The organism is Solimonas marina (genome assembly GCF_012241385.1).
Classification (GTDB): Bacteria; Pseudomonadota; Gammaproteobacteria; order Nevskiales; family Nevskiaceae; genus Solimonas; species Solimonas marina.
Genome location: NZ_JAAVXB010000004.1, coordinates 1 through 115066 on the forward strand (window position 1 = coordinate 1; position 115066 = coordinate 115066).

Sequence of the window (115066 nt, forward strand, 5' to 3'; positions counted from 1 at the left end):
CAGCGCGGTGTATCGAGGCACGCGGCAAGCCTGGGGCAGGCTGTGGTCGGTGCCGCGCTCTCGTCCAGCGTGCCGGACTCTGCCGGGCCGGGCGCGTGTCTCGATACGACCCTGCGGGCCTGCTCGACATAAATGGGTTTGGAAGGAACACCGCCGCTGCGGTGAGGTGCCGGACGGGGGCGACAATGACCGGAAAGCCTTCAGACGTCGCCGGCCAACCACTGTTCGAGGATGACGCGCGCTGAATGCGCATCGCGGTCGCCCTTGCGCACGCGGCGGTTCATGCGGCCGCTGGACCGTGCTTCGCGCAAGGCGTCGTCGGCGGCACGCGACGAATAGCGTTCGTCGACCTGGTGTACCGGCAGGCCGTAGCGCTGTGTCAGCTGCGCGGCAAAGCGCCGGGCGGCGGTCGTTGCACGTTGTTCGCCGCCGTCCTCGTTGAGCGGCAGGCCGACGATCAGTGCCGCCGGCCGCCATTCGCGGATCAGCCGCTCGACCGCCGTCCAGTCGCCGTCGGCCAGCGCCGGCAACGGCCGCGCGCTACCGGTCAGGTCGTCGCCAAGCGCGACACCGACCCGCTTTTCACCATGATCGAAGCCGAGATAAGTGGGCATGAAGGGAATGAAATCGCTTCAGAAACCGTAGCGAGCGATGGGCAGTGGCGCTTCGAGCAGCGCAGGAGCCGCAGCGTCCATGCAAGTACGTGAGAATTCCGAGCAGCGCAGAAGCGTCACAGAACGAGCGCAGTAGGTTTATGACGCGAGTTCAGGCGTGGCCGGCGTCACCGGCCAGCTGCGTCACATCAACGCCCAACAGCCGCGTCGCCGCCTGCCAGCGGTCGCGCGCCGGGATGCGGAACAGAATCTGCTCGTCGATCGGCGTGTTGAGCCAGGAGTTGTGAAGAATCTCGTGTTCGAGCTGTCCGGCATCCCAACCGGCGTAGCCGAGCACGACGATATAGTCGTGCGGGCCTTCGCCCTTGCCGATCGCGCGCAGGATGTCGCGCGAGGTGGTGATGAACAGACCGCTGGAAACCTCGAGGCTCGATTCCCAGCCGCCGGGCTCGCGATGAACGACGAAGCCGCGCTCCGGTTGCACCGGGCCGCCCCAGAAGACGATCGCCTCGTCGGCGAGTGCGTCGTGCTCGAGCTCCATCTGCTCCATCATTTCCGCGAGCTTGAGTTCGGTCGGCCGATTGATGACAAGGCCGATGGCCCCGTCGTCATTGTGCTCGCACAGCAACGACACCGTGTGACTGAAGTTGTCGTCTTCCAGGCTGGGCATCGCCACCAGGAACTGATGCTTCAGATAGTCCTCGTCGCTCATGGACCTAGTATCCGGACGATACCGGCGCGCGGCAAGCACAGCAGATGAACGGTCGCCGCATGTCGGTACGCGGACCGCCTGCCGTCAGCGGGTGAGGCGCGCTTCGATCGCGGTGATCAGCAGGCCGCCGATATCGGTGCCGTAGGCGGCGTCGATCTCGCGCGCGCAGGTCGGGCTGGTGACGTTGATCTCGGTCAGGTGTTCGCCGATCACGTCGAGGCCGACGAACAGCAGGCCGCGGCGCTTCAGTTCCGGGCCGACGGCTTCGGCAATCTCGCGGTCGCGCGCGGTCAGCTCGCGCGCTTCGCCGCGGCCGCCGGCGGCAAGATTGCCGCGCGTCTCGCCGGACTGCGGAATCCGCGCCAGGCAGTAGGGCACCGGCTCGCCGTCGACCATCAGGATGCGCTTGTCGCCGTCGACGATGGCGGGCAGATAGCGCTGTGCGACGATCGTGCGCGTACCCATCAGCGTCAGCTGCTCGATCACCGAGCCGAGGTTCATACCGTCGGGGCCGACGCGGAACACGCCCATGCCACCCATGCCGTCGACCGGCTTGTAGATGACGTCGTGGTGCTCGGCGTGGAACGCGCGAAGGACGCCGGCGTCACGTGCGAACAGTGTCGGCGGCGTCAGCGCCGGGAACCACGCGGTGAACATCTTCTCGTTGCAGTCGCGCAGCGAGGCCGGGCGGTTGACGACCAGCGCGCCGGCGGCTTCTGCGCGTTCGAGCACATAGGTCGCGGTGATGTATTCGAGATCGAAGGGCGGATCCTTGCGCATCAGGATCGCGTCCAGCGTGCCGAGCTCGATGGTGTCCGGCTCGCCGAGCGTGTACCAGTGCTGCTGGTCGTCGACGACCTCGACCGGCCGCGCGCGGCCCATCGCCACGCCGTCGCGCAGCCATAGATCGTTCATTTCGAAGTAACGCAGCTGCCAGCCGTGTCGCTGCGCAGCCAGCATCAAGGCCAGCGTCGTGTCCTTGTACGGCTTGATGGAGGCGATCGGGTCCATCACCACGCCGAGCGTGCGCGTCATCGGCAGGCTCCCGGTCGGCGGAGGCTGGAGTAGGCCGGCACGCCAGCCAGCGGCGCCGTCGCGGTGGCGCCGATCATGTCACGGTGTTCGTTCATGGCCGCGAGACTACCCGAAAGCCGGGCGCCTGCGTGCGGCGCGGCGTCTATTGCAGCGACGACACCTGCGCCTGCGTGGCGTCGGCTGGCTTCGGTTCGGCGACGACGCTCAGGGTCATGCCGTCGTCGCGCACCGCATCGACCTTGAGTACGAAGCCGTCGATATGGATCTCCGGATTGCTGCGATCGAACGACGCGTGTTGTGCCGCACTCATCGTGCCGTCGACGGTTTTGCGCGTCGTCAGGTCGATGGCGGCGGCGTCGATGCCATTGAGAACGATGGTCGTGCCGTCGCCCTGCGTGCGGTCGTCGGGCGTTGACGTGCTGATGGTCGCGGCCGTGTCCGGTTTGGCGCGGTAAGTGCCGGCGCGATAGGTGATGTTCTCGTTCCAGTGCACGAACTTCAGCGCGTGCTCGCACAGATGCCCCTGACTGTCGAGAAACAGATATTCGTCGGTGCCACTGTCGTCGCTCGGTACGACCAGCGCGTGCAGTTGCGGTGCGGCGGGGATGTCGAGCAACGCGTACGGCTGACCCTTGGCCAGTTTGTAGGTCTTGGTGAACGGCAGCCTGGAGCCGTACTGGATGTCGTCGGCGAAACTCGCGGTCTGCCCGGCCGGGCTGATCATGCGGCGTAGCAGCACGTCGCCGACTTTGACGTCGAACGACTGACCGATGTGGTAACTGGTGCTGACCACGGGAGCGGCGGCTGGCGCGAACAGATCGGCCGGCGTCGTGGAAAACAGCTTGAGGACGACGGTGTCTTCGAGATCACAATCGCTGGCGTAAGCCGGCACCGCGGTAACGGCCAGCAGCGCAATGAGCGCGGCGGGCGACACGAACTTCCGTTTCATGAGCGTCGACTCCTTCCTGGATCGGCATCGCTGGCACAAGCAATTCGGATGCCATGGCCGACCGCAGCAAGGATGTCGTGGTGCTCAGGCGGCGACTGAAGCCGTCTGTGCGCGGATCTCGGCGACGGCCTGGCTTTCGCGCGCCGCCGCCAATGCCGCCAGACGGGCGACCACTCCATAGGCGTAGAAGCGGTTCGGGCGTTCGTCGGGTCCGCAATCCGGGTCCGGGGCGCTGCAGCATTCGTCGAACGCCAGCGGCTCGAAGCGCATGCCCGGCGCATTGAGGTTTTCCTGATTGCCGCGCTTGGAGTTCAGGCGGTAGAAGCCGCCGACCACATAACGGTCGATCATGTAAACGACCGGTTCAGCGGTGGCTTCGTCCTCGCCCATCTTCTCGAAGGTGTAGACCCCTTCCTGGATGATCGCGCCGGTGACTTCGCGGCCTTCCTTGGCGGACGCCATGTGTGTCCGTGCCTTGCGGTTCATGGTGCGCACGTCTTCGACACTGCGCGCCGTCATCACCCCCATGCCGTAGGTGCCGGCGTCGGACTTGATGATGACGAAGGGTTCTTCCTTGATGCCGTACTGCGTGTACTTGGCGCGAATGTCTTCGAGCAGCAGCTCGACGTTCGCTTCGAGGCATTCTTCGCCTTCGCGCTTCATGAAGTTGATCTGCCCGCAGTTGCGGAACAGGGGATCGACCAGCCACGGGTCGATGCCGGCGACCTCGGCGAATTCGCGGGCCACCTCGCGGTAGAAGCCGAAGTGGTTGGACTTCTGGCGCATGTGCCAGCCGAGGTTGGGCGGCGGCACGATGTCCTGATCGATGCCCTGCAGGATCTCCGGCGCGCCGGCCGACAGGTCGTTGTTGAGAATGACACTACAAGGGTAGAAGTCGCCGACGTGCACGCGGTCTTCATCGCGCTGCACCGGTTCCAGCAGCAGCTTGCGGCCGGAGATTTCCAGCGTCAGCTCCATCGGCTCGTGCAGGTCCGGCATCAGCGAGCCGATCCGGACGTGGAAGCCGGCCTTCTTGATCAGGTTGAAGAGCGTTGCGACGTTCTCCAGATAGAACTGGTTGCGCGTGTGGTTTTCGGGGATCAGCAGCACCCCGGACGCCTGCGGGCAGACGCGCTGCATCGCGGCCTGGATGGCCTGCACACACAAGGCCTCGAACGCCGGGTTGAGGTTGTTGAAGCCGCCCGGGAACAAATTGGTGTCGACCGGCGCCAGCTTGAAGCCGGCGTTGCGCAAGTCGACCGAACTGTAGAACGGCGGCGGCGTCTTCAGCCACTGCTGGCGGAACCACGCTTCGATGTCGGCGGCGCGTTCGAGCAGGGTCGATTCGAGGGCCAGCAGCGGGCCCGTCTGCGCGGTCAGCAGGCGCGGGACCGGGTTGTTCGTGTCGGGGGCATTCATGGGAATGGATAGTAACGCATACGAGCTGTCTGGCAGCGGGTGTTTGCCTATTGGGAGCGATAGGCAGCATTACAAGACTGTGCTAAAAAACAACAAGAACAGCGTAGTGCAACCGTCTGAGGGGGAAGGAGTGTCTACAGAGGCGAATGCCGCACGCGTGATGGTGATCGACGACAGTCAGACCATCCGCAGGACGGCCGAGACCCTGCTGGCGCGTGAAGGGTACGAGGTGGTCACGGCACAAGACGGTTTCGAGGCACTGTCCAAGATTTCCGAACACCAGCCGGACATCATTTTCATCGACATCATGATGCCGCGGCTCGACGGCTATCAAGCCTGCGCGCTGATCAAGAACAATCCGCAGTTCCGGCGTACGCCGGTGATCATGCTCAGTTCCAAGGACGGGTTGTTCGACCGTGCGCGCGGCCGCATCGTCGGCTCCGACGAATACCTGACCAAGCCGTTCACGCGCGACGAATTGCTCGGCGCGGTGCGCGCGCACGTGCGGCGCTGAGCGGACCCACGGCGATGTCGTCAATGAGTCTCGACCTCCGCAGCCTGCGCGACCGGCCGTTCGAGCTGCTCGAACAGCTGGAGGCTTCGCTGTCGGCGGCGCGCCTGGACGCGCCGGGTGCCGGCGGTCATCAGGCGCAGAGCTGGACCGGCCTGGGCTTCCGCCTCGGTGACCGTTGGCTGGTGGCGCCGCGCGAGGATGTGCGCGAAGTGATCGCGCCACCGCGCGCGACGCGCGTGCCGAACGCCCAGCCGTGGTTGACCGGCTTGGCCAATGTTCGCGGCGAACTGCTGGCGATCATCGACCTGCCGCGTTATTTCGAGCTACCGCCGCGCGATTCGACGCGCGGCCAGCGCGTGCTGGTGCTCAATTCGCGGCGCATGCCGGTCGGCCTGCTGGTCGATGAAATCGCCGGGTACCGCCAGTTCAGCGCCGGCGACCAGCGCCACGAGTTGCGCGGCGAGGCCGGACCGCTGTCGCCGTTCCTGCTCGGCGCCTTCGTGCGCGATGGTCAGCCGTGGTACGCGTTCAGCCTGCACCGGTTGGCGCAGAACGAAAGCTTCCGGGCGGCTGCCGCATGAACGCGCGGATCAAAGAAGGAACGACGGGCCTGCTTTGGGTGCGCGGCGAGCTCGACCAGAGCGTCACACGCGCCCGCTCGCTGATCGAGCAATACCTCGACGATCAGGGCGACCCGCTGCCGCTGCAGCAAGCCTATGTCGAGCTGCATCAGGTGCGCGGCACGGCGGCGATGATTCGTTGCCACGGCGCCGCGATGCTGGCCGGCGAGATGACCGGTGGCCTCGACGATCTGCTGCAGAAGCGTGCCAGGGAAGGCGAGGTGTTGTTCACCGCGCTGCTCGGTGGCACGGTGCAGCTGATCGATTACGTGCAGGCGCTGTCCGAGGAAATGCCGGATTGCGCGCTGGTCCTGCAGCCGGCGATCAACGAACTGCGCCTGGCGCGCGGGCTGTCGGTGCTGACCGAGTCCGACGTGTTCGTCGCGCAGCTGCAGTCGCTGGGCATGATGTTGCCGGAGCTGGACGCCCCGGTCGCGGCCGAGGTCGCGCAGGAGCAGGCGCGCCGCTATCTGGCGGCGTTTCAGGCCTCGCTGTTGAGCTGGATTCGTAACGCGCCGGACGCGCGCATCGCCGAAACCCGTATCGGCAAGATCGCCGAGCAGCTGGCGCAACAGTCGTCGCGCGTCGAAACCTATCAGTTGTGGCGCACCGCGGCGGCGGCGATCGAGGCCTTGCTCGGCCGCACGCTCGACGACTCGCTCGAACTCAAACGTCTGTTCGGCCGTGTTGGTCAGCAGATGAAGCAGATTGCCGAGCAGGGCGAGGATGCCGTCGCCACAGCGTCGCTGGAACTGTCGTTGCAGCTGCTGTTCATGGTGGGCCGGTCGCGCGGTCGCGGTGCGCGGGTGCAGGCGCTGCGCCAGGCCTTCGCGCTCGATGCCTGCCTGCCGGACCCGGTCGAGCTGGAGGACCGTCGGCGTCGCATCCATGGCCCCAGCACGTCGCTGCTGGCGCAGGTTTCTGACGAAATTCGCCGCGACTTCGTGCGCGTCAAGGATCATGTCGATCTGGTCGTGCGCGCTGGTGGGCAGAGCGAGGACGGCTTCGCCGAGTCTCGGCAGAGCCTGCAGCGTATCGCCGACGTGCTTGGCGCACTGGGTTTGCGCACGCTACAGCAGACTGTCACCAACCAGGCCAAGAGCCTGGAATCGCTGGGCGCCGATGCCGGGCTGTCGGAATGGATCACGTTTGCCGAGTCCATCCTGCGTGTCGAGAACAGCCTTGAAGATGCGCTGTTCCGCCAGTTCCAGCCGGTCGCCGGCAAGTCGGAGCTGGCCGAAGGACGGCCGACCGCGCGCGATTACTCGGATGGTGTCGACGCGCTGTATCGCGAGTCACTGGTCAATCTGGCGCGCGTCAAGCAGGGCATCGATGGCTTCATGAAGTCGGGCCTGGGCAGCGAACTGCCGGCTGCATCGGCGCTGGTCGGTGAAGTCGCATCAGGTTTCCGCATCCTTGGCCTTGAAGCGCTGTCGGCGTCGGCCGAGCGCCTGCAGCACTTCATCGGCGGCGCTTCGTTCGCGGCGGTGCGCGGTAATACGGCGCTGGCCGAACGGCTCGCCGACGCGATCGCGACGCTGGAGTATTACATTGAGGCCGCGCGCGATCAGTCGCCGCTGGTCGACGTGCTGCCGTCGCAGCTTGCTGCGTCACTCGATGCGATCGATCGCTTGCTGGCGCCGCCGCCGGCGGAGCCGGCCGTGGTCGAGGCGCCGGTGGCAGACGCCGAAACCGAAGCCGACTCGGCACCGACCGTCGTCGACGTCGACAACCGTGTGGCCGGCCTGGAAACCGCGGCCGAGCCGGCGGCGATCCCGCCCATGCCGATCGAGTTGTCGTCTCCGGCCGGCGACGATGATGAGATTCGGGAGATCTTCCTCGAAGAAGCTGGCGAGGTCCTCGGAACGCTGCGCGATCAGCTGCCGTACTGGACGCGCGACCCACGCGATCGCGAGCGGCTGACGACGATCCGCCGCAGTTTCCATACGCTCAAGGGCAGCGGCCGCACGGTCGGTGCGAGCGCACTCGGCGAATTCGCCTGGGCGATCGAGAGCCTGCTGAATCGCTGTCTCGATGGCTCGGTACCGCCGAATGGCGGCATCGTGACCGTCGTCAACGACGCCATTGCGCTGCTGCCGGCGCTGATCGAGGAGTTTCGCGAGCGCCGCAGTGGCGACGGCAGCGCCGAGGCGCTGGCCGCGCGTGCACAAGCCTGGGCGGAAGGGCGCGATCCGGACGCCGCGGCCGAGCCGGACATGCCGTCGATCTTCCGTGAGGACGCGCGCGAGAAGCTGGCGTATGTGCGCGAGTGGCTGGCCGGACTCGACGAGCAACTCAGCATGCATGCCGTCGACGCCGACGTCGTGCGTGCATTCCACACCCTGCGGGGGTCGGCGCGTATCGTCGATGCGCCGGCGATCAGCGAATTGGCAACGGCGCTCGAGCACTGGCTCGATCGTCTGGCCGGTGGCGAAGGGCGGCTCGACGATGCCGGTCTGAGTTTGATCGAGGCGGCCACCGACACGCTGGGTGGCTGGTGCGAACAGGTGGGTAGCGAAGCGGCCGCGCAGCAGGATGCCCGGCTGTGGATCGAGCAGATCGAGTCGCTGCAGGGCAGCGTCGATCGGCTGCACGAGGACGACGAAGCACGCCAGCTGGCAGATATCTTCGCCGGTGAAGCCCTGGATCTGGTGCAGAAGGCCGAAGGCCTGTTCGGCAGCTGGCAGCAGTCGCCGGACGAACAGACCGTGCCGCAGCAGCTCAAGGTCGTGTTTCACACGCTGACTGGTGCGGCGCTGATGGCCGACTGCAAAGCGATTGGCGCGGTAGCGCGCGCGCTGCAGCTGCGCATGGACGAAGCAGCCGCGGCCCGTATCCGCCCGTCACCGGCGGCGTTCAGCGAGCTCGATGACATCTGCGAACTGATGTATCAGCAGCTCGACGCATATCGCGACGGCAAGCTGAATGACGATGGCGCGGCCTTGGTCGCGCGCGTCGAAGCGCTGCAATGGGATGCGGCAGATGTGGCGGCGGTCGAAGGCGCCATGCCGGAAATCTCGTCCGAAGTCTCACGCGTGGCCGACGTCGTCGAGTCGCTGCATTTTGCGCCGCCCCTGCGCGAGGTCGAGCCCGAGGCGACTGCCGACCCTGCGCAGACGACATTTGACGTTGGCGAGCCGGAGGCTGCCGAAGCGCAGCCTGAAGCGCCCACCGGTCTGGCCATCGACCCCGCGTATGCCGGCGTCGAGGAAACGATCGAAATGTTGCCGGTCGCCGAGCCGCAGGACGCGTTCGGCGGCGGCCAGCCCGATGTCATATCGCAGCAGACGGTGATCGAGCAGGGCCTCGATCCGGAGTTGCTGCATATCTTCGTTGGTGAGGCCGAGGAATTGCTCGATTCCTACGACGGCTATCGGGCGATTCTCGACGAGCATCCGCACGATGGCGATGCGCTGGCCGCGCTGCGTCGCGTGCTGCATACCTTGAAAGGCAGTGCACGTGTGGCCGGCGTGTTGTCGATCGGCAGCGTCGCGCACGAACTGGAAGCCATCAGTGAGCACAGTGCCCACTGGACGCCGGTCCTGACCGAACGCTTCGCCGCGACCAGTGACAGCTTGCGCGGTGCGATCGATGAGTTGCGTCGTGGTCGCTTGCCGGTGCTGGACGCGGTGATTGCCGCGCTGCGCGGGGAGACGCCGCCCGAGGTGACGGCGGATGATCCGGACGCTGGTGAGGCGTTCGCGTTCTTCCACGAGCACGACCCACACCACGCGCCCGCTGCGCCGCAGCCCGGATTCGTCGAGCCCGACTTGGCGGCGCTACCGACCCGCGAACTGATCGAGCTGGCGTCCAGCTATCAACCGGACACAGCCGCTGCCGACGATGCGGGAATGACGCCGCCGGTCGCGGCTGAAACGCCGGCCGAACATGCGTTTCCGTTCTTCCACGAACACGAGCCGGCGCCGCACGACCAGGCGTCCGCCGACACGACGACGGCCGACACGACGACGGCTGAGCCGCCGTCGCTGGACGGACTCGAGGTCGTCGACGATCCCGCGATCGAGACGCCGCCGGCGGTCGATGATGTCGGTAGCGTCATGCCAGCGCCGGTGGCCGACGATGCGGTGGGCGTGGACGATTTGTCGCGCCCGGCGGATGTCGACACCGATCTGATGCAGATCTTCAGTGCCGAGGCGCTCGAGCTGCTCGAACAGCTCGAGCAGGCCTATGCGCGCTGGCGCGTGGCGCCGGCGCAGGCCGGCCCGGCACAGGACATGCAGCGCGCGCTGCACACGCTCAAGGGCGGCGCGCGTGTCGCCGGCCTGTTTGCGATGGGGGATGCTGCGCACGAGCTCGAAACGCGACTGGTGGCGCTCGAAGCTTCGGGCGTCGTCGATGCCGAGGTGCTGTCGCCGGTGGGCGACGGGGTCGCCGGTCTGCGCGCGATGAGCGACCGCGTCGAGCGCGGCGATTTCTCAGGCCTGCTGCGCAGCGAGCGGGCGACCATCGAAGCGCCGCGTGCGGCGCCGGTGCCGAGCGGCACCTGGGAGCCGGAGCTGTTCTGGCGGCCGGACGAAGACAGCGAGCGCGAGGTCGTGCTCAAGCGCGAGACCGCGCGGGTGCCGGTCGAGTCGCTGGATCGCATGCTCAACGATGCGGGCGAGATCGCGATCTACCGCTCGCGACTCGAAGAACACAACAGCGGCATCGCCACGCAGCTGTCGGAAATGGCGCAGGCGGTCACGCGCGTGCGCGAGCAGCTGCGTCAGCTCGACATCGAGACCGACGCGCAGATTGCCGCGCGCGGCTTGACGCAATCCGACGCCGCCGATCGTTACGCCGGCGAATTCGATCCGCTGGAAATGGATCGCTACACGCGTATGCAGGAATTGTCGCGAGCGCTGGCCGAATCGGTTGGCGACTTGGCGGCCCTGCATACGTCCATGGACGGTTACGCGGCTGGCGCCGAAGTGCTGTTGCAGCAGCAGGGTCGCGTCAATACCGAAGTGCAGCAAGGCTTGATGCGCACGCTGATGGTGCCGTTCTCGCGTCAGGCCGCGCGCCTGCAGCGTGTTGTGCAGCAGACCGCGATCGAAGGTGGCAAGCGCGCCGAGATCGTCTTCAGCGGTGCCGACGCCGAGCTTGACCGCAATGTGCTGGAACGCATGACGGCGCCGCTCGAACATCTGCTGCGCAATGCCGTCGTACACGGCATCGAGGCGCCGCAGGCGCGAATGACGCAGGGCAAGCCGGCGCTCGGACAGATTCGCATCAATCTGTGGCGTGAGGGTACGCAGCTGCACGTCGAGGTCAGCGACGACGGTGGCGGACTCGATTTCGACGCGATCCGCGCTACCGCAGTGCGCCGCGGGTTGATGCCGGCCGATGCGCAGATTCCCGACGAGCAGGCGGCGCAGTTCATCTTCATGCCGGGTTTTTCGACGGCGCGCGAGCTGACACAGGACGCCGGCCGCGGTGTCGGCATGGACGTCGTCGCTGCCGAGGTCAAACAGCTCGGTGGCACGCTGGAGCTGTCGTCGAAGCGCGGCGAGGGCGCGCGCTTCCTGGTGCGTCTGCCCTTGAATCTCGCGTTGTCGCAAGCCTTGCTCGTCGAGGTTGGCAGTGAACCTTATGCGGTGCCGTTGTCGAGCATCGAGGGCATCGTTCGCATCACGCGTGACGCGCTGCCCGGCTACTACGCCGAGGACGGCCCGCTGTTCGCGTACGGCGATGCCGAATATCGCGTGCGCTCCCTGGCCGGCTTCATCGGCAGCGCCCCGGCGGCGGTCGAAGGCCGGTCAGCGCATGCGATTCTGGTGCGTTTGCCCGAAGGCATTGGTACCGGCGAGCGCCGCTATGCGGTGGTTGTCGATGCGTTGATCGGCAATCGCGAGATCGTGTCCAAGGCGGTCGGCCCGCAGATCAGCAGCGTGCCCGGCGTGACCGGTGCGACCATTCTTGCCGACGGTCGCGCGGTGCTGATTCTCGATCTGGCCGAATTGGCGCAGGACGCCGCACGTCGCGCGCTGCGCAGCGCCGCGGCCGGTGCCGAGCTGGTGGCCGCGGTGCCGACCACGCACGGTTTGATCATGGTCGTCGACGATTCGCTGACGATCCGGCGTGTCACCGAGCGCCTCCTGGTCCGCCAGGGCTACAGCGTCATCACTGCCAAGGACGGTCTCGATGCCATGGCGCAGCTGCAGACCGAAGCGCCGGACGCCATCCTGCTCGATATCGAAATGCCGCGCGCCGACGGCTTCGAGGTCGCCACGCATGTCCGCAACACGGCGCGCATCGCGCGTACGCCCATCATCATGATCACCTCACGTTCGGGCGAGAAGCATCGCGAGCGGGCGCAGGCGATCGGTGTCGATCGCTATCTGATCAAGCCCTATCAGGACGAGCAACTGCTCGGCGAATTGCGCGGAGTCCTGAAACGCTCATGAGTGAAACCGAAAATCGGCCGCTCTATGCGGTGTTGATGGCACTGAGCGGCGATACCCTGCTGTTGCCCAACGTGGCGATCGCCGAAGTCGTGGCGCGCGAAACGCTGCAGCCGGACCTGCGGCTGCCGGCGTGGATCGCTGGCTTCGTCGACTGGAACAGCCGCCGTGTGCCGGCGCTGCGCTTCGAGGTACTCAACGGTGGCGCGGTTCCCGAAGCGTCGCGGCGCGAGCGCGTCGTGGTGCTCAACTCCAGTGGTCGCTATCTGCCGTCCGGGCAGCTGGCGATCGTCACGCAGGCCTATCCGCATCTGGTGACGCTGACGCGCGCAGCATTGCAGCCGGCACCACTGCGCGACAGCGATCGCGCCGAATTGGTACTGGCGCGCACGCGCGTGGCCAACCAGCTGGCGGCGATTCCCGATCTCGACATGATCGAGGCCGAAGTGGCGCGTGCGCTGCCGGCGGCTGCGGCCGCGGCCAGCGGATGACGGCGATCAATGGCGCGCCGGCCTCGCGCCTGGCGCTGATGTCGATCGCCGCGGCGCTGGCGACCATGGCGCTCAAGCTCGGGGCCTGGTGGCTCAGCGGCTCGGTCGGCCTGATGTCCGACGCACTCGAATCATTCGTCAATCTCGGTAGTGGCATCGTCGCCTTCGTGACCTTGCGCTGGGCCGAACAGCCGCCCGATGACGGCCACGAATTCGGCCACGACAAGGCCGAGTATTTTTCGAGTGGATTCGAAGGCGCGCTGATCTTTATCGCCGCCCTCGTCATCCTCTGGCATGCCGTGCCGCGCTTGCTGTTGCCGCAGCCGCTCGATCGGCCCGGCATCGGTCTGGCGGTCGCCGTGGTCGCGGGCCTGATCAACCTGTTCGCGGCGCTGGCCTTGCTGCGCGGGGCTCAACGCCTGCGCTCGCCGGCGCTGGAAGCCGACGCGCGTCATCTGCTCAGCGACGTCTGGACCACGGTTGGCGTCGTGGCCGCCGTGGCGCTGGTCGCGCTGACGGGTTGGTTGTGGCTCGATGCATTGATCGCGATCGTCGTCGCCTTGTACCTGTTGTGGGTGGGACAGCGACTGCTGCGCAGTTCCGCCAGCGGCCTGCTCGATCCGGCCTGGCCGGCCGATGAGCGCGCCGCGCTCGATGCGGTGCTCGATGCTTATCGCGCGCAGGGCATCGCCTTTCACGCGATCCGTACGCGGAGTGCCGCCAGCCGGCGCTTCGTTTCGCTGCACGTGCTGGTGCCGGGCGCGTGGACCGTGCAGCGCGGGCACGATCTGCTCGAATCGATCGAGCAGGCGGTGGCGGCACGCGTCGGCACCGTCTCGATCCTCACTCACCTGGAGCCGATCGAGGACCCGGCCGCGCAGGACGATCTGCGGCTGGAGCGCACCGCACCGTCGGCCGGCAACGATACGTGACCATTCGTTCACGCTCGATAAGATAAAAACCGCTATCGTGTAGGCACCATGGAAGGTGATTCTCATCGTGATCTTGACCGCCTGATCGAGGCCGTTTACGCGGCCGCGTTCGACGCCGACTGGACGAGCTTTCGCGTCGAGTCGCTGCGTCTGATCTGCGAGTGGGCGCATGCGCCGGCAGGCGCCTGGTGGACGCACGCGCGCGATGGCCGGCATGGCGAATTCGCCTGCTGGCCCGCCGAGCGTGAAATCGGCGAGAGCGCCTTCGCCGGCCTGGACCTCGGCATCGGGCGGCGCGAGCAGGTGCTGCGCAAAGCCGACGGCGACCTGTTCGATGGCCTGGCGCTCGCGGTCGGCCATCGCGGCAGTCACTTGCGCAGCGTGCTGCTGCTGGAACGCGGCGATTGTGACTTCGATTTCGATGCCTTGCGCCGCGCCGCCGGACATTTGGCACAAGCGTCTTCTTTAGCGCTGGGGCAGTTCGTCAAGCGTGACGAATGGTTGCAGGCGCTGGGCCGGGCGTCGCGCGGATCGGCGGCGCTGGTCGACAGCCATGGCGTGATTTACGCCTCCAGCAAGCGCTTCGTCGAGTTGATCGCGGCCGAAACCGGGCAGTCGTCGATGGAGCGGCTGCCGTTTGCGCTGCCGGTCGATACGCTGGAAGACAGTGCGTCTTTCGAGGTCGGCTCGTTGCACTTTCGCCTGACGCGCGACGGCGGATTGTTCCTGCTCAATGCACGGCGCCCGCATCCGCTCGATGTACTGTCGCCGCGCGAACAGGAAATCGCGCGGGCCCTGGCCCTCGGCAAGACGTTCAAGAGCGTGGCGCGCGAGTATCAGATTGCGATCAGCACGGTCGCCAATCACGCATCCCGCATCTACCGCAAGCTCGGCCTGTACCGACGCGAGGAACTGGTCGAACTGTTGCGCCGCGCAGTCGACTCCAAAGCCGCGTAAGCGTGCGCGGCATCAATGGAATACCGATGGATATCCCTGAAATGACGCCGTCGCCGATGCGCGATCTCGGCTTCGGCATCCGCTGCATCGATACGCTGCAGGTGCGCCCGCAAATGGCTGCCTGTTATTTGATCGAACGGGGCAACGATCTGGCGTTCGTCGAAGCTGGCACGTCCTTGGGCGTGCCACACCTGATGGCGCTGCTCGAACAACTGGGTCTGGCGCGTGATCGTGTCCGCTACGTGATCCCGACGCATGTGCATCTCGACCATGCCGGTGGCGCCGGCGCGCTGATGCGCGAGTTGCCGAATGCCAAGCTGGTGGTGCACCCGCGTGGGGCACGACACATGGTGGACCCGACGCAGTTGATCGCCGGGGCGACCGCGGTCTACGGCGCCGAGGCGATGGCGCGGATGTACGGTGAGATCCTGCCGGTCGACGAATCCCGTGTGATCGCGCCGGCCGATGGCGAGTCACTGCCATTCGGTGACGCTGCGCTGCAGTTCATCGACACGCCAGGCCATGCACGCCATCACTTCAGTGTCTGGGATGCGCAGAGCCGTGGCTTTTTTACCGGCGATACCTTCGGTCTGTCGTATCGCGAATTCGACAGCCCGGCCGGTGCCTTCGTCATGCCGACGACGACGCCGGTGCAGTTTGAGCCCGATGCCTGGCGACAGACGCTGGATCGCTATCTGTCGTTCGCGCCGCAGCGTATGTTCCTGACGCATTACAGCGTCGTCGAGGATGTGACGCGGCTCGCCAATGATCTGCGTGCGGGCTTGGCGCGCTACGAATTGATCGCGACCGAACTGGCGCACTCGCAGGATCGCCATGAACGATTGCTGCGGGCGCTGACCGAAGACGTGTTGACGGCCGTGCATGCGCATGGCAGTGCGCTCGGCGATGCCGAGATTCGCGCCGTGCTCGATGCCGACCTCGAACTCAATGCGCAGGGTCTGGGCGTCTGGCTCGACCGCCGTGCACGCTGACGGCCGGAAGCCATAGGCAAGGCTTTAACCACAGATTTCACAGATTTCACAGAAAAAGAATCACCAAGAAGAAAATCCGGTGCTTTTTGCGTTTACCTGAATCTGTGAATTCTGTGGTTCAAAACCCTTTCCTCCGGATCCGCGCTAGACCAGGCCCTTCTCGCGCAGCGCGTCCTTGAAGTAGGCGTAGAAGATCGGCGCCGCGATCAGGCCGGGAATGCCGAACGCGGCTTCCATGACCAGCATCACGATCAGCAGTTCCCAGGCGGACGCGCGGATATTGGCGCCGATGATGCGCGCGTTCAGGAAGTACTCGAGCTTGTGGATGATGATCAGGAAGGCCAGCGAGCCGACCGCGATCGGCAGGCCCTTGCTGAAGCTGACGATGATGATGGCGGTGTTTGAAATCAGGTTGCCGAGGATCGGCACCAGACCGGCGAGGAAGGTGATCGCGATCAGCGTCTTCGTCAACGGCAGGTCGATGCCGAGCAGCGGCAGCAACACGCCGAGATAAAGCCAGGTGAACAAGGTGTTGATCGCCGAAATCCACGCTTGCGCGAAGACCACGCGCCGGAACACGGACGCCAGGCGCCCGGCGCTTTGCATCACCATCATCGACAAAGGACGTTGCTCGGCGCGTGGCCTGGCGTTCTGCAGCGATAGCAGGGCACCGATGATCATGCCGATCAGGATATGGGCCATCGACCGGCCGAAATCGCGGCCCGCCAGCTGCAACGAGCCGGCGTGTTCGCGCAGCCACTCGACGACCTTGATGCGCATGGCGTCGGCGTCGGCCGGCACGTAGGCGAGCAGGCCGTCGGGCAGGTGCTGGCGCGCGTCGTCGACGATTTGGGCCATGCGCTGCATCAGGATCGGCAGGCTCTCGCCGCTGTTGCGCAGGAAGGCCGTTGCGGCCAGGCCGAGCGCGGCAAGGGCAGCGATCACCAGCGTGGCGATCAAGGCCACGGCCAGCAGCCGTGGGCTGTCGTTGTCGTCCAGGCCCAGCCGGCGCAGGCGCAACCACGGGGTCAGGACCTTGACCAGTTCGAAGACCAGCAGGCCGGCGAGCAGCGCCGCGAGCAGGTGCAACTCAATGACCAGCAGCAGCGCGAGGCCGCTCAGGCCCCAGGCCATCAGGTCGTTACGGGTGACGGTGGCGGTATTGTCGTTCTGATCCATGGCCGTTTCGGGGGTGACCGTCGCCCATCATAAGGCCGCAGGCTGGCGGTCCGCTGAGCGCCGCGACATCAAGCCGCGGCGCCCCCGATCTTGAATGGCCGTGATGTGCGGGCCGCTGCGCTCAGACGCCGTCAGCGACGATCGCCGACGGGGCGAGCAACGGCAGCTCGACCGTTCCGCTCAGCGTCAACGCCGGCACCAGCAGATCGCGCGACCAGGTGACCGGATATTGGGCGTGGAACGCGTAGATCAGCAGCGCCACTTGCTCGCCTTCGGCCAACCGCTCGGCGATGCCGTTCATTTCCAGATCGTGCTGGCCGAAGCCGCGGACCGGCGTGATCTGGTCGTCGATGATGTCCCAGCGCGTCTGGCCAACGGGACGATGGCCAATGGCGAGGAACAGGATGGGATCGCAGCCGAGCTGGACCAGCGTCGTCGCACAGTTGTCCTGTTCGAGGCCGCTCAGGCCCTCGATATCGACGTGCAGCATCGGCACGCCGGCGACGATCGCGCCGCCGGCCGGCACCGTGTACAGCGGCTGATCGGCGAGCAGCACGCTGTCGCGGATGCCGTTGCCAAGCAGTGAGCTGACGACGCCGAGCACGCTGTTGAGCTGCGGCGTGCTGTCGTCGATCGCAAAGGAGGTGCCCCCGCGCTGTACGGTTTTGGTCTCGATGGCATCGCCCTCGGCCAGACTCAGGCAGAAGTCCTTGCCGGTCGTCAGCACGTCGTCGACCGCGCCACGACCCTGCAGCTTGTCCTCAAACCACGCGAACTGGACGTCGTCCAGGTCCAGAGAGCCGCAGGTCCGCGTGCCGCCGGCATCCTGGAACCCGGGGAAGGTCAGGGCTTCGTAGAACGGGTCGAGCGGGTCCTCGAGCCCGGCCGTGCCGAGTGAAACCGGCAGGATGTGGCCGCTCTGGTGCGTCAGCAGGCGCACATCGCCGCCCAGCGCATGCAGGCACTCGTAGTTGTGCAGGCCGTCATTGAAGTTGAACAGCGTGTCGCGGAAACCCTGCGTCAGCAGCACGTCGGCCGCCGGCGGCAGGTCCGGGGCGACATTCAGCGGATCCGGCGTCGCCAACACAAAGTTCTGCGGCCCGGCGGGCTCGCCATCGCAGAAGTAGGCGAGGCTGTGGTACTTCATGAAGTTGGTGCCCGCCTCGGTGAAGTTGTTGGTCGCCGCGGCGCTGGCCAGGATCTCGATAACGGCGGTGTCTTCGCGAGTGCCGCCTTCCTGCAGCTGCTGGAGCAGGGCGGAAACGGTGCCGGTCGGGTTGCTCGGGTCGACGATCTGCGTGACCGAGGCTTCGCCGCCGGCAACCAGCGCCAGGCCCCAGCCGGACTTGACGACGTTGTTCGGATCGAGCGAGTAGGTCAGGTCGTGCGGTGTGATGTCCGGCGCCAGGACGCGCAGCCGGTGCTGCGGGTCGGCGGCGTAGAGCAGCACCTGATACATGCCGCCGTACGAACCGCCATATGAGCCGACCATCATCTTGCCGTTGCTGCGGCGTCGCAGGCCCGGCAGGTTTTCGGCCCAGTCGAGCACCGCGATCAAGTCCTGGCCTTCGTAGTCGGGCGACATGACGCGGACGGTGCCGCTCGACTCGCCGAAGCCGCGCTCATCGATGGAGACCACATAGTAGCCGGCGTCGATCAGGCGGCGGATGAAACTGCCGTCCGGCGCTTCGGTCTCGCGCGAGCCACCGTAGCCGTGGCCCTGCAAGACCAGCGGATAGGTCTTGCCGGCTTCCAGATGCGTGGGTTCGAAGACCTGGACGACGATGGTGTCCCCGGTGGCGGCGACCGGAATCTCCTGACGGTAGATGGTGCCGTCGCGGGATTGGCTCACCGCAACGGTTGGCGGGCTGCCGCCATACGGTGAATCCGCCTTGCTCGATGCGCCGGTGCCGCAGGCGGCCAAATACAGGCAGGCCAGCGCGAGACCGGCTCGCGCTGCGTGATGCAGCTTCATGATGACTCCCCCGTGGCACTATCGCGTGCCTTTCTTGTCTTGATAAGCGCAACACTACTGCAACACGGAGCCTCGATGCCGCGCCTGCCACTGGTAATTCTGGCCCTATCGGGCAGCTTGTTGCTGTCCGCGTGCGGTACGGTTTGCTACTACACGCAGGCGGTCGGCGGTGAAGTGGCGGTACTGCGGGCGCGCGAGCCGATCGCGCAGGTCCTGCGTGATCCGGCGACCGATCCGCAGTTGCGGCAGCGCCTGACGCTGGTGCGTGACGCCCGCAACTGGGCGGTGAAAGCGCTCGACCTTCCCGACAACGGTAGTTATCGCAGCTACGCCGATGTCGGCCGGCCGTATGTCGTGTGGAATGTCTTCGCGACGCCGGAATTCTCGACCGAGCCGGTCGAGCACTGCTTTCCGATCGCCGGGTGCGTCGGCTATCAAGGGTGGTACAGCAAACAGGCCGCCGAGCGCAGTGCGCAACAGTTGGCGGCACGGGGCGACGACACCCATGTCAGTGGCGTGCCGGCGTATTCGACGCTCGGCTGGTTCGATGATCCGGTGCTCAATACGATGATGCACTGGGATGATGCAACGCTGTTGTCGACCTTGTTCCACGAGCTGGCGCACCAGAAGCTCTATATCAAGCACGACACGCGCTTCAATGAGTCGTTCGCCGAATTCGTCGGGATGCAGGGCTTGCGCGATTACGAAAAAGCGCATGGCTTGCCGCAGAGTCAGGTTCTGGCCGAGCGGCAGGTGCGCAGTCGGCAGTTCACGAAACTGGTGCTGGCCGCACGTGATCGCTTGGTCGCGCTCTACCGTGAACCGTTGACGGCCGACGTGATGCGTGAACGCAAGGCCGCTGTCTTTGCGCAGCTGCGCACCGATTATCAAGCCCTGCGCGACGGTCCGTGGCACGGCTACGCAGGCTATGACCACTTCTTCGATCAGCCCATGAACAACGCACGCTTGCTGCCGTTTGGGCTATACGACGACGATCTTCCGGCGTTCGCCGCGCTGTTCACGCAAAACGGGGGTGACTGGCCTCGCTTCTACGCGGCAGCGCGCCGGCTCGGGAAGCGGCCGGCTGCGCAGCGACGCGCCGAAATCGAGCGGCTGCGCCAGGCCGGGGCGGCAGATGCTTCGTGATCTGCGTCATGGTGGCGCAGCATGCCGTTGCTAAGGTCTGGATGCGCATTTTCCCCCGGATCAGGGAGCAGTTTTGCGCGCTGCAGTGCAGCATGATTATTGCATTGCGTGCTGACAATCCCCCCTCGAAAATGCGGATCGGAGTGCGGTATGAGCTTGCGTTATTTCGACTCGGAAGCGGGTCGTGCGCGCTTCAAACGGCGCTATGTGTGGGCTTTCTGGAGCTTCTGTGCCGGGGCTGTGGTTGGCGTGCTGATCGTCGCCTCGATGTCATGAGCGTGGCGGCGGTGCCTGCCGTTTAGGCTGCGCAGCGAGTATCCTGCGCGGGTTTTTCTATCAGCCCGCCCTCATGCACCTGCACAACACGCTTTCCGGCCGTAAGGAAGAATTCGTTCCGCTGGACCCGAACCGGGTCACGATGTACGTCTGCGGGCCGACGGTCTACAGCTATGCGCATATCGGCAACGCCCGTCCGGTCGTGGTCTTCGACGTGCTGTCGCGCGTCCTGCGCCGGCGTTATCCGAACGTCGTCTATGTCCGCAACATCACCGACATCGACGACAAGATCAATGCGGCGGCGAAGAAAGAAGGCGTCGATATTCGGGTGATCACGGACCGCTATGCGGCGATCTATCACGACGACATGGCAGCGCTCGGCGCGCGCGATCCGGATCACGTGCCGAGGGTGACCGAGCACCTGCCGGAGATCATCGCGATGATCGAAAAGCTGGTGGCCAGCGGCCACGCCTACGAGGCCCAGGGCCATGTGCTGTTCCACACCCTGAGCTACGCCGACTACGGCAAGCTGTCGGGCCGCGACGAGCAGGCGCTGATGGCCGGTGCGCGTGTCGAAGTGGCGCCGTACAAGAAGCACGCTGGCGATTTCGTGCTGTGGAAACCGTCGGCCGACGATCAGCCGGGCTGGGATTCGCCTTGGGGGCGCGGCCGGCCGGGCTGGCATATCGAATGCTCGGCGATGGCCGACGCGTTGCTGGGCGAGACCATCGACATCCACGGCGGCGGGCACGATCTGATCTTCCCGCACCACGAGAATGAGATCGCGCAGTCGACCTGCGCGCATGGCGGCAAGACCTTCGCGCGCTACTGGCTGCACAACGGCTTTCTCAACATCGACAGCCAGAAGATGTCGAAGTCGGTCGGCAATGTGCTGCTCGTTCACGAATTGCTGAAGACCATTCCAGGCGAGGTGATCCGTCTGGTGCTGATGACGGGGCACTACCGCCAGCCGGTCGACTGGAACGACGAGGTCGTCGGCGAATCGCGCAAGAAGCTGGATCGCCTCTACGGCGCGCTGCGCGAGCTGGCCGACGTCGAGCCGGCCGCCGGCGTCGGCGCGCCGGACGCCTTCATCGCTGCGCTTGAAGACGACATCAACACGCCGATGGCGCTGGCCGAGCTGTTTGAGCTGGCGCGTGCCGCGAACAAGGCGCAGTCGGCCGACGAGAAGGCGCGGATCAAGGCGCAGATGCTGGACGCCGGGCAGTTGATCGGCCTGTTGCAGATGCAGCCCGCTGACTGGTTCGCGCTGGCAACGGCCGCCGCCGACGCACCGGGCGCCGACGAGATCGAAGCACTGCTGGCGCAACGCGCCGACGCGCGCCAGAACAAGCAGTGGGCCGAATCCGACCGTATCCGCGACGATCTCAAGGCGCGCGGCGTGCTCGTCGAGGACTCCAAGGACGGCCAGCGCTGGCGCTACCTGTAGGCGCCGCGCGACTGCGAAAAGCGACTACCGCAGATTTCGCAGATTCCGCGGAACGAATCTGTTCTGCGAAATCCAGCAGGGCCGCGGTTCGACGCTTTGCTTTTGTCGGACGGCGGGGCATTGCGTGCCCTGATATGCCGTGCGTTTGGTGGCACTCGGCATGCGCGGGCTCGGGTGCTTGCGCTGCACCGGAAGCTTGCGCGAAGGTCGTGTCGTTGCCGAATGTCGCCGCTTTGTCGGCGAAATCTGCGTAATCTGCGGTTCCCGCTGTTGAGCTTCTTCTAAGACGCCGGCGGCGGTTTGATCTGCTGTTCGAGGATTTGCGCAATGCGGTCGCCGAGAAATTTGCTCGCTGACTTTTCGAGTGCGCGCGAGATTTCCGAGTCGACGGCCATCACCGCCAGTGGCCGCAGACGCCAGATCACATCGGCAAGCTTGGGCACGTCCTCGGGCGGCGGCAGGCCGCCGTTATAGCGGTCGAGCAGGCGCACGATGACCTGCACCATCTCGTCGGCGACGTGCTGGACGTGGCTGCGCAGGTGCTCGACCAGCGTCAGCAGGTCATCGAGTGACATGCCGGCGCGGGTCAACTCGGCGCCGGCTAGTAGGATCTTCGGGTTCGGTGCGCGAAAGCGGATGCCGTCCGGCACCAGGATGCCGAGGCGCAGGACGCGGCTCAGCGTTGCGGGCGCGAAGGCGCTGATGCCGTACATGCGCAGCAGCTCCGGCATCGTGAACAGACGCGGCGCTTCGCTCGACCACGGCGTGCTGATCGCACGCTCGAGGCCGAGGATGTCGCGCAACTGCTGGCCTTTTTCCAGGCCTTCGATCAGCTCTTGGATGTTGGCAATCGTGTAGCCGCGGCTCAGCAGCTGGTTGACGAGCTTGAGCCGTCGCAGGTGCTCGCCGGTGTAGATGCCGACGCGACCGCGTCGTTCGGGAGGACTCAGCAGGCCGCGATCCTGATACGCGCGGACGTTGCGCACCGTGGCGCCGCCGGCGCGCGCCAGTTCGTCGATGGTGTATTCGTCGTGCTCGGCGCGATCGGACTCGGCGTCGTGCGCCGGGGTCTCGTCGTTACCGTCTTCGGGGGACATGACCATGGCGCGGATCATAAGCCAGCATCCGCGCCATCGCCTTGGCCGCAGGCGCCAATCTGCACTCAGGCCGCGCGGGCGAGGGTGTCACCTTCGAGATCACGCAGCAGCGGCTCGATGCCGCCGAGGTACTCGCGGTTGTCGTGATCCCAGGGATGGAAGCCCGGCTTGAAGTAGTCGAACCATTCGCCGATCGCGCGGCGCAGCGGCCCCGGCGTGCCGAACAGGAAGCGCAGCGTGCGCCACCAGCCACCGCGCTCGGCGCGGGCGCCGGCGTCGGCGCGCGTCAGGCGCCACATGAAGATCGCCACCAGCGGCCAGAACACGAAGCTGGCGGTGATCAGACCCATCACGCGCTGCAGATAGCGCAACGGGTTGCGGCCCATGGTCGCGGCCCAGACATCATAGGCAACCGCCTTGTGCTCGGTCTCTTCGAGCGCATGCCAGCGCCACAGCCGTGCGAAATGCGGCTCGGCGTTGCCGACCACGCGCGAGTCCTGCAGCAGGCTGTTGGCCATGATCGCGGTCAGATGTTCGAGCGCGATGGTGATCGACAACTGCGAGGATTTCGGCAGCACGCGCTTCATGAACTCCGTTAGCTTGTAGACGAAACCCTGCAGCGGCGCGCCGGGCAGGCCGGCTTCGTCGAGCATTTCGTTGCACTCGGTATGCTCGCGGCCGTGCATCGCTTCCTGGCCGATGAACGCGGTGACGGCGCGCTGCAGTTCCGGTTCCTGGATCTGGTTGCGGTAGTGACGGACCGCATGGATGAAGAAGCGCTCGCCGTCCGGGAAGAACAGCGACAGGGCATTGAAGAAGTGGCTGACGTGGCGGCCCTCGTTATGCCAGTCGCCGACGCGTGCCGCGGGCAGCTTGAAGTGCAGGTCGCGGCGAATCGGCATGATCGCCGGCTGTTCGTCGCGGAATTCAGGGTCCGTCATGTCTCGCTCCGTCAATGTGACATTGACGAATGTAACTATTGACGGTGGCGCTTTGCAAGCACCGTCCGTCGGCTGTGTTTGAGGCCAACGGACGGCGCTGACAACTGGCTGTCAGATCGCTGATTTTGCGACGGTTTCAGGGGGTCTTCGGGGCTTTGAGATGCCAGCCACGCAGTCGTAGGGCGTTGCCGATCACCGATACCGACGACAAGCTCATTGCCGCGCTGGCCAGCATCGGCGACAGCAACCAGCCGGTCAGCGGGTAGAGCAGGCCGGCGGCGATCGGCACGCCGAGCGCGTTGTAGCCGAACGCGAACAGCAGGTTCTGGCGGATGTTGCGCATCGTCGCGCGCGACAGGCGCAGCGCCGTCGCGATACCGCGCAGATCGCCCGAGAGCAGGGTGACGCCGGCCGATTCCATCGCCACGTCGGTGCCGGTGCCCATGGCGATACCGACGTTGGCAGTCGCCAGCGCCGGGGCGTCGTTGACGCCGTCGCCGGCCATCGCTACGCGGCGGCCCTCGCGCTGCAGACGGGTGACGACGGCCGCCTTGTCGGCCGGCAGCACTTCGGCGACGACCTCGTCGATCCCGAGTTCCTTCGCGACGGCTTGGGCGGTCACCGTGTGATCGCCGGTCACCATCAACACACGGACGCCGGCCGCATGCAGATCGCGCAGGGCATCGAGGGTGCCGGCCTTGATCGCATCGGCGATCGCCAGCACGCCGGCCGGCTGACCGTCGATGGCCACCAGCACCGCGGTATCGCCGTGCTCGCGCAGCGTCGATGCGGCGCTGCTGAGTGCCGCGGCGTCGACGCCGCGCTGCTGCAGCAGCGCGACATTGCCGACCAGCACCTCGGCGCCGTCGGCCTGCGCCCAGACCCCGAGCCCCGGATCGGAACCGAAGTTCTGGGCTGTCGGCAACGCCAGGTCGCGCGCCTTGGCGGCGTTGACGATGGCGCGGGCCAGCGGATGCTCGCTCGCCGACTCGACCGACGCCGCAAGCTGCAACACGCGCTGCTCGTCGACGCCGTCGAGGGCGGCGACTTTGCGCAGACTCGGCTTGCCCTCGGTCAATGTGCCGGTCTTGTCGACGACCAGGGTGTCGATGGTCTGCAGGGTCTCCAGCGCGGCGGCGTCGCGGATCAGCACGCCGAGCTGCGCGCCGCGGCCGACGCCGACCATGATCGACATTGGCGTCGCCAAGCCCAGCGCGCAGGGGCAGGCGACGATCAGCACCGAAACGGCGGCGACCAGCGCGTGCGCGGCGACCGGCGCCGGGCCGAACCAGGCCCAGCCGAGCCCGGCCAGCACCGCGATCGTGATGACGGCCGGCACGAAGATCGCGGCGACACGGTCGGCGAGCCTTTGCACCGGTGCGCGCGAGCGCTGCGCCTGCGCGACCTGTTTGACGATTTGTGCGAGCAGGGTGTCATTGCCGACGTGCTTCGCCTCGATCAGCAGCGTGCCGCTGCCGTTGACGCTGCCGGCCGTGACGGTATCGCCGCGACGGCGGCGCTGCGGCGACGACTCGCCGGTCAGCATCGACTCGTCGACATGCGTGTCGCCGTCGAGCACCGTGCCGTCGACCGGCATTTTCTCGCCGGGACGTACGCGCAGTCGGTCGCCGACCGCGACCGATTCGAGCGGCACGTCGCTTTCGTGGTCGTTGCCGTCGAGCCGATGTGCTTGCGGCGGCGCTAATGCCAGCAGCGCGCGGATCGCGCCGGACGTCTGCGCGCGGGCACGCAGCTCGAGCACCTGGCCGAGCAGCGCCAGCGTGGTGATGACGGCGGCGGCCTCGAAATAGAGGTCCGGCATGCCGTCGGTCGCCGGCAGCCAGTGTGGCGCCAACAACGCGACGATGCTGAACGCGAACGCGCTGGCGACGCCGAGGCCGATCAGCGTGAACATGTTGAGGCTGCGATAGACCAGCGATGCCCAGCCGCGCTGCCAGAACGGCGCGCCGGCCCACAGCACCACCGGCAGCGCCAGCAGCAGTTGCAGCCAGGCGTCGACGCGCGGCGCCAGCCAGTGCAGCGGACTCGCCGCACCCGGCAGCATCGTGCCCATGCTCAGCCACAGCAGCGGAATGCTGAACGCGAGGCCGATGACAAAGCGGCGGCGCATGTCGCGCAGCTCGCTGTCGTCTTCCGGGCCGGCGGTCGGTGATTCGGGCTCCAGCGCCATGCCGCATTTCGGGCAGGCGCCCGGATGATCCTGACGGACCTCGGGGTCCATCGGGCAAATCCACATCGTGCCTTCCGGCACGTTGCTGGCGTCGACCTGGTGCGGGTCGCGGGTGATCCAGTGCTGCGGATCGGCGCTGAACTTGTGCAGGCAGTGGTCGGAGCAGAAGTGATAGGTCTGGCCCTGCCAGGCGCTGTGGCGGGTGCTGGTGGCCACCTCGACCTGCATGCCGCAGACCGGGTCGGTCGCCGTTTCGGCGTCACTGGTCGCGGGCTGGCTGCCACAGCAGCCAGCGGACTTTTTCTGTGCGTGCAGATAGGCGGCCGGATCGGCCGCAAACTTCTTGCGGCAGCCGTCGCAGCAGAACCAATAGGTCTGGCCGTCGTGCTGGTGATGGGGTTTGCCGGCGGCGGTGTCGACGCTCATGCCGCAGACCGGGTCGGTCGCGGTCGCCGGTGCGGCGGGCGTCTTGGCCGCGCTGCCGCAGCAACCACCGGGGGTGGCTTGGGTTTTCAGATAGGCGCCCGGATCAGCGGCGAACTTCTTGCGGCAGCCGTCGCAGCAGAACCAATAAGTCTGGCCGTTGTGCTCGTGACGAGGCTTGCCGGCGGCGGGATTGACGCTCATGCCGCAGACCGGATCGGTCGCGGTGCTGGGCTTTGGAGTGCTGAGATCGTTCATGGGGTCTCCTCGCCGGACAGGGCGCGGACGATGGGGCAGTGTTGCAAGGGGCCGTGGCCCGGGCAGGCGTCGATCAGGGTGCGCAGGCCGTCGCGCACGCGCTGCAACTCGGCGAGCTTGTGCTCGACAACGGCGAGCTTGGCTTCGGCGGCGCGTTTGACGTCGGCGGCGCCGTGCTCGCGACGTCCGCTCAGCTCCAGCAGCTCGCCGATCTCGCCGAGCGTGAAGCCGAGTTCCTTGGCGCGGTTGATGAAGCGCAGGCGCTGCACGCTGTCGGCCGGATAATCGCGGTAGCCGGACGCGCGTCGCGGTGGCGTCGGCAGCAGGCCGACGCGCTCGTAGTAGCGCACGGTATCGGTACCGACACCGGCCTGTTCGGCCAGCCGTCCGATCGTCAGTGTCGCGGGCATGTTGCGCTCCTGATCGTGCAATGGAGCGTCATCGTAAACCCTGGACCATAGGCCAAGGTCAAGGGTTTGTCGGTGGCGGCGATCTTGGCGGCCGCGTCGAGCATGTGAAAGGGCAGGCGCGACGCCGCACCTGCCCCCACAGTTCAGAACTGATATTGCAGTGACGCTTTGAACGCGCGACCCGGCTGGCTGTAATACGCCTTCGGCTGCGACGCCGAGTCCGGCAGATCCAGCGCCTTGTAGTAGAGGCGGTCGAACAGATTGAATACACCGGCCTGCAGGCGCAGGCCGCCGAGTGCCTCGGGCTGCCACCAGCCGGTCAGATCGACGATCGCATAGCCAGGCGTCTTGTTCAGGTCCGAGCTGTCGTCCTCGACCTTGTTGCGGTGATCGGCGGCGGTCATCGACAGGTCCGAGCCCCAGGTCCGGGCTTGGTAGCCGGCGCCGACGATGCCCTTGAGCGGAGGAATCGAGTTCAGATGCTCGTCCTCGTCGGTGTCCTTGCCGACCGCGTAGACGATCGACGTCCAGCCGTGCCAGCCGCTGTCGAAGGTCCAGCGCGCCTGTGCCTCGATGCCATAGATCTCGACGTGCAGGCGGTTCACGTACTGGAACACGCCGTACGGATAGCTGCCATCGAGGCCGGCATCGGCGGCGGTGGTCGTGATCGAGTCGATGAAGTTGCGGTAGCGGTTGTCGTAAAGGCTGATGCCGGCGCCGCGCCGCTCGTCACCGTACTTGAAGCCGAGTTCATAGCCGTTGCTGGTTTCCGGCTTCAGGTCCGGATTGCCGACGCTGACGTAGGTGCCGGAGCCGCCGTAGGTCAGATACAGCTCGGTGGCGCTCGGTGCGCGGAACGCCTGCGCCCACTGCGCGTACAGCCAGCCGCCCGGCACGGCCTGCCATTCGAGCATCAGCTTCGGCGAGAACTTGTGATCCTTCGAATCCGGCGGCAAGCCTTCGTACGCGGCATTGTCGGTGTAGCTGGCTGTTTCCTGCGGATCCTGGCGGTAGGCGTCATAGCGCAGGCCGGGCGTGACGCGCACGCGATCGTCCGTGTCGCTGATGCGGTCCTGCACGTACAGGCCCAGCGTCGTGCCGTCGACGTCGGGCATGTCGGACTGGTTGACGTGCAGGAACAGACAGGTCGGGATCAGCGCCGTGCAGTTGTCCTCGCCGGCCGCGTACTGCGTGGTACGCGTCAGGAACGCCTCGCCGCCGAGGCTCAGATGGTGCTGCAGCGGACCGCTGGCGAAGCCGAGTTCGGTGTAGCCGTTGAGGCCGTACGAGCGTTCTTCGAGATCGCTGTCGCGGTCGTAGGTGCCGATCGGCAGCGTCGTGCGGTAGGCGTCGGTATTGGTCTGCATGGTCACGCGCTGCACGTACAGATTGGCGTGCGCCTGGCGCACCAGGCCGCTGTCGCGCTCGGCGAGGTAGTCGTAGCGCAGCACTGCGCGCTGCCGCTTGTTGATTTCGTCGGTGTCGTAGCGGCTGTACGTCGAGCCGACGCTGGTCAGCGTGTCGATGTCCTCGTCGCGCGTGAACAGTTCGCCGGTGAAGCCGAGGCGATGGCCGCCGGCGAGGTACTGATTGAGCTTTACCAGCAGATTGTCCTGGTCATAGTCGGACGGATTCGGCTTGCTGCGCGTGCTGCCGGTGCCGCCGACATCACCCTTGTTGTCGAGCTCGTTGCCGCGCCGGTAGCCAGCTTGCACGAGCAGCAGTGTGTCGCCGAGGCGGCCGGCGAGCGCCTGGTGCAGTCCCCAGCTATCGTCGCTGCCGTTGTAGATCGCCTTGGTCAGACTGCCGACGGTCTTGTCGTCGCCGAGCAGATCCTCGGGGTTCATCGTCTGCAGCGCCAGCACGCCGCCGAGCGCGCCGGTACCGAAGAAGCTCGAATCGGCGCTCTTGACGACGTCGATCGCCGACAGTGAGTCGAAGTCATAGGTGCTGACGCCGCCCTGGACGCCGCGCGCGCCGTCGTCGAGCCACGGAATGCGAATGTCGTCGATCGTCGTCAACACGCGGTTCTCGTCGAGGCCGCGGATGTTGACGCTCTGGTTGTTGCTGTCGAAGTCGACGCCGGCGTCGAGGCGTCGCGCGTAGTCGGCGAGACTATCGATCTGCAGCGTCGTCAGCGTCTGCTTGTCGGTGTGGCGGGTCAGCGCCGCGGGCTTGCCGGGCGAGGACGTGTCGGCGTCGGCGGTGGCCTGCACCTTGACGGCTTGCAGGCGGGTGGGCTGCTGTGCGGTGCCGTCGTCGGCGGTGGTGCTGTCCTGCGCCGCCGCTGCGGTGCAGATGGTCAGCAGGCTGGCGAATGTCGCCACGACGGCGGCCGTGCGCCGCCAGTCACTTCGTTCACGCATGAATAACCCCAGTAGTTGAGAGACATCGCTGGCTGGCGCGCGGCTCGGCTGGCTGGAGGAAGGACTTACGCGTGCGAGCGCGTTCGCGCGCCGCTCCGGAGCCCGGCGGAGAGCGTGCGTGCGCGGTCTGTGGCGACGAGCGCGGCGCCGCCATCAGGCGGTAAACCGGCTCCCCTGCGGCGCCATCTCCACAATCGCAAGTGATTGTGATTATCATTTACAAAAGGATTGCTGTAAACCAGCCGGCAGGCGCCGAGGCGGACCGCAGGCTCCCCAAACCTGAACGATGGAGCAAGACAGATGAACAACGGGATGGACGCGGTGGCGGACGATACGGTGGTGCCTCTGACGCTGCCGGCGCGTTGGTCGCAGCTGCGGGCGCGGCAGCCGCGATTGCGGATCCGCGACGCGGCGGCGCAGCTCGGCGTGTCGGAGATGGAGCTGTTATTGACCGAGGCCCCGGAGACGGTCGTGCGCCTCGATGCGGCGCCGAGCGCGATCATGAAGTCGGTCGAGTCGCTGGGGCGGGTGATGACCTTGGCGCGCAACGAGACCGTCGTGCACGAGACCAAGGGACCGCTGCGCGATCTGGATGTCTCGGCCAATGGCCGGATCGGCCTGTGCCTGGGCGAGATCGACCTGCGCCTGTTCTTCGACCAGTGGGCGTATGCGTACGCGGTGTTGCAGGCCGATGCCGGCGGTCGCGACAGCCTGCAGTTCTTTCACGCCGCCGGCGGTGCGCTGCTGAAGGTCTACCGCTTCGACGACGAAGCGCGGCCGGCCTGGACGTCGCTGGTCGCACGCTTGCGCGCTGCCGAGCAGCGGCCGGCGCTCGAACTGGTGGCGCCGGTCACGCCGCCACCGCGTCGCGCGCCGCTGGATCGTCAGGCGCTGCTCGCCGACTGGGCGACGATCACCGATCTGCATCAGTTCAACGGCATGCTGCGCCGCCATGACGTCGACCGGCTCAGCGCGCTCGAAGCGGCCGGCCGCGACTGGGCGCAGCCATTGCCGGCCGGCACGCTGGAACGGGCGCTGCGGCTGGCGGCCGAACGTGGCCAGTCGATCATGGCCTTCGTCGGCAACGCCGGCGTCGTACAGATCTACACCGGCCGCGTGCAGCGTCTGCTGGCGACCGGGCCTTGGTTCAATGTCATGGACGAGCACTTCAATCTGCATGCGAACGCCGCGGCGATCGCGTCGAGCTGGATCGTGCGCCGGCCGTCCGAGGACGGCGACATTCACTCGCTCGAGTTCTTCGACGCCGACGGTACGCTGGTGCTGACACTGTTCGGCGAACGCAAGCCGGGTATTCCCGAACAGACCGGCTGGCGCGAACTGTTGGGAGCGCTCGATGCATAAGTGGCTGCTGTCGTTCGCGTTGCTGGTCGGCGTGCCGGCGGCGCAGGCCGCCGACGGTGCGCGTGTCATCGCGCTCGGTGGCGACGTGACCGAGGTGGTCTATGCGCTCGGCGCCGGCGATGAGCTGGTTGCCGTCGACAGCACCAGCATCTGGCCGGCGGCGGCGCGAGCGCTGCCCGATGTCGGCTATGTGCGCCAGCTCGGTGCCGAAGGCATTGTCGCGCTGCGGCCGACGCTGGTGATCGCCACGCACGACGTCGGGCCGCCGACCGTCGTTTCGCAGTTGCGTGACGCCGGCATCGACGTGCAGGTCGTGCCGGAAACGCGCACGCCGGCGCAGATCGCCGCCAAGGTTCGCAGTATCGGTGCACTGCTTGACCGCCGCGCGGCGGCCGAGGCGCTGGCGTCGGCCATCGAGCGGCAAGCCCAGACGCTGCAGACGAAGGTTGCGGCGATGAAGACGCGTCCGCGTACGGTATTCGTGATGAGCGCTGCGTCCGGCGCCCTGATGGTTGCCGGCCGCGGCACCGCCGCCGACGCGGCGATCGCGCTGGCCGGCGGTGACAACGTCGTGCGCGCTTACAGCGGCTACAAGCCGCTGACGCCGGAATCGCTGATCGCGCTCAAGCCCGATGTGCTGCTACTGATGGACACCGGCGGCGGCGTCGACGCCGATGCGTTGCTGGCGCAGCCGGCCGTCGCGCAGACGCCCGCTGGGCGTGCGCGGCGCGTGATCGCGGTCGACGGTCAGGCGCTGCTCGGCTTCAGCATGCGCACCGTCGACGATGCCGCAAAGCTGCAGGCGCGACTGGCGGCGCTCGACGCGCCATGAACGAGATGGCGACGACGCTGCCGGCGCCGCCGGCCGTCTCGCGACGCCGGCGCACGCCGCTGCTGCTCGGTGCGCTGGCGCTGCTGGTGTTGGCGGTGCTGCTCTGGGGGCTTGCGTCGGGTGCCACCGACGTCGGCGCCGCCGATGCGCTGTCGGCGCTGTGGCGCGCTGCCGCCGGCGTACCGGCACAGGGAGACGATGCGATCGTGCTGGCGCTGCGTCTGCCGCGCCTGCTGTTCGGCGCACTGGTCGGCGCCGGCCTGGCCGCGGCCGGCGTCGCGATGCAGGGCCTGTTCCGCAACCCGCTCGCCGATCCGGCGCTGATCGGCGTGTCGTCGGGCGCCGCATTCGGTGCGGTCGCGACCATCGTCTGCGGTCACTGGCTGTTCGCCGGCGGTGCCTCGCCGGATGGGGTTGCCGCCGGCGCGTTCGTCTGCGGCGTCGTTGCCACGTTCAGCGTCTGGCTGATCGGTCGGCGCCGGCCGGGTGTGGCGACGCTGCTGCTTGCGGGTGTCGCGATCAATGCGATCGGCTTCGCCGGTATCGGCTGGCTGCAGTACCTCGCCAGTGAGCGCCAGCTACGCGATCTGACGTTCTGGTCGCTCGGCAGTCTGGCCGGCATCGACTGGCGGCGGCTGGCCATTGTCGCACCGTGCATCGGCGTGCCGTTGCTGCTCCTGCCGTTGCAGGCGCGCGCACTCAACGCGCTGCTGCTCGGCGATCGCGAAGCGGCATTCCTCGGGTTCCGTCCGGCGCGCGTGCAGCGACTGTTGCTGGCGCTGACGGCGCTGATGGTCAGCGCCGCGGTTGCGTTCACTGGCGTCATCGGCTTCGTCGGACTCGTCGTGCCGCATCTGCTGCGGCTCGGTTTTGGCCCCGATCATCGCCTGCTGCTGCCGGCTTCGGCGCTTGGCGGTGCAGCGCTGGTGCCGGCGGCCGACACGCTGGCGCGCACCGTCGCGGTGCCGGCCGAACTGCCGCTCGGTGTGCTGACCGCGCTGGTCGGCGGACCGTTTTTCCTGTGGCTCCTGCTGCGCACCCCGATCGTGGAGACCGACTGATGCTCGCACTCGAATCTGCTTCCTACTCCGTTCATGGCCGCTGTATCGTCGACGAGCTGTCACTGGCCGTGAAGCCGGGCCGGCTGCTGGCGCTGATCGGGCCGAACGGCGCCGGCAAGTCGACGGCGCTGGGGCTGCTGTCGGGGCGTCTCGACGCAACGCGCGGCGAAGCAACGCTGGATGGCGAACCGCTGGCCGACTGGGAGCCCGAAGTGCTCGCGCAGCGCCGCGCGGTACTGTCGCAGAACGTGCAGCTGGCCTTCGGTTTCACCGCGCGCGAGGTGGTGTTGCTCGGTCGCAGCTCACGCTGCCACCGCATCGCCGTGCGTGACGAGCGCATCGCCAACGCCGCGCTTGAAGCGACCTGCGCCGCGCATCTGGCACGGCGCAACTATCTCGAGCTGTCCGGCGGCGAGCAGCAGCGCGTGCAGCTGGCGCGCGTGCTCGCGCAGATCTGGGAGCGCGGTGACGTACCGGCCTATCTGCTGCTCGACGAGCCCGAAGCCGGACTCGACATTGCGCATCAGCACTTCATCCTGCGCTTCGCGCGGCGTCTCGCGCACGACGGCTATGGCGTCGTCGCGGTGCTGCACGACCTCAACCTGGCGGCGCGTCACGCCGACGAGATCGCGGTGCTGTCCGGCGGCCGGCTCTGCGCCTGCGGCGTCGCCGAGCAGGCGCTGGAGCCGCAGCGCTTGTCGAGCGTCTACGGCATCGAGTTGTGCCGCATGGTCGACGCGGCCGGCACGTCGCTGATCGTGCCGCGTGCCGTGCACTGAGTCCGGTCGCGCTTCAGCGGGCGCGATATTGTGGACAGTCGACGAGATGGTCGTTCACCACGCCGACCGCCTGCAGATAGGCATAGACGATGGTGCTGCCGACGAACTTGAAGCCGCGCTTGAGCAGATCCTTGCTGATGCGATCGGACAGCGGCGTCTTGGCTGGCACGTCCTTCGGGCTGCGCGCGCCGTTGTCCAGTGGTTGTCCATCGACGTAGGCCCACAGGTAGGCATCGAAGCTGCCGAACTCGGCCTGTACCTTGAGAAAGGCCTGCGCATTGGTGCGCGCCGACCAGATCTTCAGGCGATTGCGGACGATACCGGGATCGAGCATCAGCTTTTCGAGCCTGGCGTCGCTGTAGCGCGCGACCTTCTGCGCATCGAAATCGGCGAAGGCTTTGCGATAGCCGCCGCGCTTTTCGAGGATGGTCCGCCACGACAGCCCGGCCTGCGCGCCTTCGAGGATCAGAAACTCGAACAACACCCGATCGTCGTGCTGCGGCTTGCCCCATTCCTCGTCGTGGTAGCGAATGTAGTCGGGTGTCGACAGACACCACGGGCAGCGGCTTTCCATGCGGGGTCCCGGTGCGGCCGCCTCCCGTGTGGCCGGGAGGCGGCCGATGTCGTCAGACGAAGCGGATGCGCTCGCCGAGCGGCTGTTCGTTGACGACGCCGTCGCGATAGGCGAGGCCGCCGTTGACCCAGGTGGCCAGGACCTTGGCCGGGAATGTGCGGCCTTCGACCGGAGACCAGCCGCACTTGTAGAGCACGTCTTCCTTCTTCACCGTGGTGGTGCCGTGCGGGTCGACGAGCACCAGATCGGCGAAATAGCCCTCGCGGATGTAGCCGCGATCCTGGATGCCGAAGCGCTCGGCGACGGCGTGGCTGGTCTTGTTGACGACGGTGCGCAGGTTCAGCTCGCCGCGCTTGACCAGATCGATCAGCATCAGCAGCGAGTGCTGCACCAGCGGCAGGCCGGACGGCGCCTTGAAATAGGTGTTGGCTTTTTCCTCGGCGGTATGCGGCGCATGGTCGGTGGCGATGACGTCGATGCGGTCTTCCATCACCGCGTGCAGCAGCGCCTTGCGGTCCTCGGCGGTCTTGATCGCCGGGTTGCACTTGATCAGCGTGCCGAGCGCCGCGTAGTCGCTCTCGTCGAAATACAGGTGATGGACGCAGGCCTCGACGGTGATCTTCTTGCCCTTGATCGGCCCCGGCGTGAAGAACGACAGTTCGCGTGCCGTGGTCAGATGCAGCACATGCAGGTCGGCGCCGTACTTCTTGGCCAGGCCGGTCGCCAGATCGGTCGATTTGTAGCAGGCCTCGGCCGAGCGGATCCGCGGATGCTCGGCGATCGGCACGTCCTCGCCGTACTTTTCGCGGGCCTTGGCTTCGTTGGCGACGATCATCGGCGTGTCCTCGCAATGCGTGACGACCATCAGCGGCGAGCGCGCGAAGATGCCTTCGAGCGTCTTCGGATCGTCGACCAGCATGTTGCCGGTCGAGGCGCCCATGAACACCTTCAGCGCGCAGGCCTCGTCGCGCTTGAGTGCGGCGATTTCCTCGAGGTTGTCGTTGGCGCCGCCGAAGTAGAACGCATAGTTGGCGAACGAGCGGCCGGCCGTGTTCGCATACTTCTGGGCGAGCAGCGCGCGGGTGGTGATCGCCGGCTTGTTGTTCGGCATGTCGAAGTAGCTGGTCGTGCCGCCGGCGACGGCGGCGCGCGATTCGGTGTACAGATCGCCCTTGTGCGTCAGGCCCGGCTCGCGGAAATGCACCTGATCGTCGATCACGCCCGGCAGCAGCCAATGACCGCCGGCATCGAAGACCTCGACGCCGGCCGGCGCGTCGATCTTCGGCGCGATTTTTTCGATGCGGCCGTTCTTGATCAGCAGGTCTGCGGCCGTTTCGTGTCCTTCGTTGATGATGTGAGCATTGGTGATGAGCATGTCGGGCCTCCGGCGGAAGATTCCGTCATGGTAATCGCTAATGGCTGAACGGCGGTTATGATCGCTGCATAAATAGCCAGGCCGGCGAGAGGAGAATGACATGGCCGAGCACGTGCATTACGGTGCCTGCAACCTTTGCGAGGCGATCTGCGGCCTGGAGTTTCGCGTACGCGACGGGCGCATCGTGTCGATCCGCGGCGACGAGCAGGACCCGTTGTCGCGCGGTCACATCTGCCCCAAGGCCGTCGCCTTGCAGGATCTGCACGAGGATCCGGACCGTCTGCGCCGGCCGCAGAAGCGCGTGGGCGACCAGTGGCAGGAGATCGGCTGGGAACAGGCGCTCGACGAAGTCGCCGACCGTCTCGCCGCCATCCACCGGGCACACGGCGGTCAGGCCATCGGCGGTTACATGGGCAACCCCAGCGTCCACAACTGGGGGATCATGACGCACAGCAGCGCACTGTTCGGGCCGCTGAAGACGCGCAGCCGGTTTTCCGCGACATCGGTCGATCAGTTGCCGCACCAGCTCGTCAGCTACTGGCTGTATGGGCATCAGTTGATGGTCGCGGTGCCGGACATCGATCGCAGCCAGATGATTCTGATGCTCGGCGCCAACCCGCTGGCGTCGAACGGCAGCCTGTGGACGGTGCCGGACGTGCGCAAGCGCATCAAGGCCATGCAGGCGCGCGGCGGGCGGCTGATCGTCGTCGATCCGCGTCATACCGAAACTGCCGAAATCGCCGACGCCCACCATTTCATTCGCCCCGGTGGCGACGCCGCGCTGCTGTTGGCGCTGCTGCAGGTGATCTTTGCCGAGAACCTGGCGCGGCCGGGTCGGCTGGCCGATTTCTGCGACGGCCTCGAGGACGCGGCGCACCGGGTCGCACCGTTCACGCCGGAGCGCGCCGCCGCCGTTTGTGGGATCGACGCCGATACGATTCGTGCGTTGGCGCGCGAGCTGGTAGCGTCGCCGGCCGCCGCGGTCTACGGCCGCATGGGCGTGTCGACACAGGCGCACGGCACGCTGTGCCAGTGGGCGATCGCGGCACTGAACATCGTCACCGGCAATCTCGACCGGCCCGGCGGCATGATGTTTCCGCACCCGGCGATGGACCTGATCAAGGGGCCGGGCTCCAAGCCCGGTCATTACGACGCCTGGCGCTCGCGCGTGCGCGGCCTGCCGGAATTCGGCGGCGAGCTGCCGGTGGCGGCGCTGGCCGAGGAAATCCTCACGCCCGGCGACGGTCAGATTCGCGCGCTGGTGACGATCGCCGGCAATCCGGTGTTGTCGACGCCCAACGGCCGCCAGCTCGAACAGGCATTGGGCACGCTCGATTTCATGGTGGCCATCGACTGCTATCGCAACGAAACGACGCGCTTCGCCGACTACATCCTGCCGCCGACCGGCGGCCTCGAACACGATCACTACGACCTGATCTTCCATCACTTCGCGATGCGCAATACCGCGAAGTACAGCCCGGCGATCTTCGCCAAGCCCGAGGGCGCGCTGCACGACTGGCAAATCTTCGCCGGACTCGGCCGGCGCCTGCGCGCGCGGCTCGGCAGCGGGCGGTCCAAGCCCATGCTGCAGCGGCTGTCGGCCCGCCTGCGCGCGGAAGTCGCCGAGCGCCTGCCGCCGCACTGGCTGCTGGACCAGGCGCTCAAGCGCGGTCCCTACGGCAAGGGCCGTCCGCAGCGGTTGTCGCTGAAGGCCTTGCGCGCCGCGCCACACGGCATCGACCTCGGCGCGCTGCGCGAGGCGCTGCCGCGGCGGCTCTGCCATCGCGAGCGGCGCATTGCCTTGCTCAACGATGCGCTGCGCGCCGAGCTGCAACGCTACGACCGCGTGCTCGCCGAGCTGCAGACCCAGGCGCCGCGCGACGGCGAGCTGTGGCTGATCGGTCGTCGCCATGTGCGCAGCAACAACTCGTGGATGCACAACGCGCAGCGGCTGGTGAAGGGCAAGCCGCGCCACCAGCTCTACATGCATCCGGCCGATCTCGAGGCGCGCGGCCTGCTCGACGGTCAGCGCGTGCGCATCGCCTCGCGCGTCGGCGAAATCGACGTCGAGGTCATGGCCACCGAACAGATCATGCGCGGCGTGGTGTCGCTGCCGCACGGCTGGGGCCATGCGCGACCGGGTGTGCAGCAGCGCGTCGCGCAGGCGCATGCCGGACAGTCCGCCAACGATCTGACCGACGACCGTTATCTGGATCGGCTGTCCGGCAACGCGGCGCTCAATGGCGTGCCGGTGCAGGTGATGGCGGTCCGCGACGATCTGGCACCGCGCGTGGCGGCCAACGCCTGACGCATGCCTGATGCGCGTCGTGGCCCGCTATCATCGGCGGGCCATGTCGGGGCATGGCGCCCACCACTTTTCGAAGGACACAAGATGAGCACGATCGTCGATGCGCTGGCGCAGCAGTTCCATCTGTCGCCGGCGCAGGTCGAAGGCGCAGCCGGCAGCCTGTTCAAGTTTGCGCAGCAGCATGCCGAAGGCACGGCGTTTCAGCAGTTGATCGCGGCGGCGCCGCAGATCGCTGAATGGTTGAACAAGGCGCCGGACAGCGGACACGCCGGCGGTGGCCTGCTCGGCGGGCTGCTCGGCGGCCTGGCCGGCGAATCCGGTGCGGCTGGCGCCGCGGCCTTGGTGGCGACCCTGGAGAAGTCCGGCCTCAACGCGCAGACGATCGCGCAGTTCGTACCGGCGCTGCTGCAGCAATTGTCGAAGCACGTCGATCCGGCGCTGCTCAACCAAGTGATCGCGTCGGTGCCGGCCTTGAAGACCTTGACCGAAGGGGGTGCCGCGGGCGGGCTCGGCGGTGTGTTGGGCGGCCTGCTCGGCGGTCAGTAGCGTGAAACGGTCCGCCGCCGGGAGATCCCGGCGGCGGACCATGCCTCACTTCGTCGCCTTGCCGACGATGTAGACGTTGTTGCTGCGGTCGCGATCGGGGATCAGGTGATCGGGGTCGATCGTGACCCGCGCCACGGCCGGCGAGGCCGGCAGGTGCAGCGCGTAGTCCTTCTTCTGCAGCCAGGTTTCGACCGGCAGCCGCACATCGCGGTGGGTGCCGTCGGCGAAGTCGATGCGCACCGTGGCCGGCAATACCAGCTGATCGCGGTTGACGATGTGCACGACGACCGGTTCGTCAGGCGCCTTGTCGTCGTGGTCGATGCCGCCGACCGCCAGGTCCAGCGTCCAGTTGTTGAAGAACCAGCCGCGCCAGAACCAGCCCAGATCCTCGCCGCCGGCGCTGTCCATCGCGCGGAAGAAGTCGGACGGCGTCGGGTGCTTGTAGGCCCAATCGGCGATGTACTTGCGGAACGCCCAGTCGAAGCGTTCGGGGCCGAGGATCTGCTCGCGCAGCAGTACCAGGCCGTAGGCGGCCTTGAAGTAGCTGATCGGATGACGGTATTTCTCTGAGATCGCGTCGGCGCGCAGCATCGGCGGCGGCGCATCCTGATCTTCGAGGATGGGTTCGATCTCGTCGGCCGGCGCACCGCCGCCCGGCGCGTATTCCGCGTCGCGCTTCGGTGCGAATTCGCCGTGATTGAAGTCGTCCGACTCATAGGTGTCGATGAAGGTGTTGATGCCTTCGTCCATCCACGCGTCGCGACGCTCGTTGGAGCCGACGATCATCGGGAACCAGGCATGACCGATCTCGTGCGCCGTGATCCAGAACAACTGCTTGCCTTGGCTCTTCCAGTGATCGAAGAGGATGCCCGGATATTCCATGCCGCCGACCGGGCCGCCGACATTGATCGCCGCCGGATACGGATAGACGAACCAGCGCTTCGAGTAGTTCTCGACCGAGTCCTTCAGATACTCGGTGGAGCGGCCCCACTTGTCGTTGCCCGACGATTCGACCGGGTAAAACGACATCGCGATCGACGTCTTGTGGTCCGGAAGATTGATGCGCGCGGCATCCCAGACGAAGGCCTTGGATGCGGCGAACACGGCATCACGCGTGTTCTTCATGCGGAAATGCCAGGTCTTCTCGCCGCTGGCGCTGCTCTGCGCCGCGGCCTCGACGTCGGCCGGCGTGCGGATCATCACCGTCTGGTTGGACGCACGCGCTTGTTTGAGGCGCTGCTGCTGTTCGCTGCTGAGCACCTCGCCAGGGTTGACCAGCTCACCGGCACCGGCCACGACCATGTCCGACGGCACCGTCACGCGATAATCGAAGTCGCCGTATTCGAGATAGAACTCAGAGCCCAGATACGGCTGCGTGTCCCAGCCGCGCACATCGTCATATACCGCCATGCGCGGATACCACTGAGCGACGTCGTAGATGCGGCCGTTCGGCGTGTCGAGCCAGGCGGTGCGGCCGCCGAAGGTGCCGGGGAATTCGTAGTGGTAGACGATGTGCAGCTCGAGTTTGCTGCCCTTGCCGGGCAGGGGCTCCGCCAGGCGCACCTGCATGCGCGAATCGCTGATCACGGTCTGCGCGGCGTAGCGCTTGCCCTGGTACTCGACCTCGACCTTGTCGAACTGATAGCCGTCCGTCACCTGATCCGGCTTGCGGCGCCAGCCGCTGGCGAAGCTCGAACGCGAGCCCGGCTTGTAGATGTTCTGCTCGATCTGCAGCCACAGACCCTGCAGCGTGTCCGGGCTGTTGTTGGTGTAGGTGATCGTTTCGTCGGCGCTGAGTTGCTGCGTCTGGGTGTCGAGGCGCGCGTTGATCTGGTAGTCGGCGCGGTTTTGCCAGTAGTCGGGGCCGGGCGCGCCGTTGGCCGAGCGGTAGCGATTGACCGGTGTCGGCAGCGTCAGCGGCGCAAAGGTCTGGCGCGGATCGAAGCTGGGGGCGGGCGCGGCGGCCTGGGCGGCGACGCTCGCGAAGATGGCGAACAGGCCCGGCAGCAGGCGGGCGATCAAGGGGGGACGGGGTACGGCAGGCATCAGGGGTCTCCATCAGGGGGCGCTGCAGCGGCAAGCAAAACCCGTGCAGTCGGTGACGATCGTGGCCGTCATCGATGCGCGGATGGCAGCTCACTGAAAGGAACGCGTACTGCGTTGCCGGCGGAAATGCACTCGGGCACAGTGACCGTGAAAGCACATCACAGGCGGCGGTAAGCCGGCTGTGGACGCGAAGCGCGGAGGATGGCAGATGATGCGCAGGATCGGGTACTGGGCCGGGCTGTCCTTGCTGACGGCAACGGCCGCGATGGCGTCGACGATGGGACCGTTGGTCACCGACAAGCCGGTCTCATGGCATGGCAATACGATACGGCTCGGTGAGGCGGATGCCGCGGTGCGACGCGATATCGGCCGCTATCCGGATAGCGCGCAGCCGCTGTACGCCAACGACTCCGATCCGCGCTATGTGCTCGGCGAGCGTTGGATGTATCTCGGCGACAAAGCCGATCCGTCGGTGCTGTGGATCGAGTTCACGCACCGGCGCGTGACGCGAGCCTGGACCGAGTCACCGGCGGCGGACGGTGAATCACAGGCCTCGCCCTGAACCCTTGAAGATCGACGCACCGACCTTATTCATGCTATAGAATTATGATCATAATTTAATTAAACCGAGCCACGGCCCGGTCAGGAGTCAGCGGATGAAGACCGTCAAAAAGGTCGCGATTCTCGGCGGTGCGCGCATTCCGTTCGCCCGCCAGAACACGCAATATCAGGATGCCGGCAACGTCGAGATGTTGACCGCGGTGCTCGACGGCGTGGCCGACCGCTTCGGTCTGCGCGGCGAAGTCCTCGGCGAGGTGGCCGGCGGCGCGGTGCTCAAGCATTCGCGCGACGCCAACATCAGCCGCGAGGCGACCATGGCCTCGAGCTTGGCGCCGCAAACGCCGGCTTACGACGTGCAGCAGGCCTGCGCGACGTCGCTGGAGACGGCGATTGCGGTCGCCAACAAGATTGCACTCGGGCAGATCGAGTCCGGCATCGCCGGCGGCGTCGACTCCGCGTCGGATGCGCCGCTTGCGTTCAGTGAGCGGCTGCGCAAGCTGATCCTGCGCTTCAACCGCGCGAAGACGCGCAAGGCGCGTTTGCAGGCGCTGCTGGAGTTGCGGCCGGCGATGCTGGCGCCGTCGGTGCCGAACGTCAACGAACGGCGCACCGGCCTGTCGATGGGCGAGCACTGCGAGCTGATGGTCAAGGACTGGAAGATCACGCGTGAAGAGCAGGACGTGCTGGCCTTGGCCAGCCATCGCAACGGCGTCGCCGCCTACGAGCGTGGCTTTTACGACGATCTGGTGGTGCCGTTCCGCGGCTTGTCGCGCGACAACAATTTGCGCGCCGACAGCTCGCTCGAAAAGCTCGGCAGGCTGAAGCCGGCCTTTGACCGGCATTCCGGTTTAGGCACGTTGACGGCCGGCAATTCGACGCCGCTGACCGACGGCGCCGCGGCGACGCTGCTCAGCTCCGAGGCCTGGGCGCAGGCGCACGGCATCGAGCCGCTGGCGTATTTCATTGATGCCGAATCGGCGGCGGTGGACTTCTATGGCCCCGACGCCGAGGGTCTGCTGATGGCGCCGGCCTACGCGGTACCGCGCCTGCTCGCGAGGAACGGGTTGAGCCTGCAGGATTTCGATTATTACGAGATCCATGAAGCCTTTGCCGGTCAGGTGCTGTGCACGCTGGCGGCCTGGGAGGATGAACGCTTTTGCCGGGAGAAGCTGGGGCTCGACGCTGCACTGGGCGGCATCGACCGTGCCAAGCTCAACGTCAACGGCGGCTCGGTTGGCCTTGGCCATCCGTTCGCGGCCACCGGTGCGCGCATTCTGGCGGCGGCGGCCAAGCAATTGGCCGAGCATCGTGCGAAAACCGGCAAACGCGGCCGGACGCTGATCTCGATGTGCGCGGCCGGCGGGCTTGGCGTCGTTGCCATTGTGGAGGGTTGAGCACGGGGATATTTCCCGACGGTGGCCCGCGTGCGTTCTAATCGGCGGGTGCCGCCGTTTGCGGCATCCGTTCGATGGAGTCCCGGATGAAAGCGATGATCGCGGCGCTGGCCGCGCTGTTAATGCTGTCCGCCTGCGCAATGCCTGCGCCTGCGCCCGCGCCCGCATCAGCGGGCGCCGCCCTGCATGGTGATCCTGCGCACCCGGCAGCCGCATCGGGGTGGGTGCGCACGGAGCTGTACTTCGGCATCGGTCCGGTCGGCGCGCCGGAGCGCGGCGTCAGCGAAGCCGACTGGCGGGCGTTCCTCGACCGCGAAGTGACGCCGCGCTTTCCGAGCGGACTCAGCGTCGTCGACCTCTACGGTCAGTGGCAGGGGACGAAAGACCCCACACCGCAGCGCCTGCGCTCCAAGCTGCTGATCCTGCTCTACGAGGACACGCCGGCGCACCGCGCGGCGATCGACGCCATTCGCAGCGCATGGAAACGGCAGACCGGACAGCTGTCGGTGCTGCGTGTCACGCAGCCGGCCGAGGTGTCGTTCTAGGGCCTGTTGGCGTTGACAGGCCGGAGTCCGCTGCAATGGTCGCGTCGCATCGGCGTGGCTGCCGGTGGCGGCTCGCCCCGGGCGTCAAGGGTGCAGCGGCGGTAGAAAGATCCACGCGGCGAAGGCCGCCATGGCCACATATTTGAGCGCGTAATAGCCGCGCTTGCTGCGGTCCTTCATCCACTTGCCGGCGCGGCGGATGCTGTAGATGTAGGCGAACAGATGGTTGAACGCGCCGAGCTTTTCTTCGGGCAGGTTGCGGGAGGCCGCCGCCGCGACCATCACGCGACCGAAGGCGTGATTGACGGCGCGCGAGATCGGGCCTTTCATCGGCCGCTCGATGTCGCAGAACAGGATGATGCGGTATTGGTCGGTGTCATTCTTCGCCGAGTGCACATAGGTCTCGTCGAAGACCACGTCCTGCCCATCGCGCCAAGCGTATTTGTTGCCGTCGACCCAGATCGCGCAGTCGTCCGAATTCGGCGTGACCAGGCCGAGGTGATAGCGCAGGCTGCCGGCGAACGGGTCACGGTGCTCGCCCAGATTGCTGTGCGGCTGCAGCACCGTGAACATCGCCGCCTTCACCGACGGCGTCTGCCGCAGCAGTTCGATGGTGCGCGGACAGGCCTGCAGCGCCGACGGCAGGTAGTCGCGGTACCACTTCAGGTAGAAGCGCGTCCAACCCTTGCGGAAGAAGGAATTGAAGGCGAGGTCGTTGGTCTTGTCGGACTGGCGGATCAGGCCGCGACCGTAAAGCTGCTGGGCTTCGTCACGAATGATTTCCCAGTTGTCGCGCAGCAGCTTGAGTTCCGGAAATTCGTCGACCTTCAGGATCGGCGTGTTGGGCACTGCCGAGCGGGCATAGACGAACACGTTGTACGGCGCCATGAACGTCGAGTGATCGGTGAGCTGACGCTTGAACCGATGGCGCACGCGACCGCGGAAATGAATGTAGATCGCCGAGCTGAGGAACATCGCGACGACGGCGATCTTGATCCAGGTAGACAGGTCCATGCGGCCTCCAGATGTCACAGGGCGCGCATTCTAACTCCGAATGTTAATTGTTGGTAACATTAATTAGTCGAATTCATACAGTCGGCGTTAAGTTTGAAAACCTTTCAGTAAGCTTTCAGTCGCGCGGTCGCTGGCTGAACGCCTCAAGACGCAGCCCGTGCCAGGCGATGGCAAGCAGGCGGAATGCCCGAGTCCACAGTCCTCGGCCGTATAACGCGTCGACGAAGCGCTGAAAGCGGCGCAGCTTCTCATCGGTGTACGGGTACCAGTTGGCCTCGATCTTGGCCCCGCCCTGGTCGATCAGCACTGCTTTGCTGCGGGTGAAGCCCAGCAAGCCTTCCGGACCGCGCAGCTTGCCGAAGCCGCTTTTCTTGGCGCCGCCGAACGGCAGCCCCGGATTGCCCTCGCTCATGTTGACGTTGTTGATCGAGACGCCGCCGACTTCGAGTGCCGCGGCGACCCGTCGTGCGCGCGCCTGATCGGCGCTGAAGACACTGGCGCACAGACCGTAGTCGGTGCCGTTGGCCAGACGGATCGCCTCGGCCTCGTCGCCGAAACGCATGACTGGCAGCACCGGACCAAAGGTTTCGTCGGTCCAGACGCGCATCTGCGAGGTGACGTGATCGAGGATGACCGGCTCGACGATCAGCGAGTCGCGGTCGGGGATACGGCCATGGCGCAGGCGGGCGCCGAGCTGCAGCGCCTCCTCGATGTGGGCGATGACCTTGTCGCGCTGGAACGATGCGGTCATGCGGCCGATGTCGGCGTCGCCGCGGTCGTCAGTGCCGATCACCAGGCGGCTGGCTTCGCGGACCAGGTCGTCGACGAAGGCGTCATGAATGCGCTCGTGCACGAGCAGGCGCTCGACCGCACTGCACGATTGACCGGCATTGGTGAACGCGCCCCACAGGGCGCCGGCGACGGCACGCGGCGTGTGCGCGTCGTCGAAGACGATCATCGGGTCCTTGCCGCCCAGTTCCAGTTCGACCGGAATCAGTTGCTGCGCCGCCTGCGCCATGATGCGGGCGCCGGTCGCGCCGCTACCGGTGAAGAAGATCTTGGCCGGCCCAGCATCGATCAGCGCGCGACCCATGGCGCCGTCGCCGTAGGCAACATGGACGAGATCATTGAGCAAGGGCGATACGCCGACGAAGCGTTCGATCAGGCCGACGCAGGGCGCGTGCTCCGAAGGTTTGTAGACGATGGCATTGCCGCAGGCGACGGCGGCGGCGATCGCCGTGATGGCGTTGTGAAACGGGTAGTTCCACGGGCAGATCACCAGCACCACGCCGAGTGCCTCATGCCAGAGTTCGGAGCGCTTGCCGAGCAGCGTAATCGGCGTCGGGACTTTCTGCGGTGCCAGCAGGCGTGTCGCGTTGCCTTCCAGCCAGTGAATCCAGTCGACGGCGCCGATGATCTCGGCAATCAGGGCATCGGTGTGGCACTTGCCGACATCGCGCATGACAGCGTCGATCGCCTCATCCCGATGGTCGAGAATCTCCTGCTTGAGCGTACGCAGCGCAGCCAGGCGTGCATCAAGATCGGTCTGGCGGTGCCGAGCATAGCCGGCTCGCGCTGTCGTGAAGATTTGCGCGGCGACGTGCCGGGGCTCGGTCGGGGTGGCGGCGTCCATGGCGGCTCGGGTTCGATGGGAACTGCCGCATGATGCCGAACAGACGCCTGTCAGCCTTGACCGATCGCGCCACTACGTCTGCCGGAGCCGCCCGGTGCCACAGGGTGGCACCGGGCGGCCAGCCTTACTCGAAGGTGTCGATGCGGAATTCGCTCGACGCGTCGGGCATATTGCGCAGCTCGTCGATCAGATATTTTTTTGTCCCGTCGGCGCTATAGAAGACGAAGCGCGGGTCGCGCAAATAACGCGTGCCCGCCACGGTGGCCGGCGGCACGCTGCGGGTCGATTGCAGATTCAGATACGTGCTGTCGAACAGGCTGACATAGCCGTTGCAGTCGTCGCCGTAGTCGTAACCGTAGCTGCATCCGGCGGAGTACTGCACCAGTGCGATTTCCTTCTTCGCACCGGTCTGGTCTAGCGACACGATTCGTGGCCCATAGCTGCTGCTATTGAGCGTCAGCGAGCCGGTGTAGATCATGTCCCGGCTCTGTACGGTCGACGAGCGGAACACGTTGCCACAGGCTGTGTAGATGCTCGTTCCCTCTTGAGAGAACCAGAGGTTGCCGCACATCGCGTAGTCGCCGTGATAGGGCGAGTCATACAGTTCTTTCAGCGGAACCGAACGGGCGTCGAACTTGGCGATATCGCTCGGCGACAGCCCATTGTCGGCCGTATAGATGTAGTCGCCGGAAGGATGCAGGCGGCCAAGCGTGCCGGCGTAGATCGAGGCGTAGCTGCTCAGACTTTCGACGTTGGTGGCGATTGCGACGGAATGAATCGAGGCCCATTGATCGCGTGTCGGGAAGGCATGTACGTAACCGCGCCCGTCGAGAACGAGATCGAGGACTTCGGCCGAAACATCAAGTTCGCGCGTGGCCCCGGCAGCACCGATCTTGGTCAGATCGACAACGGTGATCTTGCCGTCGTGGCCAACGGCAGCCTGCTTGCCGTCCGGGCCGACGGACACGGCGGTCGGAATCTTGTTGAGTGCCTGCTGCTGCTCCGTGCCGCTCGTGACGTCGTATACGTAGAGGGCATTGCTCGGATAACTGGAGACCATAACGATGGCATTCAAAGCATCGCTGTACTCCGCGTCGATGACGTCATGCGTCAGGGGCTGTGTGGCGTCGATCGTGACCGGCGGCTGCGAGACCGTTGTTTCCGTCACGGTGTAGCTGACGTCAACGGTCGCAGGGCTGCCGTTGACTGGCTGGGTGCAGGCGGCGTCATAGCAGGCGGTTACCGTCACGGTATCTTCGTGAACGCCGGCGCTGAGGCTGCCGGGGTCCCGGAATGTGATCGTGAGCGTCTCACTATCGGTCGTCGTCGCAGGCAGGCTGACCGACGCGATGCCGTCCTGTGTCGACGTGGCCTTCGTGTAGACCGTGCTCTGTGCCCATGGCAATGAGACACTGACGGATGCCTGTGGTGCACCGTCTCCGGTCGAGGCTGACGCGGTGACCACGTTCGGCGAGAGCTGTAACGCCGTGGCCGGGCTGTTCGTGACGGTATAGGTGACGGTTACGATGGCGGGGCTGTTGTCGACGTACCGCTCGCAGCTTTCGTCGTAGCACGCCAGTACGGTGACGGTATCGGTATACGTGCCGGCCGGCAGTGTCGAAGGATCGCGCAGGCTGATGTCCAGCTCGCCGCTCGTCGCGCCGGTCTGGTTGAGGGTTGCGTAGTTGATGCCCCTCGTCGTGTAGTTGACGCCGGCATAGACGTCCGTGTCCGCAGCGCCCGGCAGCGAGATGGTCGTGATCAATATCGGTGCCGCCTGTCCGGCACCCGCCGACGCGGACAGGGCGTTCGTTCCAAGCTGCAGCGAAACGTTACCGCCTTTGCCGCCTCCGCCGCCGCCACAGGCTGCAAGCACGGCGCACAGCAAAACCGGCAGCGCGCGGCTGCCGAGCATCGATTTGATATTCATGGTTCCCTGATACTGATGACGATCCCCACCGGCAAAGGTAAGGGATGGCAAGCTCGGAAACCAGAAGCCGCCGGTGGTCTTTTGTGACCTTAGTCCCAATCTCCCCACAGCGCTTGCAGCGCGGCGAGTGCGGCGACACCGGCGGTTTCGGTGCGCAGGACGCGCGGCCCCATGCGGATGCCGGTAAAACCCCCGGCGTGCGCGCGGCGTAGCTCGGCGTCGTCGAGTCCCCCTTCAGGGCCGACCAGGAGTGTCAGTGGACCGTTCGGCGGCGATAAGCTGCGCAGGCCTTGTGCGGCCAGCGGATCGAGCGTCACGGCCAGGCCGGCGCGATCGCGGGTGTCGAGCCAGCCGGGCAGGGGAGCGATGGCGGCCAGCGCCGGCATGCGGGTGCGGCCGGACTGCTCGCAGGCCGAGACGATCACGCCGCGCCAGTGTTCGAGCTTTTTCTCCCAGCGTTCGGCGTCGAGCTTGACGACGCTGCGCTGCGACAGCAGCGGCACGATGCGCGTGACGCCCAGCTCGACGGCCTTCTGCAGCGTGTAGTCCATGCGATCGCCCTTGGACACGCACTGCGCGAGCGTCAGGTCCAGCGGCGATTCGCGATCGACATCGATCGCCGGTCCGAGGCGGGCGACGGCTTCGCGCTTGCCGACATCGACGAGTTCGGCGGGGTATTCGCGGCCAGAGCCGTCGAAGGCGACGAAGTTTTCGCCGGGGCGCAGGCGCAGCACCTGAATCAGGTGGCGGAACGCGGTGTCCGGCAGGCGCACGGTGGCGTCGTCGGCCAGTGCGAGATGTTCGAAATAAATGCGGGGTGCGGCCATGGCGCGAAGGATACGACGGCCGCGACCGTCACGGGGCAGCGTCGTTCATCGACGCCGCGGTCGGGCTCCGGTAGGCTCCGCAAAAAAGCACAGACATTGGATGGTCGTGACGACGATCGACAGGGGATCTTCGCGATCGGCACCGCAGCCGGCGCCGGTTGCGGCGCCACCCGCCGCAGCGTCCAAGCCGCTGACGTACTCAGCGGCCTGTGTCGGCATCTCGTTGTTGCTCGGCATCATGCAAGGCCTGGGCGTCAACATGGTCAGCGCCAACCTGCCGTATATCCAGGGCTCGCTCGGCAGCGACCAGATCGAAGCGAGCTGGCTGGTCACGGTCTACATGATGACCAACGTCGCGATGGCGCCACTGCTGATCAAGTTTCGCAACCAATATGGTCTGCGATTGTTCGCCGATCTCGCGCTGTCCTTGTTCATCGTCGTCACCGCCGCGCACTTGCTGACCAACGATCTGCGCACGGCGCTGGCCATGCGTGCGGCACTCGGCATCGCCGCTGCGCCACTGACGTCGCTGGCCTTGTTGTACATGATCGAAGCATTCCCGCCGAGTCGCCTGACCATGGCGCTGCCATTGGGGCTGACGGCCACGCAGATCTCGATTCCGCTGGCGCGCATCTTTCCGATCGATCTGCTGCAGATCGATCAGTGGCATGGCATCTATCTGGTCGAGCTGGGGCTCGGTTTGATGGCGCTGGCGTCGGTCAACCTGCTGCGCCTGCCGCCGCGGCCGATGTTTCCGTCCTTCGATCGGCTCGATGTCATCGTCTTTCCATTGTTCGCCGGCGGCATGGCCATGCTTTGCGCGGTGCTGAGCCAGGGCAGCACGCTGTGGTGGACCGAGCGCGCCTGGCTCGGCTGGTGCCTGGCCGGTGCCATCGCCTGTCTGTTCACGGCGGCGATCATCGAGCTGCGCCGTTCGCGGCCGATGCTCGACTACCGCTGGCTGACGTCGACCTACATGTTGCGTTTCTTTTCCTCGATTCTGCTGTTTCGCATCGTGCTGTCGGAGCAGACCAGTGGCGCCGTCGGCCTGCTGACGACGCTGGGCATGTACAACGAGCAGGAGCATCTGCTGTTCGGGTTCGTGCTGCTGGCGACCATCGCCGGTTCGCTCACGGTGATGTGGTTCATGACCCACGATCGCCTGCGCTACGTGTTGATCTTCGCGTTGTTGTTGATCATCGTCGCGGCACTTTCAGACGCCGGTTCGACCAACCTCGTGCGGCCGATGAATTTCTATCTGACGCAGACGGCGATCGGCTATGCCAGCGCGCTGTTTCTACCGGCGGCGATGTTCTTTGGCATCACGCAGGCATTCGCGCGCGGTCCAGCCTATCTCGTCAGCTTCTCCGCCATCTTCAGTATCGGCAACAACGTCGGCGGCCTGGCCGGCTCGGCGTTGGTGCGCAGCTTCGTGACCTGGCGCGAGAAGTTTCACTCCAATCATCTGGTCGGCGACATGAATCTTGGCGATCCGGAGGTCGCGCAGCGCGTGCACCAGCTCAGCGGCGCGTTCGCGCCGAGCGTGAGCGACACCACCTTGCGCTCGGCCGAAGGCGCGGCGCAGCTGTCGGCGCAGGCATCTCGCGAATCCTATGTGCTGGCCTACAACGATGCGTTCATCCTGATCGCGTGCATTGCCGCGGTCGTCCTGATCTGGTTTACCTATCTGACCTTCCGCGCACATCGCGACAGCACGCGTAACGCGCCGATGCCCGGTACCGCACGCTCATGAGCGAACAAGATCCAGCCCAGCCCGCGGCGCCCAGCGCGCCTCCCGCATCGCCCGTGCCGCCACCGCAGAAGCGGCTCAACGCGCCGGCGACCATCGCGATTGCCGTGATCGGCATCACCGGTGTGCTGCTGATTCTCTACGCCTGGCGGCTATGGCCGTTCTCGAGCGCTGTGGAGCGGACCGACAACGCCTATGTCCATGGTCGCGTCACGCTGGTCAGCCCGCGCGTCGACGGCTATGTCACGGCGGTGCCGGTGCAGGACTTCATGCCGGTTCGGGCGGGACAACTGCTGGCGCAGATCGACGATCACATCTATCGCCAGCACGTCGATCAGGCGCAGGCCAGCCTCGATTCGGCACGTGCCAGCCTGGCGAATTTCGAGCAGGCCAAGCGCTCTCGCCAGGCCGCCATCGATTCGCAGCATGCGCAGTTGGCGAGTGCCGAGGCGCAGCTCAAACGTGCCACGGCCGACATGCGGCGCGCCGACGCGCTGATCGCCGACGGCTCGATTTCCACACGTGAGCACGACCAGACCGCTGCCGCATTCGAGCAGGCCAAGGCATCGGTGCAGCAGGCGCGCGCGGCGCTGGAAGTCGGCCGGCAGGACCTGAAAACCACGGAAGTCGGTCGCAGCAGCCTGTCGGCCGCCGTCGAAAGTGCCGAGGCGCAGCTCAAGCTGGCGCAGATCAATCTGCAGAACACGCGCATCGTTGCGCCGGAATCCGGTCGTCTGAGCGAAGTCTCGGTGCGCGTCGGCCAGTATGTGTCCCCCGGGAGCCAGCTGATGTATCTGGTGCCGCCGCATCCGTGGGTGATCGCCAATTTCAAGGAGGCGCAGACCGCCCATATGCATCCGGGGCAGCAGGCCCGCATCCTCGTCGACGCGCTCGGCGGCGCAACGATCTGGGGCACGGTCGAGCGCCTGTCGCCGGCCACCGGTTCGCAATTCAGTGTACTCAAGCCGGACAACGCGACCGGTAATTTCGTGAAGATCGCCCAGCGCATTCCGGTGCGTATCAAGATTGACGATGGCCAGCAGCTCGCCGCGCGCCTGTCGCCCGGCATGTCGGTCGTCGTTCACGTCGATACCGCCACCGAGGCGGACGACGCCGGCCATCGGACCGCGCCTTGAAACGGCATCTGCTGGCCGTTTGCATTGCCCTGCCGCTCGCCGCGTGCAGTGCGGCGCTGCATCCGCTGCCGGACGTGAAAACACCGGACCATTGGCAGGGCGATACCGCCCCGCTCGACACGGCTGCCGCAGCGGCGCCGGACTGGTGGTCAGGGTTTGGCGATCCCGTGCTGGTCGATCTGATCGAGACTGCGCTGCGGCAGAATACCGACATGGCCGCCGCGGTCGCGCGCGTCGATCAGGCGCGAGCGCAGGCACGGGCTGCCGCCGCCGGACTGTGGCCGCAGCTCAATGCGTCGGTCAGCGCGCAGCGCTCGCGATCGGTGTCGGCGGCGACCGGCAAACCCGTCGAGGCCACGGCCGTCGAGCCCTTGCTGCAGGCCAGCTACGAGGTCGACCTTTGGGGGCGCCTGGATCGTCTCGATCTGGCGGCGCGCGCCAGCCTGTTGGGCAGTGAGGCGTCGCGCGACACCGTGGCGCTGACCGTCGCTGCGTCGGTGGCCAAGGCCTATCTTGGATTGCGCGCGATCGATGCACGGCTCGATATTGCGCGACAGACCGTGGCGACCCGCGAAGCGGCGCTCAAGCTGGCGCGCTCGCAGGCTGCAAGTGGTTACATCTCGCAGCTCGATCTCGATCAATCCGAGGCCGAGTACCGCGCGGCAACGCAGCTGGTGCCGCAGCTCGAGCAAGCGCGCACCCAGCAACAGAACGCCTTGCGTCTGCTGCTGGGCGAGCTGCCTGGCGAGGTGCAACGCGGCGCGGCGTTCGACGCGCTGAAGTTCCCGGCCGTGCCGGCCGTTTTGCCGAGCCAACTGCTGCGGCGGCGCCCGGACGTGGCGCAGGCCGAGCAGCAGGTTGCCGCCGCCGACGCGAGCTGGGCCGCAGCGCGCGACCGCTTGCTGCCAAGCCTGAACCTGTCGGCGTCGATCGGCAGCCTGTTCGAAGCGCAGTTGCCGAATGATCCGGTCAACATCTGGAGCGTTGGCGGCAGCATCCTCGCGCCGATCTTCAATCACGGCGCGCTCAGTGCGCAGGCCAGCGCCGCGCAGGCGCAGCGCGTGCAGGCGGTCGAGGCTTACCGCAAAACGGTGTTGACGGCATTCTCGGAAGTCGAGAATGCGCTCGCTGCGGTACACGACCTCGATGCGCAGATGAACGAAGCGCAACAACAGCGTGACGCGTTGGCCGCCGCCTATCATCACGCGCAACGCCGTTATCAGGCCGGCTATTCGTCGTATCTCGATCCCCTGGTGGCGCAACGCTCGCTGCTGACCGCCGAGCTGGGCCTCGTGCAGTTGCGCGCCGATCAGCTCAATGCTCGGGTTACGCTCTATCAGGCGCTCGGCGGCGGCTGGCGACGTCCAGACGAGCGCTGACTCAGTCGCGATCGCTGTCAACCGATGGCGGCGCCGGACGTTATAGAGCCGGGACTGTCATTCGAGGAGGCGCCGATGTGGCGCTATCGGTTCATCGCTACTCTGTTGGGCTTGAGTGTGACGGCGGCGCCGGCCTGGGCACTGACGGACACTCAGGCGCGGCAGCTGCTGTGGCGTACCGGGTTTGATGCGCCTCCCGAGCGGGTGTCTGCGCTCAGGCCGCTCTCGCAAGGTCAGGCCGTCGATCGTCTGGTCGATGCGGCTGCCGACGATCGCTTGGCGAAGACGCCAGCGCCGGACTGGGTCGGTGAACCGATCACGGTGCCGTTCGTGCCCAAGGATTTGGGCGACGACGAGAAGCAGGCGTTCCGGCGGATGTGGGCGCAGCGTGATCTACAGCTGCAGGCGTGGTGGATGCAGGAAATGCTGACGACCGAAACGCCACTGGCCGAGCGAATGACACTGTTCTGGCACGGGCACTTCACGTCGTCGCTACAAAGTGTGCGCGCTGGTCAGCTGATGTACCGACAGAACGTCATGCTGCGCGCCAATGCGCTCGGTAACTACCGGACCCTGCTGCATGAAGTGGCGCACGATCCGGCGATGCTGCGCTATCTGAACAACCAGCAAAACCGCAAGGGCGCACCCAACGAAAACTTTGCACGTGAGCTGCTGGAACTCTTTACGCTGGGCGAGGGCCACTACAGCGAGCACGACATGCAGCAGGCCGCACGTGCATTCACGGGGTGGAAGGCGTTGCCACCCGATGGTCGGTTCGTCGAGGTTCGCCGGCAACACGACGATGGCATCAAGTCGTTCCTGGGCCAGCGCGGCAACTTCGACGGCGACGACATCATCGACATCATCCTGCGGCAACCGCAAGCGGCGGTATTCATCGTCGATGAACTCTGGCACGAATTTGTTTCACCGAACCCGGATCCCAGCGAAGTCGAGCGGCTGGCGTCGTCGTTTCGCAAAGATTGGCAGATTGCACCGTTGATGAAGCAGTTGCTGCGCGAGCCTGAGGTGATCGATGCCCGGAGCGCCGGCACGCTGGTCAAATCCCCGGTCGAGTTTGTGGTCGGCACGGTCCGGTCCATTGGCTTGCCATTGACGCCGCTATCGGCGGTGCTGGCTGCCGACAGCATGGGACAGGCGCTGTTCTATCCGCCCAACGTTAAAGGTTGGCCCGGCGGTGATGGCTGGATTACCAGCGACGCCCTGTTGTCTCGGCGCCAGTTCGTGTTGGCGCTGGCTGGCGATGCGCCGATGGTGGCGCCGCAAGGGCAGGGGCGCGAGGCCAATCTGCGCAAGCGTGAATATCAGCAGCTGCGCCGGCAGCGCGCGGTGGTCGCGCGCCGCTTCGGCGAGTTCGCTGAATCCTTGCCGCCTGATGCTGCGCTTCAGATGCTGGCGTTGAACCCTGTGCAGCCGCCGGTTGATGGTGCCAAGCCACCGGACCGGCTCGAGACCTGGTTGCTCGATCCGGTCTACAACCTGAAATAGCGAGGCGTGCCATGCACCGTCGACATTTTTTGCAGGCAGCGGCACTGCTGCCACTTTCGCTGACACCGCTGTCGCAGGCGATGGCCGCGGCACGTGATCCGGGCAAGCCACTGCGTAGACTCGTCCTGGTCGAGCTCAATGGCGGCAATGATGGGCTCAACACCGTCGTGCCCTATGCCGATGAGCAGTACTACACATTGAGGCCACAACTCGGCATTGGCCGTGATCAAGTGTTGCCGCTCGACGAGCGGGTCGGTTTCAACCCCGCGCTCGAGCCGCTGATGCCGCTGTTCAAGCGCGGTGAGCTGGCGGTCGTACAGGGCGTCGGATACGCCCCGGCCAATCGCTCACACTTTCGCTCGATCGAAATCTGGGACACCGCGACCGACGCCGATGTCACCAGTAACGATGGCTGGCTGGGGCAGCTCGATGCGCCCGAGCAGTTCGGCCGCAGCTTCGCGGCGAACGCGGTGGTCATCGGTCGCAATCCACGTCCAGTGAGCGGGCCGAAGATGGCGCCCGTGGTGATGTCGGACGCGGCAAGCTTCGTCGCCGAGGCGAAGGGTGTACAGGCCGTCGACGATGCAAGTGCAACGCCAGCCTTGCGCCACGTTCTGAGCGTTGAGCGCAACATCGTTACAGCGGGGCGTTCGATCGGTGCCGATCGCCCCGCGGCGGCTGGGAATTTTCCCCGTACACCATTCGGTCAGGACGCAGCGCAGGCAGCGGGCTTGCTGATCGGCGATCCGGCGACCCCGATCGTCAAAATTGCACTGACGGGCTTCGACACGCACGTCGATCAGCGTGGGCGTCAGGATGCGCTGCTGGCGCAATTTGCCGATACGATGGTGGCATTGCGGCAGGCGTTCGTTGCCGCCGGTATTTGGGACGACGTGCTGATTGTCACGTACTCTGAATTCGGGCGACGCGCACGACAGAATGCCAGCGGTGGGACCGACCACGGCAAGGCGGCACCGCACTTCATCATCGGCGGCAAAGTACGCGGTGGCTTGTATGGAGAAGCCCCGCAGCTCGCGCGCCTGGATGACGGTGATGTGCCGGCGACGACGGACTTTCGCCGTGTCTACAACACCGTGCTCGTCAATTGGTGGAAGGCTCGCGGCATGGCCATTGCGCCGCACGAGCACCCACCGCTGTCGCTGATCTAATCACCTGCCCGATGGTTGATGGGCGCCGGGGCAGGACACGTGCAGGAGGACGCTTGAATGAATTCGGCCTCTCGGCGGTTATCGACATTCGTCATGCAGTCACGCGCCGGCGAGTTCTCGCCGAGGCGAAGACGACCGCATGGCTGACGCCCCCTGGCCGGCCGCATTGGATGAATTTCTTGCGAGCGTCGAGATTCGCGCGCTGCGGATTGCCGAGTTGTCGACGCAGCAGCGCGACGATGCGCTCGACTTGGTGCAGGACGCGATGCTGCGTTTCACCCGTCGCTATGCCGCGCGACCGCCGGATGAATGGACGCCGCTGTTCTGGCGCGTGTTGCAGAACCGTATCCACGATTGGCGGCGGCAGCGAATCCGGACGTATCGCTTATTCCAGCGCACGACGCCGGCCGATGGCGAATCGGGGCGTGGTCAGACCGCAGCCATTGATCAGATCGAGGCGCCGCAGGCGCACGGCGCGGAATTTTTTCAGCGTGCGGAAGCCATGCGCCATCTCGAAGCGGCGCTGCGTGACTTGCCGCGACGGCAGCGCGAGGCGTTCGAACTGCGCGTCTGGGAAGGACTCGATGTCGCCGGTACGGCGAAGGCGATGGGGTGCAGCGCTGGCAGCGTCAAGACGCATCTGTCACGCGCGTTGCACGTGTTGCGGCAGCGGCTGCAGGGGGTGTGGCCATGATCGATGAAGCTCAGTTGGATCGTGATGTGCAAACGCTGCGCGAGCAGTTGCGTGCCTCGGAATCGACGGATGCCGTGACGGCCATGCGGCTGCACGCCATCCGCCGTGCTGCCCTGGAAGTTGCCGGTGCGCGTCGGCATTCCCCCAGGGGTGTGGTGTTCGCGACGGCTGTGGTTTTGATTGTGGTGCTTGGCGCGGCGTGGATCTATGGCCGACCGCATCCGCAGGTCGATGTGTCGTCTGTCGATGCGCTTGACGTGTTGACGGATGACGTGGATTCGGACTTCTACGAGCATCTGGATATGTATCGCTGGCTGTCCGAGCCCGACAGTACAGCGACGAAGGACGATCATGTCTAGGACCGGGCGCGCAGTGGCCGGATGCAGTGGTCTCGCCATGATGCTGGCCGTCGCCGCGGTACCGGTTCGTGCCGGCGCTCCGGCTCGTTGGGATGCGTTGACGCAGCAGCAGCAGTCGCTGCTGGCGCCCATGCAGCAACAGTGGCCGAATTTGCCGGAAGCTCGCCGTGAGCGCTTGATCGATGGGGCCAATCACTGGGCACGCTTGAGCCCAGAGCAGCAGGATAAGGCTCGCGAGCGTCTGCGTCGTTGGCAGCAGATGACGCCGAAGCAGCGCCAACTGCTGCAGCTACGGCGTCAGGAATTTAGACAAATGACGCCGGCCGAGCGTGCGCGCGCCAAGGCCCGTTATCAGCAGATGCGCACCTTGAGTCCCCAGCAACGGCGACAGATCAACGATCGCTTCCGAAAACTCAGCCAGCAAGCCGGTGGATTGGCCAAGGCATGCCCGGGGGATATCGATCAGCGGCTCGATTGTCTCGGTGTTCCGCGCTTGCCGGCGTCGGCTGACGGGCCGGGCTGAGGATTCGCCCGGTGCCCGAACGTCAACAGGCGGCGCTATAGTCGGCTGACGGGTTAACCAGACGGTGAAGTTGCGATGAAGACGCGAGGATCAGGCGTGTCCCACTCGGTGCGTGCGCTGGCTGGCACGCTAGCGCTGCTGACGTTGGCGGCCTGTGGCGGTGGTGGCGGTAGTTCGGCGTTCGACGACCGCGTCGGCGACGCATCGCAGTACGCCAACCAATGCGCTGCGCCGCGCAGCGGCACCGATCCCTACACCGGTGAGGCTTATCCGGACGTGCAAGGCACCCTGGCCAATGAGCGCGACTGGGTGCACGCCTACATGAACGCGATCTACCTTTGGTACAAGGAGATCCCGAGCGTTGATTCCAGCGGCTACACGGCCAGTGCCTACGGCAGCGATTACGCGGCGCTCGATGCGTACTTTCAGGCGCTGAAGACGCCGAACACGACGTCGTCCGGCAAGCTCGAAGACCAGTTCAGCTTTACCTATCCGACCGCGGCCTGGGATGCGCTCGCGCAATCCGGCGTGACGGTCAGCTATGGCCTGCAGTTCGCTGCGCTGGCGACGGCGCCACCACGCGATTTTCGCGTGGCGTACACCGAGCCGAATCGGCCGAGCAGCAACGACGGGGTCGACCGCGGCGCCAAGATTCTCGCGATCGACGGCGTCGACATGATCAACGGCAGCGACGTCGATACGCTCAACGCCGGACTGTTTCCGTCCGCCGCCGGCGAGCAGCACGTCTTTCGTTTTGAAGACACCGACGGCACGACGCAAGACGTGACGCTGACCGCCGAGGACGTGACCGAAACGCCGGTGCAGAACGTCCAGACCATCAGCACATCGACCGGTAGCGTCGGCTATCTGCTGTTCAACGATCACATCGCAACCGCCGAAGGCGAACTGAAGAATGCAATCCAGACCTTGGCGGATGACGACGTCAGCGATCTGGTGCTCGACATTCGCTACAACGGTGGTGGTTATCTCGACATCGCCAGCGAACTGGCCTACATGATCGCCGGGCCGGCGCAGACCGCCGGCAAGGTCTTCGAGCGGCTGAAGTACAACGACAAAAATCCCCTGGCCGATACGGATAGCGCGACCACCGGCTTTCACAGCACCACGGTCGGTTTCGATCCCAGCGTTGCCGACGGCTCGGCGTTGCCCTATCTGAATCTGAGCAAGGTCTACGTGCTGGTCGGCGCCGGCACGTGCTCGGCGAGCGAGGCGGTGATCAATGGTCTGCGCGGCGTCGGTGTCGACGTGGTCTTGATTGGCGATACGACCTGCGGCAAGCCCTACGGCTTCTACCAGGCTGACAACTGCGGCACCTCGTATTTCGCGATCGAATTCCAGGGCGTCAACAATGCCGGGTTCGGCGACTACGCGGACGGTTTCACGCCGGACTGCGCGGTCGACGACGACTTCGATCATGCGCTGGGCGATCCGTCCGAGAGTCTGCTGGCCACGGCGCTGAGCTATCGCGACAGCGGCGCCTGTCCGTCGACCAGCAAGCGCGCCAGTCTGGTCTCGCCGGTCAAGGTCTTGCGCTCGCCGGTCCGCGAAAACCTGATCGTCACGCCGCCGCAGCGCTAGCGCGCTGCAAAAAGATCGTGAACCACAGATTTCACAGATTCACGCAGATTTGAAGCGAAGCACCAAGACCATGCATTTCTCTGTGTAATCTGTGGTTCACGCTTTTGGCCTTCCGGGGCCTGTGCAGGTTTGCCCGCCGGCCGGGCTGCCAGCTGCGACCGGGGCGGAGTCGCCGTCTCGGCCGACAAGATTTTGAACCGCAGATTTTGCAGATTGATGCAGACTCAGACTTGAGAATGAAGGCTGTTCATTCTTCTGTGTCATCTGTGAAATCTGTGGTTCACGCTTTAGCGCTGCCGGGCCTACGCAGGCTTTTCCGGACAGCCGGGCTTCGCCAGCTGCGACCTGAGGCGAAGCCGCCGCATCGGCTGAGAGGATTTTGAACCGCAGATGACGCAGATTGACGCAGATTCAGACTTGAGAATGAAGGCTGTTCATTCTTCTGCGTCATCTGTGAAATCTGTGGTTCATGCTTTTGCGCTTCCGGGCCTGCGCAGGTTTCCCCGGACAGCCGGGCTGCCAGCTGCGGCCAGGGCGGAGTCGCCGCACCGGCCGACAAGATATTGAACCGCAGATTGACGCAGACTCAGACTTGAGAATGAAGGCTGTTCATTCTTCTGTGTCATCTGTGAAATCTGTGGTTCACGCTTTTGATTTTCCCACCCTAGGCCGCGATCTCCGCCTCGCGCAGGCGGTCGATTTCCTGCTTCGGCGGCGCGCCGAACAGGCGCTTGTATTCGCGGCTGAACTGCGAGGCGCTTTCATAGCCGACGCGATGCGCGGCGGCATTGGCTTCCAGGCCTAGTGCCAGCATCAGGCGACGCGCTTCGTGCAGGCGCAGGTGCTTCTGGAACTGCAGCGGCGACATTGCCGTGACCGCCTTGAAGTGGTGGTGCAGGGCAGACGCGCTCATGCAGGCCGCTTCGGCCAGTTCGTCGATGCGTAGCGATTCGGTGTAACGCGTGCGCAGGATGCGGATCGCACGCGAGACGCGGTCGGCGCGGCTGTCAGCCGTGGCCAGTTCGCGCAGGCGGTCGCCGAGTTCGCCGACCAGCACGCGGTAGTAAATCTCGCGGATCGCCAGCGGCGCCAGCACCGCGGTGTCCTGCGGTGCGTCGAGCAGGCGCAGCAGGCGCAGCACCGCATCGAGCAACGGCGCCGTCGAGCGTGCCGAATACAGGCCGCGGTCGATCGACGCGTTGGCGGCGACGGCGCGGGTATCGGTTTCGAGCATCAGTGCGCTGACGTCGCGCGGATCGACCGACAGGCGCAGGCCGAGAAACGGCTTCTCGGCAGAGGCTTCGATGATCTGGCCGCCGACCGGCAGCGTCACCGAGACGACGAGGTAGTGCAGGGGGTCATAAAAGTAGGGCTCGCCGTCGAGCAGGGCCTGCTTGCGGCCCTGCGCGACGACGAAGATCGCCGGTTCGTAGACGGTCGGCTTGCATTGCGTGGTGTCGGTGGCGCGCGAGACGTGTAGCTGTTCGATGGCGGTGTCGTGATTGCCGTCTGTCGGCGCCAGACGCGAGAGGCGCGCGGCCAGCTCGTTGCGCGGCGCGGCCAGCGGATCGTCGTCCGTGTAGTCGGCCAAGGTTGTGCTCATGCCAAGGTACCCCTGATCGATTTTGGGCATGCCTACATTATGCGCGGCGCAGTGACCAGTGCTGGCGTTGCAGGGGTGGTTTGGAGAATTAGGCAATTATCGAGCAGCAATCGTCTAACGCCGCTTGCCGCCCGGCGCCTAATCTGGCCACTCCCCCGCAGTCCCATCTCACAGGAGCCCTTCCCGTGCGCGATTCCATTTCCCAGCGTCAACTCGGCCGTCAGGGCCCGCGTGTGTCGGCCGTGGGTCTCGGCTGCATGGGCATGTCCGAGTTTTACGGCGCGACCAACGAGGCAAACTCGCTGGCCGTCATTCACCATGCGCTCGACCGCGGCATCAACTTCCTCGATACGGCGGACCTGTACGGTTCCGGCGCCAATGAGCGGCTGCTGGCGCAGGTGCTGCAAACGCGCCGCGACGAGGTCGTGCTGGCGACCAAGTTCGGCATTCCGCGCGGTCCGAACGGCGAGAAGCTCGGCGTCGACGGCCGGCCCGAATACGTGCGCGCGGCCTGCGAGGCGAGCCTGCACCGTCTCGGTGTCGAGACCATCGATCTGTACTACCAGTACCGCGTCGATCCGAAGGTGCCGATCGAGGACACCGTCGGCGCGATGGCTGATCTGGTGCGCGCCGGCAAGATCCGGCATCTGGGGCTGTCGGAGACCTCGGCGGCGACGCTGCGCCGCGCCGCAGCCGTGCATCCGATCGCCGCGTTGCAGAGCGAATATTCGCTGACCTCGCGGGATATCGAAGACGAAGTCCTGCCGGCCTGCCGCGAACTGGGTGTGGCCTTGGTCGCGTGCAGCCCGCTTGGCCGCGGGTTCCTGAGCGGTTCGATCCAGACCCAGGCCGATCTGGCTGACAACGACGTGCGGCGTCTGCTGCCGCGCTTTTCGGATTCGAACCTGACGACCAACCTGCAGCTCGTCATCGCCATCACCGAACTCGCCGCGGCGCGTGGCGTGCTGCCGGCGCAGTTGGCGCTGGCCTGGCTGCTCGACCAGGGCGACGATATCGTGCCGATTCCGGGTACGCGCCGCGCCGTGCGCATCGACCAGAACGTTGCCGCCAGCGCGCTCGCGCTCAGCGATCACGAGCGTCATGCGCTGCGCGCGATCTTCGCCGCCAGCCGCGTCGCCGGGCAGCGCTACAACGATGCCGGCATGGCGCTCGTCAACGCCTGAACCACAAAGGCCGGCGTTCTCTGCGCCGGCCTATCATCATGGCCCCGCTTCCATCGACTTGGAGATTTATACGGATGCCCCCCGTTCCGTCCATCAAGCTGGCCGACGGCCAGCACATTCCGCAATTCGGCCTCGGTGTGTTTCAGACGCCGGCTGACCAGACCGCCGAGATCGTCGGCGACGCCTTCCGCCTGGGCTATCGCCACATCGACACGGCGGCGATCTACAAAAACGAGGCCGGCGTCGGCGCGGCAGTTGCGGCGTCCGGGCTCGCCCGCGACGAGTTGTACATCACCACCAAGCTGTGGAATGCCGAGCAGGGATACGACAGTGGCTTGCGTGCGCTCGACACCAGCCTGGCCACGCTTGGGCTCGACACGATCGATCTGTACCTGATTCATTGGCCGTGTCCGGCCAACGGCAAATTCGTCGACAGTTGGAAGGCATTGATCCAGGCGCAGAAGGACGGCAAGGTCAAGTCCATCGGCGTATCGAACTTTCGTGTCGAGGATCTTGATCGCATCGCGCAGGCGACCGGCGTGGTGCCGGTCATCAACCAGATCGAGCTGCACCCGTATTTGCAGCAGGGCGCGCTGCGCGCCTATCACGATCAGCACGGCATCGTCACCGAATCCTGGAGCCCGCTGGCACGCGGCAACGAGCTGTTGTCGCATGCGACGCTGCAGGCGATCGCCGCCGCTCACGGCAAGACGGCGGCGCAGGTGATTCTGCGTTGGCATCTGCAACTGGGCCTGGTGGTGTTTCCGAAATCGGCGACGCCGTCGCGGATCAAGGAAAACATCGAGATATTCGACTTCGTTCTCAGCGACGACGACATGCGCGCGATTGCCGCGCTCGACACCGGCACGCGCATCGGCCCCGATCCGGCGACGATGAACTAACCGCGCGCCGCCGTCGGCAATCGGCATGAAGTGCAAGCGCGGCCATGGCCGCGCTTTTTGGTTTGCGGCCAGGTCCGACCGCACGCGCCAGCATCGAGCAAGCATCGGCCAGCAATCGGATACGGCCGAGTCTGTGCATCGCCCTAGACTGCGACGATGCGGAGAATGCTCGCTCGCGAGGTTCACCGCGCCATCCAAACTGCGGAGAAACGCAATGACGCAAACGACTCTCGCACAGCGCCGCCTTGGCGCCGACGGCCCACTGGTTTCGGCCATCGGCCTGGGCTGCATGGGCATGTCCGATTTCTACGGCCAACGCGACGACGCCGAATCGCTGGCGACCGTGGCGCTGGCGCTCGAGCGCGGCGTCAACCTGCTCGACACGGCCGACATGTACGGCCCGTTCACGAACGAGGAACTGGTCGGCCGCGCGATCAAGGGCCGCCGCCACGAGGTGTTTCTCGCCACCAAGTTCGGTATCCGGCGCGACCCCAGCGATCCGGCGGTGCGCGGCGTCAACGGTCGTCCGGAATACGTGCGCGAGGCGGTCGAAGGCAGCTTGCGGCGGCTCGGCGTCGACCACATCGACCTGTACTACCAGCATCGCGTCGACCGTACGGTGCCGATCGAGGACACCGTCGGCGCCATGGCCGATCTGGTTCGTGCCGGAAAGGTGCGTTATCTCGGCTTGTCGGAAGCCTCGGCGGCGACGCTGGAACGCGCGTGCCGTGTGCATCCGATCGCCGCCTTGCAGAGCGAGTACTCGCTGTGGACGCGGGACGTCGACGAGCAGGGTGTCTTGGCGACCTGCCGCCGGCTCGGCGTGTCGCTGGTCGCCTACAGTCCGCTGGGCCGTGGCTTTCTGTCCGGCGCCTACCGGTCACCCGACGACTTCGACGCCGACGACTACCGCCGCGACAGTCCGCGCTTCCAGGGCGAGAATTTCACGCGCAACCTGGAACTGGTGGCCAAGGTCGCCGAATTCGCGGCGGCGCGTGGCTGCACGCCAGCGCAACTGGCGCTGGCCTGGGTGCTGGCACGCGGCGACGACATCGTGCCGATCCCGGGGACCAAGCGGCGCCGCTATCTCGAGGAGAACATCGGCGCACTGTCGGTGCAGCTCAGTGCCCGCGATCTGGCCGACCTCGAAGCGGTGTTCCCGGCTGGCGCGGCCGCGGGGCTGCGCTATCCCGAAGCGTCGATGGGAACGGTCGGCGGTTAGCGCTGCGCGCCTATCGCGGGCGTATCCAGATCGGGCTGCTGTACGCCAGCGATTCGCCGGCGGCGTTGTCGACGCGCACGAAGAACCAGTGTTCGCCGTCGGCGCCCACCGGCAGGGTGTAGCGCAGCGTGTCGCCGCGTGCGGTGAACAAGGGGCTGCCGGGACCGTCGGCCAACGGCGCGTCCGGGTCGGCGTGGTCGTAGAGCTGCAGGATGCCGTCGAATGGCGTGCCGTCGGCGCGTGAGACGCTGACGCGCAGCGCCACGCCGGCGCCGCTGTCACATTGCAGGCGCGCGCCCATCGGGTAGCCGCCGGCGTCGAGGTCGATCGTCAGATCCTCGCCCGCGAGACGGCCGACCAGCGCATAGGTGCGCCGCGCCTTCATCGCCGCGTAGAGGCCGGCTTCGTCCAGCGATTCGGCCAATACCACGGTCTTCGGATGCGACGGCAGCGCCCAGGTCGTGTCGTGCATGTCCTCGCCGCCGATCGCGCCGACGTGCCAGCCCTGATCGAGCGCGCGCATGTAGTGGTCGGCGTAGCGGTCCTTGCGGCCGGCCTCGGGGCGGTCGCCACTGGTGCCGCTGTTGAAGACCTCGATGCCGATCATCTGCGCGTCGGTGCCGGCCACGTATTCGAAGTCGTTCCAGTTGCAGCTCGCATCGTTGTCGGACAGGCACTTGTCGCCGGGGTGGTTGAAGATTCCGAGGCCGTCCGCACCGCCGCCCAGCGCCGTGACACCGGCCGTGAGGTCGGGGCCGGGGGCGCGCTGCAACCAGTCCCAGAACGGCGTCATCGAGCCGACGTAGCCGCCGTCGAGCTTGGCGTTGGTGAAGTTCGACGAGAACAGCACATTGATGTGGCCGAATCGGTCCGACGTCCATTCGAAACCGCGGATCGGTACGTAGCCGTTGACGCGGTCGGCGTCCTGCTGCTGACGCGTTGCCTCCCATTTATGAAAATCGCCGACATCCGGGACCAGGCAGGTCAGCAGGCCGGTCAGCGATTCGAAGCAGTCCGAGCCGACCGACAGGTAGAGAATGTCGTTGAGCGTGTCGGAGTGATCGGTGACCGCCACGAAATCCAGTCCGTTGTCGTGGCCGGCGACGAACACGTCGTGCGGCGTCGAATGAATGTCGCCGTCGGAATACGCCGTATGCGCGTGAATCAAGCCGCGATACGGCAGCAGCGGGCCGCCCGGTGCGTCGTCGCTGTCGCAGGCACTGGCCGTTGCCGCCGTGAAATGCGCGTTCACGGTCTGATCGCGGTCGAGCGTCAGCGTGCAGGTGTCGCCGCTGCAGGCGCCGTCGAAACCGGCGAAGCGGCCGCCGGCCGCCGCGCTGGCCGTCAGCGTGATCGTGTTGCCGGCGTCGAAGGTCGCCGCGCATTGCGTGCCGCAGTCGATACCGGCCGGAGTCGAGACCACGTCGCCATCGCCATCGCCGTCGACGACGACCGTCAGGCGATGTTGCGATCCGCCGTCACTCGCGCCGCCGCTTCCGCCGCCGCAGCCCATCAGGGCGAACGCGCATAGCGTCGCCGACCAAAATCCCCGCATCCCCACGGCCGCTCCCCTGCAGCGAAAGGCGGCGATGATGGACGGCGACGATGAAGCGGCGTTGACAGCCGCGAGCCTGCCGTGACGCTGTCGCAGCCGTCAGTCGCGTACCGCGCGCCGGATGCCTTCGGTGGCGACCTTGCACAGGGTCTCGACCTCGCGCGGGGTGATCACATACGGCGGCATGAAGTAGATGACGTTGCCGAGCGGACGCAGCAGCACGCCGTGTTCGAGGCCGTAGTTGTAGACCCGCACGCCGCGGCGCTCCTCGGACGGGAACGGTTCCTTGGTGCGAATGTTCTTGGCCAGCTCGATCGCCAGCACCATGCCTTGCTGCCGCACTTCGGCGACATGCGGCAACTGCCGCAGCTCGGCGGTTTGCGCCCACATCAGTTGCGACAGCGCGCGATTGGTGGCCAGCACGCGGGTGTCCTCGAACAGGTCCAGCGTTGCCAGTGCCGCGCGGCAGGCCAGCGGATTGCCGGTGTACGAATGCGAATGCAGAAAGGCCTTGCCTTCGCGGTACTCGGCCCAGAAGGCCTCGTAGATCGACTCGCGGGTCAGCGTCACCGCCAGCGGTATGGTGCCGCCGGTGATGCCCTTGGACAGGCACATGAAGTCCGGCGTGATGCCCGGTTGCGCGTCCTCGTCGAAGCCCGGCGGCGGCGCCCAGTCGCAGCCGAACAAGCGGCCGGTGCGACCGAAGCCGACCGCGATCTCGTCGGCAATCAGATGCACGCCGTGACGGTCGCAGGCCTCGCGCAACAGGGTCAGGTACAGCGGGTGATACATGCGCATGCCGCCCGCGCACTGGATCAGCGGCTCGACGATCACCGCGCAGACCTCGTCGGCGTGCTGTTCCAGCGCCCGCTCCATGTGCCAGAACTGGCGGCGCGTGTAGTCCTCCCACGATTCACCGGCGCCGCGCGGGTAGCAGTCGGGCGACGGAACATGGATCGGTTCGAGCAGCAGCGGCGCGTAGGTGTCGCGGTACATGCTCGGGCCGCCCATCGCCAGCGCGCCCAGCGTCTCGCCGTGGTAGCTGTTTTCGAGCGCGATGAAGCGGGTCTTCTTCGTCTGGCCGGTATTGCGCCAGTAGTGGAAGCTCATCTTCAGCGCGACTTCGACCGCCGACGAGCCGTTGTCGGCATAGAAGCAGCGATTCAGGCCCGGCGGTGCCAGACGCACCAGACGTTCCGACAGCTCGACGATCGGCGCATGCGTGAAGCCGGCCAGCATCACATGGTCGAGCTCGTCGAGCTGGGCCTTCAGCGCCTCGACAATCGCCGGATGGCGGTGGCCGAAGATATTGGTCCACCACGAGCTGACGGCGTCGAGATAACGCTTGCCCTCGAAATCCTCCAGCCACACGCCGTCGGCGCGCTTGACGGGAATCATCGGCAGCGTCGGCGCCTCGCCGTCGTGATCGCGCATCTGCGTGCAGGGGTGCCAGACGTGCGCCAGCGAGCGCGTTTTCCAATGGTCGTTGTTCATGAATTCGTTGCGCTGACGGCGCGGACAGGTCTGTGGCCGTCGATAGAAAATCGTTGTGAATTGTAACGGGCGTGCGGTTGTGGCCGCCGCGCTGCTTATGCTCTGGGCGTCAAAACATGATGCCGGGAGTTTTCATGCCTAAGATTCCATATTCCGAGAAGCTGATCGACCGCCGCGCAGCCCTGAGCCTGTTTGGCGGTGCGGCCGGCGCGCTGGTGCTGGCCGCCTGCGGCGGCGGGAGCAGCATAGACGACAGCAGCAGTGCGAGCAGCAGCAGCGACAGCTCGTCGAGCAGCGATTCCAGCAGCAGCGGTTCGTCGTCGTCGAGCTGCACCGAAATTCCGTCGGAGACCGGCGGGCCGTACCCGGCCGACGGTTCGCAGTCCGGTGTCACCAACGTGCTGAACAACAGCAGTGTGATTCGCAGCGACATCACCAGTGATTTCGACGGCACGGATACGCAGGATGGCGTACCGCTGACGCTGACGATCACCGTCGAGGACACCGGCAGCAGTTGCGGTCTGGTCGAAGGTGCTGCCGTCTATGTCTGGCACTGCAACGCCGACGGCGAATACTCGGTTTATTCGAGTACGGCCAACGGCAATCACACCAACAACACCTTCCTGCGCGGTGTGCAAGTCACCGACGGCGCCGGGCAGGTGACGTTCACGACCATCTATCCCGGCCGCTACACCGGCCGTGCGACGCACATTCACGTCGAGGTCTACGCCGACGACAGCTTCGAAACCTTGCTGAAGACTACGCAGTTGGCGTTCGACGAAGACATCAACGATCTGGTCTATGCCACCAGCGACTATTCCGAAAGCGAGGCGACGCAGGAGACGACCAACGACGAGGACAATGTCTTCGAGGACGGCTATTCCGACGAGATGCTGAGCTTCTCCGGCAGCGTCAGCAGCGGCTACATTGCGACCATCACGATGGGCGTGCCGGCTACCTGAGCCGGCGCTAGAGATCCTTGACCAGTACCAGCGAGTTGCGCTGGAAGTTGTAGAGGCGCTGCTTCTGCGCCGGCAGTTCGTCGGGACCGGCCTTGCGGAAGCCGTGTTCGATGAACCAGTGCGGCGTATGCGTGGTGAGACTGAACAGCTTGGTCAAACCCAATGACCGCGCTTCGGCCTCGACGCGCTTGAGCAGCGCCGCGGCGTGGCCGGCGCGCTGGTAGCCGGGGTGGACGGCAACGCAGGCCAGCTCGCCCATGCCGTTCTGCGGGAACGGGAACAGTGCGCAGCAGGCGATGACCAGGCCGTCGCGGACGATGACGTTGAAGTGCTGGATGTCGAGCTCGAGCTGTTCGCGCGAGCGTGGCACCAGCACGTTGTTGCGCTCGAGCGGCTGAATCAGCGCCATCACGCCGCCGACGTCCTCGATGGTGGCGTCGCGGGTCGCTTCGTAGTCGGCGTCCGAGTACAGCATCAGGCCGACGCCGTCGCGCGTGTACAGCTCGCGCAGCAGCGCACCGTCCTCGTGGCCGACCAGATGTACGCGCTTGACGCCGCCGCGCGTCGCGGCCAGCGCCGCCTGCAGGTAGCCGCGGTCAAGTGTGCTCAAGCTGTCGCCATCGAGCAGCCGTTCGCCTTCGGCCCAGCTCAACTGGCCGGCATCGCCGGTATTGTCGGCGATCGGCCACTGCTCGGGATTGGTCGGCGTCACGAATACCAGCTTGTCGGCTTCCATCGCCACTGCGACCGCTGTCGCTAGATCCTCGGCGCGCAGGTTGAAGGTCTCGCCGGTCGGCGAATAGCCGATCGGCGAGAGCAGGGCGATGCGGTCCTGTTCGAGGACGTGACGGATGGTCTCGGTATCGACGCGGCGGACTTCGCCGGTGAACTGGTGATCGACACCATGGCGTACGCCGACCGGTTTGGCGGTGATCCAGTTGCCGCCCGACACGCGCAGCCGCGAGCCGCCCATCGGCGTCGACACCAGCGATGTCGACAGCCGTGCCTCGATGTCCATGCGCACGCTGCCGGCCGCTGCCTTGACGCATTCGAGGGCGGCTCGATCAGTGACGCGGACGTTGTCGACGAGCTGCGCGGTCAGCCCTTGCGCCTGCAGCTTGGCGTCGATCTGCGGGCGGATGCCGTGCACCAGCACCAGCTTGACGCCGAGGCTGTGCAGCAGCGCGATGTCGTAGATCAGCGAGTCGAAATCGGCGCGCTCGGCCGCCTCGCCACCGAAGGCGATGACGAACACGCGGCCGTTGTGCGCGTGCACATACGGCGCGCAGCCGCGCAGCACGGAGACGAAGTCGGTGGGTTCCATGCGTCGATTATAAGGGCGCGCGGCTTGACACAGATCATGGAGAAGCACGGCGCGCACCCCTATAAAGGGCGCTGAATCGCTAGAATGGCGGGCGCTGCGGTTGCCGTGGGGACGGCGCCGGCTGGACAGCATTCGTCGTTCGGGGCCGACAACGAATTGCGAGGAGAGGTCATGCATCACGAACGTATCCGCCGTCCCGGTCTGGCGCAGCGCGTCGTCAGCGCCGACGAAGCCGCCACCCTGATCCGCGACGGCATGACCGTCGGCATGAGCGGCTTTACCCGCGCCGGCGACTGCAAGGCCGTGCCTTTGGCGCTGGCCGAACGCGCCGCCCGCGATCCGCTGAAGATCTCGCTGTTGACCGGCGCCTCGCTCGGCAACGACATCGACAAGATTCTCGCCGAGGCCGACGTCATTGCGCGGCGCATGCCGTTCCAGGCCGACCCGACGCTGCGCCGCAAGATCAACGCTGGCGAGGTGATGTTCGTCGACCAGCATCTGTCGGAGACCGTCGAACAGTTGCGCGGTCGGCAGTTGCCGCCGGTCGACATTGCCGTCGTCGAAGCCACGGCGATCACCGAACAGGGCGGCATCGTGCCGACCACGTCGGTCGGCAATTCGGCGAGCTTCGCGATCCTCGCCGAGAAGATCATCGTCGAGATCAACCTGAAGATGCCGACGGCGCTCGAAGGCCTGCACGACATCTACATTCCCACCTATCGCCCGCATCGCCTGCCGATTCCGCTGATCGCGCCCGAGCAGCGCATCGGCGTGCCGTACATCCCGGTAGACCCGGAGAAGATCGCGGCGATCGTCATCACCGACAAGGCCGACAGCCCGTCCAACGTGCTGCCGCCGGACGCCGAGACGCGGGCGATCGCCGGGCACCTCGACGACTTCCTGCGCAACGAGGTCCGCCACGGGCGCTTGCCGCTGTCACTGCAGCCGCTGCAGGCCGGCATCGGCACGATCGCCAATTCCGTGCTGCACGGCCTGATCGACTCGCAGTTTTCGAATCTGAAGATGTATTCGGAGGTGCTGCAGGACAGCACCATCGAGCTGATCGACGCCGGCAAGCTGAGCTTCGCCTCAGCGTCGTCGATCACGCTGTCGGCACCGCTCTACGAGCGCGTGCTGGCCGACATCGAACGTTACAAGCAGCACCTGATCCTGCGTCCGCAGGAGATCAGCAATCATCCGGAAGTGATCCGCCGCCTCGGCCTGATCACCATCAACACGGCGCTGGAGTGCGACATCTACGGCAACGTCAATTCGACGCATGTCGGCGGCACGCACATGATGAACGGCATCGGCGGCTCCGGCGACTTCGCGCGCAATGCGCACCTGTCGGTGTTCGTCACCAAGTCGATCGCCAAGAACGGCGACATCTCCAGCATCGTGCCGTTCGTCGCGCACGTCGATCACACCGAGCATGACGTCGACCTGATCGTTACCGAGCAAGGCCTTGCCGACCTGCGGGGTCTGGCGCCGCGCGAGCGCGCCAAGCTCATCATCGAGCGCTGCGTGCACCCGATTTATCGCGATGCGATGCGCGACTACTTCCGCGACGCCTGCAAGCGCGGCGGGCAGACCCCGCACATTCTCGAAGAGGCGATCGCCTGGCATACGCGCTACCGCGACACCGGCACGATGCGCAGCGTCACTGCGTCGTCGGCGGCCGCCTGAGCACGCGTTCGATGTAGCGGGCGGGGCGGCCCCGCCCGCTACAATCGCCGGCATGCAGACGCTGGACATCCCGATCTTCCCGCTGGGCACGGTGCTGTACCCGGCCGGGCTGTTGCCGCTGCGTATTTTCGAGCCGCGCTACGTCGACATGACCAAGGCCTGCATCGCCGACGACAGCGTGTTCGGCGTGTGTCTGATCCGTGCCGGCTTCGAGGTCGGCACGCCGGCGATTCCGTGTGAGATTGGTTGCACCGCGCGTATTGCCGAGTGGGATGTACCGGAGCCGGGCTTGTTCACGCTGAGCGCGAGCGGCGAGTCGGTGTTTCGCTTGCTCGATCGTCGAACGCAGGTCGATGGCTTGATCGTCGGCACCGTCGAGTTGCGCGAGCCGGCCGAGCCGGTCGGCGTCCCGGGCGCACAGCAGTGGATGGTCGAGCTGCTGCAAAAACTGACGATCGAGCTTGGCGAGCAGCGTTTCCCGCAGCCCTCACGCTTCGACGACGCCAGCTGGGTCGCCTATCGTCTGCTGGAACTGATGGCGATTACGCCGGAGCGCAAGCAGCGCCTGCTCGAACTCAACGATCCCTTGGCCGTGCTGACCGAAGTCGCGACCTTGATCCGCGCCACCGGCGACTGAGTTGACGCCCACGACCGGGCGCCCACAAAAAAGGCCGCCCGGTGGGCGGCCTGTCTCGTCAAAGCGGTCTTAGTTGCCGATCGAGATCACGCTGGAGATCAGGCCGGTATTGACCGAGATCAGCACGTAATCGTTGTCGACGCGACGCCACTCATGGCCCGACGGCGGCGGACTCAGGTGATGCTCGCGATAATCGACGCGCTCACCCCAATGATCGTGGCTGAGCTTCTCGCCCTTGTGATGACCATAGGCCTTGGCGTGCGCCGGCGGGCCGGCGTGGGCCGGCGGATCGGCCAGCGCGGAACCGGCGGCGAACAGGGCGGCGGCAGCAAAGGCGACGTGTAGCGATTTCATGACGACTCCTTGGGTCATATCTCCCTCAAGCGAGGTTGGGCGCCACGCTACTGCGGCCAGACTGAACGCCACGTTATCGGGCGCGCGGCTTGCAAGCCCCCCTCGAATCAGCCATCGCCGCCAGGATTCAGCCGCGATTCACGCGAGCAGCGCGGCGTGATGGCGCAGATGGTCGGCGACAAAGCTCTGGATGAACCAGTAGCTGTGGTCGTAGCCGATGTGGCGGCGCAAGGTCAGCGATTGCCCCGATTTCATGGCTGCGGATTCCAGGGCTTGCGGATGCAGTTCGCGTTCGAGGAACGCATCAGCTTCACCTTGATCGACCAGGATCGTCGTCGGATGCGGGTGCTTGGCCATCAGCTCGGCGGCGTCCCACTCGGCCCACAGGCTGCGATCGGCGCCGAGATAGTTCGTGAACGCTTTTTCGCCCCAGGGCACGGCTGACGGATTGCTAATCGGCGCGAAAGCCGACACTGAATGCCAGCGCGTCGGATTGCGCAGCGCCGTCACCAGCGCGCCGTGGCCGCCCATCGAATGGCCGAAGATGCCGCGGCGGTCTTCAGCCGCCGGGAACTCGGCCTCGATCAGCGCCGGCAGCTCCTCGTCGACATAGGCGCCCATCCGGTAGTGCGCCGCCCAGGGGGGCTGTGTTGCGTTCAGATAGAAACCGGCGCCGACGCCGAAGTCCCAGCTGTCGGCGTCGCCCGGCAGATTCAGATTGCGCGGGCTGGTGTCGCAGGTGACGAGCATCAGGCCCAGTTCGGCGGCGAGCCGTTGCGCGCCGGCCTTGATCATGAAGGTCTCGTCGCTGCAGGTCAGGCCAGCCAGGTAATACAGGACCGGCACCTTCCGGCTTTTTGCCTGTGGCGGCTGATAGACCGAGAACTGCATCGTCGTGCCGGTCTGCTTTGAAGGGTGTTTGTAGCGGCCTTGCAGGCCGTCGAAGCAGCGCTGTTCGGAGAGCGTTTCCATGGCGTTCGTCGTGTCGGTGCCGGCGCTCAGAACGAGGAGTCCGGCTGGAGAAGGAATTCGCGCTCGGCGGCCGTCGATTCACGGCCCAGCGCGGTGTTGCGGTGAGGAAAGCGGCCAAAGCGCGCGATGACGTCGCGATGGCGCCGCGCGAAGTCGAGCACTTGCTGCAGATCCGGGTGGGCGGCGACCAGTGTCGCGTACAGTGCGACCGACCGGTCTTGCATCGCCAACGATTCGGCGTGCTCGAACGGAAGATAGACGAAGCAGCGCTGCAGTGCCGACAGCTGCCGGTCGGTGCCGGTGTCGACCAGTGCTTGTGCTGCGACCAGCGCCAGAGCGTCGGTCGCGAAGGCCCGCGGCGATCCACGGAAACAATTGCGTGGAAACTGGTCGGCCACGATGAGATAGGCGAGCGCGTTCTCGGGCGCTGCGCGCCACGATTCGAGTTCGCCATCACACAGCCGTTCCCAGGTCGTCCGGAAACGGCGGTGGATTTGCGCGTCGAACGCGGCGTCCGCCGTGAACCACTCACGGCGGAACGCCCCATGCTCGGCAGCGTCCGCTGCGCCGAACCAGAAGTCGAGGACGTCGGTCGGCGTGACGGTCATCAGTAGACGACGACGCTGCGAATCGACTCGCCGCGTGTCATCAGGTCGAAGCCTTCGTTGATGCGATCGAGCGGCAGTACGTGGGTGATCATCGGATCGATCGCGATCTTGTGGTCCATGTACCAGTCGACGATCTTCGGCACGTCGGTGCGGCCGCGCGCGCCGCCGAACGCGGTGCCCTGCCAGCGCCGACCGGTGACCAGCTGGAACGGCCGCGTGCTGATTTCCTGGCCGGACGCGGCGACGCCGATGATGGTGCTGACGCCCCAGCCGCGATGGCAGCATTCCAGCGCCTGGCGCATCAACGTCGGGTGGCCGACGCACTCGAAGCTGTAGTCGGCGCCGCCGCCGGTCAGCTCCACAAGGTGGGCGACCAGATCGCCTTCGATTTCCTTGGGGTTGACGAAGTGCGTCATGCCGAACTGACGGGCCATGGTCTCGCGCGCCGGATTGATGTCGACGCCGATGATCTTGTCGGCGCCGACCATCTTGGCGCCCTGGATGACGTTGAGGCCGATGCCGCCGAGGCCGAAGACGACGACGTTGGCGCCGGCTTCGACCTTGGCGGTGAAGATCACCGCACCGATGCCGGTGGTGACGCCGCAGCCGATGTAGCACACCTTGTCGAACGGCGCGTCCTCGCGAATCTTTGCCAGCGCGATTTCCGGCATCACCGTGTAGTTGGCGAAGGTCGAGCAACCCATGTAGTGATGGATGGGCTTGCCCTGGAAGCTGAAGCGCGACGTGCCGTCCGGCATCAGGCCCTGACCCTGGGTGCTGCGGATCGCCGTGCACAGATTGGTCTTGTGCGAGGTGCAGCTTTTGCACTCGCGGCATTCCGGCGTGTATAGCGGAATGACGTGATCGCCTTTCTTGAGGTGCTTCACGCCGGGGCCGACGTCGACGACGATGCCGGCGCCTTCATGGCCGAGAATCGACGGAAACAGGCCTTCCGGATCGGCGCCCGACAGGGTGTACTTGTCGGTGTGGCAGATGCCGGTAGCCTTGAGCTCGATCAGCACTTCGCCGGCCTTGGGGCCGTCGAGCTGCACGGTCTCGATCGTCAGGGGCTTGCCGGCTTCAAAGGCAACGGCGGCGCGAACGTCCATGGAAGGCTCCTCATTCAAACGGGATTTCGATGCGTGGCCGGCGCAGGCGAGGCGGGCGGGCACAGCCGCTCCGCGTCCTGCGACGATGGATGCCGCATCGTGCCGTCCGTCCCCAGCGGGCGCAAACCTGTGCCAGAACTGGCACAGCGCGACACCACGGCTGCTCAGCCGGCGCGGTAGCGCTGCAGGCCGTGGCGCTCGAGCTTGCGGTACAGCGTGCGGCGGCTGATCGCCAGCTGCGCGGCGGCGACGCTGACGTTCCAGCGGCAGCGCTCCAGGGTCTCGCGCAGGGCTTCGCGTTCGGCGTCGGCGAGCGGCCGTGCCAGCTCCAGTCGCGGCGTCGCCGGTGACTGCAGGATGCCGTAGCAGAGCAGGCCGCCATCGCGCTGTGGCAGCGGCAGCGCGTGGGCGCTACTGCGCGACAGCGCCAGCAGGCGTTCGAGCTTGCAGCCGAACAGCGATTCGACGGTCGTGCCGTGTACTTCGACGTGACTCGATCGGTCCAGCCAGCCGAGCGCGCTGCGGTTGGCGGCCAGCACCCGACCGTTGTCGTCGAATGCGAGCAGGCCCTCACCGGCAGTCGAGACGAATTCGCGGTGCGGATGAAAGCGCAGCAGGTGGTGGCGACGGTGTGCTTCGAGCAGCGCGCGGTTTTCGATGTTCTGCACGGCCAGGCTGACCAGCGCCTGCGTCGGTCCGGCCGACAGCTGCAGACGGCCGGAGATGTTCAGCGTGCCGACCAGCTGGCCGCGACCATCGACGATCGGCGCCGCGCAGCAGGTCAGGCCGGCGTTCTGCGAAAGAAAATGCTCCGGGCCGTCGATCAGCACCGGCGTGCCGAGCGCCAGGCAGGTGCCCATGCCGTTGGTGCCCTGTTCGGCCTCGCTCCAGATGGCGCCTTCGCGAAAGCCGGCGCGCGCCGCCATTTCGGCGAAGGACGGGTCGCCGCAATAGCCGAGGATGACGCCGTCGCCGTCGGTCAGCATCACGCCGACCGGCGCGTTGAGCAGCTGCGTCAGCGTGCGCATCTCGATCTGTGCGATCGGGTAGATCGCCCCGCTGCGCTCGCGGCGCTCGCGCAGTTCGGCGCCGCGCACCATGGTCGGCTGACGCTTGGCCGACGGCTGCAGGGCGTAGTCGGCGAGGCAGCGCTGCCACGAATCGCGGATGCGCGGGTCGTAGCGCTCGGCGGCGCGACCGCCACGAACGACATCCTCGATCAGTCGGGCATGGCGCAGCGGCGTGTGAAGGGTCGGCATCGGCGGCGGTGACGGCGTAAACGACCGTCATCATAAACCGTCCGTACGGGCGGGCCGGCCGGTCGCCGCCTATAATGTGCGGCATGCAAGAACCCCTCTCGTACGACGACCTGCAGGAGGTCTTCTCCGGCTTCGGTCGCGCGGATGACCTGTCCGAATACCACGGTGCGCTCTGTGGTGTGCTGTGCGTCAACAAGCCTGAAGATATCGATCTGCTGCGCCTTATCGATGCCGACGATGAAAGCGCGCTGCCCAGTGACGCCAAGACCCGCGCGCTGCTGACCACGCTGCGCGACGCGACCATCGAAGCGCTGCAGGACGAAGACCTCGGCTTCGAGCTGCTGCTGCCTGACGACGAGACGGCGCTGGTGCCGCGCGTCCGTGCGCTCGGCGCCTGGTGCCAGGGCTTCCTGTACGGGTTGGCCAGCCGTCCGGGTCTGGACCTGGACAAGCTGTCGCCGGAAGCGCGCGAGATCGTCCACGACTTCAGCCAGTTCACGCAGGCCGCGGTCGGCGAAGACGACGACCAGAACGTCGAGGAAACCGCCTATGCCGAACTCGTCGAATACGTGCGGGTCGGTGCGCAGCTGCTGTACATGGAAATGCATCCGCGCCCGACGCTCGATCCGGCCGAGTCCAATCATCTGCACTGATCCAACATGAAACCGACTGCCACTGAACTGAAGGAATACGCCCGCCGCCGCACGCAGCTGATGAAGCGCATCGGCCGTGACGGCGTCGCCATCATCCCCGGCGCACGCGAGGTCGTGCGTGCGCGCGACACGCACTACAAGTTCCGCCAGGACAGCGACTTCAAATATCTGAGCGGCTTCGTCGAGCCGGACGCGATCCTGGTCATCGCGCCGGGCCGCAAGTCCGATGGCGACGTCGCCGAGTTCGTGCTGTTCGTGCGCGAGCGCAATGTCGAGCTGGAAATCTGGAACGGCCGCCGCGCCGGCCCGGAAGGCGCAGTCAACGACTACGGTGCCGACGAGGCGTTCACGATCGACGAGTTCGAAGAACAGTTGCCGCGCCTGCTCGGCGGCCGCCGCAGCGTGCACTACACGATGGGCGAGCACCCGCACCTCGACGGCAAGGTCGCCGCCTGCGTGCGCGAGATTCGCGAAGTCTCGCGGCGCGGCGCGGCGGCGCCGACCGAGATCGTCGCGCTCGAAACCAGCCTGCACGAGATGCGCCTGTGCAAGTCGGCGGCCGAGCTGAAGATCATGGCCCGGGCCTGCGAGGTCACCGCCGAGGCACATTGCCTGGCGATGCGGCGCACCAAGCCCGGCGTCAACGAATGGCAGATCGCCGCGGAGATCGAGTCGTATTTCGCGATGAACCGCATGGAGCCGGGCTACGGCTCCATCGTCGGCGGCGGCGACAATGCCTGCATCCTGCATTACGTCGACAACAACATGCCGCTGAAGGATGGCGACCTGTTGCTGATCGACGCCGGCGGCGAGCTTGACGGCTACACCGCCGACATCACGCGCACGTTCCCGGTCGGCGGCACCTTCAGCAAGGCGCAGCGTGCGGTTTACGAGATCGTGCTCGAAGCGAACAAGGCGGCGATCAAGACGCTGAAGGTCGGCACCTCGGTCGGCAAGCCGCACGAGGTCGCGACGCGGGTGCTCACCGAAGGTCTCGTCGAGCTGGGGCTGCTCAAGGGCAAGCCCAAGGATCTGATCGCGGCCGGTGCGCAACGCCAGTTCTACATGCACGGCACCGGCCATTGGCTCGGCCTCGACGTGCACGATGTCGGCCGCTACAAGCTCGACGGCAAGTTCCGCAAGTTCGAGCCGGGCATGGTGATGACGGTCGAGCCGGGCCTGTACATCGCCCCGGGCACCAAGGGTGTCGACGAGCAGTACTGGGGCATCGGCATCCGCGTCGAGGACGACGTGGTCGTCACCGAAGACGGCCCGCGCGTGCTGACCGGCGGCGTGCCGAAGGAAATCGGCGACATCGAAGCGCTGATGGCGGGCTGAGGAAGCGCTAACCACAGATTTCACAGATTATTGGTGTATGTACGGATGAGCCGACGAGATTGGCTCCGGCCGACGCCACAGGGCCTACCGCCACCACACCACAGCGTTGTCTTTGCATCTGTGTAATCTGTGAAATCTGTGGTTAAGAACTCTTCCAAATGAACGCGGAAACCTTGGACATCGTCATCGTCGGCGGCGGGCTGGTCGGTGCCAGCCTCGCGGCCGGGTTGGCCGGCAGCGGGCGCCGCGTGGCGCTGATCGAGGCGGCGGCGCCGCCGCAGACGGCACCGAGCTGGGACGAGCGTTGCATCGCACTCAATCACGCCAGCCGGCGGATTTTCGAAGGCCTGGGAGTCTGGGACGCGATGGTCGCCGACGCCGCGCCGATTCGCTCGACGCATATTTCCGAGCAGGGCCGTTTCGGTGTCGCACGCTTCACGGCCGATGAGGCCGGGCTCGACGCGCTCGGCCACAACGTGCCGCTGCGTGCGATCGGCCGCACGCTGTGGGATCGCATGCTGGCGCTCGGCGGGACACGGCTGTACTGCCCGGCGCGCTTGCAGGCGCTCGCGATCGGCGACGAGCAGGCCGAGCTGACGCTCGACAGCGGACAAACCTTGCATGCGCGACTGGTGATCGCCGCCGACGGTGCCGGTTCGCGGGTTCGCGAGCTGCTGCAGATTGCCAGCGAGCGTCGCGACTATGCGCAATCGGCCATCGTCACTGCGGTACGCACCACACGTTCGCATCGCGGCTGTGCCTATGAGCGGTTTACGCCGGACGGTCCGATCGCACTGCTGCCGAAGGGCGAGGGCGACAAAACCTGTTCGCTGGTGTGGACGACGCCGGCCGATGACGTCGATATGCGTCTGGCCTGGGGCGACGCGGCGTTCATCGCCGCCGCCGAGCAGGCCTTCGGCGAACGGCTCGGCCGCTTCGTCGAACTCGGCCGCCGTCAGGCCTATCCGCTGGCGCGGGTGATGAGCGAAGCGCTGCAGGCGCCGCGCGTCCTGTTCATCGGCAATGCCGCACAGTCGCTGCACCCGGTCGCGGCGCAGGGCTTCAACCTCGGTCTGCGCGACGTCGCCGCGGTGATCGACGTGCTGTCGGTCGCGGGTGACGACTGTGGTGCCGCCGCGCTGCTGCAGGACTACGCGGCCCGTCGCCGCGACGATCGCGAGCGCATCGCCGGCTTTACCGATCGCCTGGTGCGGCTGTTCTCGAATCGCGTGCCGGGCCTGCGCGGCCTGCGCCATCTGGGCCTGCTGGCGCTCGACCTGGCGCCACCGCTGAAGGACGCCGTGCTCTGGCAGAACCTCGGCCTCGGCAGTGAGGCGCCGTCACTGGCGCGCGGCGCGCGATGACGCCCGCCTACGACTGCGATGTCGCGGTGGTCGGCGGCGGTCCGGTCGGTGCCGCCGTCGCACTCGGTTTGACGCAGCGCGGCCTGCAGGTGCGGCTGCTGGATCGCGACGGACCGGCACCGCGCGTGCTGGCCGACGGTGACGACTACGACCTGCGTGTCTATGCGCTGGCGCCGTCTTGCATCGCGTTTCTTGAACAGCTCGGTGTCTGGCCGGCGATGGCCGCCACGCGAGTCTCGCCTTACACGCGCATGCAGGTTTGGGAGCGCGATCCGGCGACGGCGCTGCCGTTCAGCGCGGCCGATGCGCGGGTGGCGGCGCTCGGCAGCATCGTCGAGAGCGGACTGCTGTCCGAGGCGCTGTGGGCGCCATTGCCGGCCGGCGTCGCACAGCGCGGCGTGACGGTGACCCGGCTGGCGGCCGACGATGCCGGCATCGACGTCGGCTTTGCCGATGGCAGTGCGCTGCGTGCGCGCCTGGTGGTATTGGCCGAAGGTCGCGACGCGCGTCTGCGCGAACAGCTCGGCATCGAATCGCTCAGCGGCCGCTACGAACAGACCGCGGTGGTCTGCCATGTCGAGACCGAACGGCCGCACGCCGGTACGGCCTGGCAGCGCTTTCTGGCAAGTGGACCGCTGGCCTTCCTGCCGTTGGCGGACGGGCGCTCGTCGATCGTCTGGTCGTCGGCCGGCGCCGATGCGCTGCTGGCGCTCGACGACGATGACTTTCGCCGCGCGCTCGGCGACGCCAGCGAGTACGTGCTTGGCGAGATTACCGGCTGCACGCGGCGCGTCAGCTTTCCGCTCGGCGTGCAGCACGCCGAGCGCTACGTGGCGCCGCGAGCGGTGTTGGTCGGCGATGCCGCGCATGTCGTCCATCCGCTGGCCGGGCAGGGCGTCAACCTCGGGCTCGGCGATGCGCAGGCGCTGGTGGCCTTGCTGGCGGATGCCCAGGCCGCCGGCCGCGACCTGGCGTCGCCACGACTGCTGAAGCGCTACGAGCGACAGCGTCGCGCCGACGTGATCGACATGCTGGCCGTCACCGACGGTCTTTATCGCGCGTTCCGCATGCCGTGGCCGGGGCTGTCGGCCGTTCGTGGTTTCGGCTTTCAGGCCGTGTCGGCGATGCCGCCGCTGCGCCGCGAGTTGATTCGTCGCGCGGTCGGGGTCTAGCGTCGCGACATCGGCACGGCGAGTGCTGCGCTTCGGTGCGATGCTTTCGTGACAGTTGTGACAGACGTCTCGCCAGCCGGTACGCGCGTCGCGTATCATCACAAGGTCGGTCTTGTGCCCGGGGAGGCACGATCGGCGCTGTAGTGGCGCTGTAACCGCGGTAAGCAGCACCGTGCGAGAGACCACCTCGAAAGGTGGCGCCGAAGGCGCAAACCCGCCCGGAATCGCTCAGGGTCTGCAGTCGCGTTTGCGAAGCACAGCTTCGCGCGGCTTCAGACGCCCGGCCACGGATGGCCGGGCTGGGACCGGATCGAGAGATGAGGCCTCGCCAGGGACGGCTGCCCTGAAGCTGAAGTGGTAGGTGGGATTGAATCAATCGAGTGGCAATGCAGTAGCGGTAAAGTATTCAGCGGTAAGCAGCACCGTGCGAGAGACCACCTCGAAAGGTGGCGCCGAAGGCGCAAACCCGCCCGGAATCGCTCAGGCAAATGGAGCACGGTCGCTGTCGTAACACTCTGGAGAGTCGTCCGCGTACGGCGCGGACCACCGACGAGGCAGAAGCGGCAAACCCGCTTCCGAACTTTCAGGTACCCGGACAGAGGGGCGGAACGCACGGTCTGACGAGCGCAACTCGCGGCCGCGTTCTGGGGTGTCACAGAAGCTTGACCCAAGGCCTGAACCGGCGGCGGGCATGTGGTCTGCGACGTCCGTTGCCCTCGCAACCTGGAGTTTTTGTGACGCTCAAGCACACTGCGCTGCACGCAGAACACGTCCGCCTCGGCGCCAAGCTGGTCGATTTTGCCGGCTGGGACATGCCGATCCAGTATTCGTCGCAGCTCGACGAGCATCATGCCGTGCGCAGCGATGCCGGCATGTTCGACGTTGCACACATGACCGCGGTCGATCTCAGCGGAACGCGTACGCGCGAGTTCCTGCGCAAGCTGCTGGCCAATGACGTGGCCAAGCTGCAGGTCGCCGGCAAGGCGCTCTATACCTGCATGCTGCGCGACGACGGCGGCGTGATCGACGATCTGATCTGCTATTTCATCGACGAGACGCATTTCCGTGTGGTCGTCAACGCTGGCACTACCGACAAGGATCTGGCGTGGATTCGCGAGCACGCCGCCGCCTACGGTGTCGAGGTTCGTCATCGCGACGATCTCGGCATTCTCGCCGTGCAGGGGCCGAATGCGCGCGCGCGCGTGCTGCCGCTGCTGCCGGCGGCGCTGCGGGGGCCGGCCGAAGCGCTCGGCGTGTTCCAGGCCGCATGGGACGGCGACGTGTTCGTCGCGCGCACCGGCTATACCGGCGAAGACGGCTTCGAACTGATGCTGCCGCACGCCGAACTCGTCGCACTGTGGAAGGGCCTGCTCGATGCCGGCGTGCGCGCCTGTGGACTCGGCGCTCGTGACACGCTGCGCCTCGAAGCCGGCATGAATCTTTACGGTCAGGACATGGACGAGAGCACGCAGCCGCTCGAGTCCGGCCTGGGCTGGACGATCGCCTGGGGCGAGACGGCCGAGCGTGACTTCATCGGCCGCGCCGCGATCGAGCCGCTGCGCGGCGCCAGCCCCAAGAAATTCGTCGGCCTGCTGCTGGAAGGTCGCGGCATCATGCGCGCGCACATGAAGCTGCGTTTCGCCAACGGCGCGGTCGGCGAGACCACCAGCGGCGGCTTCTCGCCGACCATGAAGCAGTCGGTCGGTCTGGCGCGCGTCGATCGTGCCGCTGAAGGGGCCTGCGAGGTCGAGATTCGCGGTCAGTGGGTGGCGGCGCGCATTGTCAAGCCACCGTTTGTGCGCAATGGCAAGGTCCTCCTCTGAGGAGAAATCTGGCAGATTGCGCGCGCCAGCGGCCGGAATCGGCCGTGACGGTTACAACATTCGGTGTTTTCCGCACGACGCGGAAGCAATTGGAGAGGAAAAAGGATGAGCAAGGTTCCCGCTGAGCTGAAGTACGCGAAGTCGCATGAATGGGTCAAGCTGGAGAGCGACGGCAGCGTGACCGTCGGCATCACCGATTTCGCTCAGGGCTCGCTCGGCGATCTGGTGTTCGTCGAGACGCCGGCCGCCGGCCGCAAGCTCGGCAAGGAAGAAAGCTGTGCGGTCGTCGAATCGGTGAAGGCGGCGAGCGACGTCTATGCGCCGATCGCCGGTGAAGTGACGGCCAACAATGCCGCACTGGGTGACAGCCCGGAAATCCTCAACAGCGACCCGTACGAGGGCGGCTGGATGTGGAAGATGAAGCCGGACAACGTTGCCGATCTCGATGGCCTGCTCGACGCGGCAGCCTACGAAGACTTCCTGAAGACGCTCTAAGTCCGAAGATGCGCCTGGGCAGCGTGCTGCCCCCACTTCTGCCGCCGTAAGACCATGCCGTTCATTCCGCATACTGAAAATGATGTGAAGGAGATGCTCGCCGCCATTCAGGCGCCGAGTATTGATGCGCTGTTCGATGAGATTCCGGCTGCGCTGCGCTGCGGCACGCTGGAGAAGATCCCGGAAGGGCTCAGCGAAATGGCCGTCACGCAGCTGATGCAGACGCGTGCGCGGACCGACGGTTTCGCGCTGAACTTCATCGGCGCCGGTGCCTATGAGCACCATATTCCGGCGGCGGTGTGGGAAATCACGACGCGCGGCGAGTTCTACTCGGCGTATACGCCGTATCAGGCCGAAGCAAGCCAGGGCACGCTGCAGCTGCTCTACGAATACCAGACGATGATCTGCGGCCTGACCGGCATGGAGGTCTCGAACGCCTCGATGTACGACGGCGCATCGTCGCTGGGCGAGGCGCTGCTGATGGCAATGCGCGCCAACAAGCAGAACGGTTCGGGCCTGGCGCTGGTCCCGCGCACGGTCAATCCGCTGTACCGCGAAGTCGTCGGCTCGACGACGCCGGCGCAGGGCGTACAGCAGGTCTTCGTCGATCACGATCCGGCCAGCGGTCAGACGCCGCTCGACGCGTTCAAGGCGCACGACGGCAGCAAGCCGACCGCCGTCGTCATCCAGCAGCCGAACTTCTTTGGCGTGCTCGAGGACGTCGACGCGATCACCGACTGGGCGCACGCGCAGGGCGCGCTGGTCATCGCGGTCGTCAATCCGACGTCGCTGGCGGTGCTCAAGGCACCGGGGCAGTGGGGCGAAAAGGGCGCGGACATCGTCTGCGGTGAAGGCCAGCCGCTCGGTGCACCGCTGTCGTCCGGCGGCCCGTATTTCGGCTTCCTGACGACCAAGATGGCCTATGTTCGCGAGATGCCGGGCCGCATCGTCGGCCGCACGGTCGACCTCGACGGCAAGCCGGGCTACACACTGACGCTGCAGGCGCGCGAGCAGCACATCCGTCGCGCCAAGGCCAAGTCCAACATCTGCACGAACCAGGGCCTGCTGGTGACGGCGGCGACGATCTACATGTCGCTGGTCGGTCCGGACGGTCTGGCGCAGGTGGCGTCGGCGTCGATCGCCAACACGCATGCGCTGCTTGCGCAGTTGACGTCGATTCCGGGCGTCGAGGCGGTGTTCGACGGCGCCTACTTCCACGAGGCGGTGATCCGTCTGCCGGTGCCGGTGGCGCCGGTGCTGCAGAAGCTGGCTGATGCCGGCATCTTCGGTGGCTACAACCTCGCCAAGCGCTTCCCCGAGCTCGGCAACGCGCTGCTGGTCTGCGCGACCGAAACCAAGACGCCGGAGCAGCTCGCGCAGTATCGCGACGCGCTGGCCGGCATCCTCGCCTGACCTGGAGCTCACGAAATGGCCACGATCACGCTGCGCGGTAACCCGGTTCACACGGCCGGCGATCTGCCGGCCGTCGGCAGCAAGGCGCCGGGCTTCTCGCTCGTCGGCGCCGATCTCAAGGACATCGCGCTGTCGGCCTATGTCGGGCAACGCAAGATCCTCAACATCTTTCCGTCGGTCGACACGCCGACCTGCGCGATGTCGGTACGGCAGTTCAATCAGCGTGCCGCGGCGTTGGCCAACACGGTCGTCTGCTGTATCTCGGCGGATCTGCCGTTCGCGCAGAAGCGCTTCTGCGGCGCCGAAGGTCTCGACAAGGTCGTGATGCTGTCGACCTTGCGCAGTGCCGCGTTCGGCCAGGACTATGGTGTCGAGATCGCCGACGGCCCGATGGCCGGGCTGATGGCACGTGCCGTCATCGTGCTCGATGGCAACGACACTGTGCTGCATGCCGAACTCGTCGGCGAGATCGCCAACGAACCTGATTACGAAGCCGCCCTGGCGGCGCTTGCCTGATTGCTGTCGCGTCCTTCCATGACCGAAAAACTGCTCTTTGAAGTTTCCCGCGCCGGCCGCGCGGCTTTCGCCCAGGCTCCGGGCGTCGAGATCGACCTGTCGGCGATTCCCGAGTCGCTGCGTCGCAAGGACAAGCCGCAGCTGCCGGAGGTGTCGGAAATGCAGGCGGTGCGTCATTTCACGCGCCTGTCGCAGCTGAACTTCTCGATCGATACGCACTTCTACCCGCTGGGTTCGTGCACGATGAAGTACAACCCGCGCGCCTGTAACAAGCTGGCGATGCTGCCGCAGTTCCTGTCGCGCCATCCGCTGGCGCCGGAATCGCACAGCCAGGGTTTTCTGGCTTGCATGTACGACCTGCAGGACATCTTGAAGAACGTCACCGGCATGGCCGCGGTGTCGCTGACGCCGATGGCCGGCGCGCAGGGTGAGTTTGCCGGCGTGTCGATGATCCAGGCCTATCACAAGGCGCGTGGCGATCTCGAACGCACCGAGATTCTGGTGCCGGATGCTGCGCACGGCACCAACCCGGCGACGGCGGCGATGCTCGGTTGCACGGTGCGCGAGATTCCGACCAATGCCGATGGCGACGTCGATGTCGACGCGCTGAAAGCGGTGGTCGGTCCGAAGACCGCCGGCATCATGTTGACCAACCCGTCGACCTTCGGCGTCTTCGAGCGCCGCATCAAAGAGATCGCCGGCATCGTCCATGACGCCGGTGGCCTGCTGTACTACGACGGTGCCAACCTCAACGCGATTCTCGGCAAGGTGCGCCCGGGTGACATGGGTTTCGACGTCATCCACATGAATCTGCACAAGACCTTCTCGACGCCGCATGGCGGCGGCGGCCCCGGCGCCGGTGCGGTCGGCGTGTCCGAGCGCCTCAAGCCGTTCATGCCGATCCCGGTGGTCGGCAAGGACGGCGACCGCTATCGCTGGCTGACCGAGCAGGATCTGCCGCAGACCATCGGCCGTCTGTCGGCGTGGATGGGCAATGCCGGCGTGCTGCTGCGCGCCTACATCTATGCGCGCATGCTGGGCCGTGAAGGCATGCATCGTGTCGCCGAGTTCGCGACACTCAATGCCAACTATCTGGCGGCGCGTCTGGCCGAGAAGGGTTTCGACTTGGCATTCCCCAAGCGTCGCGCGTCGCACGAGTTCATCGTCACGCTGAAGAAGCAGAAGCAGGAGATCGAGCTGACCGCGACCGATGTCGCCAAGCGCCTGCTTGACCACGGCTTCCATGCGCCGACGGTCTACTTCCCGCTGCTGGTGCCCGAGTGCCTGCTGATCGAGCCGACCGAGTCGGAAGATCGCGAGACGCTGGATGCGTTTGTCGATGCGCTGGCAGCGATCTGGGATGAAGCCAAGACCGACATCGCCAAGGTCAAGGGCGCGCCGTACACGATGCCGGTGCGTCGTCTCGATGACGTGCGCGCGGCACGCCAACTCGACCTGCGTTACGTGCCGCCGGCGGCCTGAGTGCCGTCGGTGCAGTAACAAAAAAGCCCGCCATTCGGCGGGCTTTTTTGTTACCGCGGCGCCCGGAGGAGGGAGGGCGTCGCGGAATCCGGGTTTCAGTGTCGGGCTTTCAGGCAGCCTTGAGCAGCGACGGGCGCTTGCTGCGCGTTTCGACGGCCTTGACGGCCACTGCTGGCGCGGTCTGTTCGACCGGCTGCGCGACGACCTTCATCGCGCTCTGCGACTGCGCTTCAATCTGGGCGTGGCGCTCCAGAACCGAATCCTTCACGACCAGACCGATCAGGGCCAGCGTGCACAGGCCGGTGCTCCACAGGACCAGGCTGACGATGGGAAGCATTTCCATGGTGAGACTCCTTGTTCACTCAGCGACCGGACGTCTGGTCGCTCTTGCATGGATGGTATTTAAGGGCATTTTGCTGCGATGCAGCAACTGACAATTTTTCGGCCCGATGTTTAGATAAACTAAACAAAAAGCGCTCATGCACGCCATGCGATCGCGCGCCCGTTTCCGGCGAACGGTCTTGCGGCGATAATGGTCAGATGCCATCGGCCGACCGGCGCCTGCCGCGTTGGTCGGCACCCCGGCGTGGCGTGAGTACAGCCCCCGCGCGGGTCCACACACAACAGGGGCGTTCCGACGCCTCGCTCTGGAGCGTCAATGTCTGCGCTGATCTGCGGTTCCGTTGCCTACGACACGATCATGGTCTATTCCGGCCAGTTCAAGGACGCGATCCTGCCGGACAAGGTGCACATCCTGAACGTGTCGTTTCTGGTGCCGGAAATGCGCCGCGAGTTTGGCGGCTGCGGCGGCAACATTGCCTACAGCCTGCGCCTGCTCGGCGAGGCCGGTCAGCTGATGGCAACGGTCGGCGACGATTTTGCGAACTATGCCGAGTGGATGGACCAGCATGGCATCGCGCGCGATACGGTGCGCGTCATGCCGGGCTCGCTGACCGCCCACGGTCACGTCGTCACCGATCTCGATGACAATCAGATCTGGGCATTCCATCCCGGCGCGATGAGTCTTGCGCAACAGCAGGACATCGTCACCGAGGGCGTGCGCTTCGGCATCATCTCGCCCGACAGCCGCGACGGCATGTTGCTGCACGCCAAACAGTTCGCCGAGGCCGGCATCCCGTTCATCTTTGATCCGGGTCAGGGTCTGCCGATGTTCAACGGCGACGAACTGCGCGACTTCATCGACAAGGCCGCCTATCTGACCGTCAACGACTACGAATGCGAGTTGCTGATGCAGCGCACCGGCCTGAACGTCCAGCAGCTCGCGGCGCAGCTCGATGCACTGATCGTCACGCACGGCGGCAAGGGCTCGCAAATTCATACCGGCGGCCAGATCATCGAAGTGCCGTGCGCGAAGGCGGACTCGCTGACCGATCCGACCGGCTGCGGCGACGCCTATCGCGGCGGCCTGCTGTACGGCCTTTTGCGTGGTCTGGACTGGGAAACCACCGGCCGCGTCGCGTCGCTGATGGGGACTTATTGCGTCGAACGACCGGGAACGCAGAACCATCGCTTCACGATCGATCAGTTCCGCGCCCGCTACAAGAAGGCGTTCCGCGCCGAACTGCCGTAAGCCTCCATGCTGACCATCAAGTTGCGGCCGCGTGAAGAGCGCCGACTGCGTGCCGGCCATCTCTGGGTCTACTCGAACGAGATCGACGCCGGCCCCGAGTTTCGTCATATCGCGCCGGGTTCGCTGTGCCGCGTGCACGATAGCCGCGACAAGCCGCTCGGCATCGGCTACGTCAATCCGAAGACCTTGCTCGCCGTGCGCCTGCTCAGCGGCAACGTCGACGTGCAGATCGACCGTGACTGGTTCGTGCGGCGGCTGACCACGGCCTTGGCGCTGCGCGAACGGCTCTACGGTGAACCGTTCTATCGGCTGGTGTACGGCGAGGGCGACGGGCTGCCGGGCCTGGTGATCGATCGCTATGGCGATGTGCTCGTGGTGCAGATCACGACCGCTGGCATGGAGGCGTTGAAGACGCCGCTGATCGAAGCGCTGCACGAAGTGTTCAAGCCGCGCGGCATGCTGCTGCGCAACGAAAACGCCGCGCGCGAGCTCGAAGGTCTGCCGCAGGACAACGAGACGATCGGCAACATCGCCGAACCGCTCGACGTCTTCGAAGACGGGCTGTGCTATCCGCTGTCGCTGACCGACGGGCAGAAGACCGGCTTCTTCTTCGACCAGCGCGACAATCGCAGCCGCCTCGCGCGTTATGTGCAGGGCCGCAGTGTGCTCGACGTCTTCAGCTATGTCGGCGCCTGGGGCCTGCGCGCGCTGCGCGATGGCGCCGCCAGCGCGACCTGCGTCGACTCGTCGCAGACCGCACTCGACGTTGCCCAGGCCAGCGCGCAGCGAAACGGCCTGAGCCTGGAGACCATACGCGGCGATGCGCTGGCGACGCTGAAGGCGCTGCGCGGCGAAGGACGGCAGTTCGACGTGGTGGTCGTCGATCCACCAGCGCTGATCAAGCGACGCAAGGATCACGAGGCGGGCCTGGCGCACTACGCAGCGCTCAATCGTGCGGCCATGCATCTGCTGGCCGCCGACGGCATTCTGGTGTCGTGTTCGTGCTCGCATCATCTGTCGGCCGACGAGTTGCAGCGCGTGCTGCTGCGCGAATCACGGCAGATCGGCCGGCGCCTGCGCCTGCTCGAATCCGGCGCGCAGGGGCCCGATCATCCGGTCCATCCGGCGATTCCGGAGACGCGCTATCTCAAGGCGTTCTACTGCGCAGCCAGCGCCGAGTGAAGAGCGTGAAATGCGGATGTCGCAGATGAAAAGGAACAGTCTTTCTTTCTGTGTAATCTGCGAAATCTGCGGTTAAAAATCTTCTTTCAGGTCTTCAAGATTCTTCATGCTCCATCATCCGAATATCGACCCCATCGCACTCAAGCTCGGCCCGCTGGCAATTCATTGGTACGGGCTGATGTATCTGCTGGGGTTCTGGGCGGCGTGGGGCATGGCGCTGAAGCGCGCGAAGATGCCGCATGTGCAATGGTCCAAGGACCGCATCTCCGATCTGCTGTTCTACGTCGTACTTGGCGTGATCCTCGGTGGGCGCATCGGTTACGTACTGTTCTACGCCTATGACCCGCAGGGGCACTGGCTGCCGGCGTCGGACTCGCTGATGATCTTCCGCGTCTGGCAGGGCGGCATGTCGTTCCACGGCGGCCTGATCGGCGTGCTCGTGGCGTTCGGTGCGTTTGCCTACATGCAGAAGCTCAAGTATTTCGAGGTCGCCGACTTCACCGCGGTGCTGGTGCCGATCGGCCTGTTCACCGGTCGCATCGGCAACTTCATCAACGGCGAGCTGTGGGGCAAGCCGACCGATCTGCCGTGGGGCATGGTGTTTCAGACGGCCCCCGATGCACTGCCGCGCCATCCGAGCATGCTTTACGAAGCTTTCCTCGAGGGCATCGTCCTGTTCACGGTGTTGTGGCTGGTCGGACGGCGGCCAACTCCGCGCGGCTTGATCAGCGCGCTGTTTCTGTTGCTCTACGGCGCTTTCCGCTTCCTCATCGAGTTCGTCCGTGTGCCGGACGCACAGCTCGGCTATCTGCATTTCGGCTGGCTGACGCGCGGCCAGGAATTGTGCATTCCGATGCTGCTGGGCGGCTTGGCCATTCTTGCCTGGTCGCTGATCCGCAATCGCCAGGCCCCGACTGGAACATCCGCATGAAGCCCTATCACGATCTGCTGCGTCGCGTGCTCGACGAAGGCGTCGAACAGCACGACAGGACCGGTGTCGGCACGCTGGCGACTTTCGGTGGCCAGATGCGCTTCGATCTCGCCGACGGCTTTCCGGTGGTGACGACCAAGAAGCTGCACCTGCGCTCGATCATCGTCGAGCTGCTGTGGTTCCTGCGCGGCGACACCAATGTGCGCTGGCTGCAGGAACGCAAGGTATCGATCTGGGACGAATGGGCCGACGACAAGGGTGACCTCGGCCCGGTCTACGGCAAGCAGTGGCGGGACTGGGTGACGGCGGACGGCCGGCACATCGATCAGATCAAACAGCTGATCGAGCTGATCAAGAAAGATCCGGCGTCGCGCCGCCAGCTGGTCAGCGCGTGGAATCCGGGCGACCTGCCACAGATGGCGCTGGCGCCATGCCATTGCCTGTTCCAGACCTCGGTGCTGAACGGGCGGCTCAATCTGCAGCTCTACCAGCGCTCCTGCGACATGTTCCTCGGCGTGCCGTTCAACATCGCCAGCTACGCGCTGTTGTTGATGATGCTCGCGCAGCAGTGCGATCTCGAGCCGGGCGTGTTCGTCTGGACCGGCGGTGACGTGCACATCTACAGCAATCACATCGAGCAGGTGAAGCTGCAGTTGACGCGCGAGCCGTATCCGCTGCCAACGATGCAGATCAAGCGCCGACCGGCGTCTATCGACCAGTACGAATACGAGGATTTCGAACTGGTCGGCTATCAGGCGCACCCGCACATCAAGGGGGCTGTCGCGGTGTGACGGCGGAACGGCTGTTAACCACAGATTGCACAGATTAAAAAGGCAAGGATTCGGCGGCGGCCTCCCTTCCGATCAATCTGCATCTGTCTTTTGACCGTCGCTGTTCGTGCCACGCCTGCAACGGCATGCGCTTGCTTCCTCATCCGCATAGGCAGTGCGAGCCACGACCGCGAAGCGGCCGACAGCCATCGGTTGAGGGTTGCGCAGATTCCACAGAAGAAAATCGAATTTTCTTTTTCTTGAATCTGTGAAATCTGCGTAATCTGTGGTTAAACGCTATTGAATGCTTATTCGTCGTCGAGCTGCTTGAACTGCGCGGGGTCGAGCTTGTAGCGGTTCAGCAGTTTGTAGAAGTCGGTGCGATTGCGGCGCGCCAGGCGCGCGGCGCGCGAGATATTGCCGCCGGACAACTCCAGCATCTGGCGCAGGTAATTGCGCGCGAATTCGTCGCGCGCCTCATCGAAAGCCTGCAGGCCTTCGCCGACTTCACCAAGACACTTGCGTACCAGCGCTGCGCCGATCGTGCGGCTGGGCGCCAGGGCAACCGTCTGCTCGATGACGTTGAACAGCTGACGGACATTGCCGGGCCAGGCGGCGGCGGCGAGTACGTCGAGTGCCTCCGGGGAATAGGAGCGGCGCGGGCTGCCATTGGCGCAAAGCTGATCGAGACGATGTGCCACCAGCAGCGGAATGTCTTCGCGACGTTGCTCGAGCGGTGGCAGCCGCAGGCGAACGACATTCAGTCGATAGAACAGATCTTCGCGAAAGCGACCGTCGGCGACGCGCGCTTCAAGGTGGCAGTGTGTTGCCGACAGCACGCGGACATTGACCGGAATCGTACGCGTGTCGCCGACCGGGCGGACTTCGCGCTCTTGCAGGACACGCAGCAGTTTGGCCTGCAGGCCAGCCGGCATGTCGCCGATCTCGTCAAGAAAGACGGTGCCGCCATGCGCGGCGCGAAACAGGCCGGGGTGGTCGGCATGGGCGCCGGTGAAGCTGCCCTTGCGATGGCCGAACAGTTCGGATTCGAGCAGCTCGGCCGGAACGGCCGTGCAGTTGATCGCGACGAATGGTGCGTGACGGCGACCGCTTTGATCGTGCAGGGCGCGCGCCAGCACTTCCTTGCCGGTACCGCTGGCGCCGGTGATCAAGACCGCCGATTCGGTGCGGGCGACGCGCTGCGCATCTTCGAGGATGGCGCGCATGGTCTTGCTGCGTGTGACGATGCCGTCGGCCCAGTTCGGTTGTGCGTCGGACTCGACGTGCCGTTCGATGCAGGAGATCAGGCGATCGCGATCGACGGGTTTGGTCAGAAAGTCGACGGCACCGGCGTGCGTCGCCCGCACCGCATCGGGAATGTCGCCGTGCGCCGAGAGAATGGCCACCGGCAGACTCGGGTGACGGCCCTGAATCTTGACCAGCAACTCGATGCCGTTGAGATCCGGCATGCGCAGGTCCGCCAGCACCATCTGCGGGCGCACGTCGTCGAGGCGCTTCAGGGCTTCTTCACCGCTCGACGTGGCGATCACGCCGTAGCCTTCTGCTTCAAGGCGCAGCGTCAGGACCCGCAAAAGCTTCGGATCATCGTCAACGAGCAGAATCTGGTTGCGTGCCATTCCCATTGTTATCCAGGCTTCTTTCGATATCGACGATCTTGTCGAGGCGGTCTTGCAGGGTTTTGACCTGAACGTTGCACGCGGCAAGCGCGGCGCTGTCGTGGGTCGTATTCGTGGGCGGTGCTACCGGCGCCCGTGGCGGCGGCAGGCCAGCGTCGCTCATCTCATGCAGGCGCAGGCGTGCGAGCGCCGCGTATTCGGCATTACGGCTATACGAGATGGCGGACAGCCGCTGACGTGCCGTGACCGGGTTGTAGGCGGAGCTACCGGGCAGGCTCTGCAGCAGGGCGAGCTTCACGGCCTTGTCCTCGCCGTCCGGCTCGCGCTGCAAATGTTGCAACAGCGATTCGCGCTGATCCGGGGTGATGCTGGCATAGGTGAAGAACGCCAGCGGACTTTGAACGTCTTCATGCGGCGCTTCCGGCGACGAGAGCAGGGGGCGCATCGTGCTGCAGCCCGTCAGCATCAACATGCTGAGGCAGAGGGCAGGGCCAAGCGAGCACGAAGCGCGCGCCGGGCTGTGCATCGACGACTTCGACGCTGCCGCCGTGCGCGACCACCACTTCGCGAACGATCGACAGGCCAACGCCGGTGCCGCGCACGCCACGCTCCTCGACCTCGGTGCCGCGTACGAAAGGCTCGAATATGCGTTGCTTTTCTTCATCCAGGACTCCGCGGCCGTGGTCGCGCACGGACAGCTCGCAGCGGCTGTCGGTCGTCACGGCCTCGATCTCGATGACCGTACCGACGGGTGCGTGCTTGATCGCATTGGTAAGGAGGTTGTCGAGCGCGACGCGCAACTGCGAGCGCTGTCCGAACAGCCCCACATGGTGCAGGCGCAGTTCGGCACGCAGCTCGCGCTTGACCATCGGCAGTCGGTGCAGCGTCAGCAGCTCCTCGATCAGCGGCCTCGCGTCGAACCACTCGCGCAGCGCGTGTTTGCGTTCCGAGCGCCACTCCGCATACGCGAGCAGATTGGAAATCAGGGTTTCGAGCTCGACGGTTGACTCGGCCAGGATGCCGGCGACCTCGTGCTGACGTGGGCTGAGCGCTCCGAGCGACCCTTCACGCAGCAGCTCGGACCCTTCGCGCAGACTGGCCAGCGGTGTCTTCAATTCGTGCGAAACCTGCCGCAGAAACTGGTCCTTGTCGGCCTCGAGTTGCGCGAGGCGCTGACGCAGCCAGTCGAGTTGTTGACCGAGCCGGCGCATCTCGCGCGGGAAACGAATGCTGACGGGGTGTGAGTAGCGGCCGTGACCGAGGGCGGCAATGGTTCGGTACAGATCGCGCAATGGGCGCGTCACCGCGACCGAGAACAAGTAGGCGAGCAGCACCGCGAGGGGAATCAGCGTCAGTGCCGAAATCGCCATATCGCGCCGGGCATGGGCGCTGGCGCTGCGCAGGTGATCGAGGCGTTCGTCGATCCGCTGTCGCGAAGCTTCACTGATCGCGTCGAGTGTCGGTTCGATCTGATGGATGCGCTGCACCGATTCGCGCATCGACTCGGGTTCCGCCGTTCCGACCTGCCAGGCGAGCCGGGCATCGGCCAAGCCATGACGCACCTCGGCGGCGCGGCGAGCGGTCTGTGGGTCCAGCTCGTGCGCCTCGATCTCGCGGATCAGATCGTGTGCCATATCCCAGCGGCGCTCGGACAGGGTCAGCAGCGCCGGGTCCTGGATGGCCAGGTACTGCCGGATGGATCGCTCCAGATTCTGCAGCTGATCGCGCATTTCGCCGCTGAGACGCGACACCGCCACGCCTTCGTCGATCAGCAGCTCGGTCTGGTTCGTCACCCGTTCGAGCGCCAGCGCCGCCAGCAGCAAGGCGATCAGCAGCGGCGTCGCCGCCAGCACACAGCCAGCGGCGACCAAGCCGGTCATCGTGTTGGGAAATCGTATGGACATGGCCTCGTGGCGGCCCTCGATCGAGGCGCTCGATCCGCTGATTTGCGCTCATTTTCGCTTAACTGAAAGTGAACTGATTTCTACCGCTGTGAACGTGTTCGGCAGCTGTCGCGAAGCGGCGACGCTTTGCAAACGGCTCGGCTTGGGGGTGGGTGATCGTGCAATTTGCAGCCGGCAACGTCGCTCCGCGGGATGATCGACTCCTTATGGTGTGTGCACCCCCTCTCGTTATGAACCCGGTGATGTGCGCTATCGCCAGCCGGCAAGGCGTCGCCGCCGCGGCGGTCGGTGAGGGATGTCGCCGATTGGCGACAGGCGGCGGCGGGGCACGGGTCCCCGGAGTCGACGAAGTGCACGGAGTTTGTCGCGGATTGGCGACGGTTTTATGCCGCAGTGCAGCGAAATTTGTGCGGTGCGGCATGGGTGAAAAATTCAAGAGACTGTTTTTTATGAATTTTATTTGCGGTGGCACGTCCGATGCCCCTTGACTGGCGTTGCATCGCGATTCGCCGACGAACGCGGTGTGCAGGCGCCGGGTGTTCCGGCAGACACGAATACGGGGCTGCGGCCCCGCCCAGCACACAGCAGGTGATTCATGAAAACTCCGCCGCGACTTTTTCCCATGACCCAGGCTCGCTTGGTCGTTCCGGTGTTGATGGCCGGCGGCAGCGGGACCCGCCTGTGGCCGCTGTCTCGCGAGCAACATCCCAAGCAATTTCTCTCGCTGCTCGGCAACGCCAGCCTGTTCCAGGACACGGCGCTGCGCACGGCCAAGATCGACGAGGCGGTCGGCCCGGTCGTGATCGGTGCGGCTGCGCACCGCTTCGTCATTGCCGAGCAGCTGCGCCAGGCCAAGATTCGTGATGCGGCGATGCTGCTCGAACCGGAAGGCCGCAACACGGCGCCGGCAGCGGCGGTCGCCGCGCATTTCGTCGCCGAAGAGTTCGGCCCGGACGCGATCGTGTTCCTGATGGCCGCCGATCATGCGATCGACGATCAGGCCGCGTTCGAGCGCGCCGTGCAGTCGGCGGTCGACGCCGCGACGCAGGGCTATATCGTCACCTTCGGCATCAAGCCGACGCGGCCCGAGACCGGCTTCGGCTATCTCAAGGTCAAGTCCGGCGCGCGGCTCGGCACGACGCAGGCCTATGAGGTCGACAGCTTCGTCGAGAAGCCGACCATCGATCGCGCGCAGCAGTTCATCGAGCAGGGCGACCACTTCTGGAACGGCGGCATGTTCCTGTTCCGCTCGGGGCGCTTCCTCGCCGAGCTGCGCCGCCTCGAGCCGGAAACCTACATGAAGTCGTACGAAGCGCTGCAGAAGGCCAAGCGCGAGGGCGACACCATTGCGCTCGATGCACGCGCCTGGCGCGAGTGCCGCAACGAGTCGATCGACTACGCGGTGATGGAAAAGACCGACCAGCTCGCGCTGGTCCCGCTCGACGCCGGCTGGGACGACGTCGGCTCTTGGAACTTCCTCGAGCGGCTGCCGACCAGTGACGGCAGCAACCGCACGCGCGGCGACGTGATGCTCGAAGACTCGAATAACAACCTCGTGCATTCGAGTGGCCGTCTGGTGGCGATGGTCGGCGTCAGCGATCACGTCGTCGTCGAGACCGAAGACGCGGTGCTGGTGGCGCCCAAGGATCGGGTCCAGGACGTCAAGAAAATCGTGCAGAAGCTCAAGCGCAGCCAGCGCACCGAGGCCGAGGCCCATCGGCGCTGCTACCGGCCCTGGGGCTTCTATGAAACGGTGGCGCTCGGCGAGCGCTTCCAGGTCAAGCGCATCTCGGTCAAGCCGGGCGAGAAGCTCAGTCTGCAGATGCACTTCCACCGCGCCGAACACTGGGTCGTCGTGCGCGGCACGGCGCGCGTGACCTGCGGCGACAACACCTTCATCGTCTCCGAAGATCAGTCCACTTACATCCCGCTCGGTAACACGCACCGTCTCGAAAATCCGGGCAAGGTGCCGCTGGAGCTGATCGAGGTGCAGACCGGCTGCTATGTCGGCGAAGACGACATCGTGCGCTTCAGCGACTCCTACGGCCGCAGCGAACAGGCCGACGCGCCGACTTCGCAGCCGGCGCTGGTGAAGGTTTGAGCATGGCGCGCATTGCCGCACCTCTCGATGCAGGCACGGTCGGCGGCGCGCTGTCGTCGCCGACCGTGCCGCGGCTGTCGAGCTTCAAGGCCTACGACATCCGCGGCAAGGTGCCGGAAGAGCTCAATGAAACCCTGGTCTACCGGCTCGGTCTGGCTTATGCCGAGCAGTATCAACCACGCCGCGTTGCGGTCGGCCGTGATGTCCGTGAGTCGAGCCCGATGCTGGTCGATGCCCTGGCGGCGGGTCTCGCACAAGGCGGTGCCGAGGTGCTCGACATCGGTCTGTGCGGCACCGAGGAAGTCTACTTTGCGGCATTCCAGCCGGGTGTCGACGGCGGCATCATGGTCACCGCGTCGCACAATCCGATCGAGTACAACGGCCTGAAGCTGGTGCGTGGTGGCGCGCTGCCGATCTCGGGCGACTCCGGTTTGCGTGCGCTCGAATCGGCTGTGGCGCGCTCGGTGGCGCGTTACGCCGGTGGCGCGAGCAAGACGTCGGTGTCGTTCCGCGATGCGTATGTCGAGCATCTGCTCGGCTATCTCGACCTCGCCGCACTCCAGTCGCTGACGATCGCCGTCAATCCGGGCAACGGCGGCGCCGGACAGATCGTCGAGGCGCTGGCGCCACATCTACCGTTCACGTTTGCGCGCACGCACTTCGAGCCGGATGGCACGTTTCCCAACGGCATCCCGAACCCGTTGCTGCCGGAGAACCGCGCTGCGACCCGCGAGCTGGTGCAGCGCAGCGGCGCCGATTTCGGCGTGGCCTGGGACGGTGACTTCGATCGCTGCTTTTTGTTCGACGAACGCGGCGAGTTCATCGAGGGCTATTACATCGTCGGGCTGCTGGCCGAAGCGATGCTGGCGCAAGAGGCTGGCGCGAAGATCATTCACGACCCGCGCCTGACCTGGAACACCGTCGACGTCGTCCAGTCGGCCGGCGGCGTGCCGGTGCAGAGCAAGACCGGCCACGCCTTCATCAAGGAGCGCATGCGCGCCGAGAACGCCGTCTATGGCGGCGAGATGAGTGCGCATCACTACTTCCGCGACTTCGCGTACTGCGACAACGGCACGATTCCGTGGCTGCTGGTCGCGCAGTTGATCAGCCGCAGTGGCAAGACACTGTCGCAACTGGTCGGCGAGCGCATGCAGCGCTTCCCGGCCAGTGGCGAGATCAACCGCCGGGTCGATGACATCGGCCGCGTGTTGGCGGCGATCGAAGCGCACTACGCGCCGGGCGCCGAATCGATCGAAAAGGTCGACGGCCTGTCGATCGCATACGCCGACTGGCGCTTCAACCTGCGCGGCTCGAACACTGAGCCGGTGCTGCGTCTCAACGTCGAGAGCCGCGCTGATGTGGCGCTGATGCGTACCAGGACCGACGAGCTGCTGCGGCAGATCGGGGGGCGCGCATGAGCAAGGAACAGAGTGCAAAGGGACTTCACTTTGACGTCGCTGTTGCGACGGGATCAGGCAGGAGAGAGCCAGCGGCAGCTCAGCAGCCGGGATACACCGGCGCCGCAGGAACATCAGGCAACGCAAACCTCATCTAGCAACGAACGGAAGCGAATATGAACATCAGCATTTTTGGAATGGGTTATGTCGGCGCGGTTTGCGCGGCCTGCTTTGCAGAGCGTGGCCACACCGTCATCGGTGTCGATGTGTCGGCCGACAAGGTCGGCATCATCAACGCTGGCAAATCGCCGATCGTCGAGCCGGGTCTCGAAGAACTGATCGCCGCCGGCGTCAAGTCCGGCAATCTACGCGCGACCAGCGCCACCGCCGATGCGATCGCCAACACCGAGATGTCGATGATCTGCGTCGGCACGCCGAGCAAGCGCAGCGGCGATCTCGATCTGGGCTACATCGAGGCGGTGGCGCGTGAAATCGGCGCGGCGCTCAAGCACAAGAACGGCCGCCATACCATCGTCGTGCGCAGCACCGTGCTGCCGGGCACCGTCAACGGCATCGTCGTGCCGCTGATCGAGCAGGCCTCCGGCAAGCTGGCCGGCGTCGACTTCGGCATCGCCGTCAATCCTGAATTCCTGCGCGAAAGCACGGCGATCTACGACTACAACCATCCGCCGATGACGGTGATCGGCGAGTGGGACAAGGCATCGGGTGATCTGCTCGCGTCGCTCTATCAGCATCTGCCGGCGCCGATCGTGCGCAAATCGATCGAGGTCGCGGAGATGGTCAAGTATTCCTGCAACGTCTGGCACGCGACCAAGATTTCGTTCGCCAACGAGATCGGCAACATCGCCAAGTCGATGGGCGTCGACGGCCGTCAGGTGATGGAAGTGGTCTGCCAGGATTCGAAGCTGAACCTGTCCGATTACTACATGCGTCCGGGCTTCGCGTTCGGCGGTTCGTGCCTGCCCAAGGACGTGCGCGCACTGACCTATCGCGCGACGCAGATGGACGTCGAGATTCCGATGTTGAAGTCGCTGATGTCGACCAACTACGCGCAGGTCAAGAAAGCCTTCGATCTGGTCGAATCGTTCGGCAAGCGCAAGGTCGGCATGCTCGGCCTGTCGTTCAAGGCCAAGACCGACGACCTGCGCGAAAGCCCGCTGGTCGAGCTGGCCGAAATGCTGCTCGGCAAGGGCTACGAACTGTCGATCTTCGACAAGAACGTCGAGTACGCGCGCGTGCACGGCGCCAATCGCGACTACATCAACGGCAAGATTCCGCACATCTCGTCGTTGCTCAAGCCGGACCTGCAGGACGTCATCGACGATTCCGAGGTGCTGGTGCTGGGCCTGCGCGATCGCAGCTTCGAGAAGTACGTCAACGGCTCGCGTAACGAGCGCAAGGTCGTCGACCTGGTCGGTTACATGCCGCATCCGTCGACCGACGAGATGCAGGGCATCTGCTGGTAAGCGCGGGCGAGCCGACGATGAGCCTGTTCGCTCCCGCCACCGACGCCGCGCATGTCATGCCGCAGGGACCGGAATCCCGGTCCCGCGGACTCGACTATGCGGGCTGGCTGCTGTATGCGACGGCGCTGGTCTGGATTTCGCTGCTGTTGCCGGCCGATGCCTTCGAGCCGGGTTCGGCGAATTACGTGCTGGCGATCGGTGCGCTCGGTGTCTGGCGCTACTCGCTGAGGGTCATCCACTTCGTGCGCGGCATGCTGTTCCTGCACCGCGAGTATCCGCGGCTGCGGCGTGAAGTGGAGGCGCTCGGCGAGGCGGCGGCACCGTCGCATGTCTACCTGATGATCACCAGCTTCCGTATCGATGCGCAGACCACGGCCGACGTGTATCGCGCGACGATCGAGGAGGGCATGCGCTGTGGCTGGCCCTGCACGGTGATCGCCTCCATCGTCGAGATGAGCGACGAGCGCATCGTGCTCGATCTGTGGCGCCGCCTCGCGCCACCGGCCGACATGCGCCTGAAGATCGTGCGCATCCCCGGCACCGGCAAGCGTGACGGACTGGCGCAGGGCTTTCGCGCGATCTCGCGCGACATGCCGGACCCGGATGCGGTGGTCGCCGTCATCGATGGCGACACCTTGCTCGAACCCGGCGTGGTGACCAAGACCGCACCGTTCTTCAAGGTGTTGCCGACCGTCGGTGGTCTGACCACCAACGAGTTCTGCAAGGTCGACGGCGGTTACGTCATGAGCGAGTGGCACAAGCTGCGCTTCGCGCAGCGCCACCTGAACATGTGCTCGATGGCGCTGACGCGCCGCGTGCTGACCTTGACCGGCCGCATGTCGCTGTTCCGCGCCACCATCGTGACCGACCCGGGCTTCATCGACGACGTGCAGAACGATCACCTCGAGCACTGGCGTCTCGGTCGCTTCAAGTTTCTGACCGGCGACGACAAGTCGAGTTGGTACAGCCTGATGCGGCTCGGCTGGGATACCTGGTATGTGCCTGATGCCGCGATCAGCACCGTCGAGCATCCGCCCGATCGTAGTTTTTTGCGCGCCAGCCGCCAGCTGATGTTCCGGTGGTACGGCAATTCACTGCGCCAGAACGGCCGCGCGATGGGCCTGGGTCCGTCGCGTCTGGGCTGGTTCACGTACTACGTGTTGCTCGACCAGCGCATCCTGATGTGGACCGGTCTGCTCGGTCTGGCACTGGCCATCGCTGCCAGCGTGAAGTTCGGCAGCATCATGTTCTTGGTCAGCTTCGCACTGTGGGTCGGACTCACGCGTTTGTTGATGAGCTGGCTGCTGCTGCTGTCCGGTCATCCGATCGGACCGGCCTTTCCGCTGCTGCTGTACTACAACCAGATCGTCGGCTCGATCGTGAAGATCCACGTGTCGTTCCGCCTCGATCAGCAGTCCTGGACGCGGCAGAAGACCAAGCTGGCCGCCAGCGGCAATGCTTTCCAGACGCGCTTCAACTGGTGGTCGTCTTATCTGCTGATGTTTGCCGCCGTGAGCGTGTTCGCGGCAATCGTCCTGTCAATGGTGGAGCTCTGACGCGCCGCCGCTTCCCCCGATCAAGAAATTTCTCCTGAAGGAACCAGCCATGGATGACGGAATTCCTCCCAATGTCGTGCACGAAGCCGAGGCCCAGCGCCAGCACCCGCGCGTTCGCGTGCCGGGCACCGTGCATGTCGCGCGCGGCGGCAGCGAGGTTCGCTACACGCTGCACGATCTTTCGGCCGGCGGTCTGAGCTTCACGGTCACCGACGATGCAGCGTTCAAGGTTGGCGACGTCTGCCGCGCTCGGCTCGCATTCACGATCTCACCCGTGGCGATCGTACTGCCGGTGACTTTGCAGGTGCGCAATGTCAGCGCCGACGGCAAGCGGGTCGGCGTGCAGTTCCAGAACCTCGGTGCCCGCGAGATCGCGGTGCTGCGCCAGGTCATCGGCGGCACGCTCGCCGGTGAGCTGGTCGGCACCGGCGACGTGATCACGGCGCTGTCGCGTGACAGCTTCACCAAGTCCCGCCCGGTGCAGCCGTCCAATGTCGGCCTCAGCGGCAAGGCGCGGACCAAGGCCGTGTCGACGACCGTGGCGATGCTGGTGGTCGGCGTCATCGCATTCTTCTATGCGGTCGGCAAGCTGTACGCGATGGCCTTTGTCACGCGAGCGTCGGCAGCCAAGATCGCGGCGCCGAGCTTCAACGTGACGATGCCGCGCGACGGCACCTTCTTCAGCCTGGTGCCGGCCGATGGGGTGATCAAGAAGGGGCAGCCGCTCGGTTCGTTCCAGGCGGCGATGCTCGACGTCGTGCAGTCGAACCTCGGCGACATGCATCTGTCGCCGGACCAGCTGGCGGCGTTGATGGGCGACCAGCTCAAGGGCACGTTGACCAGCCCGTGCAACTGCAAGGTCCAGCAGACCTATGCGGTGGACGGGCAGTTCGCCAACCGCGGTCAGGCGCTGTTCGAACTGGTGCCGACCGATGCGACACCGTATGTGTTGGCGCGCTTCCGCTTCAACGAGATCGACGATCTGCCGATCGGCAAGACCGTCGCGTTCACGATTTCCGGTGACGGCGGGACGCGTTACGGCAAGGTCGAGGATGTGCGTTTGCTGTCGCCGGCCGGTGACGCCGGTGCAACCGACGCGCGCGGCCTCACCAATCAGGGCGCGGTGGCCGACGTCATCGTCAAGATCAAGCCGGACCATCCGTTGGCGGCCGATCTGATCAACCGGCCGGTTGACGTGCAGCTCGGCGGTGACGCCGCGCTGTCGAGCAGGATCGCGGCGATCGGCGACTTCTTCACGAAGCGCGACGGACAGGCTGGCAAGGCATGAAATCCGTGCAACGCACCGGTTTGCCGGCGCGCGGCCTGATCCCGGTCGCGGTGGCGGCCTTGGTCTTCGGTGTCGGCTTCGACGCCTGGGGCTACGGCAACCATCTCGACAAGAACGGCGAGGGCGTGCTGGTCCACGGCGCCCAGGGACTGCCCGATATCGACCGAGGGCAGGAGGCGGCCAGGGAAGGCCGCCTCCAGGACGCGGAGACGGATCTCAAACCACTCGCCCAGCGCGGCTACGTCGAAGCGCAGATTTCGCTGGCCAAGCTCTATGTGAACGTCGGCACGCCCGACCGGATTCGCGATGCGATCGGCTGGCTGCGCACCGCGCGCAGCCGTGATCCGCTCGATACCGAAGTCCCGCTCGGCCGACTGCTCGCCGAGCAAGCCGACGATGCGTCGATCGCCGAAGGCGAAAAGCTGCTGGACAACGCCTGGCAAAAGCGCCGCGATCCGGATGCACTTGCCGGTCTGCTCCGTCTGTACACGGATCACCCTGAACTTGACACCGGCCACCGCGCCGCCGCGCTCGTCGCGCAGGCCGAGAAGATTCCGCTGGCCAACGTGCAGTCGTCGGTGATCGGCTGGTATCGCAGCACGCGTGCGGTCGACGACCATGAGCGCAAGCTGGCGGTGCTGTGCACGCGCTGGGTCGACTCGGTACCGGAGTGCTATGTCGATCTGGCGCGCAACGCGCGCGTTGCCGAAGACACCCCCTATCTCAAGCAGCTGGTGGCCGACGGCAGCCGCAAGTACGACGACGGCATTGTCACGCCGGATACGCTGGCGTCGCTGGCGCGCGTTCTGGTGGTGCCGATCCGTGGCGCGGCCGCCGGCCAGGGCGATGACGAGGATGAGGACGAGCCGGCGCCGGCGGTCAAGGTGTCCGACGTCACTGAAGACCCGGACGAACACAGCGAGGCGACTCTGCTGTCGCCGGGTCCGCAACAGGCGGCGCTGGCCTGCACACGCGTGCAGTTGACGCCGACGCAGACCGCGTCGTCGCCGAGCACGCCGGTGGCCGCCGGCCCGGCCGCACAGACGGACTTGGCCAACGCGCTGCTGAAGAAGATGCTCAATGGCCCGGACGAGTCGCCGGTGCTGGCCGCCAGCGTCGTCACGCGCTACAGCTATCTGCTGCCGAACACCGATATCGAGACGCCGCTCAAGCAGGCCGCAGCCCGTGGCGACGCACAGGCGCAGTTGGCGCTCGGACAGCTGTACATGATCGGCGCGCGTGCCCAGCGTGATCCGCAGCGCGCCTTGCGTGCGCTGCTGGATGCCGCGCAACAGCCGGATACCGCGATCAAGGCGCACTATCTGCTCGGCCGGCTGTACGCCTATGGCTATCTGGGCGAGAGCGAGCCGCTGTTGGCCGCGCAGTATCTGATGTGGTCGGCGCGGCGCGGCTATGCTTCGGCCGATCGTGCCCTGGCGCGTCTGTTCGTCAACGGCAAGGGCGTCTGCCCCAATCTCGAGAACGCTTACGTCTTCGCTCGTCTCGGTGCGGAAGGCGGCAGTGCATCGAGCGCGCAGCTCGAGCAGCAGATTGCGGCGCGGCTGCCGGCGGTGCAGATGGCGCAGGCGCAGAAGATGTATGTGGCCGAGTCGCAGGCGCGGCCTTCGGCTTATCAGATCCCGCAGACCCTGCTGGCGCGGGCCCAGGCTGATGCCGCCTCTGAAGACATTGACGCCGTTGCGGACGACGCCGGCACGAGCGGCTTCGTCGCCGCGGCACAGCCGCAGCCGTCGCCAGCCATGCCCGTGTCGGCGCCGGCGCCGGCACCGGCCGCGGAACCGCAGCGGCAGGTGAGCGATGCGACGCCGGTCCGCCATGCGTCGGCGGCGGTCGACGTCGCCAATACGGCGCCGCCAAGCCCGTCGCCGACGATGGCGCCTGTCGCGCTGCGCATGGACGAAACGCCGACGCTGGCGCGCGCGCCGGCCAAGGCCCGGGTCGCCGACGAGACGGCATCGCCCGATGCGCGGCCGCCAGCGCCGCCGGTGCATGAAATCCAGCTCTCGCATACCCCCTCGTCGGATCCGGCAGTGCGCCGCTTGCTCGAGGGCCTGCGCGTTTCGACGACGGCGGAGACCCGCCCTGATTCGAGTGCGTCCGCGACTTCCGCGGATGCCACGCAGCCGATGGCTGCCGAAACCTCGACCGCTTCCCGAACCGAACAATGAAAAGAACAAGCCACAGCGTCTCTGCCATTCCTTCTTCTCGCTCGATGTGGCCGCTGGCGATTGCCGCGGCATTCAGCCTGTCCGCACCGCTGGCTGCGCACGCCATGGATTTCGAGTGGCGCCTCAAGGCGACCGCCGCGGGCGTTGCCGACAGCGGCCGCGATCTGGGTCTCAACGACGCGAGCGACACGCGCGAGGCCTATGTCGACGTCACGCCGTGGATGCACGTGCAGTTCTCCCCCGATTGGGCCGGCTTCGTGCGGGTGCGTGGGTACGCGCCGACCGGCCGTCTGCTGCAACCGGGCGATGACGACAACAACGAATCGGCGACCAAGAAGGCCTTTGTCGGACTCAAGGAGGCGTGGATCGAATATGGCGGCTTGACCAGCTATCCGGGCGAAACCCTGCGGATCGGTCGCCAGCGGATTCGCAATGACGACACGCAGTTCTTCGATGAAGACATTGATGCCGCACGCTGGATCTTCGACACGACACTGCTGCAGGCCGATCTCGGTGTCGCCCATCAGTTCGATACCTATCGAACCGACAACATCGATCTGCCGCAGGAGCAGGATCACCGTACCTACGCCTTTGGCAGCCTCGCGTATGACTGGCGCGCACACCAGCGTGTCGGCATGCGTGTGGTCTATGCCGGCGACGACAATCATCTGCCTGACGCTGGCGAGCCGGTCGATACCAGTAAACGGCTGACCAAATCCAAGCAGGCCTGGATCAACGTCTACTTCGACGATCATCCGTACGACTGGCGCGATCAGCAGGCCGTGTCGTACTGGCTGCAGGGTACGTACCTGACCGGCTCTCGCGACAGCGTCAGCTACGACCCGGTGACCGGTCTGGTGACGACGAGCAATGACGGCGCCAACGTCGACGCCTGGGAGGGCGAGGGCGGCCTTCGCGCCAAGCTCAATCAGAACGTGCAGGCCGGTGTCGCGGTCGCGCACAGCGGTGGCGGCGGCAAGGCGCAATACGAGCAGACCGGCACGCAGAGCAATTATTCGCGGTTCACCGGTACGCGCTCGCAAATCTATCGCTTCAACGACGCGTTCCGCCCCGAACTCGGCAACCTGCAGGCGGCCACGGCCTTCGTCTCCGCCAGTGGCGGCCAGTGGGATGGCAGCGTCGTCTACAACAAGTTGCGCCGTCCCGACGATCGCGCGCCGGTCGTCAGCGATGCGCTGAGCGTGACGCCGAGCGTCCGCGATCATGACCTGGGCCAGGGCGTCGATGTCGTCGTCACGCGTTACTTCGATCTGTCCGGCGCCGGCGGTGCAACCGCCTACACGCCGGACGATACCGGCGACAGCTCGGTGCGCCTGCGTGCGTCGTGGTTCGATCCGGGCAAGGCCTACGGCAGCGACGCCAAGAACGAATATCGCATCCTGATGGAGTTCACGCTGTGGTACTGAAACGACGCGTTCAGACCTGGCTGCTGGCGCTGTGCTGCGCGCTGCTGTGCGGCGCTGCGACCGCCAAGGCGGCTGCGCCTGTCAGTCAGGGCGAACACGGCGATGCCTCGCCGGACGAGCCGGCCGTGCAAGTTCCGGACGTGCCGGACAACCCCGGCACCAACGGTGAACCCGTCACCAGTCGTCACGACGCCGCCAAGTCGGACGAGGAAATGCTCGACGCCGACGAGGACGATCCGGGTGAGCGCTACCAGACCGACGGCTCCGATCAGGACGACGAATCGGACCAGACCGCGGCCAAGTTGGCCGAGGCCTCGAAGCGGCCGTATGTGGTCGACGTCGTCAACGGTGCATCGCTGATGATTCCACCGCCGAAGCTGCCGAGTCTCGATCGCTATACGCCGGCCAATGCGATGGCCAAGATCGACAAGTCCAAGCGTGGTCACGCCGAAGTACATAGCGTGCTCGACGAACTGGTCTTCAAAGGCTTCATGGGCCGCGACCAGCGGATGCGCGATTGGGCAGCACGGCAACGCTCGTTGCCGAAGGCGATTTTCATCCACGGCTATATGACGCCCAAGGACATCGCGCGCCAGGTGCCGAAGCAGTACTTCCAGGAAATGGCCAAGGGGGTTTACGTCGCGCGTCTGCCGATCGATGTGCGACCCGGCGCGACGCTGCACATCGACGATTCGGTTTCCGACTTCCGCTTGTCGATCAACCGCGGCGCGTTTCTCGTCAACGAGGGCGAGCTGTTCATCACCGGCGCGCGAGTGCGCGGCTGGAACGAAGTCAAGAATGCACCTGCGACCTTCGTCGACAAGCATGACTTCCGGCCGTTCATCGTGTCGTGGGGCGGCTCGCAGACCTACATCATCAAGAGCGTAGTCGCCAACCTCGGTTACGCCGCGTCGAAGTCCTATGGCGTGTCGATCTCGCAGTTCTCACCGTCGATCGCGCCGAAGATGAACCGCCCCGAGCCGACCGGCTGGTTGCTCGACTCGGAGTTCTACGACAACTGGTATGGCTTCTACTGTTACGAGGCCGAAGACGTGGTGATTCGCGGCAACACCTATCACGACAACATCAAATACGGCATCGATCCTCACGACCGCTCCAAACGGCTGATCATCGCGCAGAACAAGGCGTACAACACCAAGGAAAAGCACGGCATCATCGTCTCGCGCGAGGTTGATGACAGCTGGATCTTCGACAACGATTCCTACGACAACCATCTGTCCGGCATCGTCGTCGACCGTAACAGCGTCAACAATGTAGTGGCCGAAAACCGCGTGTACCGCAATCATTCGGACGGCATCACGATCTATGAAAGTCCGCGCACGCTGATCTGGAAGAACCTGTCGAGCGGCAACTTGCGTCACGGCATTCGCGTGCGCAACAGCACCAATATGCGTCTGTACGGCAACGTCGCGGTCGGCAACGGCCTGTCCGGCATCTACGGCCATATCAAGGATCTGCATGGCACCGGCCGTAACCTCGCACTCGACCCGTTCCATGAACGCGTGTCGATGACGGTGGTCGGCGGTCAGCTGGTGTCGAACGGTTCGGCGCCGATCGGGATCGACCAGCCGCTCAGCCTCGAGCTCTACAACGTCGACATGCGCGCGCCGCAACGCGATCTCGGTATCAAGTTCACCGGCATTCTCGGCAAGCACCAGGAAAAGGTGCTGGACGTGCTGATGCGCCAGAAGAAGGCAGTCATCCTGCGGCCGGCCGACGAGGCCGTGGCCAGTTCGAAATAGGGAGCGCGACACCCCATGGTCTTCTCGTCCAACGTCTTTCTGTTTCTGTTCTTGCCCTTGTTTCTGGCGGTCTACTATCTGACGCCCAACCGAGGCCGCCTGCGCAACTATGTGGTGTTGACCGGGTCATATCTGTTCTACGCCTGGTGGCGCGTCGACTTTCTGTTGCTGTTCGCCGGGGTCACGGCGTGGAATTACATCGTCGGCATGGGCATTGCGCGCAACGGCCGGACCAGTGCGATGGCCAAGCGGTGGTTGCTCGCTGGCGTGATCGTCGATCTGGCGACGCTCGCGTATTTCAAATATGCCAACTTCGGGGTCGGCAGTTTCAACGCGATGCTCGAAGGCATGGGCATGCCGCCGTTCGAGTTCGCGCATGTGATCCTGCCGATCGGCATCTCGTTCTACACCTTCGAGTCGATCAGCTACATCGTCGACGTCTATCGTGGCGACGTCGAGGCCACGCGGCATCCGGTCGACTTTGCGACCTTCATCGCCTTGTTTCCGCATCTGATCGCCGGGCCGGTATTTCGCTACAAGGACCTGGCCGACCAGTTCGAACATCGCGAGCACAGCGTCGCGCTGTTCGGGCAGGGCGCGCTGCGCTTCATGCAGGGCTTCATCAAGAAGGTCTTCATCGCCGACTCGATCGAACCGCTGGTCAGTCACGCCTTTTCGCTGGCGCATCCCACCACGGCCGATGCCTGGCTGGGGGCATTCGCCTACACGATCCAGCTGTATTTCGACTTCTCCGGTTACAGCGACATGGCGATCGGTCTCGGCCTGATGATGGGCTTCCGCTTCGTCGAGAACTTCAACCAGCCCTACATCAGCCAGAGCATCACCGAGTTCTGGCGCCGCTGGCACATGAGCCTGTCGAGCTGGCTGCGTGACTATCTCTACATCTCGCTCGGTGGCAACCGCGGCGGCACCGGCAAGACCTATCGCAATCTGTTCCTGACCATGCTGCTCGGCGGCTTGTGGCACGGCGCCAACTGGACCTTTCTGCTTTGGGGCGCCTGGCATGGCGCGATCCTCTGTGTCGAGCGTGTGATGGGCGTCAAGGCCAATGTGCAGGGCTTCAAGCTTTGGCGCTGGGCGCCGACTTTCCTGTTCGTGGTGGTGGGCTGGGTGATGTTCCGCGCCGAAAGCGTCGGCACTGCACTCGACTTCTACGGCGCGATGTTCAGCTTCAGTGGTGGTGGCCTGTCGGATATTTATCGCAGCTCGATCACACAGTTGCAGCTGGTGACGCTGGCGGCCGGCATCGTCGTCTGCATCGTCCGTGGTGCGATGGTCATTGAACAACACCAGGGTGCGCCACGGCCGCCGCTGCGTCCGATGCGCCAGCGCCTGACGGCTGCCGCGCAGTTGCTGATCTGGCCACTGTTCCTGCTCGCGGTGCTGAAGCTGTCGGCGCAAAGCTATTCGCCGTTCCTCTACTTCCAGTTCTGAAAAAACGGGATTTTACGAATGCGAGACAACAACGAGACCGCAGTTGACACGGCAGCGCATTCTCCGGTGCTGCACGCCCTGCTGTTTGGTGCGGCGGTGCTGGTGATCGCCGTGGCCGCCGGGATTCGCTCACGGCACTACGAGCCCAAGGTCGACCAGGCCGTACTCGATGGGCGCATGGCGCACGACTTCGAGACGCAGTACGACCATCAATTCCCGGCGCGCAGCTTCGGCATTAGCCTGTGGGCCGCGATTGATTACGCGCTTTTTCATGAAGCCAAGAGCGGCGTGATCATCGGCAAGGGTGGCTGGCTGTATACCGATGAGGAATTCCTGGTTGGCAACGAATCCGCGCAGCGCGTCGAGCGCAATCTGGCGGCGATCGAGTCGGTGCACGAGCAGCTTGCCGCACAGGGCATCAAGCTGGTCGTGGCGATGGTGCCGGCCAAGGCGCGCGTCTATCCGGAGCATCTGGACGGGCGCCAGCCGCCGGCGCTGCATCAGGGGCTGTATGGTCGGGCGCAGTCCGCACTCGCGGCGGACGGCATCGCGCATGCCGACCTGCTCAAGCCGCTGGCGGACGGCAAGTCCGACGGCCCGACCTTCCTGCGTACCGACACTCACTGGACCGTGCATGGCGCCCAGCTTGCCGCACAGCAGATCGCGACCGTGGTGCGAACTCAGTTGCCGGCGCCGTCAGCACCCACCACATTCACGACGACCACCGAGCCACCGAAAGTCCATCAGGGTGACCTGCTGAACTTTTTGCCGTTGGCGCCGTACTTCTCGTGGCTGCTGCCGCCGCCGGAGACCATCGTCACCGCGCATACCGACGGTGCCGGTGGCGGTGACTTGCTGGGCGGTAGTGCCGCGCCGCGCATCGCGCTGGTCGGCACCAGCTATAGCGCCAACCCGAATTGGAACTTCGATGGCGCGCTTGAGCAGTCGCTCGGAGAAGACGTCGGCAATTACGCCAAGGACGGTCAGGGGCCGTTCGCCCCGATGAAGGCCTACTTGGCCGGTACCGACTTCAAGGACGCGCCGCCGCAGCTGGTGATCTGGGAGATCCCGGAACGCTACCTCGCGGTTTCGGCTCAGCCCAAGGCGGCCGACAAGGCCGGTGCGCCGCAGCCGCCGGCCAATGGTCCCGCTGGGCTCTAGGTTTCGCCGTTGACTTTCGCATTCATGGAGGAATGATGAAAACGACCTTTTACTCGCGCCGCCTGCCAGCGATGCTGGCCACCACTGCTGCCGCCGTCGCGCTGCAAGCGCATGCCGGACTCTATCCGCCGGCCGCGCCGCCGGACTCGGCTTTTGTGCGGGTCTTCAACGACACCACGCAAAGCAATGTGAAGTCGCAGGTGGGCGACAAGAGCGTGCCGGAGGCGCAGCCGATGGACGCCAGCGGCTACGTATTCCTGCCGCCGGGCAGCTACAAGGCCCAGATCGGTAGCCAGTCCGACAGTGTGGCGCTGGCATCCAAGCGCTGCTACACGGCGGCGCTGACGCCGAGCGACATCAAGCTGTTCGATCAGGAATGTTTCAACAGCCAGTTGAAGTCGCTGATCTCGGTCTACAACCTGATCGACGGTACGACCTTGACGGTCAAGGTTGGTGACAGCGGGCCGGCCGTCGTTGACGGCGTTGCCGCCGACAAGTCCGGCCATCGGGAAGTCAATCCGGTGAAGGCGTCGCTGGTCGTCTTCAACGGCGGTTCCAAGCTGGCCGCCGCCAAGCCCATGATGCTGGAGCGCGGCAAGGTCTACAGCCTGTTCGTGACAGGGACGACGTCGTCGCCGGTGCTGACATGGGTCGTCAATTGATCAGCGGTCGGGCGATGCGCCGCGTGCTGGCGTCCATGGTCGGCGTTGCCGGCCTGGCGTTGGCGGCCGGTGCGTCGGCACCGGCCATCGCGGCGACGACCGACGCCCCGGCAGCCGCGCCGCAGTACAACATCGAGCTGTGCTGCCAGCTGTGTCCGAAGGCCGCCGACCCGACATCCTACGACGGCTCGTCGTACCTCAACGATTTTCGAGTGCTCGAGCAGGGCCGCAAAGGCTGGCTGTTCCGCTCGAAGATGGACCTGGCGACGCATATCGACATCAATGACGAAAGCATCGCGCAGTTGCATCGCCTGGTGACGGCGCTGCGCGCGCGTGGCAGCGAGCTGGTGATCGTGCTGCAGCCGCCACGTGGCCTGATGGACCCGGACATGCTGACGACTGCCGAGCGAGCACGCTATGACTTTGCGACGGCGAAGCAGAGCTATGCGAACGCACTGGCACGGATTCGCCTGTCGGGTGCTCAGGTCGCGCCGCTCGATACGCTGGTGAACGAGCATAAGGGTTACGAGTATTTCTTCCGTCGCGACCATCACTGGACCCCGGAAGGCGCGCGGCATACCGCAGCGGTAGTGGCGCAGACGATCAAGTCCTTGCCTGCCTACCGGCAGATCCCGCAGCAGCAGTACGTCACCAAGGAAGCGAGCCTGATTGGCAAGCCGGGCACGCTGCAAAAGGTCGCGGCGCAAATCTGCGGCGGCTCTTATTCGATGCAATACGTGACCGGCTATGTCACCGAGCTGGCTGGCGGCGATGATGCCGGCGCATTGCTCGGCAATGACACGTCATCGAACGGCGATGCCAGCGGCGGCGGGCTGCTCGATGTGGCGAACAAGGGCAATGACGGCGGTGGCCTGCTCGGCGCCGATGGCGCCGACGGTGGTGTCCCGCAGGTCGCGTTGATCGGCACCAGCAACAGCGACACGAAGGGTGGTTACAACTTCGCCGGCTTTCTTGAGCAGGACCTCAGCGTCGACATTTTCGACACCGCGCTGTCCGGTGGTTCTTTTGACGGTTCGCTGCTGCACTACCTGCCGAGCAAGATTTACCAGGATCATCCTCCCAAGGTCATTGTCTGGGAGATTCCGTGGCAGAACTGGCCTGGCGCCCAGGAGGGCGACAAGGATCCCTACAAGACGTATCGGCAGGCGGTGCCGTTGGTCTACGACGGTTGTGACGGGCGGCAGGCGGTGATGTCGCGCACGATCGATGTGCATCAGGGGAGCAACGAGCTGTTGTTCAACGGCGGCCATGTCGAGCCCCTGGTCGGTGGGCACTACTGGCTCGACGTGCAATTCAGCGACCCGACCGTCAAGGACATGCACGCGATGATTTGGTATTACAGCGGCCAGAAAGACTCCCTGAAGCTGCATTTCAATCAGTACGTCGATAACGGCGGTCGTTTCGTGACCGAGCTGCGCGACGATCGGCCCGAGTACGCGAAGGCGACGATGATGGGCGCGACGCTGGAGATCGATCAGCCGGTGAGTGCGTCTCTGAAGGTCACGGCACGTGTGTGTGCCGCCGAAGGCGCGGGTCAGCAGACCGCATCGCTGCAGGAGGTGCGTCATGGCCATCACTGAGCGCGCGCGCCGTACTGCGTTGGCGGTGGGGCTGGGTCTGGTCGTGGTCACCGCGCCGGCGCTGGCTGACCAATTGGTGCCGCCGACGGGTTACTACGCCGCTGTCGGTCATAACGGCAAGACCTCGAATTGCCCCTCGCCGCCCAAGCCATTCACCGGTGAACTCGATTTTCCGAGCAAGTACACCGGATCCGGCAAGGCGCGCGACCAGCTCAACGAGCAGGCCGACGCGCGTTACAAGGCGATGACCCAGCCGATTCGGCAGATGGAGAAGGGCGCGACCAAGCTCGTCGATCAATACATGGAGAGTGGCTCGCCCGAAGCGCTGGCTTGCGTCCTGCAATGGTATGGAAGCTGGGCGGATGCCGGCGCGCTGCTTGGGCCGTATGGCGATCACACCGGAAAATCGATGCGCAAGTGGGCATTGGCGAGTCTGTCGAGCGCGTGGCTGCGTTTGCAGTTTTCGCGCTCCCAGCCGCTGGCTGCGCATCAGGCCGAGGCGCAGAAGGTTGAAGCCTGGCTCGGCAAGATCGCCGATCACGTTGTCACCGAATGGAATGAGGGCGATCCGCTCAAGAAGATCAACAACCACTACTACTGGGCGGCGTGGGCGGTCATGGCGACCAGCGTGGTGACCGATCGCCGCGATCTGTTCGACTGGTCGACGAAGATGTACGCGATCTTTTCCAGGCAGGTCGATGCCGATGGTTATCTGCCAAACGAACTGGCGCGCAAGACGCGCGCGGCCGGTTACCAGGTCTATGCGGTAACGCCGGTCGCGATGCTGGCGGCGTTCGGCAAGGCGAATCGTCTCGATCTGGCCGCAGAAGGGGATGACGCATTGCAGCGTGCCGTTGGGCGCGCGATCAATGCCTACAGCGATCCGCGGCCTTTCGAGGTGAAGACCGGCGTGCGGCAGACGCTGGAAGGTGTTGATGAACAGCGCTCGAAGCTCGCCTGGCTGGAAGCTTATTGCTGGACCGTCCAATGCAACGACGAGGAGGCGACCAAGCTCAAGTCGTTGCGGCCGATGTCGAATACGCGACTCGGCGGCGACCAGACGGCGGTGTTCGGGAGCGGCTGATCCGCAGGCTGCGGTAGGGCCGTGACGGCGTGGCGGCGTTATAGTGCGGGCCGCCACGCCGTTGTGGCCACACGATGCGGAAACACACGATGCCGTCGTCTCTGAGTCTCGTCGTCGCGCTGGACGAGAACCGCCTGATCGGTCGCGACAATGGTTTGCCGTGGCGCTTGCCGGATGACATGAAGCATTTCCGTCGTGTTACCACCGGCCATACGATCCTGATGGGACGCAAGACCTGGGACTCGCTGGGGCGACCGCTGCCGGAGCGCGACAACTGGGTGCTGACGCGTGATCGCGACTTCCGTGCGGATGGTGCGCGAGTCTTTCACAGCCTTGACGACGTCCACGCCGCGCATGCCGACGGTGAGCTGATGGTCATCGGTGGCGGCGAGCTGTACCGGCAGACGCTGCCGTTGGCGCAGCGTCTGTATCTGACTGAAGTGCAGGCCAAGCTTGCCGATGGCGATGCCTGGTTCCCGGCGTTCGACCGCAGCGCGTTTCGCGAGATTGCGAACGAAGCACATGACGCCGACGAGCGTCACGCGTATCCATTCCGCTTCATCACGCTCGAACGACTGGCGCCGCAGTCATAGCCGGGCGCCGCTCCGCGGCGCTATGCTGGCCGTCTGATTCGACAACATAGAACACGCGAGGACCACCGATGGCTGATCTCAAGGCGGATTTCGAAAAAGCGCAGAAGGACGTCAACACCCTGACCAAGCGTCCGGACAACAGCGACCTGCTGGCGCTTTATGCGAGCTACAAACAGGCGACCGACGGCGACGTCAGCGGCTCGCGTCCGGGCATGCTCGACGTCAAAGGGCGCGCCAAATACGATGCTTGGGCCAAGCTCAAGGGCAGCAAGAGCGACGCGGCGATGAAAGCCTATGTCGACAAGGTCTCGGGACTGCTGAAGACGCACAAGTAAGCACGATCGACACGTGAAAAAAGGGGCCGCATTGCGGCCCCTTTTTTCTGCGCGATTGCGTCAATTGCGCACCCAATGGCCGGGCACGTAATGCCAGTTCGGACCGCGCTGCACCCAGTGGTCGGGCACCCAGTGGCTGCCGTGGCGCGCGGCGACCCAGTGGCCGCCGACCCAGACGTGGGCGTGGCCGTTCCAGCGCCAGTAGCCGGGCGCGTACACGTAACCGGGGCGCGGCGCCGGTGCGACGACGACACGCGGCGGCGGCGGCGCGACGTTGATGTCGACATCGACGCGGGCCTGCGCCGCCAGCGGCGCCAGCGTTGCCCCCGCCAGTGCCAGTGCGATCAGCGTGGTGCGAGTTTTATTGACGATGTTCATGGCAGCCTCCTTTGAGACTTGCGAGTACCGCACGATGCGGTCTTTACGGCCGATATGCTCGGCGCGCCTCGCCGAACGCCACCTGAAAACCGGGTAACGGTTTGTAACCGTTGCGGCCGTGGGCCGGGGCCAGCACCGCCGCGCGATCACGACGTTAAAATGCCTGCCCCATCGCGCCACCGGTGCAGCCGCGCGATGCTTGAAGGGGAGGGAGCCGGCTGCTGCGTTGCTTGGGGGTGATTACGCGACATGCGCGTCCTGTTTCCGTATCTGGCGCAGATTCATCAGATTCCGCATTCGCTGCCGGTTGCCGTGCAGCTGGCGTTGCGCCATCCGCAGATCGAAGTGCATGTGGCCGGCGTGTCGCCGCGCCATCTCGAGACGGTGCGACAGATGCTGGGTCGTCATGCGCCACAGGCACGCATCGCATTGAAGCGACTCGACATCGGCTGGGAGGATCGCGGTCTGATGGCCCTGGGGCGCAGCATCGCCGGCAAGCGACGCACGATGCGTTTGAACCGTGATTACTTCGCGGGCTTCGATGCCATCGTCACGCCGGAATCGACCTCGCTGTACCTGCGCAAGCTCGGTATCGGCGCGACCATGATCCGCACCGGGCATGGCGCCGGTGATCGTGCCATCGCCGTGTCCGAGCGTGTCGGCGAATTCGATCTGGTCCTGATCGGCGGCGACAAGATGGAACGTCGCATGCTCGATGTCGGCATCATCCGGCGCGGCGCCTACGTGAAAGGCGTGTATGCCAAGTTCGACTGGATGCTGCCGTCCGCTGCAGGCCGGGCGCCGCTGTTCGACAACGGCCGACCGACCGTGTTGTACAACCCGCACTTCCGTCCGCAGCTGTCGTCTTGGCCGAAATGGGGGCGCGCGGTGCTCGAGCACTTCGCCGCCGACACGCGCTACAACCTGATCTTTGCGCCGCACATCCGCCTTTTCGATTCGCCGATGCGCAAGCTGCACGAGCACCAGCTGCGGCGTTACGCGGCGTTACCGAATATCCACGTCGACCTCGGCAGTGAGCGCAGCATCGACATGAGCTATACCGGCGCCGCTGATCTTTACCTCGGCGATGTCAGCAGTCAGGTGACCGAGTTTCTCTATCACACGCGGCCTTGCGCGTTTCTCAATGCGCATGGCGTGCAGTGGACCGACGATCCGAACTATCGCTTCTGGCAC

The 115066-nt window shown here is 65.6% G+C and carries 95 protein-coding genes, 1 pseudogene and 2 riboswitches (1 of these 98 cut by a window edge); of the genes and pseudogenes, 63 read left to right on the forward strand and 33 right to left on the reverse strand.

Translation table 11 applies throughout. The features are described from left to right. Positions 1–200: 200 nt before the first annotated feature. From ruvX to gshA, 5 genes are all read right to left on the reverse strand, one after another. A complete protein-coding gene (gene ruvX / locus G7Y82_RS08410; RefSeq protein WP_168147610.1) occupies positions 201–614 on the reverse strand; it encodes a Holliday junction resolvase RuvX in 414 nt (137 codons plus the stop codon). A 151-nt stretch (positions 615–765) separates the two neighbouring features. Further along, on the reverse strand, positions 766–1326 hold the full coding sequence (locus G7Y82_RS08415) for a YqgE/AlgH family protein (RefSeq protein ID WP_168147611.1): 561 nt from the start codon (positions 1324–1326) through the stop codon (positions 766–768). Positions 1327–1410: 84 nt separating this feature from the next. Continuing rightward, complete coding sequence (gshB, locus tag G7Y82_RS08420; protein WP_168147612.1) at positions 1411–2361, reverse strand: glutathione synthase; 951 nt, start codon at positions 2359–2361, stop codon at positions 1411–1413. A 142-nt stretch (positions 2362–2503) separates the two neighbouring features. Further along, the gene (locus tag G7Y82_RS08425; RefSeq protein ID WP_168147613.1) at positions 2504–3310 is read right to left on the reverse strand and encodes a hypothetical protein; all 807 of its coding nucleotides are present in this window, start codon (positions 3308–3310) and stop codon (positions 2504–2506) included. 84 nt (positions 3311–3394) lie between these two features. Further along, positions 3395–4729, reverse strand: a complete 1335-nt coding sequence (gene gshA, locus G7Y82_RS08430) for a glutamate--cysteine ligase (RefSeq protein WP_168147614.1) — start codon at positions 4727–4729, stop codon at positions 3395–3397. Positions 4730–4889: 160 nt separating this feature from the next. On the opposite strand from gshA, the gene G7Y82_RS08435 reads away from it, so the two are divergent. From G7Y82_RS08435 to G7Y82_RS08465, 7 genes are read left to right on the forward strand one after another with little or no spacing between them, the layout of a single operon-like run. Next, positions 4890–5243, forward strand: coding sequence for a response regulator (locus G7Y82_RS08435; protein WP_168147946.1), 354 nt, complete (start codon positions 4890–4892; stop codon positions 5241–5243). Between the two features lie 23 nt (positions 5244–5266). Next, on the forward strand, positions 5267–5824 hold the full coding sequence (locus G7Y82_RS08440) for a chemotaxis protein CheW (RefSeq protein ID WP_168147615.1): 558 nt from the start codon (positions 5267–5269) through the stop codon (positions 5822–5824). Beyond that, a complete protein-coding gene (locus tag G7Y82_RS08445) occupies positions 5821–12270 on the forward strand; it encodes a hybrid sensor histidine kinase/response regulator (RefSeq protein ID WP_168147616.1) in 6450 nt (2149 codons plus the stop codon). The genes G7Y82_RS08440 and G7Y82_RS08445 overlap by 4 nt, the downstream gene beginning before the upstream one ends. After that, the gene (locus tag G7Y82_RS08450) at positions 12267–12758 is read left to right on the forward strand and encodes a chemotaxis protein CheW (RefSeq protein WP_168147617.1); all 492 of its coding nucleotides are present in this window, start codon (positions 12267–12269) and stop codon (positions 12756–12758) included. Before G7Y82_RS08445 ends, G7Y82_RS08450 begins: the two co-directional genes overlap by 4 nt. Then, positions 12755–13690, forward strand: coding sequence for a cation diffusion facilitator family transporter (locus G7Y82_RS08455; protein ID WP_168147618.1), 936 nt, complete (start codon positions 12755–12757; stop codon positions 13688–13690). The genes G7Y82_RS08450 and G7Y82_RS08455 overlap by 4 nt, the downstream gene beginning before the upstream one ends. A 48-nt stretch (positions 13691–13738) precedes the next feature. Further along, positions 13739–14647 carry a helix-turn-helix transcriptional regulator gene (locus tag G7Y82_RS08460; RefSeq protein WP_168147619.1) on the forward strand — a complete coding sequence of 303 codons (909 nt, stop codon included), beginning with the start codon at positions 13739–13741 and terminating at the stop codon, positions 14645–14647. Positions 14648–14673: 26 nt separating this feature from the next. Then, complete coding sequence (locus G7Y82_RS08465) at positions 14674–15639, forward strand: MBL fold metallo-hydrolase (RefSeq protein WP_240954184.1); 966 nt, start codon at positions 14674–14676, stop codon at positions 15637–15639. Between the two features lie 144 nt (positions 15640–15783). Here G7Y82_RS08465 and G7Y82_RS08470 read toward each other — a convergent pair whose 3' ends face one another. Together G7Y82_RS08470 and G7Y82_RS08475 are read right to left on the reverse strand one after the other, a co-directional pair. Continuing rightward, positions 15784–16818: an AI-2E family transporter gene (locus tag G7Y82_RS08470; RefSeq protein ID WP_206370493.1), complete on the reverse strand. Its 1035-nt coding sequence runs from the start codon at positions 16816–16818 to the stop codon at positions 15784–15786. Positions 16819–16939: 121 nt separating this feature from the next. Beyond that, positions 16940–18793, reverse strand: coding sequence for a CocE/NonD family hydrolase (locus G7Y82_RS08475; RefSeq protein ID WP_168147620.1), 1854 nt, complete (start codon positions 18791–18793; stop codon positions 16940–16942). Positions 18794–18868: 75 nt separating this feature from the next. Here G7Y82_RS08475 and G7Y82_RS08480 point away from each other — a divergent pair, with 75 nt between their 5' ends. From G7Y82_RS08480 to cysS, 3 genes are all read left to right on the forward strand, one after another. After that, the gene (locus tag G7Y82_RS08480; RefSeq protein WP_168147621.1) at positions 18869–19939 is read left to right on the forward strand and encodes an aminopeptidase; all 1071 of its coding nucleotides are present in this window, start codon (positions 18869–18871) and stop codon (positions 19937–19939) included. Positions 19940–20089: 150 nt separating this feature from the next. Further along, positions 20090–20215, forward strand: coding sequence for a hypothetical protein (locus tag G7Y82_RS21700; RefSeq protein ID WP_277346277.1), 126 nt, complete (start codon positions 20090–20092; stop codon positions 20213–20215). A 73-nt stretch (positions 20216–20288) separates the two neighbouring features. Further along, on the forward strand, positions 20289–21665 hold the full coding sequence (gene cysS / locus G7Y82_RS08485) for a cysteine--tRNA ligase (RefSeq protein WP_168147622.1): 1377 nt from the start codon (positions 20289–20291) through the stop codon (positions 21663–21665). A 281-nt stretch (positions 21666–21946) separates the two neighbouring features. Here cysS and G7Y82_RS08490 read toward each other — a convergent pair whose 3' ends face one another. The 5 genes from G7Y82_RS08490 to G7Y82_RS08510 form a co-directional block, all read right to left on the reverse strand. Then, complete coding sequence (locus G7Y82_RS08490) at positions 21947–22768, reverse strand: MerR family transcriptional regulator (RefSeq protein ID WP_240954185.1); 822 nt, start codon at positions 22766–22768, stop codon at positions 21947–21949. Between the two features lie 59 nt (positions 22769–22827). Beyond that, positions 22828–23703 carry a metal-dependent hydrolase gene (locus tag G7Y82_RS08495; protein ID WP_206370494.1) on the reverse strand — a complete coding sequence of 292 codons (876 nt, stop codon included), beginning with the start codon at positions 23701–23703 and terminating at the stop codon, positions 22828–22830. 136 nt (positions 23704–23839) lie between these two features. Further along, positions 23840–26575, reverse strand: a complete 2736-nt coding sequence (locus tag G7Y82_RS08500; protein ID WP_168147624.1) for a heavy metal translocating P-type ATPase — start codon at positions 26573–26575, stop codon at positions 23840–23842. Then, positions 26572–26985 carry a heavy metal-responsive transcriptional regulator gene (locus G7Y82_RS08505; RefSeq protein WP_168147625.1) on the reverse strand — a complete coding sequence of 138 codons (414 nt, stop codon included), beginning with the start codon at positions 26983–26985 and terminating at the stop codon, positions 26572–26574. Before G7Y82_RS08505 ends, G7Y82_RS08500 begins: the two co-directional genes overlap by 4 nt. Positions 26986–27128: 143 nt before the next feature. Further along, complete coding sequence (locus G7Y82_RS08510) at positions 27129–29351, reverse strand: TonB-dependent hemoglobin/transferrin/lactoferrin family receptor (RefSeq protein WP_168147626.1); 2223 nt, start codon at positions 29349–29351, stop codon at positions 27129–27131. Positions 29352–29651: 300 nt separating this feature from the next. On the opposite strand from G7Y82_RS08510, the gene G7Y82_RS08515 reads away from it, so the two are divergent. Genes G7Y82_RS08515 through G7Y82_RS08530 form a run of 4 tightly spaced genes read left to right on the forward strand, consistent with a single transcriptional unit; the run spans position 29652 to position 33385 of the window. Then, a complete protein-coding gene (locus G7Y82_RS08515; RefSeq protein ID WP_206370495.1) occupies positions 29652–30713 on the forward strand; it encodes a hemin-degrading factor in 1062 nt (353 codons plus the stop codon). Continuing rightward, a complete protein-coding gene (locus G7Y82_RS08520) occupies positions 30706–31545 on the forward strand; it encodes a heme/hemin ABC transporter substrate-binding protein (RefSeq protein ID WP_168147627.1) in 840 nt (279 codons plus the stop codon). The genes G7Y82_RS08515 and G7Y82_RS08520 overlap by 8 nt, the downstream gene beginning before the upstream one ends. Beyond that, on the forward strand, positions 31542–32606 hold the full coding sequence (locus tag G7Y82_RS08525; protein WP_206370496.1) for a FecCD family ABC transporter permease: 1065 nt from the start codon (positions 31542–31544) through the stop codon (positions 32604–32606). The genes G7Y82_RS08520 and G7Y82_RS08525 overlap by 4 nt, the downstream gene beginning before the upstream one ends. Continuing rightward, complete coding sequence (locus G7Y82_RS08530) at positions 32606–33385, forward strand: heme ABC transporter ATP-binding protein (RefSeq protein ID WP_168147628.1); 780 nt, start codon at positions 32606–32608, stop codon at positions 33383–33385. Before G7Y82_RS08525 ends, G7Y82_RS08530 begins: the two co-directional genes overlap by 1 nt. A gap of 13 nt (positions 33386–33398) precedes the next feature. Here G7Y82_RS08530 and G7Y82_RS08535 read toward each other — a convergent pair whose 3' ends face one another. Together G7Y82_RS08535 and G7Y82_RS08540 are read right to left on the reverse strand one after the other, a co-directional pair. Then, positions 33399–33959, reverse strand: a complete 561-nt coding sequence (locus G7Y82_RS08535) for a DNA-3-methyladenine glycosylase I (protein ID WP_168147629.1) — start codon at positions 33957–33959, stop codon at positions 33399–33401. Positions 33960–34011: 52 nt separating this feature from the next. Next, a complete protein-coding gene (locus G7Y82_RS08540; protein WP_168147630.1) occupies positions 34012–35334 on the reverse strand; it encodes a dihydroorotase in 1323 nt (440 codons plus the stop codon). Positions 35335–35434: 100 nt separating this feature from the next. Between G7Y82_RS08540 and G7Y82_RS08545 the strand changes: the two genes are divergently transcribed. Together G7Y82_RS08545 and G7Y82_RS08550 are read left to right on the forward strand one after the other, a co-directional pair. Further along, a complete protein-coding gene (locus tag G7Y82_RS08545; RefSeq protein WP_168147631.1) occupies positions 35435–37642 on the forward strand; it encodes a molybdopterin oxidoreductase family protein in 2208 nt (735 codons plus the stop codon). An 84-nt stretch (positions 37643–37726) separates the two neighbouring features. Beyond that, on the forward strand, positions 37727–38188 hold the full coding sequence (locus G7Y82_RS08550; protein WP_168147632.1) for a DUF2780 domain-containing protein: 462 nt from the start codon (positions 37727–37729) through the stop codon (positions 38186–38188). A gap of 45 nt (positions 38189–38233) precedes the next feature. Here the strand turns inward: G7Y82_RS08550 and G7Y82_RS08555 are convergent, their stop codons facing one another. After that, on the reverse strand, positions 38234–40237 hold the full coding sequence (locus G7Y82_RS08555) for a M1 family metallopeptidase (protein WP_436286669.1): 2004 nt from the start codon (positions 40235–40237) through the stop codon (positions 38234–38236). 205 nt (positions 40238–40442) lie between these two features. Between G7Y82_RS08555 and G7Y82_RS08560 the strand changes: the two genes are divergently transcribed. The 3 genes from G7Y82_RS08560 (at position 40443) to G7Y82_RS08570 (ending at position 42734) form a co-directional block, all read left to right on the forward strand. Beyond that, a complete protein-coding gene (locus G7Y82_RS08560; protein WP_168147634.1) occupies positions 40443–40796 on the forward strand; it encodes a hypothetical protein in 354 nt (117 codons plus the stop codon). Positions 40797–40890: 94 nt separating this feature from the next. Further along, the gene (locus G7Y82_RS08565; protein ID WP_168147635.1) at positions 40891–42189 is read left to right on the forward strand and encodes an acetyl-CoA C-acetyltransferase; all 1299 of its coding nucleotides are present in this window, start codon (positions 40891–40893) and stop codon (positions 42187–42189) included. Positions 42190–42275: 86 nt separating this feature from the next. After that, complete coding sequence (locus tag G7Y82_RS08570) at positions 42276–42734, forward strand: DUF3574 domain-containing protein (protein ID WP_168147636.1); 459 nt, start codon at positions 42276–42278, stop codon at positions 42732–42734. Between the two features lie 84 nt (positions 42735–42818). Here the strand turns inward: G7Y82_RS08570 and G7Y82_RS08575 are convergent, their stop codons facing one another. The 4 genes from G7Y82_RS08575 to G7Y82_RS08590 all read right to left on the reverse strand — a co-directional run bounded on the left by G7Y82_RS08575 (position 42819) and on the right by G7Y82_RS08590 (position 48138). Next, positions 42819–43730: an aspartyl/asparaginyl beta-hydroxylase domain-containing protein gene (locus tag G7Y82_RS08575; RefSeq protein ID WP_168147952.1), complete on the reverse strand. Its 912-nt coding sequence runs from the start codon at positions 43728–43730 to the stop codon at positions 42819–42821. A 133-nt stretch (positions 43731–43863) separates the two neighbouring features. Then, on the reverse strand, positions 43864–45381 hold the full coding sequence (locus tag G7Y82_RS08580) for an aldehyde dehydrogenase family protein (protein ID WP_168147637.1): 1518 nt from the start codon (positions 45379–45381) through the stop codon (positions 43864–43866). Positions 45382–45505: 124 nt separating this feature from the next. Next, positions 45506–47311 carry a hypothetical protein gene (locus tag G7Y82_RS08585; protein ID WP_168147638.1) on the reverse strand — a complete coding sequence of 602 codons (1806 nt, stop codon included), beginning with the start codon at positions 47309–47311 and terminating at the stop codon, positions 45506–45508. Positions 47312–47400: 89 nt separating this feature from the next. Beyond that, positions 47401–48138: a 16S rRNA (uracil(1498)-N(3))-methyltransferase gene (locus G7Y82_RS08590; RefSeq protein ID WP_168147639.1), complete on the reverse strand. Its 738-nt coding sequence runs from the start codon at positions 48136–48138 to the stop codon at positions 47401–47403. Between the two features lie 106 nt (positions 48139–48244). On the opposite strand from G7Y82_RS08590, the gene G7Y82_RS08595 reads away from it, so the two are divergent. The 9 genes from G7Y82_RS08595 to G7Y82_RS08635 all read left to right on the forward strand — a co-directional run bounded on the left by G7Y82_RS08595 (position 48245) and on the right by G7Y82_RS08635 (position 58253). Then, on the forward strand, positions 48245–49891 hold the full coding sequence (locus tag G7Y82_RS08595; protein ID WP_168147640.1) for an MFS transporter: 1647 nt from the start codon (positions 48245–48247) through the stop codon (positions 49889–49891). A 53-nt stretch (positions 49892–49944) separates the two neighbouring features. Then, positions 49945–51024, forward strand: a complete 1080-nt coding sequence (locus G7Y82_RS08600) for an HlyD family secretion protein (protein ID WP_206370501.1) — start codon at positions 49945–49947, stop codon at positions 51022–51024. Further along, the gene (locus G7Y82_RS08605) at positions 51021–52403 is read left to right on the forward strand and encodes an efflux transporter outer membrane subunit (RefSeq protein ID WP_206370502.1); all 1383 of its coding nucleotides are present in this window, start codon (positions 51021–51023) and stop codon (positions 52401–52403) included. Before G7Y82_RS08600 ends, G7Y82_RS08605 begins: the two co-directional genes overlap by 4 nt. Positions 52404–52478: 75 nt before the next feature. Beyond that, positions 52479–53909, forward strand: coding sequence for a DUF1800 domain-containing protein (locus G7Y82_RS08610; protein WP_168147642.1), 1431 nt, complete (start codon positions 52479–52481; stop codon positions 53907–53909). 11 nt (positions 53910–53920) lie between these two features. Beyond that, a complete protein-coding gene (locus G7Y82_RS08615) occupies positions 53921–55078 on the forward strand; it encodes a DUF1501 domain-containing protein (RefSeq protein ID WP_168147643.1) in 1158 nt (385 codons plus the stop codon). A 139-nt stretch (positions 55079–55217) separates the two neighbouring features. Then, positions 55218–55772 (forward strand): RNA polymerase sigma factor, encoded by a 555-nt coding sequence (locus tag G7Y82_RS08620; protein ID WP_168147644.1) that lies wholly within the window; start codon positions 55218–55220, stop codon positions 55770–55772. Continuing rightward, positions 55769–56131: a hypothetical protein gene (locus G7Y82_RS08625; protein WP_168147645.1), complete on the forward strand. Its 363-nt coding sequence runs from the start codon at positions 55769–55771 to the stop codon at positions 56129–56131. Before G7Y82_RS08620 ends, G7Y82_RS08625 begins: the two co-directional genes overlap by 4 nt. Before the next feature lie 37 nt (positions 56132–56168). After that, positions 56169–56654 carry a DUF3106 domain-containing protein gene (locus tag G7Y82_RS08630; RefSeq protein ID WP_168147646.1) on the forward strand — a complete coding sequence of 162 codons (486 nt, stop codon included), beginning with the start codon at positions 56169–56171 and terminating at the stop codon, positions 56652–56654. 96 nt (positions 56655–56750) lie between these two features. Beyond that, a complete protein-coding gene (locus G7Y82_RS08635; RefSeq protein ID WP_206370503.1) occupies positions 56751–58253 on the forward strand; it encodes a S41 family peptidase in 1503 nt (500 codons plus the stop codon). A gap of 664 nt (positions 58254–58917) precedes the next feature. Here G7Y82_RS08635 and G7Y82_RS08640 read toward each other — a convergent pair. Beyond that, positions 58918–59856 carry an AraC family transcriptional regulator gene (locus tag G7Y82_RS08640; RefSeq protein ID WP_168147648.1) on the reverse strand — a complete coding sequence of 313 codons (939 nt, stop codon included), beginning with the start codon at positions 59854–59856 and terminating at the stop codon, positions 58918–58920. Positions 59857–60053: 197 nt separating this feature from the next. Here G7Y82_RS08640 and G7Y82_RS08645 point away from each other — a divergent pair, with 197 nt between their 5' ends. From G7Y82_RS08645 to G7Y82_RS08655, 3 genes are all read left to right on the forward strand, one after another. Then, on the forward strand, positions 60054–61040 hold the full coding sequence (locus tag G7Y82_RS08645; RefSeq protein WP_168147954.1) for an aldo/keto reductase: 987 nt from the start codon (positions 60054–60056) through the stop codon (positions 61038–61040). A gap of 74 nt (positions 61041–61114) precedes the next feature. Beyond that, positions 61115–61942 (forward strand): aldo/keto reductase, encoded by an 828-nt coding sequence (locus G7Y82_RS08650; protein ID WP_168147649.1) that lies wholly within the window; start codon positions 61115–61117, stop codon positions 61940–61942. A 214-nt stretch (positions 61943–62156) separates the two neighbouring features. Continuing rightward, positions 62157–63164: an aldo/keto reductase gene (locus G7Y82_RS08655; protein WP_168147650.1), complete on the forward strand. Its 1008-nt coding sequence runs from the start codon at positions 62157–62159 to the stop codon at positions 63162–63164. A 10-nt stretch (positions 63165–63174) separates the two neighbouring features. Here G7Y82_RS08655 and G7Y82_RS08660 read toward each other — a convergent pair whose 3' ends face one another. Together G7Y82_RS08660 and G7Y82_RS08665 are read right to left on the reverse strand one after the other, a co-directional pair. Continuing rightward, entirely contained in the window at positions 63175–64719 is a 1545-nt protein-coding gene (locus G7Y82_RS08660; protein WP_168147651.1) for a CehA/McbA family metallohydrolase, read from the reverse strand. A 99-nt stretch (positions 64720–64818) separates the two neighbouring features. Then, entirely contained in the window at positions 64819–66213 is a 1395-nt protein-coding gene (locus G7Y82_RS08665) for an adenosylmethionine--8-amino-7-oxononanoate transaminase (RefSeq protein ID WP_168147652.1), read from the reverse strand. Between the two features lie 134 nt (positions 66214–66347). Between G7Y82_RS08665 and G7Y82_RS08670 the strand changes: the two genes are divergently transcribed. After that, complete coding sequence (locus tag G7Y82_RS08670; RefSeq protein WP_168147653.1) at positions 66348–67175, forward strand: intradiol ring-cleavage dioxygenase; 828 nt, start codon at positions 66348–66350, stop codon at positions 67173–67175. 7 nt (positions 67176–67182) lie between these two features. Here the strand turns inward: G7Y82_RS08670 and argA are convergent, their stop codons facing one another. After that, on the reverse strand, positions 67183–68499 hold the full coding sequence (gene argA, locus G7Y82_RS08675) for an amino-acid N-acetyltransferase (protein WP_168147654.1): 1317 nt from the start codon (positions 68497–68499) through the stop codon (positions 67183–67185). A gap of 171 nt (positions 68500–68670) precedes the next feature. Between argA and scpC the strand changes: the two genes are divergently transcribed. Together scpC and G7Y82_RS08685 are read left to right on the forward strand one after the other, a co-directional pair. After that, positions 68671–70185, forward strand: coding sequence for a succinyl-CoA:acetate CoA-transferase ScpC (gene scpC, locus G7Y82_RS08680; RefSeq protein WP_168147655.1), 1515 nt, complete (start codon positions 68671–68673; stop codon positions 70183–70185). A 52-nt stretch (positions 70186–70237) separates the two neighbouring features. Beyond that, positions 70238–70822: an LON peptidase substrate-binding domain-containing protein gene (locus G7Y82_RS08685; protein WP_168147656.1), complete on the forward strand. Its 585-nt coding sequence runs from the start codon at positions 70238–70240 to the stop codon at positions 70820–70822. Positions 70823–70891: 69 nt separating this feature from the next. On the opposite strand, the pseudogene G7Y82_RS08690 reads toward G7Y82_RS08685, so the two are convergent. The 5 genes and pseudogenes from G7Y82_RS08690 to G7Y82_RS08710 form a co-directional block, all read right to left on the reverse strand. Continuing rightward, positions 70892–71095: pseudogene (locus G7Y82_RS08690) on the reverse strand (RcnB family protein); the annotation flags it as partial. 219 nt (positions 71096–71314) lie between these two features. Then, entirely contained in the window at positions 71315–72148 is an 834-nt protein-coding gene (fghA, locus tag G7Y82_RS08695; RefSeq protein WP_168147658.1) for an S-formylglutathione hydrolase, read from the reverse strand. Positions 72149–72174: 26 nt separating this feature from the next. Further along, positions 72175–72756 carry a DUF924 family protein gene (locus G7Y82_RS08700; protein WP_168147659.1) on the reverse strand — a complete coding sequence of 194 codons (582 nt, stop codon included), beginning with the start codon at positions 72754–72756 and terminating at the stop codon, positions 72175–72177. Beyond that, positions 72756–73865 carry an S-(hydroxymethyl)glutathione dehydrogenase/class III alcohol dehydrogenase gene (locus tag G7Y82_RS08705; protein ID WP_168147660.1) on the reverse strand — a complete coding sequence of 370 codons (1110 nt, stop codon included), beginning with the start codon at positions 73863–73865 and terminating at the stop codon, positions 72756–72758. Before G7Y82_RS08705 ends, G7Y82_RS08700 begins: the two co-directional genes overlap by 1 nt. Before the next feature lie 164 nt (positions 73866–74029). Next, positions 74030–75124 carry a sigma-54-dependent Fis family transcriptional regulator gene (locus G7Y82_RS08710; RefSeq protein ID WP_168147661.1) on the reverse strand — a complete coding sequence of 365 codons (1095 nt, stop codon included), beginning with the start codon at positions 75122–75124 and terminating at the stop codon, positions 74030–74032. Positions 75125–75207: 83 nt separating this feature from the next. Here G7Y82_RS08710 and G7Y82_RS08715 point away from each other — a divergent pair, with 83 nt between their 5' ends. The 9 genes from G7Y82_RS08715 (at position 75208) to gcvPB (ending at position 85380) form a co-directional block, all read left to right on the forward strand. After that, entirely contained in the window at positions 75208–75777 is a 570-nt protein-coding gene (locus G7Y82_RS08715; RefSeq protein WP_168147662.1) for a UPF0149 family protein, read from the forward strand. Between the two features lie 6 nt (positions 75778–75783). Beyond that, positions 75784–77115: a Xaa-Pro aminopeptidase gene (pepP, locus tag G7Y82_RS08720; protein WP_168147663.1), complete on the forward strand. Its 1332-nt coding sequence runs from the start codon at positions 75784–75786 to the stop codon at positions 77113–77115. A 158-nt stretch (positions 77116–77273) separates the two neighbouring features. Then, positions 77274–78479, forward strand: coding sequence for a 2-octaprenyl-6-methoxyphenyl hydroxylase (ubiH, locus tag G7Y82_RS08725; protein WP_168147664.1), 1206 nt, complete (start codon positions 77274–77276; stop codon positions 78477–78479). Next, positions 78476–79651, forward strand: coding sequence for an FAD-dependent oxidoreductase (locus G7Y82_RS08730; protein WP_168147665.1), 1176 nt, complete (start codon positions 78476–78478; stop codon positions 79649–79651). The genes ubiH and G7Y82_RS08730 overlap by 4 nt, the downstream gene beginning before the upstream one ends. A gap of 163 nt (positions 79652–79814) precedes the next feature. Continuing rightward, positions 79815–79905: riboswitch (glycine riboswitch) on the forward strand. Positions 79906–80066: 161 nt separating this feature from the next. After that, positions 80067–80157: riboswitch (glycine riboswitch) on the forward strand. A 228-nt stretch (positions 80158–80385) separates the two neighbouring features. Then, the gene (gene gcvT / locus G7Y82_RS08735; protein WP_168147666.1) at positions 80386–81474 is read left to right on the forward strand and encodes a glycine cleavage system aminomethyltransferase GcvT; all 1089 of its coding nucleotides are present in this window, start codon (positions 80386–80388) and stop codon (positions 81472–81474) included. A 105-nt stretch (positions 81475–81579) separates the two neighbouring features. After that, a complete protein-coding gene (gene gcvH, locus G7Y82_RS08740) occupies positions 81580–81969 on the forward strand; it encodes a glycine cleavage system protein GcvH (RefSeq protein WP_168147667.1) in 390 nt (129 codons plus the stop codon). Between the two features lie 54 nt (positions 81970–82023). Beyond that, positions 82024–83382, forward strand: a complete 1359-nt coding sequence (gene gcvPA / locus G7Y82_RS08745; protein ID WP_168147668.1) for an aminomethyl-transferring glycine dehydrogenase subunit GcvPA — start codon at positions 82024–82026, stop codon at positions 83380–83382. A gap of 15 nt (positions 83383–83397) precedes the next feature. Continuing rightward, positions 83398–83898, forward strand: coding sequence for a thiol peroxidase (gene tpx, locus G7Y82_RS08750; protein WP_168147669.1), 501 nt, complete (start codon positions 83398–83400; stop codon positions 83896–83898). An 18-nt stretch (positions 83899–83916) separates the two neighbouring features. Next, positions 83917–85380: an aminomethyl-transferring glycine dehydrogenase subunit GcvPB gene (gcvPB, locus tag G7Y82_RS08755; RefSeq protein ID WP_168147670.1), complete on the forward strand. Its 1464-nt coding sequence runs from the start codon at positions 83917–83919 to the stop codon at positions 85378–85380. 109 nt (positions 85381–85489) lie between these two features. On the opposite strand, the gene G7Y82_RS08760 is transcribed toward gcvPB, so the two are convergent. Further along, positions 85490–85723, reverse strand: a complete 234-nt coding sequence (locus G7Y82_RS08760) for a hypothetical protein (protein ID WP_168147671.1) — start codon at positions 85721–85723, stop codon at positions 85490–85492. 315 nt (positions 85724–86038) lie between these two features. Here G7Y82_RS08760 and G7Y82_RS08765 point away from each other — a divergent pair, with 315 nt between their 5' ends. The 4 genes from G7Y82_RS08765 to G7Y82_RS08780 all read left to right on the forward strand — a co-directional run bounded on the left by G7Y82_RS08765 (position 86039) and on the right by G7Y82_RS08780 (position 89875). Beyond that, positions 86039–86971 (forward strand): carbohydrate kinase family protein, encoded by a 933-nt coding sequence (locus G7Y82_RS08765; protein ID WP_168147672.1) that lies wholly within the window; start codon positions 86039–86041, stop codon positions 86969–86971. Positions 86972–86977: 6 nt separating this feature from the next. Continuing rightward, a complete protein-coding gene (locus G7Y82_RS08770) occupies positions 86978–88153 on the forward strand; it encodes a class I SAM-dependent rRNA methyltransferase (protein ID WP_168147673.1) in 1176 nt (391 codons plus the stop codon). Between the two features lie 106 nt (positions 88154–88259). Continuing rightward, the gene (gene lgt, locus G7Y82_RS08775; protein ID WP_168147674.1) at positions 88260–89084 is read left to right on the forward strand and encodes a prolipoprotein diacylglyceryl transferase; all 825 of its coding nucleotides are present in this window, start codon (positions 88260–88262) and stop codon (positions 89082–89084) included. Further along, on the forward strand, positions 89081–89875 hold the full coding sequence (locus G7Y82_RS08780) for a thymidylate synthase (RefSeq protein ID WP_168147675.1): 795 nt from the start codon (positions 89081–89083) through the stop codon (positions 89873–89875). Before lgt ends, G7Y82_RS08780 begins: the two co-directional genes overlap by 4 nt. A gap of 287 nt (positions 89876–90162) precedes the next feature. Here G7Y82_RS08780 and G7Y82_RS08785 read toward each other — a convergent pair whose 3' ends face one another. The 3 genes from G7Y82_RS08785 to G7Y82_RS08795 are packed head-to-tail and all read right to left on the reverse strand — an operon-like array spanning position 90163 to position 93314. After that, entirely contained in the window at positions 90163–91491 is a 1329-nt protein-coding gene (locus G7Y82_RS08785; RefSeq protein WP_240954187.1) for a sigma-54-dependent transcriptional regulator, read from the reverse strand. Then, positions 91463–91936, reverse strand: coding sequence for a hypothetical protein (locus tag G7Y82_RS08790; protein ID WP_168147677.1), 474 nt, complete (start codon positions 91934–91936; stop codon positions 91463–91465). Before G7Y82_RS08790 ends, G7Y82_RS08785 begins: the two co-directional genes overlap by 29 nt. After that, the gene (locus G7Y82_RS08795; RefSeq protein WP_168147678.1) at positions 91899–93314 is read right to left on the reverse strand and encodes a HAMP domain-containing sensor histidine kinase; all 1416 of its coding nucleotides are present in this window, start codon (positions 93312–93314) and stop codon (positions 91899–91901) included. Before G7Y82_RS08795 ends, G7Y82_RS08790 begins: the two co-directional genes overlap by 38 nt. Before the next feature lie 703 nt (positions 93315–94017). Between G7Y82_RS08795 and G7Y82_RS08800 the strand changes: the two genes are divergently transcribed. From G7Y82_RS08800 to G7Y82_RS08870, 15 genes are all read left to right on the forward strand, one after another. Then, complete coding sequence (locus G7Y82_RS08800; RefSeq protein ID WP_168147679.1) at positions 94018–95496, forward strand: mannose-1-phosphate guanylyltransferase/mannose-6-phosphate isomerase; 1479 nt, start codon at positions 94018–94020, stop codon at positions 95494–95496. Positions 95497–95498: 2 nt separating this feature from the next. Continuing rightward, positions 95499–96914 (forward strand): phosphohexomutase domain-containing protein, encoded by a 1416-nt coding sequence (locus G7Y82_RS08805; RefSeq protein WP_206370506.1) that lies wholly within the window; start codon positions 95499–95501, stop codon positions 96912–96914. A gap of 155 nt (positions 96915–97069) precedes the next feature. Then, positions 97070–98380 (forward strand): nucleotide sugar dehydrogenase, encoded by a 1311-nt coding sequence (locus G7Y82_RS08810; RefSeq protein WP_168147680.1) that lies wholly within the window; start codon positions 97070–97072, stop codon positions 98378–98380. A gap of 56 nt (positions 98381–98436) precedes the next feature. Then, positions 98437–99936 carry a glycosyltransferase family 2 protein gene (locus G7Y82_RS08815; protein ID WP_168147956.1) on the forward strand — a complete coding sequence of 500 codons (1500 nt, stop codon included), beginning with the start codon at positions 98437–98439 and terminating at the stop codon, positions 99934–99936. A 49-nt stretch (positions 99937–99985) separates the two neighbouring features. Further along, positions 99986–101224: a PilZ domain-containing protein gene (locus G7Y82_RS08820; protein WP_168147681.1), complete on the forward strand. Its 1239-nt coding sequence runs from the start codon at positions 99986–99988 to the stop codon at positions 101222–101224. After that, entirely contained in the window at positions 101221–103413 is a 2193-nt protein-coding gene (locus G7Y82_RS08825; RefSeq protein ID WP_168147682.1) for a tetratricopeptide repeat protein, read from the forward strand. Before G7Y82_RS08820 ends, G7Y82_RS08825 begins: the two co-directional genes overlap by 4 nt. Continuing rightward, positions 103410–104840, forward strand: a complete 1431-nt coding sequence (locus tag G7Y82_RS08830) for an alginate export family protein (protein WP_168147683.1) — start codon at positions 103410–103412, stop codon at positions 104838–104840. Before G7Y82_RS08825 ends, G7Y82_RS08830 begins: the two co-directional genes overlap by 4 nt. Beyond that, positions 104831–106603: a mannuronan 5-epimerase AlgG gene (gene algG, locus G7Y82_RS08835; RefSeq protein WP_168147684.1), complete on the forward strand. Its 1773-nt coding sequence runs from the start codon at positions 104831–104833 to the stop codon at positions 106601–106603. Before G7Y82_RS08830 ends, algG begins: the two co-directional genes overlap by 10 nt. Before the next feature lie 15 nt (positions 106604–106618). Beyond that, on the forward strand, positions 106619–108058 hold the full coding sequence (locus tag G7Y82_RS08840) for an MBOAT family O-acyltransferase (protein WP_168147685.1): 1440 nt from the start codon (positions 106619–106621) through the stop codon (positions 108056–108058). An 18-nt stretch (positions 108059–108076) separates the two neighbouring features. After that, positions 108077–109219: an alginate O-acetyltransferase gene (locus tag G7Y82_RS08845; protein ID WP_168147686.1), complete on the forward strand. Its 1143-nt coding sequence runs from the start codon at positions 108077–108079 to the stop codon at positions 109217–109219. A gap of 35 nt (positions 109220–109254) precedes the next feature. After that, the gene (locus G7Y82_RS08850) at positions 109255–109881 is read left to right on the forward strand and encodes an alginate O-acetyltransferase AlgF (RefSeq protein WP_168147687.1); all 627 of its coding nucleotides are present in this window, start codon (positions 109255–109257) and stop codon (positions 109879–109881) included. Next, positions 109866–111482, forward strand: coding sequence for an alginate O-acetyltransferase AlgX-related protein (locus tag G7Y82_RS08855; protein ID WP_168147688.1), 1617 nt, complete (start codon positions 109866–109868; stop codon positions 111480–111482). The genes G7Y82_RS08850 and G7Y82_RS08855 overlap by 16 nt, the downstream gene beginning before the upstream one ends. Next, on the forward strand, positions 111469–112566 hold the full coding sequence (locus G7Y82_RS08860; protein WP_168147689.1) for a mannuronate-specific alginate lyase: 1098 nt from the start codon (positions 111469–111471) through the stop codon (positions 112564–112566). Before G7Y82_RS08855 ends, G7Y82_RS08860 begins: the two co-directional genes overlap by 14 nt. 89 nt (positions 112567–112655) lie before the next feature. Continuing rightward, on the forward strand, positions 112656–113159 hold the full coding sequence (locus G7Y82_RS08865) for a dihydrofolate reductase (protein WP_168147690.1): 504 nt from the start codon (positions 112656–112658) through the stop codon (positions 113157–113159). A gap of 68 nt (positions 113160–113227) precedes the next feature. Further along, positions 113228–113494 carry an acyl-CoA-binding protein gene (locus G7Y82_RS08870; protein WP_168147691.1) on the forward strand — a complete coding sequence of 89 codons (267 nt, stop codon included), beginning with the start codon at positions 113228–113230 and terminating at the stop codon, positions 113492–113494. A 60-nt stretch (positions 113495–113554) separates the two neighbouring features. Here the strand turns inward: G7Y82_RS08870 and G7Y82_RS08875 are convergent, their stop codons facing one another. Beyond that, on the reverse strand, positions 113555–113872 hold the full coding sequence (locus tag G7Y82_RS08875; protein ID WP_168147692.1) for a YXWGXW repeat-containing protein: 318 nt from the start codon (positions 113870–113872) through the stop codon (positions 113555–113557). 249 nt (positions 113873–114121) lie between these two features. Between G7Y82_RS08875 and G7Y82_RS08880 the strand changes: the two genes are divergently transcribed. After that, on the forward strand, positions 114122–115066 hold the 5' portion of the coding sequence (locus tag G7Y82_RS08880; RefSeq protein WP_168147693.1) for a CDP-glycerol glycerophosphotransferase family protein. 195 nt of this gene lie beyond the right edge of the window; only the first 945 of its 1140 coding nucleotides appear in the window; its start codon is at positions 114122–114124; the stop codon falls past the right edge of the window.

Coding starts and splice junctions, on each gene's coding strand:
- ruvX (WP_168147610.1), bottom strand. CDS start 614: ATGCCCACTTATCTCGGCTTCGATCATGGTGAAAAGCGGGTCGGTGTC.
- G7Y82_RS08415 (WP_168147611.1), bottom strand. CDS start 1,326: ATGAGCGACGAGGACTATCTGAAGCATCAGTTCCTGGTGGCGATGCCC.
- gshB (WP_168147612.1), bottom strand. CDS start 2,361: ATGACGCGCACGCTCGGCGTGGTGATGGACCCGATCGCCTCCATCAAG.
- G7Y82_RS08425 (WP_168147613.1), bottom strand. CDS start 3,310: ATGAAACGGAAGTTCGTGTCGCCCGCCGCGCTCATTGCGCTGCTGGCC.
- gshA (WP_168147614.1), bottom strand. CDS start 4,729: ATGAATGCCCCCGACACGAACAACCCGGTCCCGCGCCTGCTGACCGCG.
- G7Y82_RS08435 (WP_168147946.1), top strand. CDS start 4,890: ATGGTGATCGACGACAGTCAGACCATCCGCAGGACGGCCGAGACCCTG.
- G7Y82_RS08440 (WP_168147615.1), top strand. CDS start 5,267: ATGAGTCTCGACCTCCGCAGCCTGCGCGACCGGCCGTTCGAGCTGCTC.
- G7Y82_RS08445 (WP_168147616.1), top strand. CDS start 5,821: ATGAACGCGCGGATCAAAGAAGGAACGACGGGCCTGCTTTGGGTGCGC.
- G7Y82_RS08450 (WP_168147617.1), top strand. CDS start 12,267: ATGAGTGAAACCGAAAATCGGCCGCTCTATGCGGTGTTGATGGCACTG.
- G7Y82_RS08455 (WP_168147618.1), top strand. CDS start 12,755: ATGACGGCGATCAATGGCGCGCCGGCCTCGCGCCTGGCGCTGATGTCG.
- G7Y82_RS08460 (WP_168147619.1), top strand. CDS start 13,739: ATGGAAGGTGATTCTCATCGTGATCTTGACCGCCTGATCGAGGCCGTT.
- G7Y82_RS08465 (WP_240954184.1), top strand. CDS start 14,674: ATGGATATCCCTGAAATGACGCCGTCGCCGATGCGCGATCTCGGCTTC.
- G7Y82_RS08470 (WP_206370493.1), bottom strand. CDS start 16,818: ATGGATCAGAACGACAATACCGCCACCGTCACCCGTAACGACCTGATG.
- G7Y82_RS08475 (WP_168147620.1), bottom strand. CDS start 18,793: ATGAAGCTGCATCACGCAGCGCGAGCCGGTCTCGCGCTGGCCTGCCTG.
- G7Y82_RS08480 (WP_168147621.1), top strand. CDS start 18,869: ATGCCGCGCCTGCCACTGGTAATTCTGGCCCTATCGGGCAGCTTGTTG.
- G7Y82_RS21700 (WP_277346277.1), top strand. CDS start 20,090: ATGAGCTTGCGTTATTTCGACTCGGAAGCGGGTCGTGCGCGCTTCAAA.
- cysS (WP_168147622.1), top strand. CDS start 20,289: ATGCACCTGCACAACACGCTTTCCGGCCGTAAGGAAGAATTCGTTCCG.
- G7Y82_RS08490 (WP_240954185.1), bottom strand. CDS start 22,768: ATGGTCATGTCCCCCGAAGACGGTAACGACGAGACCCCGGCGCACGAC.
- G7Y82_RS08495 (WP_206370494.1), bottom strand. CDS start 23,703: ATGACGGACCCTGAATTCCGCGACGAACAGCCGGCGATCATGCCGATT.
- G7Y82_RS08500 (WP_168147624.1), bottom strand. CDS start 26,575: ATGAACGATCTCAGCACTCCAAAGCCCAGCACCGCGACCGATCCGGTC.
- G7Y82_RS08505 (WP_168147625.1), bottom strand. CDS start 26,985: ATGCCCGCGACACTGACGATCGGACGGCTGGCCGAACAGGCCGGTGTC.
- G7Y82_RS08510 (WP_168147626.1), bottom strand. CDS start 29,351: ATGCGTGAACGAAGTGACTGGCGGCGCACGGCCGCCGTCGTGGCGACA.
- G7Y82_RS08515 (WP_206370495.1), top strand. CDS start 29,652: ATGAACAACGGGATGGACGCGGTGGCGGACGATACGGTGGTGCCTCTG.
- G7Y82_RS08520 (WP_168147627.1), top strand. CDS start 30,706: ATGCATAAGTGGCTGCTGTCGTTCGCGTTGCTGGTCGGCGTGCCGGCG.
- G7Y82_RS08525 (WP_206370496.1), top strand. CDS start 31,542: ATGAACGAGATGGCGACGACGCTGCCGGCGCCGCCGGCCGTCTCGCGA.
- G7Y82_RS08530 (WP_168147628.1), top strand. CDS start 32,606: ATGCTCGCACTCGAATCTGCTTCCTACTCCGTTCATGGCCGCTGTATC.
- G7Y82_RS08535 (WP_168147629.1), bottom strand. CDS start 33,959: ATGGAAAGCCGCTGCCCGTGGTGTCTGTCGACACCCGACTACATTCGC.
- G7Y82_RS08540 (WP_168147630.1), bottom strand. CDS start 35,334: ATGCTCATCACCAATGCTCACATCATCAACGAAGGACACGAAACGGCC.
- G7Y82_RS08545 (WP_168147631.1), top strand. CDS start 35,435: ATGGCCGAGCACGTGCATTACGGTGCCTGCAACCTTTGCGAGGCGATC.
- G7Y82_RS08550 (WP_168147632.1), top strand. CDS start 37,727: ATGAGCACGATCGTCGATGCGCTGGCGCAGCAGTTCCATCTGTCGCCG.
- G7Y82_RS08560 (WP_168147634.1), top strand. CDS start 40,443: ATGATGCGCAGGATCGGGTACTGGGCCGGGCTGTCCTTGCTGACGGCA.
- G7Y82_RS08565 (WP_168147635.1), top strand. CDS start 40,891: ATGAAGACCGTCAAAAAGGTCGCGATTCTCGGCGGTGCGCGCATTCCG.
- G7Y82_RS08570 (WP_168147636.1), top strand. CDS start 42,276: ATGAAAGCGATGATCGCGGCGCTGGCCGCGCTGTTAATGCTGTCCGCC.
- G7Y82_RS08580 (WP_168147637.1), bottom strand. CDS start 45,381: ATGGACGCCGCCACCCCGACCGAGCCCCGGCACGTCGCCGCGCAAATC.
- G7Y82_RS08585 (WP_168147638.1), bottom strand. CDS start 47,311: ATGAATATCAAATCGATGCTCGGCAGCCGCGCGCTGCCGGTTTTGCTG.
- G7Y82_RS08590 (WP_168147639.1), bottom strand. CDS start 48,138: ATGGCCGCACCCCGCATTTATTTCGAACATCTCGCACTGGCCGACGAC.
- G7Y82_RS08610 (WP_168147642.1), top strand. CDS start 52,479: ATGTGGCGCTATCGGTTCATCGCTACTCTGTTGGGCTTGAGTGTGACG.
- G7Y82_RS08615 (WP_168147643.1), top strand. CDS start 53,921: ATGCACCGTCGACATTTTTTGCAGGCAGCGGCACTGCTGCCACTTTCG.
- G7Y82_RS08620 (WP_168147644.1), top strand. CDS start 55,218: ATGGCTGACGCCCCCTGGCCGGCCGCATTGGATGAATTTCTTGCGAGC.
- G7Y82_RS08625 (WP_168147645.1), top strand. CDS start 55,769: ATGATCGATGAAGCTCAGTTGGATCGTGATGTGCAAACGCTGCGCGAG.
- G7Y82_RS08630 (WP_168147646.1), top strand. CDS start 56,169: ATGATGCTGGCCGTCGCCGCGGTACCGGTTCGTGCCGGCGCTCCGGCT.
- G7Y82_RS08640 (WP_168147648.1), bottom strand. CDS start 59,856: ATGAGCACAACCTTGGCCGACTACACGGACGACGATCCGCTGGCCGCG.
- G7Y82_RS08650 (WP_168147649.1), top strand. CDS start 61,115: ATGCCCCCCGTTCCGTCCATCAAGCTGGCCGACGGCCAGCACATTCCG.
- G7Y82_RS08655 (WP_168147650.1), top strand. CDS start 62,157: ATGACGCAAACGACTCTCGCACAGCGCCGCCTTGGCGCCGACGGCCCA.
- G7Y82_RS08660 (WP_168147651.1), bottom strand. CDS start 64,719: ATGCGGGGATTTTGGTCGGCGACGCTATGCGCGTTCGCCCTGATGGGC.
- G7Y82_RS08665 (WP_168147652.1), bottom strand. CDS start 66,213: ATGAACAACGACCATTGGAAAACGCGCTCGCTGGCGCACGTCTGGCAC.
- G7Y82_RS08670 (WP_168147653.1), top strand. CDS start 66,348: ATGCCTAAGATTCCATATTCCGAGAAGCTGATCGACCGCCGCGCAGCC.
- argA (WP_168147654.1), bottom strand. CDS start 68,499: ATGGAACCCACCGACTTCGTCTCCGTGCTGCGCGGCTGCGCGCCGTAT.
- scpC (WP_168147655.1), top strand. CDS start 68,671: ATGCATCACGAACGTATCCGCCGTCCCGGTCTGGCGCAGCGCGTCGTC.
- G7Y82_RS08685 (WP_168147656.1), top strand. CDS start 70,238: ATGCAGACGCTGGACATCCCGATCTTCCCGCTGGGCACGGTGCTGTAC.
- fghA (WP_168147658.1), bottom strand. CDS start 72,148: ATGGAAACGCTCTCCGAACAGCGCTGCTTCGACGGCCTGCAAGGCCGC.
- G7Y82_RS08700 (WP_168147659.1), bottom strand. CDS start 72,756: ATGACCGTCACGCCGACCGACGTCCTCGACTTCTGGTTCGGCGCAGCG.
- G7Y82_RS08705 (WP_168147660.1), bottom strand. CDS start 73,865: ATGGACGTTCGCGCCGCCGTTGCCTTTGAAGCCGGCAAGCCCCTGACG.
- G7Y82_RS08710 (WP_168147661.1), bottom strand. CDS start 75,124: ATGCCGACCCTTCACACGCCGCTGCGCCATGCCCGACTGATCGAGGAT.
- G7Y82_RS08715 (WP_168147662.1), top strand. CDS start 75,208: ATGCAAGAACCCCTCTCGTACGACGACCTGCAGGAGGTCTTCTCCGGC.
- pepP (WP_168147663.1), top strand. CDS start 75,784: ATGAAACCGACTGCCACTGAACTGAAGGAATACGCCCGCCGCCGCACG.
- ubiH (WP_168147664.1), top strand. CDS start 77,274: ATGAACGCGGAAACCTTGGACATCGTCATCGTCGGCGGCGGGCTGGTC.
- G7Y82_RS08730 (WP_168147665.1), top strand. CDS start 78,476: ATGACGCCCGCCTACGACTGCGATGTCGCGGTGGTCGGCGGCGGTCCG.
- gcvH (WP_168147667.1), top strand. CDS start 81,580: ATGAGCAAGGTTCCCGCTGAGCTGAAGTACGCGAAGTCGCATGAATGG.
- gcvPA (WP_168147668.1), top strand. CDS start 82,024: ATGCCGTTCATTCCGCATACTGAAAATGATGTGAAGGAGATGCTCGCC.
- tpx (WP_168147669.1), top strand. CDS start 83,398: ATGGCCACGATCACGCTGCGCGGTAACCCGGTTCACACGGCCGGCGAT.
- gcvPB (WP_168147670.1), top strand. CDS start 83,917: ATGACCGAAAAACTGCTCTTTGAAGTTTCCCGCGCCGGCCGCGCGGCT.
- G7Y82_RS08760 (WP_168147671.1), bottom strand. CDS start 85,723: ATGGAAATGCTTCCCATCGTCAGCCTGGTCCTGTGGAGCACCGGCCTG.
- G7Y82_RS08765 (WP_168147672.1), top strand. CDS start 86,039: ATGTCTGCGCTGATCTGCGGTTCCGTTGCCTACGACACGATCATGGTC.
- G7Y82_RS08770 (WP_168147673.1), top strand. CDS start 86,978: ATGCTGACCATCAAGTTGCGGCCGCGTGAAGAGCGCCGACTGCGTGCC.
- lgt (WP_168147674.1), top strand. CDS start 88,260: ATGCTCCATCATCCGAATATCGACCCCATCGCACTCAAGCTCGGCCCG.
- G7Y82_RS08780 (WP_168147675.1), top strand. CDS start 89,081: ATGAAGCCCTATCACGATCTGCTGCGTCGCGTGCTCGACGAAGGCGTC.
- G7Y82_RS08785 (WP_240954187.1), bottom strand. CDS start 91,491: ATGGCACGCAACCAGATTCTGCTCGTTGACGATGATCCGAAGCTTTTG.
- G7Y82_RS08790 (WP_168147677.1), bottom strand. CDS start 91,936: ATGCGCCCCCTGCTCTCGTCGCCGGAAGCGCCGCATGAAGACGTTCAA.
- G7Y82_RS08800 (WP_168147679.1), top strand. CDS start 94,018: ATGACCCAGGCTCGCTTGGTCGTTCCGGTGTTGATGGCCGGCGGCAGC.
- G7Y82_RS08805 (WP_206370506.1), top strand. CDS start 95,499: ATGGCGCGCATTGCCGCACCTCTCGATGCAGGCACGGTCGGCGGCGCG.
- G7Y82_RS08810 (WP_168147680.1), top strand. CDS start 97,070: ATGAACATCAGCATTTTTGGAATGGGTTATGTCGGCGCGGTTTGCGCG.
- G7Y82_RS08815 (WP_168147956.1), top strand. CDS start 98,437: ATGCCGCAGGGACCGGAATCCCGGTCCCGCGGACTCGACTATGCGGGC.
- G7Y82_RS08820 (WP_168147681.1), top strand. CDS start 99,986: ATGGATGACGGAATTCCTCCCAATGTCGTGCACGAAGCCGAGGCCCAG.
- G7Y82_RS08825 (WP_168147682.1), top strand. CDS start 101,221: ATGAAATCCGTGCAACGCACCGGTTTGCCGGCGCGCGGCCTGATCCCG.
- G7Y82_RS08830 (WP_168147683.1), top strand. CDS start 103,410: ATGAAAAGAACAAGCCACAGCGTCTCTGCCATTCCTTCTTCTCGCTCG.
- G7Y82_RS08840 (WP_168147685.1), top strand. CDS start 106,619: ATGGTCTTCTCGTCCAACGTCTTTCTGTTTCTGTTCTTGCCCTTGTTT.
- G7Y82_RS08845 (WP_168147686.1), top strand. CDS start 108,077: ATGCGAGACAACAACGAGACCGCAGTTGACACGGCAGCGCATTCTCCG.
- G7Y82_RS08850 (WP_168147687.1), top strand. CDS start 109,255: ATGAAAACGACCTTTTACTCGCGCCGCCTGCCAGCGATGCTGGCCACC.
- G7Y82_RS08855 (WP_168147688.1), top strand. CDS start 109,866: ATGGGTCGTCAATTGATCAGCGGTCGGGCGATGCGCCGCGTGCTGGCG.
- G7Y82_RS08860 (WP_168147689.1), top strand. CDS start 111,469: ATGGCCATCACTGAGCGCGCGCGCCGTACTGCGTTGGCGGTGGGGCTG.
- G7Y82_RS08865 (WP_168147690.1), top strand. CDS start 112,656: ATGCCGTCGTCTCTGAGTCTCGTCGTCGCGCTGGACGAGAACCGCCTG.
- G7Y82_RS08870 (WP_168147691.1), top strand. CDS start 113,228: ATGGCTGATCTCAAGGCGGATTTCGAAAAAGCGCAGAAGGACGTCAAC.
- G7Y82_RS08875 (WP_168147692.1), bottom strand. CDS start 113,872: ATGAACATCGTCAATAAAACTCGCACCACGCTGATCGCACTGGCACTG.